This is a genomic window from Streptomyces massasporeus (assembly GCF_014648995.1).
Lineage (GTDB): Bacteria > Actinomycetota > Actinomycetes > Streptomycetales > Streptomycetaceae > Streptomyces > Streptomyces massasporeus.
In genome coordinates, this window is the sequence record NZ_BMSE01000004.1 from 1 (window position 1) to 115,062 (window position 115,062).

The window sequence follows — 115,062 nt, forward strand, 5'->3', positions numbered from 1 at the left end:
CCTCATCGCCGTACCGACCGGTGTGAAGTTCTTCAACTGGATCGGAACGATGTGGAAGGGTTCGTTGTCCTTCGAGACACCGATGCTCTGGGCGACCGGCTTCCTGATCACCTTCACCTTCGGTGGTCTGACCGGTGTCATCCTGGCCTCGCCGCCGATGGACTTCCACGTCTCCGACTCGTACTTCGTGGTGGCGCACTTCCACTACGTCGTCTTCGGCACCGTGGTGTTCGCGATGTTCTCCGGCTTCCACTTCTGGTGGCCGAAGTGGACCGGCAAGATGCTGGACGAGCGCCTCGGCAAGATCACCTTCTGGACGCTGTTCATCGGCTTCCACGGCACGTTCCTGGTCCAGCACTGGCTGGGCGCCGAGGGCATGCCGCGTCGTTACGCCGACTACCTGGCGGCCGACGGCTTCACCGCGCTGAACACGATCTCGACGATCAGCTCGTTCCTGCTCGGCATGTCGATCCTGCCGTTCTTCTACAACGTGTGGAAGACGGCCAAGTACGGCAAGCCGGTCGGCGTCGACGACCCGTGGGGCTACGGCCGCTCCCTGGAGTGGGCGACCTCCTGCCCGCCGCCGCGGCACAACTTCATCACCATGCCGCGGATCCGCAGTGAATCCCCGGCGTTCGATCTGCACCACCCGGAGATCGCGGCTCTCGACCAGCTCGAGAACGCCGGTCACGGCGAGAAGGCCATCGCTGGTGGCAAGGAGGCCGGCAAGTGAAGATCCAGGGCAAGATGTTCATGTGGCTGAGCGTCTTCGTCCTCGCCATGGCTGTGGTCTATGGCGTGTGGTCGAAGGAGCCGGCCGGTACCACGGCCCTCTTCCTGGCCTTCGGCCTGTGCATCATGATCGGCTTCTACCTGGGCTTCACGGCCAAGCGGGTGGACGCCGGTGCGCAGGACAACAAGGAGGCGGACGTCGCGGACGACGCCGGCGAGGTCGGGTTCTTCAGCCCGCACAGCTGGCAGCCGCTGTCCCTGGGCATCGGAGGCGCCCTCGCCTTCCTGTCCGTCGCCATCGGCTGGTGGCTGATGTACTTCTCGCTGCCGATCATCCTGATCGGCGTCTGGGGCTGGGTCTTCGAGTACTACCGCGGTGAGAACCGCACCCAGTAACACGCGCCGAGCGTTGAGGGGCCCGGACACTCCGAGAGGAGCGTCCGGGCCTCCGCTTTTTGCCCCAACACATGTCACTCGAACGAGTCGCTCGGCGTGCCGCCGTTGACGGGGCTTCCTAGCGTGAGGTCATGAGCCACACAGCGATATCCCGCCCCCGCACCGCCGTCAGCTGCACGCTGCTGGTGACCGCCCTCTGCGCGGGCGTCACCGCCTGCGGCTCGGACGGCAACCCGCTCGCCGCCCGCCCCTACGACGGGGCGGACCAGATCTCCTTCAACGCCCCCGACGGGGGCCGCGAGAAGGCCGACCCGGACAAGCCCCTGGAAGTCGTCGAGGACTCCGACGGGCGCATCACGGACGTCACGGCCCACGACGCCTCAGGACGCTACGTGGCGGGCGAACTCGCCGCCGACGGCAGCCGCTGGCACAGCACCACCCCGCTGGCCGCCAACGCCAGCTACACGGTCCGTGTGAGCACCGAGGACGAGGACGGGGCGCCCGGCCGCAAGGTCGTCACCTTCGACACCGGCAAGCCCACCACCAAGAAGCGCCTGGACGTCGCCTTCGGCCCCAAGACGGGCACCTACGGCGTCGGCCAGCCCATCACGGCCGAACTGAACCAGCCCGTCAAGGACAAGGCCCAGCGGGCCGTCGTGGAGCGCGCCCTCAAGGTCTCCTCCACGCCCGCCACGAACGGCGCCTGGCACTGGGTGGACGACAAAAAGCTCCACTACCGCCCGAAGGACTACTGGCCCGCCCAGGCGACCGTCCAGGTCCGCAGCAACCTGGAGGGCATCAAGATCGGCGACCGGATGTGGGGCGGCAAGGCCAAGCCGCTGACCTTCACCACCGCGGACAAACTCATAGCCGTCACGGACGCCGCCGCCCACCAGATGACCGTCTACAAGAACGACGAGGTCATCCGGCAGATACCCGTCACCACGGGCAAGCCCGGCTACGACACCCGCAACGGCGTCAAGGTCGTCCTCGCCAAAGAGGGCACCGTCCGCATGACCAGCGCCAGCATCGGCTCCTCGGACTTCTACGACCTGATCGTCCACCACTCCGTCCGCGTCACCAACAGCGGCGAGTACGTTCACGCCGCCCCCTGGTCCGTCGGCTCCCAGGGCTTCGCCAACGTCAGCCACGGCTGCACCGGCATGAGCACCGAGAACGCGGCCTGGTTCTACGACACGGTCCGCGAGGGCGACATCGTCAAGGTCGTGAACTCAGGCGGCGACGTGATGGCCCCCTTCGGCAACGGCTACGGCGACTGGAACCTCGACTGGGCGAAGTGGCGCACCGGCAGCGCGCTCGTCGGGGGCACCCCGGACGGCCCCACGGACGCCGACAGGGCCCGCCTGCGGCCGCAGAGCGTCTAGACGCCCTCAGGGGCGCGGGGAACTGCGCGACCAGCCACAGACCACCCGCACCCGCGAGACAACAGGCGCCCCCGACCTCTAGGCGTTCAAAGCCGCCTTGTCCCGCAACAGAGAAGCCAGCGCGGCAGCGAACTCCACCGGCTCCACCGGCAAGGTCACCGCCGCCTCCGCACGGCTCCAGGTCGCCAGCCACGCGTCCTGGGGCCGCCCGATCAGCAGCAGCACCGGCGGGCAGTCGAACACCTCGTCCTTGATCTGCCGGCAGACGCCCATGCCCCCCATCGGCACGGCCTCGCCGTCCAGTACACAGACGTCGATCCCGCCCCGGTCCAGCTCCCGCAGGACCGCGTCCGGAGTCGCACACTCCAGGAACTCCACCACGGGAACGTCCGGCGCCGGCCTCCGTCCCGTGGCGAGGCGTACCTGCTCGCGGGTGTTGGAGTCGTCGCTGTAGACCAGCACCGTGGCGGTCGGCTGCATTGTTCCTCCGTGACGTCAGCGTCGTAAGGACAGGCCCGTTGGGCCGGATGCTACTCCCTTGAACACCACGTCAACACCGGTACGACCGGGGAAGACACTCCGAACGGCACCCCCCGGAGTGAGGGCGGGATAAGCGACCGACATAATGTCGGTCGTGGCGACAGCAACGACAGTAGAAACCGGGCACGCGCACCCGTCGGTCAATCGGCCGAACCTCACCAGCGTCGGAACGATCATCTGGCTGAGTTCCGAGCTGATGTTCTTCGCGGCCCTCTTCGCGATGTACTTCACCCTGCGATCGGTGACGGGTCCCGATCACTGGAAGGAGATGGCCGCCCATCTCAACTTCCCGTTCTCGGCGACGAACACCACCATCCTGGTGCTCTCCTCGCTCACCTGCCAGCTCGGCGTCTTCGCCGCCGAGCGCGGTGACGTGAAGAAGCTGCGGATGTGGTTCATCGTCACGTTCGTGATGGGTGCGATCTTCATCGGTGGTCAGGTCTTCGAGTACACGGAGCTGGTCAAGGACGCGGGCCTGTCCCTGTCCTCCGACCCGTACGGCTCGGTGTTCTACCTGACCACCGGCTTCCACGGCCTGCACGTGACGGGCGGTCTCATCGCCTTCCTGCTGGTCCTGGGACGGACCTACGCGGCCCGGAGGTTCACCCACGAGCAGGCGACGGCCGCGATCGTCGTGTCCTATTACTGGCACTTCGTCGATGTCGTCTGGATCGGTCTCTTCGCCACGATCTACATGATCAAGTAGCAGGGCCCGCATCCGCGCGTGCTCGACGAAGCGCGCATCCCAGAAGCATCGACGCAGAAGATCCTGACACCGGGGTAATCCGTGAAAAAGCTCTCCGCACGACGACGCCACCCGTTGGCGGCGCTCGTCGTCCTACTCCTCGCGCTGGCATGCACCGGGGGGCTGTACGCCGTGTTCGCACCCGCGGACCAGGCGCAGGCCGACGAAACCGCCCAGTCCCTCACCATCGAGGAGGGCAAGAAGCTCTACTCGGTCGGTTGCGCCAGTTGCCACGGCACCGGCGGTCAGGGCACCTCCGACGGGCCGAGCCTGGTGGGTGTGGGCGCCGCGGCCGTCGACTTCCAGGTGGGCACCGGCCGGATGCCGGCCGCCACCTCCCAGGGCCCCCAGGTCCCGGCGAAGAAGAACATCTACTCGCAGGCCGAGATCGACCAGCTCGCGGCGTTCATCGCCTCGCTGGGTGCCGGTCCGTCCGTCCCGACGGAGGAGCAGTACGGCCCCGAGGGTGCCGACATCGCCAAGGGCGGTGAGCTGTTCCGCACCAACTGCGCGCAGTGCCACAACTTCACCGGCAAGGGCGGCGCGCTGACGCACGGCAAGTACGCGCCGACCCTCGAGGGCGTCTCCCCGAAGCACATCTACGAGGCCATGCAGACCGGCCCGCAGAACATGCCGTCCTTCCCCGACACCACGCTGTCGGAGAAGAACAAGAAGGACATCATCGCGTACCTCGACGCGGTCAACAGCGAAAAGACCGAGAGCCCCGGCGGCCTCGAACTGGGTGGCCTCGGGCCGGTCAGCGAGGGCCTGTTCGGCTGGATCTTCGGTCTCGGCGGTCTGATCGCCGTCGCCGTGTGGGTCGCCGCCCGGACCGCAAAGGCCAAGAAGTCATGAGTAGCCAAGACATTCCAGAAGAGAACCTGCCTGCCGCGCAGTCCGCAGGCCATGACGAGCACGGGCACGGCGCGGTGAGCGTCGCGGACGACAAGAACCCGTTCGCCGACCCGGGCCTGCCTCCCCACGAGCACCGGGTCCAGGACGTCGACGAGCGGGCCGCCAAGCGGTCCGAGCGCTCGGTCGCCTTCCTGTTCACCCTGTCGATGCTGGCGACGGTCGGCTTCATCGCCTCCTTCGTGGCGATCCCGGTCGACAAGTCGGTCTTCATCTTCCCGCTCGGTCACATCAGCGCGCTGAACTTCGCACTGGGCATGACGCTCGGCATCGCGCTGTTCTGCATCGGCGCGGGCGCCGTCCACTGGGCGCGCACCCTGATGTCCGACGTGGAGGTCGCCGACGAGCGGCACGCGATCGAGGCGTCGCCCGAGGTCCGCGAGAAGGTCTTCGCGGACTTCAAGCAGGGCGCCAAGGAGTCGGCGATCGGCCGGCGCAAGCTGATCCGCAACACGATGCTCGGCGCGCTCACGCTGGTGCCGCTCTCCGGCGTCGTGCTGCTGCGCGACCTCGGCCCGCTGCCGGGCACCAAGCTCCGCCACACGCTGTGGTCCAAGGGCAAGCTGCTCGTCAACATGAACACGAACGAGCCGCTGCGTCCGTCCGATGTCGCGGTCGGTTCGCTGACCTTCGCCAAGCCCGAGGGCCTGGAGGAGCACGACCACGACTTCCAGAACGAGATCGCCAAGGCCGCCCTGATGATCGTCCGGATCCAGCCGGAGAACATCAAGGACAAGCGCGAGCTCGAGTGGTCGCACCAGGGCATCGTCGCGTACTCGAAGATCTGCACCCACGTCGGTTGCCCGATCTCCCTGTACGAGCAGCAGACGCACCACGTGCTCTGCCCGTGCCACCAGTCCACCTTCGACCTCTCCGACGGTGCCCGAGTGATCTTCGGTCCCGCCGGTCACGCCCTGCCGCAGCTCCGCATCGGCGTGAACGACGAGGGCTACCTCGAGGCGCTCGGCGACTTCGAAGAGCCCGTCGGCCCTGCTTTCTGGGAGCGCGGATGAGCACTGCACAGACACGCCGCAAGGCGCCCGCGGGTGAGCGGGTCGCCGACTGGGCCGACGGCCGCCTCGGGATCTACTCCCTGGCCAAGGCCAACATGCGCAAGATCTTCCCGGACCACTGGTCCTTCATGCTCGGTGAGATCTGCCTCTACAGCTTCATCATCATCATCCTCACGGGTGTGTACCTGACGCTGTTCTTCCACCCGTCGATGAACGAGGTGGAGTACCACGGCAGTTACGTCCCGCTCCAGGGGCAGCTGATGTCGGAGGCGTTCGCCTCCACGCTGGACATCAGCTTCGACGTCCGCGGCGGTCTGCTGATCCGGCAGATCCACCACTGGGCGGCGATCATCTTCCTCGCCGGCATGTTCGTGCACATGATGCGCGTCTTCTTCACCGGCGCGTTCCGCAAGCCGCGTGAGATCAACTGGATGTTCGGCTTCCTGCTGTTCGTCCTGGGCATGTTCACCGGCTTCACCGGCTACTCGCTCCCGGACGACCTGCTCTCCGGTACGGGTGTCCGCTTCACGCAGGGCGCGATCCTGTCCGTGCCGATCGTGGGCACGTACATCTCGATGTTCCTGTTCGGCGGGGAGTTCCCGGGTACCGACTTCGTCGCCCGGTTCTACTCGATCCACATCCTGCTGCTGCCGGGCATCATGCTCGGGCTCGTGGTCGGCCACCTGATCCTGGTCTTCTACCACAAGCACACCCAGTTCGCGGGTCCCGGCCGGACCAACAAGAACGTCGTCGGCATGCCGCTGCTGCCGGTCTACATGGCCAAGGCCGGAGGCTTCTTCTTCCTGGTCTTCGGTGCCATCGCGGCCCTCGCCGGCATCGCGACGATCAACCCGATCTGGGTCCTGGGCCCCTACCGGCCCGACCAGGTGTCGACCGGTGCCCAGCCCGACTGGTACATGGGCTTCGCCGAGGGTCTCATCCGTGCGATGCCCGGCTGGGAGATCAACCTCTGGGGTCACACGCTCGTCCTGGGTGTGTTCATCCCGCTGGTCCTCTTCGGCGTGTTCCTCGGGATCATCGCCCTGTACCCGTTCATCGAGTCGTGGGTCACCGGGGACAAGCGCGAGCACCACATCCTGGACCGTCCGCGCAACGCCCCGACCCGTACGGGCGTCGGTGTCGCGTGGGTGACCGGCTACATCATCATGCTGATCGGCGGTGGCAACGACATCGTCGCCACGCACTTCCATCTGTCGATCAACTCGGTGACCTGGTTCGTCCGGATCGGGTTCTTCCTCGGACCGGTCCTCGCCTTCGTCGTCACCAAGCGCATCTGCCTCGGCCTGCAGCGCCGGGACAAGGAGAAGGTGCTGCACGGCCGCGAGTCGGGCATCATCAAGCGCCTGCCGCACGGTGAGTTCATCGAGGTGCACGAGCCGCTCAGCCAGGAGCAGATGTACACGCTCACGGCCCACGAGCAGTACAAGCCGGCCGAGATCGGCCCGACGGTCGACGAGAACGGTGTCGAGCGCAAGGTGAAGGGTTCCGAGAAGCTGCGCGCCAAGCTCAGCGACGCCTACTACGGCGAGGGTGCCCAGATCCCGAAGCCCACCGCCGAGGAGTACCGGGAGATCACGAGCGGCCACGGCCACCACTGATCACTGCTTCGCCACGCCACAGAGGGGCCCCGTCCGATCATCGGACGGGGCCCTTCGCCCTGCCCGGGGCTGGATAGGGTGGACCCGTTGAGACTCTCGTCCCGTAGTGCGGGACGCCTGACCCTGGAGCGGCTTATGAGCGCTGTGACCCCCGCTGGAGGCGACACCGCGGCGGGCCGCTCCTGGCCCCTGCTGTTGAACGGCCTGCTGGACGGCAGGCACCTGAGCGCGGACGACACCGCCTGGGCCATGGATCGCATCATGCGCGGCGAGGCGACCGAGGCACAGATCGCCGGGTTCGTCGTGGCCCTGCGCGCCAAGGGCGAGACCGTCGAGGAGATCAACGGCCTCGTCCGCACGATGTACGAGCACGCCAACGTGATCGAGGTGCCCGGAGCGACGGTCGACATCGTCGGCACGGGCGGTGACGGCGCGAAGACGGTCAACATCTCCACGATGTCCTCGATCGTCGTCGCCGGCACCGGCGCGAAGGTCGTCAAGCACGGCAACCGCGCCGCGTCCTCGGCGTCCGGGGCCTCCGACGTGCTGGAGAAGCTCGGCGTCAACCTGGAACTGCCCCTGCACCGGGTGACGGAGGTCGCCGAGGAGGCCGGGATCACCTTCTGCTTCGCGGTGAAGTTCCACCCGGCGCTGCGGCACGCGGGCGCCGCCCGCGGCCAGTTGGGCATCCGCACGGTGTTCAACGCCCTCGGCCCGCTCACCAACCCGGCCCGGGTCCGCGCCCAGGCCGTCGGTGTGGCGGATCCGCGCATGGCGCCGATCGTCGCGGGCGTCTTCGCCGAGCGCGGCAACTCCTCCCTGGTCTTCCGGGGCGACGACGGCCTGGACGAGCTGACCACGACGGCCACCTCCCGGGTGTGGATCGTCCGGGACGGCGACGTGACCGAGGAGGCCTTCGACCCGCGTGACGTGGGCCTCGAACTGGTCCCCGTAGAGGCGCTGCGCGGCGCGGACGCCTCCTACAACGCCGAGGTCGCCCGGCGGCTGCTGGACGGCGAGACCGGCCCGGTCCGCGACGCGGTCCTGCTGAACTCGGCGGCGGCGCTGGTGGCCCTGGAGCCCACCAGCGCGCCCCTGGCCGAGCAGATCGGCGCCGGGATGGCGAAGGCGGCCGAGTCGATCGACTCGGGGGCGGCGAAGCGCACGCTGGAGCGCTGGGTGGCCGCGAGCAACGCGTAGCGGATCCCGTACGGCGTCCCGCGATCCGGACTCGGGTTGCGGGGCGCCGATCTTTTCGCGTACGTTCCTGAACAGGTCATGAGTGACAGTCATGAGGCCCCGGCCGACTGTCCGGCAACCCTCCGTCCGTGGCGGGGTGCCCCGGGTGAAGACCGGGCCGCAGGCAGCGAGGTCTGCGGCAAGCGCGTGACGAGGAGTCTTCCGTGAACCTGCGAATGCGATAGGGCCGCAGAGCCCCGCCTCCGCATCCCCTTCCTTTCACCCCCGCTCGAGCCGTACGCGCTCGCGGGCGGATTCCACCTGCCTTCACGGGAGTTCACCCATGTCCGTCTCCACCGTTGCCGCCGCCCCGTCCGTTTGTGCCCCGCTGCCCGTTCTGGGCCGGGATGTCACCGTGCCGCTCGTGACCGGTGGCGAGGTCACCTACGCCGCCCTCGACTACGCCGCCAGCGCCCCGGCGCTCCAGCGGGTCTGGGACGACGTCGCCGCCTACGCGCCGTACTACGGCAGCGTCCACCGCGGCGCCGGGTACCTCTCCCAGCTCTCCACCGACCTGTTCGAGAACGCCCGCCGGACCGTCGCGGAGTTCCTCGACTGCCGCGAGGGCGACCAGGTCGTGTTCACCCGGTCCACCACCGACTCCCTCAACCTCCTCGCCGCCGCGCTCCCCGCCGACTGCCGGGTCTTCGTCTTCGAGACCGAGCACCACGCCTCGCTGCTGCCGTGGCGCGGCGCCCAGGTCACCTACCTCGACGCCCCGCGCAGCCCCCGCGAGGCCGTCGAGACCCTGGAGCGCGCCCTCGCCGACCGCACTGTGTCCCTCGAGGGGGGCCACGGGCCGGCCCTCGTGTGCGTCACCGGCGCCTCGAACGTCACCGGTGAGCTGTGGCCCGTACGGGAGCTCACGGCGGCCGCGCACGCCCACGGTGCGCGCATCGTGCTGGACGCCGCGCAGCTGGCCCCGCACCACCAGGTGTCCGTCGCCGACCTCGACGTCGACTGGGTCGCCTTCTCCGGGCACAAGCTGTACGCGCCCTTCGGCTCGGGCGTCCTGGCCGGGCGGGCCGACTGGCTGCGCGCGGCCGAGCCGTACCTCGCGGGCGGCGGGGCCAGCCGCAAGGTCGGCCGGCGGGAGGACGGCGGAGTGGACGTGGAGTGGCACGACAGCGCCGCCCGCCACGAGGCCGGGTCGCCCAACGTCATCGGCGCCTACGCCCTCGCGTCGGCCTGCAAGGCGCTGACCGAGGCCGGTTTCGACACCCTCGTCGCCCGTGAGCAGTACCTGGTCCGCGCGGTGCGCGACGGACTCGCCGACGTCCCCGAGGTGCGGTTCCTGTCCCTCTTCGGGGACGAGGCGCCGCGGGTCGGGGTGCTCTCCTTCGTCGTCGAGGGCTGGAACAGCTCCCACTTCGCCGCCGCCCTGTCCGCCGAGTACGGCATCGGCGTACGGGACGGGCTGTTCTGCGCCCATCCGCTGCTGCGCACGCTGCTCGGCAGCGACCCGCAGGCGCAGGGGGAGTGCGGGGCGCCGGAGGCCGCGCCCGGGGAGAAGTCGCTCAACGCCATCCGGGTCAGCTTCGGAGCGGGCACGCCCGACGAGCACGTGGAGCGGTTCGTGCGGGCGGTGAAGGAGCTCGTGGCGGACGGGGCGAAGTGGAACTACCGCACGGAGGACGGGCGCTGCGTGCCGGACACCTCCGCCTGAGCCGGCAGCCGGGTGCCCAGGACGATCATCCGCAGGGCGCGCTCGGTGGCGTCCGTGAGGAGTTCGCTCGCCCGCAGCAGGGCCTCGGCCAGCTCCATCGGGGCGGGCAGGATGCCGTGGCAGGCGTCCACGCCCGGCACCTGCCCGCGCCCTCGCCGAGCGTGCCGGCCAGGGCCAGCCGGGGCCGTCGTCGCCCGGTCCGTCGTCTCCGGTGCCCTGGCCGCGGTCGTCGTCGTCATCGTCACTCGCTGAGCTGTCGGTCACCGCAGGCCGCGAGACGACCTCGTCACCCGGTGGGGCGCCGGGCGGTGTGGCCTTCTCACCGGGCCGGAGCGTGGAGGTGGGCGTGGGCGAGCCGTGGTCCAGCTCGACCTTCTGCGAGGGCACCCTGGGCGACTCGGGGCTGTCCGCGAGTGCGTAACTGGTCGCGGCGATGCCGAGCGGGATCAGCACGACGGCGGACAGGGCCGCTATCCGGCGAGAGGAAACCATGGGCCCGATCCTGCGGACGGAACCCGGGGAGCGGGATGAAGCCCGGATGAAGAACTCCTCATCCGGGGCCCGGCGGGCAGGACGGGGCCGCTAGTTGTCCAGCCCGATCGAGAAGGCCGCTTCCAGGTCGTGCTGCGAGTACGTACGGAACGCCACGTGCGTGTCCGTGCCCTCCACGCCGGGGATCTTGCTGATCCGGCCCGGGATGACCTCCGCCAGGTCCTCGTGCTCCTTCACCCGGACCATCGCGATCAGGTCGTAGGTGCCGGTGACGGAGAAGACCTCGCTGACGCTGTCCAGCGCCGCGATCGACTCGGCGATCTCGGGGATCCGGTCCACGCTGGTCTTGATGAGGACGATCGCGGTGATCACGGCTGGTTCTCTCCCTCGGGGGCCGGAGCAGGGGCGGCCTTCACTCTAGTAGGGCCGGCGGGACGGCCGTATCGGACCGACGCGTAGCCGAAGCCCAGACCGAAACCGATCAGGTGGGCGAGGTAGGCCACCCCCGGCCCGTCCGGGGCCCGCCCCGCCGCCAGCCACTGCAGCGCCGCCCAGAACGGCAGCACGACCCACGCCGGGAAGCGCACCGGCAGGAAGAAGAGGAACGGCAGGAGACTGGTCACCCGGGCCCGGGGGAACAGGTACAGGAACGCGCCGAGGACTGCCGAGATCGCCCCCGAGGCACCGACCAGGGACTGCTCGGAGTCCGCGTTGGCCACGGCGTAGCCCAGCAGGGCCAGGTAGCCGCAGCCGACGTAGAACAGGGTGAACTGCACCCGGCCCATCCGCTCCTCGGTCATCGCCCCGAAGACGTAGAGGAAGAGCATGTTGCCGAGCAGGTGGACCCAGCTGCCGTGGACGAAGAGCGCGGTCACGGGGGTGAGGGCCGGCCTCCCGGACCCTTCGAACAGTTCTGCGGGGATCACGCCCCAGCGCCGGAAGTAGGCCCGCTGCACGGCGAGCAGCTCGTCGCCCGTGCCGTACGCCGGGTTCAGGCCCGAGGCGGGTCCGGCCAGGAAGACCAGGCAGCACAGGGCGATCAGGGTGTACGTCACCGGCGCCGACGACCCCCTGACCGATCTGCCGGCCCGGACGATCGACGCACTCCACTTGCGGATCATGAATACAGAGCATGACGTAACCGGACGCAACCACCCATACCGCCTCGCCGCCGTGGACACGCGGGCGGCGGGTACCCGCCAGGCCGTAGGGTTACGGACCACACGCACCGGGGATGCCGGTCGCGTCGCGGACACTAGAAGGAAAGAGAACAGGTCACGATGACGGTTCCCCTGCCGACCGCCGAGACGCGGTGGCGCTGCACCCTCTGCGGCAACCTCACGAGGTTCGACGTGACCCGCTCGTCGAAGGTCGTCGAGTACGTCCACCTCGACCTGGCCGGAGAGCCGAAGGTCGAGGAGCGCGACGTCCTCAGTGAGACCATCGAGTCGGTGCGCTGCCGCTGGTGTAACGCGGTGGACCAGGTGGAACTCGTGGACAGGCCGGGCGCCGGCTCCTGAGGATGGGGGTCCCCCCGCTCGAGTGAAGTCGAGAGTGGGGGAGGGCCCCGCACGGATTGGGGTGTGACGGATGGTGGAGACCACGGGCGGGGGGCCGGGCGACGGCGCCGCCGAGGTGCTCGACCGTCCGCTGCCCGACGGCGTGCGCCGCAGAGTGGTGCAGATCGTCTCCGACGGCTTCGGCTCGCTGACGGTCGGCGAGCTGCCCGCGCAGCTCAGGCAGTACGCCCGGTTCGCCCCGAACCGACGGGCGAAGTTCGCCGGCAACGCGATGGCGGCCGCCCTGGAGACCGACCCGCTGTTCCGGCAGCGCATCGGCGAGAAGCTCAGAGAGACCCAGCCGGAGCTGACCGGCGCCCTCGACTCAGGCTCCCCGCCCCCGGCCGCGGACCCGCTCGATGTGGCGGCCGCGGCCTACGTACTGCGTCCCCTCGGCTGGGTGAAACTCGTGACCGCCGCCGGCGAGGAGGCCCAGCGGGCCGACGCCGAGCGCGCCGACGAGGAGAGCCGGGCCGAGCTGGAGCGGCTGCGCGCCGAGCTCGACCGGGCCCGTGACCACACCCGGGCCGAGACCGAGCGGCTGCGCACGGAGCTGGAATCGGCCAAGAAGGAAACCGAGTCGCTGCACCGCAAGCTGCGAGCCGCCCTCAGCGACGTCAAGCGCGGCGAGGCCGCCCTGCGTAAGGCGCAGGGCGAGATCGAGGCCGTCCGCGCCGAGGGGCACGCGCAGCTCTCCGCCGCCGAGAGCGAGACCCGGCGCCTCAAGTCCCGGCTGGGTGAGAGCGAGGCCGCCCTGGAGGCCGCGCGCCGGGCCGCCCGCGAGGGCCGCAGCGTCGAGGACATGCGGGTCCGGCTGCTGCTGGACACCCTGCTGGACGCGACCCAGGGGCTCCGCCGCGAACTGGCCCTGCCCCCGGTGTCGGTGCGGCCTGCCGAGACCGTCGACGCCGTCGAGCCGGGCCGGATGACCCCGAAGGACATCGCCGCCCGCGCCCTGTCGGAGGACGACCCGCAGGTCCTCGACCAGCTGCTGGCGCTGCCGCAGGCCCATCTGGTCGTCGACGGCTACAACGTCACCAAGACCGGCTATCCGCAGATGCCGCTGGAGAAGCAGCGCCTGCGGCTGCTGGGGCAGCTCTCCCAACTGGCCGCGCAGAGCGGCGCCGAGGTGACCTGTGTCTTCGACGGCGCGGAGCTGGCCGCGCCGGTGCTGCTGGCCCCGCCACGCGGTGTGCGTGTGCTGTTCTCGAAGCCGGGCGTCACCGCCGACGAGCTCATCCGCCAGCTGGTGCGCGCCGAACCGCCGGGCCGTCCGGTCATCGTGGCGTCCACCGACCGCGAGGTCGCCGACGGCGTGGCCCGGGCCGGCGCCCGCCCGGTCGCCTCCGCGATGCTGCTCAGGCGGCTTTCACGGGCCTAGGGGGCGTACGCACCATGCGTAACGTCCGGGCGTGATGCCCGAATTGGTGGGACCTGTGAGCCACGTTGCGTCAAGTGGGTCTCACGGCCTGTGAGTCCAGATGAAAAGATGGCCTACCGTGATGCAATTTTTCATCTGAGGATTTGAACTGATCACAGGAAGGTCACTAGGGTCGGGCCGAACCTCCGCTCGGGTGATCACTCATCGGGAGAGACGGCGGAGGGGCCAGAAGGAGCTTTTCACCCGTGGCGTCCCACCGTCGTCCTAAGCAGCCGAGCCGCGCACGTGTGACCGTGCTGACCACCGCCGCCGCCGCTGCCGTCGCCTTCAGCTCGCAGGCCGCCAACGCGGCCCCCAGTGAGAAGCCGAGCAAGGACGAGGTCAAGACCAAGGTCGACAAGCTCTACGAAGAGGCGGAGCAGGCCACCGAGAAGTACAACGGGGCCAAGGAGAAGCAGGAGAAGCTCCAGAAGGAGATCTCCACCATCCAGGACAACGTGGCCCGCGGCCAGGAGGAGCTCAACGAGCTCCGCGACAGCCTGGGCCTCGCCGCCGCGTCGCAGTACCGCACCGGCTCCATCGACCCCTCCGTCCAGCTGTTCCTCTCCGCGAACCCCGAGGACTACCTCGACAAGGCCTCCACGCTCGACCAGTTGAGCAGCCAGCAGGTCGAGGCGCTGAAGAAGGTCCAGGAGAAGCAGCGCGAACTGGCCCAGGAGCGCGCCGAGGCCTCCGAGAAGCTCAAGGACCTCGCCTCCACCCGGACCGAACTCGGCAAGAAGAAGAAGGAAGTCCAGGGCAAGCTCTCCTCCGCGCAGAAGCTGCTCAACAGCCTCACCGCCGCCGAGAAGGCCGAACTCGCCGCCGAGCAGAGCCGCGCCAGCCGGGCCAGCGAGCGCGACGCCCTCGACGTCAACGTCCCGCCCGGCTCGGGCCGCGCCGCCTCCGCCTTCGCCTTCGCCCAGAGCCAGCTCGGCAAGCCCTACGTCTACGGCGCCACCGGCATGAGCTCCTTCGACTGCTCCGGCCTCACCTCCCGGGCCTACGCCGCCGCCGGCATGCAGATCCCGCGCACCTCCGAGGCCCAGTCGCAGATCGGCACCAAGATCTACTCCACCAGCCAGCTCAAGGTCGGCGACCTGGTCTTCTTCTTCAACGACCTGCACCACGTCGGCCTCTACGCCGGCAACGGGCAGATCATCCACGCCCCGCGCACCGGCACCGTCGTCCGCTACGAGTCGATGAGCACCATCGGCGGCCCGTTCATGTTCGGCGTCCGGGTCTGACGACCGGCTCCCGGAGCCTTCAAGATCAGGACACCGTGTCCGCCGTTCGGGCGAATCACGACGGCCCCGAGTGAGCCCACGCCCCGCCATTGACCTGCGTCAGCGGCGGGGCGCACTGCTGGATACCCACGGATGGCCGTTGGCGGCCCCCTGTCGCGGGGCTACTGTCTGCCGCGTTCCAAGTCCGCCAGCGGAAGGAGAGCGGCTTCCCGTGGGGTCCCATCGCCGCCTTGCACCGTCCGGGTTCGACCGGGGCGCCGGTGCCGCGGTCAGCATCCTGTCCGTCACGGCCGCCGCCCTGGGCGCGGTACCGGCCGCCGCCGCACCGCACGACGACACCCGGGCCACGGTGGACCGCCTCTACGAGCAGGCCGAGAAGGCCACCGAGGCGTACAACGAGGCCGACGAACGTGCCGACGAGCTGCGTACCGAGGTCGGCATCGCCCGGGACCGCATCGCCCGCCAGCAGGAGCGCGTCAACTCCATGCGGGAGTCCCTCGGTTCGCTCGCCGGCGCCCAGTACCGCTCGGGCGGCGTCGACCCGTCCCTCGCCCTGCTGCTGTCCGAGGACCCGGAGGACTACCTCGACCACGCGTCCCGGCTCGACCGTCTCACCGCCCACCAGGCCGGTGAGCTGAAGGCACTCCAGGGCGCCATGCGCGAACTCGCCCAGGACCGCGAGGAGGCCGCCGGGAAGCTCCGCGAACTGGAGACGAGCCGCAAGGCCGTGGCAGCCCACAAGAAGACCGTCGAGCACAAGCTCGCCACGGCCCGGCGGCTGCTCAACTCCCTTCCGGACGCCGAGCGCGACGCCTACGGCCGGGCTTCCCGGTCCGGCCGCCCCGGCATGCCCGACCTCGGCGGCGCCACCGCCGCCTCGGCACGCGGCTCGGCCGCCGTCGCCGCCGTCCGCAGCGCGCTCGGCAAGCCCTACGTCTGGGGCGCCAACGGGCCCTCCGGCTTCGACTGTTCGGGCCTGATGCAGTGGTCGTACGCGCAGGCCGGCGTCTCCCTGCCGCGCACCTCGCAGGCCCAGCGCTACGCCGGCCGCCAGGTCCCGCTGTCCGAGGCGCGCCCCGGTGACCTGGTCGTCTACCGGGGCGACGCCAGCCATGTCGGGATGTACATGGGCAACGGCCAGGTCGTCCACGCCCCCTACCCCGGCGCGCCCGTGCGCTACGACCCGGTCGGGATGATGCCCGTCTCGTCGGTCACCAGGGTCTGACCGGCAGGGCCCCGGCGCCCGTACGATCGGGAACGTGGCTGGTCGAAGGTCGGGGTCCGCGCTGGTGGCGCTCGTCGTGCTGCTCGTCGCCCTGGCCGGGTGCGGCGGGCGCTCCGCGGCCGACAGCGCCACGGTCGAGGTGCAGCGGCTCCTGGACCGGCGGGCCGAAGCGGTCGTCGACCGCGACGCGCGGGCCTACGAACGGACGGGCAGGGGGACGGATTTCGCCGACCTGCGCGCGGTGCCCGTGGCCGCCTGGTCGTACCGGGTGACCGCGGTGCGCCGCACCGGCGACACGGCCACCGCCGACGCCGAACTGCGCTATCGCGTCGCCGGGTACGACGAGGCGCCGGTGACCACCGGACGCACCCTGCGGCTGAGCCGGGACGCGGACGGGCGGTGGTCCGTCGTCACCGACCGGCCCGCGAAGAAGTCCGCGCAGCAACTGTGGGACCAGGGGGCGGTGCACCTCGTGCGGGGCCGGCGCAGTCTCGTGCTCGGCGTCGGTCAGTCCGGGCAGTCGCTGCGGGACTTTGCGGACCTGGCCGACCGTGCGGTGCCGGCCGTGTCGGACGCGTGGGGCACGGACTGGAGCCGGCGGGTCGTCCTGGTCGTGCCGAAGTCGCTGGAGGGGATGGCGGGGCTGCTCGGCTCGCCCGCGTCGTCCTACCGCGGGATCGCGGCGGTCACCACCGGAGAGACGGGGCCACGGACCCGGGCGCCGGCGGACCGGATCATCGTCAACCCGGATGCGTTCGCGCTCCTCGGGGGCCTCGGCGAGCAGGTCGTCGTCACCCACGAGACCACCCATGTCGCCACCCGCGCCCGCACCACGGCCGCCACGCCCCTGTGGCTCTCCGAGGGGTACGCCGACTGGGTCGGCTACCGCGCCGCCGGCCGCACCCCCGTCGAGGCCGCCCCCGAACTGTCCCGGGCGGTCGCCGAGGACCGGCTCCCCACCGCCCTCCCGGACGACGAGGACTTCGGCTTCACCGGCGACGCGAGCCGCCTGGCCCGCTCCTACGAGAGCGGCTGGACGGCCTGCCGGATGATCTCCGACCGCTGGGGGGAGGCCCGGCTCGGCGCGTTCTACCGGGCCGTCGGGGAGCACCGGGAGCGGGCCGGGGCGGTGGAGGAGGCGATGCGGAAGGTGCTGGGGACGACGCCGGATGCCTTTACGAGGCAGTGGCGGACGTACCTGCGGGATCAGCTGGGCTGACCCGGGCCCGGGCCGCCGAGGGCCTCACTCCGGCCGGTCTCCGCTTCACTCCGGCCGGTCGAGCACCTCGACGGCCTCCCGCAGCCACGCCCGCTCCGCCTCGCCCGTCGCCCGGGCCACCCGGAGCATGCCCTGGCGGAACAGGTCCTCGGCCTCCTCGACGCGGACCGGCTTGCCGGACGCGTAGAAGAAGCTCGTCGGGGTCTCCAGGAACTCCAGCCGCCGGCGCAGCACCGCGGCCTGTTCGTGCCGGTCGGGCAGGTGGCGCAGGAAGGCGAGGACCGTGTTGAAGCGGACCTGGTCGGTGATCTCGGTCTGCTTCGGGTGGCGCAGCCGCTCCAGCAGCTCCTCGCGCCCCTTTCCGGTGAGGGCGAGGATCCGGCGCGGGGCGGCGCTCGCGCCCGGCTCGGTGCGCTGGTCGAGCAGGCCCGCCCCGACCAGGCGCGTGATCGCCGGGTAGAGCGCACCGTCGCTGACCGGCCGGACGTGCCCGGTCAGCGCCTTGATGCGCTCCTTCAACTCATAGCCGTGCAGGGGCTCCTCGGCCAGGAAGCCCAGGATCGACAGCTCCAGCATGGTCCTCCTTGCGGGTGGTCGACACCGCATGCTACCTCTTAACGAGCTACCTCGAATCGAGATAGCTCGGATCGAGGTTCGGCAGACCTCGGCCGAGGTTCATCAGGACCCGGGGGGACCGCCACCGTGAACGCCCACCGCAGACAACTCGTGCTGCTCGCCCGCCCCGTCTACTTCTCGCTCCTCGCCTCCGTCGCCGCCGGAATCATCAACACCGTCTGGGTCGCCCGGCTGGGCGGTCCGGCCGTGGCCGCCGTGGCCGTCGCGACCACCACGGAGAACGTGCTGCTCGGCATCGCCCTGGTCTTCGGCTCCGGCACCACCGTGCTGGTCGCCCACGCCCGGGGCGCCCGCGACCCCGGGGCGGTCCGGGCCGCCGTGCGGGGCGGGTGGGCGCTGTGGGCGCTGGTGACGCCCCTGGTGGTGGCGGGCGGTCTGATCGTCGGCGAACCGCTGGCCCGGCTGGTGCTCGGCGGGGCGGACGGCCGCGCCCTCCCGCTCGCCGCCGCCTACTTCACCCTGTCCATGCCGGGCATGGCCGTCTTCTTCGCCCAGCAACTCGTCGACGGCATCCTCAAGGGCGCGGGCGACACCCGGACCCCGATGCGGCTCGCCCTGCTGGCAGGCGGTCTGATCCTGGCCCTGGACCCGCTCCTCATCCACCTCCACGGCGTCCAAGGCGCCGCGGCCGCCACCGTGCTGTCCCGGTGCGTGGCGCTGGGGGCGGGACTCCTCGCGGTCCGGCGCGACGCCCTGCTGCGCGAGGCCCGGCGGGCCGCGCCGGGCGAGTCCCCGGCCGCCTCCCTGCGCCGGACGCTGACGACCGGCCTGCCGATGTCGGCCGACTTCACCGTGCGGCAGACGGGTGCGCTGGTCCTGGTCGCGATCGTGGCGCGGCTCGGGGTGACGGCGGTGGCCGCGTACGCGATCGCCTACAAGATCATGTACGTGGCGACCATGGCCTTCTACGCCGTCCGTCAGGCCGCCGCCATCCACACCGCGCACACGCGGGGCGCGGGAGAGGACGAACGGCGGGTGATCGGGAGGCAGACCGTGTTCCTCTCCGGCGCCCTCGGCCTCGGCGCGGCCGTACTGCTGGCCGTCGGTGCCCCGTGGCTCATGGCCGCCTTCGGAGCGGGGCCCGAAGTCGCGCACCAGGGCGTGCTGTTCCTGCGTTGGGTCGGGCCCTACCTGTTGCTGATGGCCTGTCTCATCGCGCTCGGCGGGGTCTTCGAGGGCAGCGGGGGCGCCTCGGTGCTGCTGAGGGTGACCGTGCTCGGGACCGCGGTGCAGCTGGCCCTCGCGTACAGCCTGACGAGGCTCGGACTGCCGGGGGTGTGTCTCGCGCTGGCGCTCGCGGCGGCGGTGCAGTGCGCCCTGGCGGGGGTGCTCTTCCGGCGCGCCCCGGCTCAGGAGGAGACGGAGGTCTCCCCGGCACGGGCGGCCGGCTGAGACGGCAGGGTGGCGGGGGCCGTGCGCGGCACCGTCGCCTTCCACAGGGCGCGGGCCGCGAGGAGGGTGGCGACCACCAGCAGGCCGTTGCGCAGGAACAGCAGGGTGAGGCCGAGGCCGTCACTGGCCACCACGTCGGCGAAGTAGTACGGGAACTCCAGCACCGTCACGAAGCACGCCACCAGCACCAGCGCGACCGGCAGCCGCATCCGGCTGCCCGGGAAGTACAGGCACACCGCCGCCAGCCCGACCAGCCACACCATGTACTGCGGGCTGATCACCCGGCTGGTGGTGGTGAACATCAGCACCGCGACGAAGGCCGCGTCCGCGAGCGTGTGCTCCTCGAAGTGCCGCGCCAGCAGCCGCCACAGCACCAGCCAGCCGAAGGCCGCCCCGGTGAGGAACAGCGCGCCGGTGCTCACCTCGCTCACGTACGGCCCGAGGAACTCGATCGATCCGTAGTTCAGCTTCACCTCGCCCTGCCAGCCGAAGTGCCGGGCGACGTGGAAGACCAGCGCGCCCAGCGATTCCACCTCGGTGCCCCGGTCGCGCTGGAAGGTCAGGAACGCGAACGCGCCGGGCATGGCCAGCGCGAACACGCCCGTCACCACGACGCCGGTCACCAGTGCCGACACCCAGGCGCTGCGCCGGCGGGCGGCGAGGAGCAGCATCGCGGGCCACACCTTCAGCAGCGCCCCGAAGGCGGCCAGGGCCCCCATCGCCCTGGGGTGCCGGGCGCCCGCGAGCAGTGCGGCCATCGCCACGGCCGTGACCATCACGTCGTAGCGGGCGTACACCGTCGGGCCGAGCAGCGGGACGCCGATCACCCACACCCAGGCGCCGCGCAGCGACCGGCCCGGGCGGCGGCCCGCGTACGTCATCAGGGCCAGCACGGCCAGGTCGGTGACGCAGACCAGGACGTAGAACGCGGTCGCGTAGTCCAGGAAGGGCAGCAGACCGGGGGAGAGGATCGCCAGCGCGGCGGCGGGCGGGTACTGCCAGGTGACGTCGTTCAGCGGGAACGTTCCGGTGCTCAGGACGTCGAACCAGCCCTGGTAGATCACCTGCACGTCGCTCGTCACGTCCGGGCCCGGGAAGACGTACACCTTCAGGACGAACAGCAGCAGCACCAGCCTCGTGAGACACCAGACCACCGGCAGCCATGCCGGGGACCGCCCCGTGCCCGTCGTCTTCACGTCGTGATCCCTGCCCGTTCGCCTGCCGTGTCGAGGGGGCCATGATGGGCCCGTCAGCTGTGAGCGTGCCATACGCGCTGCCGCACAGGGCGACGAGGGCGGTTCGGTAGGGTCGGCGACGTGCGCAAGACCCTGATCGTGACGAACGACTTCCCGCCCCGGCCCGGCGGCATCCAGGCCTTCCTGCACAACATGGCGCTGCGGCTGGACCCGCAGCAGCTGGTCGTCTACGCCTCGACCTGGAAGCGGACCCGGGAAGGCGTCGAGGCGACCCGCGCCTTCGACGCCGAGCAGCCCTTCACCGTCGTACGGGACCGCACGACCATGCTGCTGCCGACGCCGGGCGCCACCCGGCGGGCCGTCGGTCTGCTGCGGGAGCACGGCTGCGCCTCGGTGTGGTTCGGGGCGGCGGCCCCGCTCGGCCTGATGGCCCCGGCGCTGCGCGGCGCGGGCGCCGAGCGGCTGGTCGCCACCACGCACGGCCACGAGGCGGGCTGGGCCCAGCTGCCCGCCGCCCGGCAGCTGCTGCGCCGGATCGGCGACGCCACGGACACGATCACCTACCTCGGCGAATACACCCGCTCGCGCATCGCCCCCGCCCTGACGCCCGGGGCCGCCGCCCGGATGGCACAGCTGCCGCCCGGCGTCGACGAGAAGACCTTCCACCCCGGCTCGGGCGGCGACGAGGTGCGGGCCCGGCTGGGCCTGACGGACCGGCCCGTGGTGGTCTGCGTCTCCCGGCTGGTGCGGCGCAAGGGGCAGGACACCCTGATCCGGGCCCTGCCCCGCATCCTCGCCGCCGAGCCGGACACCGTCCTGCTGATCGTCGGCGGCGGCCCCTACGAGAAGGATCTGCGGCGGCTCGCGCACGAGACGGGCGTCGCCTCCGCCGTCCGCTTCACCGGCGCCGTGCCCTGGTCCGAGCTGCCCGCCCACTACGGCGCCGGCGACGTCTTCGCGATGCCCTGCCGCACCCGCCGCGGCGGCCTCGACGTCGAGGGCCTCGGCATCGTCTACCTGGAGGCCTCCGCGACGGGGCTGCCGGTCGTGGCCGGCGACTCGGGCGGCGCCCCGGACGCGGTCCTCGACGGCGAGACGGGCTGGGTGGTGAAGGGCGGTTCCCCGGAGGAGGCCGCCGACCGCATCACCGTCCTCCTCGGCGACGCCGAGCTCCGCCGCAGGATGGGGGAGCGAGGCCGGGAGTGGGTCGAGGAGAAGTGGCGCTGGGACCTGCTCGCCGAGCGACTCAAAGACTTGCTGTAGAGCGATCGCCGCTCAGGGGCGCGGGGCTGTATCAAGGTGCGGCTCCGCCGCGTGGGCGCGACAAGCCACGGACAACCCGCACCCGCCCACAAGGATCAAGCCGCACCCCACTAGGCAGAACCGAAAATTCCGCCGATGCTGCGCGCATGACAGTAAAACTGATGCAGCGTCAGCTGACAAGACGTCAGATCCTGGGCATGGCAGCCCTGCAGACCGCAGCCACCCTCGGCTTCACCCGCATCGGCCTCCAAAGCGCCCGAGCCGCCCAGCCCGACGCAGTCGACACCGCCCCGGCGATCGTCGTCGGCTCCGGCTACGGCGGAGCGGTCGCCGCCCTCCGTCTCGGCCAGGCCGGCATCCGCACGATCGTCCTGGAGATGGGCCGCCTCTGGAACACCAACGGCCCCGACGGCAAGGTCTTCTGCACCACCAGCGCCCCCGACCAGCGGTCCATGTGGTTCCGCACCCGCACCGAGGCCCCCCTGTCCAGCTTCCTGTGGCTGGACGTGGTCAACCGGGACATCGACCCCTACCCCGGGGTCCTGGACCGCGTGCACTTCGACCAGATGTCCGTCTACGTCGGCCGGGGCGTCGGCGGCGGCTCCCTGGTCAACGGGAGCATGGCGGTCACCCCGCCCCGGTCGTACTTCGCCGAGCAGTTCCCCACCGTCGACGCCGACGAGATGTACGGCACGTACTTCCCGCGCGCCCGCGCCGCCCTCGGCGTGAACACCGTCGACCCCGCCTGGTTCGAGTCGACGGAGTGGTACCGCTTCACCCGCGTCTCCCGCAAACACGCCGAGAAGACGGGCCTGCGGACCACCTTCGTGCCGAGCGTCTACGACTTCGGCCACATGCAGCGCGAGGCGGCCGGCACCGCCCCGAAGTCGGCGCTCGGCGGCGAGGTCATCTACGGCAACAACCACGGCAAGCGCAGCCTCGACAAGACCTACCTCGCCGCCGCGCTCGGCACCGGCAACGTCACCCTCCATACCCTGGAGAAGGTGCGCGCCGTCAGTCGCGCGCCGGACGGGACCTACGTCCTGACGGCCGACCGCATCGACGAGTCCGGCCGGGTCGTCCAGACCAAGGAGTACGGCTGCACATACCTCTTCCTCGGCGGCGGCAGCCTCGGCACCACCGAACTGCTGCTGCGCGCCCGGGAGACGGGCACCCTGCCCGGCCTCGACGCCAGTGTCGGCGCCGGCTGGGGCACCAACGGCAACGTGATGCTGGGCCGGGCCAACCACCTGTGGGACACGGTCGGAGCGAACCAGTCGACCATGCCGGTCATGGGCATCGACGACTGGGCCAACACCGCCAACCCGGTGTTCGCCGAGATCGCCCCGCTGCCGACGGGCCTGGAGCACTGGGTGAGCCTCTACCTGGCGATCACCAGGAACCCGGAACGGGCGTCCTTCTCCTACGACACGGCCTCCGGCCGGTTGGGGCTGGGCTGGACGGCCGCGCACTCCGCGGTGTCCGTCGCCATGGCCAAGAGGCTCTTCGACCGGATCAACGCGGCCAACGCGACGATCTACCGCTACGACCTGTTCGGTTCGAGGAGCAAGGTCTTCGCCGACGACTTCACCTACCACCCGCTCGGCGGCTGCGTGCTGGGCAGGGCGACCGACGACTACGGGCGGGTCAAGGGATACCCCCGGCTGTACGTCACCGACGGCTCGCTCGTGCCCGGGTCGCTCGGGGTGAACCCCTTCGTGACCATCACCGCGCTCGCCGAACGCACGATGGCGCGGGTCCTCGCCGAGGACACCGCGCCATGACGCCGTACACGCACTACTTGGCGTAGATCGCCTCGACCTCGTGCGCGTAGTCCTTCGCCACCACGTTCCGCTTCAGCTTCAGCGAGGGGGTCAGGTGGCCCGACTCCTCCGTGAACTGGGAGGACAGAATGCGGAACTTCCGCACCGATTCCGCCTTCGACACCGCGGCGTTGCCGTCGTCGATCGCCGCCTGGATCGCGGCCAGCAGGTCCGGGTCCTCGCTCAGCGACGCCGCGGTGGAACCCGCCGGCTTGCCGTGGTCGGAGCACCAACGGCCCAGGAACTCCTCGTCGATGGTGACCAGCGCGCCCACGAACGGCCGCCCGTCGCCCACCACCATGCACTCCGCGACCAGGGCGTGCGCCCGGATGCGGTCCTCGATCACGGCCGGGGCGACGTTCTTGCCGCCCGCGGTGACGATGATCTCCTTCTTACGGCCGGTGATCCTCAGGTAGCCGTCCTCGTCGAGGGTGCCGATGTCACCGGTGTGGAACCAGCCGTCGGCCAGCGCCTCCGCGGTCGCGCCGGGGTTGTTCCAGTACTCCTTGAACAGGTGCTCGCCGTGCAGCAGCACCTCGCCGTCGTCGGCGATCCGCACCACCGAGCCGGGCAGCGGCTGGCCGACCGTGCCGATCTTCTGCCGGTCCCAGGGGTTGAACGCGGTGGCCGCGCAGGACTCGGTCAGGCCGTAGCCCTCCAGGACCGTGAAACCGATGCCGCGGAAGAAGTGACCGAGGCGCTCGCCGAGCGGGGCGCCGCCGGAGATGGCGTACTCGCCCCGGCCGCCGAGGACCGCGCGGAGTTTGCTGTAGACGAGCTTGTCGAACGTCTTGTGCTTGATCTTCAGACCGAAGGACGGGCCCGAGGGGGTGTCCAGCGCCTTGCTGTAGGCGATGGCGGTGTCGGCGGCCTTGTCGAAGATCTTGCCCTTGCCGTCGGCCTGTGCCTTGGCGCGCGCCGAGTTGTAGACCTTCTCGAAGACGCGCGGGACCCCGAGGATCAGCGTCGGGCGGAACGAGGCCAGCTCGTCGGTGAGGTTCTTGATGTCCGGGACGCAGCCGAGCTTGATCGGCGCCATCATGGGCGCGATCTGCACCAGCCGGCCGAAGACGTGCGCGAGCGGCAGGAAGAGCAGCACCGAGCACTCGCCCGTGCGGAACAGCGGACGCAGCCGCTCGACGATGTTGCCGCACTCGGCGAAGAAGCTGCGGTGGGTGAGCACGCAGCCCTTGGGGCGGCCGGTGGTGCCGGAGGTGTAGACGATGGTCGCCGGGTCGTCGGCCTTGGCGAACGAGCCGCGCTCCTCGACCGTCTCGTCCGTGACGTCCTGGCCGAGCCGGCCCAGCTCGTCGATGCCGCCGCCGTCGATCTGCCACACGTGCTTGAGCGCCGGCAGCCGGTCGCGCACCGACTCGATCGCGGCCGAGTGGGCCTCCGACTCCACGACGCAGGCGGTCGCGCCCGAGTCGCCGAGGATCCACTGCACCTGCTCCGGCGAACTGGTCTCGTACACCGGCACGGTCACCGCGCCCGCGCTCCAGATCGCGAAGTCCAGCAGCGTCCACTCGTAGCGGGTGCGGGACATCAGGCCCACCCGGTCGCCCGGCTGGACCCCGGCGGCGATCAGCCCCTTCGCGGCCGTGTGCACCTCGGCGAGGAACTCGGTGGCCGTGACGTCCTGCCAGCTGCCGCCGATCTTGCGGGCGATGACGGCGACGTCCGGGTGCTGCGCGGCGTTTCTGCGGACGATGTCGGTCAGATTTCCGTCCGCAGGGACCTCGTACAAAGCCGGAAGGCTGAACTCGCGCAAGACTGCTGCTCCTCATAGGGCGCCGGCGCCACGACGGTGTGTGCTGCGACGGTGCGGTCCAAGGCTCGGGGAGGTACTCAGGCATTCACTTGTTGAAATGCAGAGCACGACTGGACTGCCCGGACGTTACCCGCCGGTATGGCTTCTCCGACAGGGGGTCCCGTCGAGATGTTCGCTGCGTCACACAGTTGGGTATTCCATCGCGCACAGTAGTCCACGGACTAACTGACTGGCCAGTAACCGCAGGTCCGGCCGCCACTGTTCACCTTTGCCGCACACGCTTACGCTTGATCGTCATGGCACCCACACCAGCCGGAAACCACCGGACGCGCGTACACGTGGTCAGCGACGTGCACGGCAACGCCCGCGACCTGGCCAGGGCCGGTGAGGGCGCGGACGCCCTGATATGTCTGGGCGACCTCGTCCTCTTCCTCGACTACGCGGACCACTCCCGCGGCATCTTCCCCGACCTGTTCGGCGTCGAGAACGCCGACCGCATCGTGGCGCTGCGCACCGCCCGCCGTTTCGAGGAGGCCCGGGTGCTCGGGGCCGAGCTGTGGGCCGGCCTCCAGGGGGAGCGCGCCACGGTGATCGAGAAGGCGGTGCGCAAGCAGTACGCCGAGCTGTTCGCCGCGTTCCCCACTCCGACGTACGCCACCTACGGCAACGTCGACATGCCGCCCCTGTGGCGGGAGTACGCGGGCCCCGGCACGACCGTCCTCGACGGCGAGCGCGTCGAGATCGGCGGCCGGGTCTTCGGCTTCGTCGGCGGCGGCCTGCGCACACCGATGCGGACGCCGTACGAGATCAGCGACGAGGAGTACGCGGCGAAGATCGAGGCCGTGGGCGAGGTCGACGTGCTCTGCACGCACATCCCGCCCGAGGTCCCCGAGCTGGTCTACGACACCGTCGCCCGCCGCTTCGAGCGCGGCAGCCGCGCCCTGCTGGACGCCATCCGCCGCACCCGGCCCCGCTACTCCCTCTTCGGGCACGTCCACCAGCCGCTGGTGAAGAGGATGCGGATCGGGGCGACCGAGTGCGTGAACGTGGGGCACTTCGCGTCGACCGGAACGCCCTGGGCGCTGGAGTGGTGAGGACGCCCCAGGTCGGGTGAGATCCGCGGGTCCCGTGCGCGGTAGCCTTCACGCTGCACGCACCTGCGCACGACCTCATACCGGCCCGTATCTGGAGGAGCCACGGCGATGGCGGAACACACCAGCTCGAGCATCACCATCGGGGCGGCCCCGGCCGACGTCATGGCGGTCATCTCCGATTTCGCCCGCTACCCGGACTGGACGGGCGAGGTGAAGGAGGCCGAGGTCCTCAAGACCGACGCCCAGGGCCGCGCCGAGCAGGTCCGCCTCGTCATGGACGCGGGCGCCATCAAGGACGACCAGGTCCTCGGTTACACCTGGACCGGCGAGAACGAGGTGTCCTGGACGCTCGTGAAGTCCCAGATGCTCCGGTCCCTCGACGGCTCCTACCTCCTCAAGCCGTCCGGCGCGGGCGGCACGGAGGTCACCTACGTCCTGACCGTCGACGTGAAGATCCCCATGCTCGGCATGATCAAGCGCAAGGCCGAGAAGGTCATCATCGACCGGGCGCTGGCGGGGCTGAAGAAGCGGGTCGAAGCGGGCAAGTAGCCCTGGCCGCGCAGCCACCCGGCGGCAGCGCCGGGTGCTCCGGCGACTCCCGGTACCGTTCAGCCCCATGCGCACCATCCTGATCACCGGCCCCGGCGGCAGCGGTCGTACCACCCTCGCGGCCGCGACCGCCCTGGCCGCGGCGGCCGAGGGCGACCGCACCCTCGTCCTCGGCACCGACCGCACGGACAGCCTCGGTGCCGCCCTGGGAGTGGCGACCGGCCCGGCCCCGGTCCAGGCCGCCCCGCACCTCACCGCCTGGCGTCCCGACGCCGCGCAGGACTTCCGCAGGGACCTCGTCGCCCTCCAGGACCGCGCCTCCTCCGCCCTGGACCTGCTCGGCGCCTCCCGCCTCGACCCCGAGGAACTCACCCCCCTGCCCGGCGCCGAGGAACTCGCCCTGCTGCGCGCCCTGCGGGACGCCGCGCTGTCCGAGAAGTACGACACCCTCGTCGTCGACCTCCCCCCGGCCCCGCAGGCCCTCGCCCTCCTCGCCCTGCCCGAGGAACTCCGCCGCTATCTGCGCCGCCTCCTCCCGCCCGAACGGCAGGCCGCCCGCGCCCTGCGTCCCGTCCTCGGCCGCCTCGCCGGCGTCCCCATGCCCGCCGAGTGGCTCTACGAGACGGCGGCCCGCTGGGACCTGGAACTGGCCGCCGTCGAGGCGGTCGTCGCCGACCGCGGCACCGTCGTACGGCTGGTCGCCGAGCCCGGGCCGGCCGGTGCCGACGCGCTGCGCACCGCCCGCCTCGGCCTCGCCCTGCGCGGTCTCGCCACCGACGTCGTGGTCGCCAACCGCGTCCTGCCCGAGGCGTCCCCGGACACCTGGCTCGCCGGCCCGGTCGCCCAGCAGCGCAAGACGCTGGAGGAGTGGCGGGAGTCGTACGACGTGCGCACCGTCGCCCACCTCGGACACGACCCGCGCGGCATCGACGACCTCACCGCCCTCGCCGTGCCCGGCGTCGCGCAGCGGGCCCCCGCCGCCGACTGGCCGGTGACCGACCGGCTCGGCGAGGACGGTGTGCTCGTCTGGCAGATCCCGCTGCCCGGCGCCATACGCGAGGAACTGGACCTCGTCCGGCGCGGCGACGAACTCGTCGTCACGGCGGAGAGGTTCCGCCGGGTCGTCCCGCTGCCCTCCGTGCTGCGCCGCTGCACCGTCGACGGAGCCGCCCTGCGCGACGGCGAGCTGCGGATCCGCTTCGTGCCCGACCCGAAGCTGTGGCCGCAGGGCCGGTGAGGCAGCGGTGCGGAACCGGGCGAACACGGCCGGTCCCGGCCCGTGAACCCGGTACGCCCGTTCGGGTAACGTCGGAGGGACGAACCGTAGTCAGGAGTCCGTCATGAGCGAAGAGCTCCCCCCGTCCGACGCCGCCCGCGAAGAGGCCGCGGACGAGGTGCGGGCGAGCGACGCCGACGCCTGGGCGACCGCGTGCGCCGAGGACCTCCAGGCGGAGAAGGCCCGCCGCCGCGCCGAGCACGGCACACCCCCGGGCTCCGCCGCCGAGGAACTGAAGAAGCTCGTCGACGCCGTCGCGGAAAAGCTGTCCGGTGCCCAGTCCCCGCTGCTCGGCGCGGTCGCGGGGCCCGCCGCCCAGCAGGTCGTACGACAGGTCGTCCAGCAGGCCAAGGACGCCGTCGAACCCGTCATCGAACGCAATCCGGACGTCTTCGACCATCTGGCGGCGGCAGGGAACGAACTGCTCGCGGCCTACCGCTCCGCCGTGCAGGCCCAGGAGCGGCGCTGGACCGGCCGCGACGACCAGGACGACCCCCGTGACCAGGGCGAACGCCGGGACGGCGGTGACGACGCCGGCCCCGGGGAGCGCATCGACCTGGACTGAGTCCCCGGCCCCGGCCGAGCGGCGGCCGCGGTGCGGCCGCCCGGGGTGCCCACCGTGCGGACGACAGCGAACCCGAGGGCAGGGCTCGGGTACCGTTGGCCGTAGCGGGGCTCGACCGAAACTGAGGGATTCATGGGACTCACCATCGGCGTCGACATCGGCGGCACGAAGATCGCGGCCGGCGTGGTCGATGAGGAAGGCAACATCCTCTCGACCCACAAGGTGCCGACCCCGGGCACGGCTGAGGGCATCGTGGACGCCATCGCCTCGGCGGTGGACGGCGCACGCGTCGGTCACGACATCGTCGGCGTGGGCATCGGTGCCGCCGGCTACGTGAACCGGCAGCGCTCCGAGGTCTACTTCGCGCCCAACATCCACTGGCGCAACGAGCCGCTCAAGGAAAAGGTCGAGGCTCGCGTGGGCCTCCCGGTGGTCGTGGAGAACGACGCGAACGCCGCGGCGTGGGGCGAGTACAAGTTCGGCGCGGGCAAGGGCCATCGCAACGTCATCTGCATCACGCTGGGCACCGGCCTCGGCGGCGGCATCATCATCGGCAACAAGCTGCGCCGCGGGCACTTCGGCGTGGCCGCCGAGTTCGGCCACATCCGCATGGTGCCGGACGGCCTGCTGTGCGGCTGCGGTTCACAGGGCTGCTGGGAGCAGTACGCGTCGGGCCGGGCGCTGGTGAGGTACGCCAAGCAGCGCGCCAACGCCACCCCCGAGAACGCCGAGACCCTGCTCGGCCTCGGCAACGGCACGCCCGACGGCATCGAGGGCAAGCACATCTCCATGGCCGCCCGCCAGGGCGACCGGGTGGCCGTCGACTCCTACCGCGAACTGGCCCGCTGGGTCGGCGCGGGCCTGGCCGACCTGGCCTCCCTCTTCGACCCGTCCGCGTTCATCGTCGGCGGCGGCCTCTCCGACGAGGGCGAACTGGTCCTCGGCCCGATCCGCAAGTCCTACAAGCGCTGGCTGGTCGGCGGCAACTGGCGCCCGGTGGCCGAGGTCCGCGCGGCGGAACTGGGCAACAAGGCGGGCCTGGTGGGCGCGGCGGACCTGGCGAGGGAACCCGACCCGATCATGTAAAACGCCGTCAGGGCGAGCGCCCGAAGGGGCGCGGGGAAGTGCGCGATCAGCCACATGCGACCCGGCACTCGCGCACCATCCTCGCGCCTCGCCCCTCTGGGCGTAAATTGATCACATGCCGCTGCTCCCCAACTCCCGTACGGAACCCGACGGTTCCGCGGTCATCAGGGTCCTCAGCTACAACATCCGCTCCATGCGCGACGACACCGAGGCCCTGGCCCGTGTCATCAAGGCCTGCGCACCCGACCTCGTCCTCATCCAGGAAGCCCCCCGCTTCTTCCGCTGGCGCAAGAAACTCGCCCGCCTCGCCCTCGCCTCCGACCTGGTGATCGTCACCGGCGGCGCCACCACCACGGGACCGGCCATCCTCAGCTCGCTCCGCGCGAGCGTCGAACGCACCGAGGACATCCTCCTGCCCCCCACCCCCGGCCTGCACCGCCGCGGCTTCGCCACCGCGGTCGTGCGGTTCGCCGGCGCCCGCCTCGGCGTGCTCAGCTGCCACCTGTCCCTTCAGAAGGACGAGCGCTACGAGCAGTCCGGCATGCTCCTGGACCGGCTCGCCGGCCTGGGCGTGGAGCACGCGATCGCCGGCGGCGACCTCAACGAACGCCCCGAGGGTCCGGCCTTCCGCCGGCTGGCCGGCCGGCTGACCGACTGCCGGGCCGCGTCCCCCTGGGGCGGCGAGCACACCTGGACCCCCACCGACCCCTACCAGCGCATCGACGCGATCTTCGCGACCGGCGGCATCGAGGTGCTGGGCTGCGGCGTGCCGACCGGGCAGCCGGGGGTGTCCGACGCAGACCTGAGGGCGGCCACGGACCACCTTCCGGTCCTGGCCGCCCTCAGGGTGCCGGCTTCCCTGGAGGCCTCCTGCGGAGATCCGCCGGAAGGCCGTTAGACGACCGCACCCCGCCCGGGGTCGTCGTCCTCCTCGTCGTCCGTCCGCATCCGCATCACCAGCGTCGCGAACCCGCCGAGGAACCCGCCGATCCCCAGCGTGGTCAGCCACCAGGTCATGTCCCAGCCGAGCAGCACGGCCAGCAGGAGCAGCACCGGACCGCCGAGCACGCCGAGCCAGGCGAACTTCGAGGTCGGGTCGGCGGTGGGCAGCGGGGGCGGCTCCGGGGGCACGAAGTGACCTTCGTCGTCCTCGTCGAAGTCGTCCTCGGCGGGCTCGGGCGTGGTGTAGTCACGCGGGCCGACGCCGGGTGCGAAGGCCACCGACCCGCCCAGGGGCTTCACGGGCGCGTCCCCGGGGCCCTCGGCCTCCTGCGGCTCGGCCGGCTTGACGGCGTCCCCGGACTTCACGGCCGTGTCGCCCCGGTCGCCGTCGATCCCGGCCTCGTTGGGCCCGCTCGCCGGCAGGGCCAGGTCCTCGATCGACTTGAACGGCTTGGCGCCCGGCGGGTCCGGCGGCTCCTCGCCGTACCCGGCGACGATCGCCGCCCAGGCGGCCTCCTCGTCGAAGGGGACGCCCTTCTCGTCCGGCTCCCGGCCCTCACGGTCGGAGTCGTGCTCAGCCACCTGCGGTCGTCCCTTCCTTGCCGAGCCCGGGCTCCTTGCCGAGGCCGGACGCGATGCGGCCGATGAACGCGAGGCTCTCCTCGTGGATCCGGTCCGCGTCATGGTCCAACGTGGCGACGTGGTAGCTCTGTTCCAGGATGACCTCTTTCACGTCCGTCGACGAGATACGGCCGAGGATCCGGGCGGAGTCGACGGGCGGCACCACGTGGTCCTGCGGGCTGCGCATCAGCAGCACCGGCTGGGTGACCTGCGGCAGCTCGCGGTCCGTGGCCTGGAAGAACCGGCGCAGCGAATGCGCCGCATGCAGGGGCACCCGGTCGTAGCCGAGCTCCCTGCCGTCCGGCTTGGCGATGTCGCTGGCGATGCCCTTCGTCGCGGGGACGAGGTGGCGCACCACCGGGAGGGCGTGCGCGGCCAGGCCGTGCACTTTGTTCGCGGGGTTGACGACCATCACGCCGCGGACGGCGTCGCCGTGCTTCGCGGCCAGCCGCAGGGCCAGCGCGCCGCCCATGGACAGGCCGGCGACGAAGACCGTCTCGCGCCGCTCGCACAGCAGGCGCAGCTCACGGTCCACCTCCGCGTACCAGTCCTGCCAGCCCGTGATCCGCAGGTCCTCCCAGCGCGTGCCGTGCCCGGGCAGCAGGGGCAGGGAGACGGTCATGCCGTGCTCGGCGAGGTGCTCCGCCCAGGGGCGCAGCGACTGCGGTGATCCGGTGAAGCCGTGGCAGAGGAGGACGGCGACCTCTCCGCCCTCGTGGTGAAACGGCTCGGCTCCGGCAAGGACCGGCACCTTCGGCCTCCTGGTCGTGAGAAGGGACTGGCACGATCACGGAATGTCACGGAACGTCATGGAAGGGGTCGCACGTCGTTCGCGGGACCTTCACCGTACGCGACCGCACTGACACCGACCAGGGCCGTCGGAGCCTTTGACGGCGCTCCGGGTTATGGTCTGATCGACACATACAGGAGGCACTCGGTTGTTGTACGGCGCGATGAAGGTCACCATCGGGGGGCCGCTGAAGCTCGCCTTCAGGCCCTGGGTGGAGGGTCTTGAGAACGTACCCGCCGAGGGTGCTGCGATCCTGGCGAGCAATCACCTGTCGTTCTCCGACTCCTTCTTCCTGCCCGCCGTCCTCGACCGCAAGGTCACCTTCATCGCGAAGGCCGAGTACTTCACCACGCCCGGCGTGAAGGGCCGGATGACGGCCGCCTTCTTCAAGGGGGTCGGGCAGCTCCCCGTGGACCGCTCCGGTGCGCGCGGCGCGGGTGAGGCCGCCATCAAGAGCGGCATAGACGTGCTGGAGCGCGGTGAGCTGTTCGGGATCTACCCGGAGGGCACGCGCTCGCCCGACGGACGGCTCTACCGGGGCAAGCCGGGCGGCCTCGCGCGCGTGGCCCTCGCGACCGGTGCCCCCGTCCTCCCCGTCGCCATGATCGACACGGAGAAGATCCAGCCGCCCGGGAAGGTCATGCCGAAGCTGATGCGCCCCGGCATCCGCATCGGCAAGCCCCTGGACTTCAGCCGCTACCAGGGCATGGAGCACGACCGGTTCGTGCTGCGCGCGGTGACCGACGAGGTCATGTACGAGATCATGAAGCTCTCCGGCCAGGAGTACGTCGACATGTACGCGACGGCCATGAAGCGGCAGCTCTCGGAAGCGGCGAAGGCGGAGAGGGAAGCCGAGAAGGCGGCCAAGGCCGCTCTCGCGCGGGCGGAGAAGGAACGGGCCGAGAAGGAAAAGGCCCAGAAGGCACAGGCCGAGAAGGAACAGGCCGAGAAGGAACAGCAGACGGAGCAGCGGCGGTCCGAGCCCTAGCCGGGGCTTCGCCGGGGGGCAGGGGGAGATGGCCAAGCGCGAGCGTGTCATGAGGATGTCGGTCGAGCAGCCGCTGTGGCGTGCGCTCACCGCCTACCGGGTGCTCACGATGCTGTACGCGGTCGGCCTGTTCGCCACCGCCTACGACGAGTTCGTCCGCCCCTGGGTCGCCGTCGCCTACTACGCCGTGCTGTGCGGCTGGACCCTGGCCACCCTGCCCCGGGTCGCGAACGCCGCCCGCTGCACCAAGCGGTTCCTCGCCGCCGACCTCACCATCGCCGTCACCGGCATCCTGCTCACGACCGTCGCCGACGCGCACGAGCGGGTCCAGGCCGGCGGCCCGACCCTGCCGTCGATATGGACCGCCGGTTCCGTCCTGGCCTTCGCCATCAAGGGCGGCTGGCGCTGGGCGGCCCTCGCCTCCTCCCTGGTGGCCGTCGCCAACTTGGTCGAGCGCGGCAGCCCGGCCCGCGACACCGTCCACAACGTCATCCTGGTCTGCATCGCCTCCGTCGCCATCGGCTACGTCGTCGAGGTCGCCCGAGCCTCCGAGCGCACCCTCGCCCGCGCCCTGGAGATCGAGGCCGCGACGCGCGAGCGGGAGCGCCTCGCCCGGGACATCCACGACAGCGTGCTCCAGGTGCTGGCGATGGTGCAGCGCCGCGGGGCCGTGATCGGGGGAGAGGCGGCCGAGCTGGGCCGGATGGCCGGCGAGCAGGAGGTCGCGCTGCGCACCCTCGTCTCCGGCGGGCTCGTCCCGGTGTCGAGGGTCTCGGAGGACGCCGCCGAGGGCGCCCTCGTCCGGGCCGTCGAGGAGGAGCCGGAGCCGGGCGGCCCCGTCGACCTGCGCGCCCTGCTCGCGCCGTACGCGGGCGCCCTGGTCAGCCTCGCCGAGCCCGGCGCGCCCGTGCCGCTGGCCCCGGCCGCCGCCCGGGAGGTGGCCGCCGCCGTCGGAGCGGCCCTGGACAACGTCCGCCGCCACGCCGGTGAGGACGCCCGCGCGTGGATCCTGGTCGAGGACGAGCCGGACGAGGTGATCGTCACCGTCCGGGACGACGGACCCGGCATCCCGGAGGGGCGGCTCGTCCAGGCCGAGGGCGAGGGACGGCTCGGCGTCGCCCTGTCGATCCGCGGCCGGCTGCGCGACCTGGGCGGCAGTGCGGAACTGATCTCGGTGCCCGGCCAGGGCACGGAGGTCGAGCTGAAGGTACCGAAGGACGTGGCGGACACACGGGGGAAGGCGGAGCAGCGATGACGGAGACCAGCGGAGACCGGCAGGGCCCGATCAAGGTCATGGTCGTCGACGACCACCCCATGTGGCGCGACGCCGTCGCCCGCGACCTCGCCGAGTCGGGCTTCGAGGTCGTCGCCACCGCCGGCGACGGCGACCAGGCCGTACGCCGCGCCAAGGCGGCCGCACCCGACGTCCTCGTGCTCGACCTGAACCTGCCCGCCAAGCCCGGCGTCCAGGTCTGCAAGGAGGTAGTCGCCGCGAACCCCGCCCTGCGCGTCCTCGTGCTGTCCGCGAGCGGTGAGCACGCCGACGTCCTGGAGGCCGTGAAGTCCGGCGCGACCGGCTATCTGCTCAAGTCCGCCTCCACCGGGGAACTCCAGGACGCGGTCCGCCGCACGGCCGTCGGCGACCCGGTCTTCACCCCCGGCCTCGCCGGACTGGTCCTCGGCGAGTACCGCCGCCTGGCCTCCGAACCGGGCCCCGCCCCCGACACCGACGAACCCAAGGCGCCGCGGCTCACCGACCGCGAGACCGAGGTGCTGCGCCTGGTCGCCAAGGGCCTGAGCTACAAGCAGATCGCCGAACGCCTGGTCATCTCCCACCGCACGGTGCAGAACCACGTCCAGAACACCCTCGGCAAGCTCCAGTTGCACAACCGCGTGGAACTCGTCAGGTACGCGATAGAGCGCGGCCTCGACGACGAGTGAGGCGCACGTCACACTGACCCTTCGTCAGGCACCTGCGGCGAAGGGACTGTTCCATGCGCGTCGGAGTACTGACCGGAGGCGGCGACTGCCCCGGCCTCAACGCCGTCATCCGGGCCATCGTCCGCAAGGGCGTGCAGGAGTACGGCTATGACTTCACCGGCTTCCGGGACGGCTGGCGAGGACCCATGGAGGGCGACACCGTCCGTCTCGACATCCCCGCCGTGCGCGGCATCCTGCCTCGCGGCGGCACCATTCTCGGCTCCTCGCGGACCAACCCGCTGAAAGTGGAGAACGGCATCCGCCGGATCAAGGAGACCCTCGCCGGTCTCGAGGTCGAGGCGCTCATCGCCATCGGCGGCGAGGACACCCTGGGCGTGGCCGCCCGGCTGTCCGACGAGCACGGCGTGCCCTGCGTGGGCGTACCCAAGACGATCGACAACGACCTGTCCGCCACCGACTACACCTTCGGCTTCGACACCGCCGTCGGCATCGCGACCGAGGCCATCGACCGGCTGCACACCACCGCCGAGTCCCACATGCGCGTCCTGGTCGTCGAGGTGATGGGCCGGCACGCCGGCTGGATCGCCCTCCACTCGGGCCTGGCCGGCGGCGCCAACGTCATCCTCATCCCCGAGCAGCGCTTCGACGTCGAGCAGGTGTGCACCTGGGTGACCTCCCGCTTCCGGGCGTCGTACGCGCCGATCGTCGTCGTCGCCGAGGGAGCCATGCCGAAGGACGGCGAGATGGTCCTCAAGGACCAGTCGCTGGACTCCTTCGGGCACGTCCGGCTGTCCGGGGTCGGGGAGTGGCTCGCCAAGGAGATCGAGAAGCGCACGGGCAAGGAGGCCCGCACGACCGTCCTCGGGCATGTCCAGCGCGGCGGCACCCCCAGCGCCTTCGACCGCTGGCTCGCCACCCGCTTCGGGCTGCATGCCATCGACTGCGTCCGCGACCGCGACTTCGGCCGGATGGTCGCCCTGCGCGGCACGGACATCGTCCGCGTCCCCATCGCGGACGCCACGGCCCGCCTGAAGACGGTGGACCCGGCGCTGTACGAGGAGGTCGGGGTGTTCTTCGGCTGACCGGGACGCGGGTGTCCGGGGGCGACAGCCCCCGGACGGCTACACGGTCGTGTTGCGCAACCGACCCATCAACTCCCGCACGACAGCGGTGCCGTTCAGCGTCAGGATCGACTCCGGGTGGAACTGCACACCGGCGAACCCCGGCCCCCGCACGGCATGCACATCCCCGCCCGCCGCCCTGCTGACCTCGACACCGTGCGCCGCCAGCTCCTCCGCCGCCTCGTCGTCGCAACGCGCCACGAAGCTGTTGTAGAAGCCGACGGTCTCCCGCCGCCCGAACAGATCGATCTCCGTCTGCGCCCCCTGGTACGGCACGTCCTTGCGCACGATGTCCAGCCCCAGCTCGGCCGCGATCAGCTCGTGCCCGAGGCAGACGCCGAGCACGCCGTGGTTCTCGCCGCGGATCACCTCGGTGGTCAGCGAGCGCAGGAACCGCATCTTCGGATCGGTGAGATCGGCCGGGTCCCCGGGCCCCGGGCCGAGCACGACGGGCCCCTCGTGCGCGAGCACCGCCTCCCGGAGCCCGTCCTCGTCGTACCGCCGGACGGACACCTCGAGGCCGCCCGACCGCAGCACATGCGCGAGCATCGCCGTGAAGGTGTCCTCGGCGTCGACGACCAGGGCGTGTCCGGTGAGCCTCTCGGACTGCTCCTGCATCCGCAGCCAGAAGGGCGCGAGCGACGCCCGGCGTCCGTCGAGCGCGGCACGCACCCGGGGGTCGTCGGCCAGCCGGGGCCGCGCGGACTCCTCGCGCGGCCTTCCCGGCCGTACGCCCAGCGCCGCCAGCACACCCGCCGCCTTGGCGTGTGTCTCGGCCACCTCGCCCGCCGGGTCCGAGCCGCGCACGAGGGTCGCGCCGACCGGCACCCGCAGATGCCCGCCCGCGTCGATGTCGGCGGTGCGGATCAGGATGGGGGAGTCGAGGGTCTGGGACCCGCCCGGATCCCGGCCGATCAGGGCCAGCGCCCCGGCGTAGTACCCGCGCCCGCCGCTCTCGTGCCGCTCGATCACCCGGCAGGCGTTCTGCACCGGCGAGCCGGTGACGGTCGCCGCGAACATGGTCTCCTTCAGCACCTCCCGCACGTCCAGCGAGGAGCGGCCGCGCAGTTCGTACTCGGTGTGCGCGAGGTGCGCCATCTCCTTCAGCCGGGGCCCGACCACGACCCCGCCCATGTCGCCGACGGTGCACATCATCTTGAGCTCCTCGTCGACGACCATCGACAGCTCCTCGGTCTCCTTGCCGTCGGCGAGGAAGCCGAGCAGGTGCTCGGGGGTGGGCCCCTCGGCGGGGTAGCGGTAGGTGCCGCTGATCGGGTTCATGACGACCGTGCCGCCGGACATCCGCACATGCACCTCGGGGCTGGCCCCGACCAGCGTGCGGTCCCCGGTGTGCACGACGAACGTCCAGTAGGCACCCCGCTCGCCCTCCAGCAGCCGCCGGAACAGCGCCAGCGCGTCGGCCCGCCCGAACCCCGGGATCTCGCCCTCGTACGTCCGCCGGATCACGAAGTTCGCGCCCTCGCCCCGCCCGATCTCCTCGCGCAGCACCCGTCCGACGATCTCGCCGTACTCCTCGTCGGCGACATCGAAGCCGCCGTCCTCGACGCGCACCTCGTGCGCCGGGAGCTGCTCCAGGGCTTCGGCCAGCGGAACGCCGTACGACTCCTCGGGCGTGAGGGCCAGCAGGGGCGTGCCGTCGTCGCGGACGTCGAAGCCGCGCTCACGGATCTGCCGGAAGGGCACCAGAGCGAGGCTCCGGTCGGGCAGGTCGGCGAGGCGGTCGTGCGGGGCGACCGGGCCGACCAGGACCTCGACCAGTTCCTGGTCGTGGCCCGGGGTGCGGCGGCGCAGCAGGGCGAACGGACGGGGGTCGTCCAGCAAGCCGAGCAGGTTCATGGGTCCGTACTCCATCTCGGTGAGAGAGGAACGGACCCCGGGAAACGCCGAAGGCCGCCCCTCGGGCGGCCTTCGCGAAGTCTTGAGTACGCGCAGTCAGCGGGCCGCCGGATGAGCGGTCCACCACCAGGTCTGGGTCGAATGCGCGAACATGCGACGCACCCTACCCCACGTCCGAGGAGCGTACGCCGTGTCTCACTTGCTGGGCATGGGTCAGGACGCCCGACACGACCCCGTAATGTTGAGGTCGTGACCGTGAACGCTAAGACCAGCGCGAGTGCTGGCAACACCTGGCGAAACCTGCCCGCGGCGCAGCAGCCCGAGTACCCCGACACCGAGGCTCTGCGCGCAGTCGTTGCGGAGCTGGAGTCGTATCCGCCGCTCGTCTTCGCGGGCGAGTGCGACCAGCTGCGCGCCCGGATGGCGTCCGTCGCCAAGGGAGAGGCGTTCCTCCTCCAGGGCGGCGACTGCGCCGAGGCCTTCGACGCGGTGTCCGCCGACCACATCCGCAACAAGCTGAAGACGCTGCTCCAGATGGGCGCCGTGCTCACGTACGCCGCGTCGGTGCCGGTCGTGAAGGTCGGCCGGATCGCCGGCCAGTACTCCAAGCCGCGCTCCAAGCCGACCGAGACCCGCGACGGCGTGACGCTGCCGACGTACCGCGGCGACTCCGTCAACGGCTTCGACTTCACCGAGGCCGCGCGCGTCCCGGACCCCGAGCGCCTGAAGCGGATGTACCACGCCTCCGCCTCCACGCTGAACCTGGTGCGCGCCTTCACCACCGGCGGTTACGCCGACCTGCGCCAGGTGCACGCCTGGAACCAGGACTTCGTGCGGTCGTCCCCGTCGGGTCAGCGCTACGAGCAGCTGGCGCGCGAGATCGACAACGCGCTGAACTTCATGCACGCCTGCGGGACCGACCCGGAGGAGTTCAAGACGGTCGAGTTCTACGCCTCGCACGAGGCGCTGCTGCTCGATTACGAGTCGGCGCTGACCAGGGTCGACTCGCGCACGGGACAGCTGTACGACGTCTCCGGGCACATGGTGTGGATCGGTGAGCGCACCCGGCAGCTGGATCACGCGCACATCGAGTTCGCCTCGAAGATCCGCAACCCGATCGGCATCAAGCTGGGTCCGACGACGACGGCCGAGGACGCGCTCCAGTACATCGACCGTCTCGACCCGGACCGCGAGCCGGGCCGGCTGACCTTCATCGTCCGCATGGGCGCCGACAAGGTCCGCGACAAGCTCCCCGAGCTGGTCGAGAAGGTCACCGCCTCCGGTGCCACCGTCGCCTGGATCACCGACCCGATGCACGGCAACACCTACGAGGCGGCCTCCGGGCACAAGACCCGCCGCTTCGACGACGTGCTCGACGAGGTCAAGGGCTTCTTCGAGGTCCACAAGGCCCTCGGCACCCACCCGGGCGGCATCCACGTGGAGCTCACCGGCGACGACGTCACCGAGTGCGTGGGCGGCGGCGACGAGATCTTCGTCGACGACCTGCACCAGCGCTACGAGACGGCCTGCGACCCGCGGCTCAACCGCAGCCAGTCGCTCGACCTGGCGTTCCTCGTGGCCGAGATGTACAGGGACCAGTAACGGGTCCGCCTGTTACCGGAGCATGGACTGGGGCGCGGATCACACGATCCGCGCCCCTCTCCACTTTTCCGCTCCGGACCCGGCGGGTAAGGTTAGGTTAGCCTCACCGATCATCGGGGACGGCGCATCCGAGAACGACCCGTCGGGAGGTGAACCGCGTGTACGTCTGCAGTTGCTTCGGGATCACCGAGCAGCAGGTCAAGCAGCACGCGGACGGCGGCGCCTGTACTCCCCGCCAGATAGCCTCCGCCTGCAAGGCGGGCACGGACTGCGGGTCCTGTGTGCGCCGTATCCAGGCGATCCTGGGCAGGGGAGCCTGCCCTCGCCGCGACCTGGCCGACCAGGGCCGGCCGGTGCTCTCGGACCTCGAAGACGCCGCCTGACCCCGGCTAGCTCGGCTGCTCGATCTGCTGCGCGATGTACAGCGCCTCGCCGAGCTTCTCGATCAGCTCCAGCTGCGTGTCCAGGTAGTCGATGTGGTGCTCCTCGTCCTCGAGGATCGACTCGAAGAGATTCGCGGACGTGATGTCGCCCTTGGTGCGCATCACCTCGATGCCGCGCTTGAGCCGGTCGATCGCCTCGACCTCGACCTGCCGGTCCGCCTGGAACATCTCGGTGACCGTCTGGCCGACCCGTACGTGGAAAAGTCGCTGGTAGTTCGGCAGGCCGTCCAGCATGAGGATGCGCTCGGTGATCTTGTCCGCGTGCTTCATCTCATCGATGGACTCTTCACGCGTGTACTTGGCGAGCTTGGTCCAGCCTTTGTTGTCCTGGATCCGGTAGTGCAGCCAGTACTGGTTGATCGCCGTCAGCTCGCCGGTCAACTGCTCGTTGAGGAATTCGAGGACCTCGGGGTCGCCCTGCATCGCAGAGGCTCCTTCCACGCGGGGGAACTGGCAGGTTGCGCCGCATGATTCCACTGGTGAAGAAGATCGTCCAGTAAGTCTCCACTTAGTAAGTAAGGGCATGCTTAGCTGAGTTTGTCCCGTTTCTGAAGTGGGCCCGGTCAGGGGCATCACCCGGGGTCTGTCAGGATGGAGTCATGGGTCAGCCGCTGGAACACGAATCGGGAGAAGGGCGCGATCCAGCAGGAGCGACGCAGCCCGACCTGCCCCCGGGACAGCGGTTGCAACGCGGCTGGCCGGTCACGCACTACGGCCCCGTCCCCAAGTTCCGGCCCGAGCGCTGGGAGTTCCGGGTCTTCGGCGCCACCGCCGACGGCGGCAAGCACTGCTGGACCCACGAGGAGTTCACGGCCCTGCCCCACACCACCGTCGTGGCCGATCTGCACTGCGTCACGAAGTTCAGCATGCTGGGCGCCGAGTGGGGCGGAATCCCCGCGCGCACGCTCCTCGACCTGGCCCCGCCCGCGGACGACGTCACCCACGTGATGGTGTGGGCCGAGTACGGATTCAGCTCCAACCTCCGGCTCTCCGACTTCACCGGCGATCAGGTCCTCTTCGCCACCCACAAGGACGGTGAGCTGCTCACCGCCGAGCACGGTTTCCCCCTGCGCCTGATCGTTCCCCACCTCTACGCCTGGAAGGGCCCCAAGTGGGTGCGCGGTGTGGAGTACATGACCGCCGACCGGCGTGGGTTCTGGGAGGAGCGGGGCTACCACAACATCGGCGACCCCTGGCAGGAGCAGCGCTACTCGTACCAGGAGCTGCCGGGGGACGGGCCCGACCTCTGACGGACCAGCCGTCGCCGACGGACTCCGTCGCGAGGGGCGGGCTCAGCCGTCGCGCAGCTTCTTCAGCCGCTCCACGTCGGCCGCGTGCCCCTGCTTGCCGCCCGGCGTCTCGATGATCAGCGGCACGCCCTCGGTCGCGGGGTGCGTCATCAGGGCCCGGAACGGGTCCTCGCCGATGTGGCCGACGCCGATGTTCTCGTGCCGGTCCTTGTGGGCGCCCACCACGTCCTTGGAGTCGTTGGCGTGGATCAGCTTCAGCCGGCCCTCGCCGACCGTGTCCACCAGCAGGTCCAGCGTCTGGTGCATGCCGGCGGGGCCGGTCAGGTCGTGCCCGGCCGCGAAGATGTGGCAGGTGTCCAGGCACACGCCGAGCATCGGGTGGGCGTCCAGCGCCTCGAAGTACGGGCCGAAGTCCCACGTCCGCGAGCACAGGGAGGCGCCCTGGCCCGCGGTCGACTCCAGCAGCAGGAACGGGTCGTCGTGGGTCAGCTCGTCCAGCAGCGGCAGCAGGTGTTCGCGCACCTGCTTCAGCGCCACCGACCGCTCCCGGCCGCCCGTCGCGCTGCCGGTGTGCACGACCACGCCCAGCGCCCCGATCTCCCGTCCGCGGCGCAGCGAGTGCCGCAACGACTCCACCGACCGCTCCACGGTCGCCTCGGTGTGCGAGCCGAAGTTGATCAGGTAGGGAGCGTGCACATAGGCCGGTACCGACTCGGCCGCGCAGGCGGCGCGGAACGCCTCGTCCTGCTTGGGGTTTCCGGTCGGCGTGGCCCAGCCGCGCGGATTGGCGACGAAGACCTGGACGGCCTCCGCCTCCAGGTCACGGGCGTACGACAGGCCTACGGAATGGAGCCCACCGGCCACGGGGACGTGGCCGCCCACCGGGTTGCGGGAGGCGCCGGACAGCTGACTGTTCACCCGTTCAGGGTGTCATGCGTCCGGCCCCGCCCCGTCCACGGGCTCCCGCCCGCCGTCATCACCTGATCTTGATGGTGATCGTCGAGCCCTTGGGCGCGGTCTGGCCACCCTCGACGGACTGGCTCTTGACCTCGTCGCCGAAGATGCCGAGCAGCCCGCGGTCCTCGTCGACCTCGAACCCGGCGCCCTCCAGCGCCTGCCTGGCGTCGTCGACGCTGTCGCCGACCACGTCCGGGACCTCGATCATCTCGGGGCCCTTGGACAGCGTCAGCGTCACGGTGTCGCCCTCGGCCGCCGGGCCGCCGGACGCCGGCGACTGGCGGACGACCTGGCCCTTGTCGTACTCGGAGGAGGTGACCCGCTCGGTGGCGATCTTCACCTTGAGGCCGGCCTCCGTCAGCTCGGACCTCGCGTCGGCTTCGTCCGAGCCGGTGACGTCGGGGATGTCGATGCGGGCGCCCTTGCTGACGACCAGCGCGACACCCGTGCCCGCGCGCACCTTCGTGCCGTCCGCCGGGCGCGCGGTGATCACCGAGCCGCGCGGCACGTCCTCGCTGAACTCCCGGGTGACCATGCCCGGCTCCAGCCCGTCCTCCTTCAGCAGGCTCCGCGCCTTGTCCAGCTTCCGGCCGGCCAGGGCGGGCACCCGCACGGTCTCGGGGCCGTCGGAGACGGTGATGCCCACCGCGTCGTTGCCGCGGATGCGCGTCCCGGCCTTCGGGTCGCTGCTGATGATCTGGCCGCGCTCCACGGTGTCGCTGTAGGCGTGCTTCACCTTGCCGAGCTCGAGACCGGCGTCCTGCAGCCGGTCCTCGGCCTGTTCCTGGGTCTTCGCCAGCAGCGGGGGGACCTCGGTGAACTGGCCGGAGTTGATGTACCAGATGCCGGCGCCGAGGCCGAGCACGAGCAGGACGGCGACGACGATCGCCGCCGGGCCGCGCCGGGAGCCCGAGCGGCGCCGGGTCGGCGGGGGCGGCGGCGGGGACGCGAAGCGGCTGGTGCGGTCGAGGTCGGCCCCGGAGGCCTCGTCGTCCTCGTTGACCGGCAGCGGGCGCGGCGTGGTCAGGGCGCGCGGGATCACCGTCGTCCGGTCGTCGCCGTTGTCGTGGTCCACCGCGAGTGCCTGCGGCGGCACCGCGTCCAGCTGCTCCTCGCTCAGCCGGCCGCGTCCGTCACGGACCTGCGCGAGCAGCGCCACCGCGTCGTACGGGCGGACGGCCGGGGTGCGGGCCGTCGCCGAGGCGACCATCTCGTCCAGCTCGTACGCCATGCCGGGCACGGAGGCCGAGGGCGGGGGCACGTCCTCGTGCAGGTGCTTGTAGAGGATCACGGCGGGGGAGTCCCCGTCGTGCGGCTTGTCGCCGGTCAGCATCTCGTACAGCATCACGCCGCAGGCGTACACGTCGACGCGGGGATCGGCGGTGCCGTCCTCTATCTGCTCCGGGGCGAGGTACGAGACCGTGCCGAGGACGGTGCCGGTGGTGTTCGTCACCGTGTCCACGGCCCGGACGAGCCCGAAGTCGGCGACCTTCACCCGCCCGTCGTCCCCTATCAGGACGTTCTCGGGCTTCATGTCGCGGTGCACGAACCCGGCGCGGTGCGCGGCGCCCAGCGCGGCCAGCACCGGCTCCAGGATGTCCAGCGCGGCCCGCGGCTGCAGGGCCCCGCGCTCGCGCAGCACGTCCCGCAGGGTGCAGCCCGCCACGTACTCCATCGCCAGGTACACGTACGAGCCGTCGTTGCCCTGGTCGAAGACCTGCACCACGTTCGGGTGGGCCAGCCGGGCCACGGACTTCGCCTCGCGGATGAACCGCTCGACGAACGAGGCGTCGACCGCGAGCGAGGGGTGCATCACCTTGAGCGCGAGGACCCGGTCGAGCCGGGTGTCCACGGCCCGGTAGACCGTGGCCATCCCGCCGACCGCGATCCGCGAATCGATGCGATACCGGCCGTCGAGCACCTGCCCGACCAAGGGGTCCTGAAGGGTCGTGTCCACGCAGGCGAGTGTACGAGCCGACACCGACAGCTCTCCCGCCCCGCCCGTTTTCGGGGCGCGACTGCAGCCGACCTGTGACGTCTGGACGGGCCCCTACCGGAAAGCGGGTCGCTCCGGGTCCAGGGCGGCCATACCCTCGCCCGGCGACGACGCCTGCGCGAAATGCCGCCGAGGGATACGCCCGGCCCGATGGGCCAGCCGTCCCGCCTCCACGGCATGCCGCATCGCGTCGGCCATCAGCACCGGCTCCTGCGCCCGCGTCACCGCCGAGGCGAGCATCACACCCGCGCACCCCAGCTCCATCGCCAGTGCCGCGTCCGAGGCCGTACCCGCGCCCGCGTCCAGGATCACCGGCACGCGCGCGTGCTCCACGATCAGCTGGAAGTTGTGCGGGTTGCGGATCCCCAGCCCGGAGCCGATCGGTGAACCCAGCGGCATGATCGCCGCGCAGCCCACGTCCTCCAGCTTCCGGGCCAGCACCGGGTCGTCGTTGGTGTACGGCAGCACTGTGAACCCGTCGTCGACCAGGGTCTCGGCCGCCTCCAGCGTCTCGATCGGGTCCGGCAGCAGCGTGCGCTCGTCGGCGATGACCTCCAGTTTGACCAGGTCGGTGCCGAGGGCCTCGCGCGCGAGACGGGCCGTGAGGACGGCCTCGCCGGCGGTGAAGCAGCCCGCCGTGTTGGGCAGTACCCGGATGCCCAGCCGGTCCAGGACGGACAGCACCGAGCCGTGCACCGAGGCGTTCACCCGGCGCATCGCGACGGTCGTCAGCTCTGTCCCCGAGGCGACGAGCGACCGCTCCAGCACATCCAGGCTGGGTGCCCCGCCCGTGCCCATGATCAGGCGGGAGGTGAACGACGTACCACCGAGGGAGAACGGATCGTCGGCCATGGTCAGCCTCCTTGGACGGCGGTGAGGACTTCCACGCGGTCTCCCTCGGCCAGGGGCGTGGCGGGCCACTGCGTGCGCGGGACGACGGTTTCGTTGAGGGCGGCGGCCACGCCCGAGGGCGAGGCGGTGAGCGACCTCACGACGGTGTCGAGAGCCGTGCCGGGCCGGACGTCCCGGGGCTCCCCGTTGACGGAGATGTTCATGCGGGCTGCTCCGAGAGTGCGGTGGCGGGACTGAAGCGCTTCGGGGTGAAGGGGCGTGCCTCCTCGGGGAGTTCGCCCGTCGCCAGGACGTGTGCCATGGCGTCGCCGGTCACGGGTGTGAGCAGGACGCCGTTGCGGTAGTGGCCGGTGGCCAGCAGCAGCCCTTCCAGACCGGTCGGGCCCAGCAGCGGCGCGTTGTCGGGGGAGCCGGGCCGCAGACCGGCCCGGGTCTCGGTGAGCGGCAGCTCGGTGATGCCCGGGACCAGCTCGTGCGCGTCCCGCAGCAGCTCGTACACGCCGCCCGCGGTCACGGTGGTGTCCCAGCCCAGCTCCTCGCTGGTCGCCCCGACGACGAGCTCGCCGCTCGCGCGCGGCACCAGGTAGACGTGGCTGCCGCGCACGACCGCGCGCACGGTCCGGCTCAGGAACGGCCCGTGCCGTCGCGGCATGGTCAGCCGCAGGACCTGCCCCTTCACCGGCCGCACGGGAGGCAGCACGTCCTGCGGGATGCCCGCGAGCCGCCCGCTGAGACTGCCTCCGGCGAGCACCACCTGCCCGGCGGCCACCTCGGTCCCGTCGGCCAGGACGACACCCGTGGCCCGGTCCCGGACGACGGTCAGCCGCTCCGCCCACGTCCGGTGGAAGACCACGCCCGCCCGCTCGCACGCGGCGACCAGCGCCCCGGCCAGCCGTCGCGGGTCGATCTGGTGATCGCCGTCGACCCGCAGCCCGCCGCGCACGCCCGGCGCGAGCATCGGCTCCAGGCGCCGGCACTCGCGCCCCGACAGCCACTGCGACTCCAGCCCCGACTGCTGCTGCAGGGCGTGCAGTTCGCGCAGGTGGGCCCGGTCGTCGGCGTCCAGGGCCACGGCGAGCGTGCCGCAGCGGCGGTAGCCGAGGTCCTGGCCGGTCAGCTCGGTGAGCTCGGCGGCGAAGTCCGGGTAGCGACGGGCCGAGGCGAGATTCAGGCCGAGCAGGGTCTGCTCGCCGTAGTGCAGTTCCGTGACGGCGGCCAGCATGCCGGCCGCGACCTGTGCGGCTCCGCCGCCGGGCTCGGGGTCCACGAGGGCGGTGGTGAACCCGCGTTGCGCGGACCGCCAGGCCGTGACCAGGCCGATGATCCCGCCCCCGATGACCAGGACGTCTGACGACGCGGGTGTGGATGTGGATGTGGACGTAGGCGACATGGGCGTCCAGCCCCTCCCTTCGCCGGCATGACCCGGATCAGGTTCGTACGGTCGGAGGCCGCCAGCCTCCCTCTCAGCCCGGTGCGTCCGGGCTCCCGCGAGTGCTTTACGTTGGCCACCCTAGCCCGATGCCGTATCCCGCAGTAAGGGAGCCTTCGTCCATGGCCCGATCCCTCGACGGTCTCGTCCTCGCCCCGGTCGCCGACCAGGCACCCGGTCAGGTGGGCACCCGCACCCGGTTCACGTACCACGAGCGGCAGGGCGAGATCTGGGCCGAGTACACGGGCGGCGACGTCGTACGCGGGCATCTCGTGGGTACCCGGAGGGGTGACCGGCTGGACTTCCGGTACGTCCAGCTCAAGCGGGACGGCACCACCTCCTCGGGGCACTGCGTCTCGACGGTCGTGGAGCTGCCCGACGGGCGGGTGCGGCTGGAGGAGACCTGGGAGTGGGAGTCCCAGCGGGGCGACGGTACGAGCGTTGTGGAGCAGGTCACGGCGCATGAGCACTGACTGACAATTCGTCAGGTGTCTATGGTGATCAGGTGAGCGAGCAGACGCAGCAACCAGGTTCGTCCGCGCCGCGGCGCGTCGTCGTGGCGGGCGCGGGCATGGCCGGGGTGCAGACCGCCGTCGCCCTGCGCGAGCAGGGATTCGCCGGGGACGTGATCCTGATCGGCGCCGAGCCCCACCAGCCCTACGACCGGCCCCCGTTGTCCAAGGCCGTCCTGCTCGGCAAGTCAGAGGGCTCCGCCTTCGACGTCGACTTCGAAGCCCTCGGCATCGAACTGCGGCTCGGCTGCGAGGTACTGGGCCTGCGCCCCGCCGACCACGAGCTCGACACCGAGGACGGGCCCGTGCCCTACGACGTCCTGGTGGTCGCGACCGGCGCCGAACCGGTCCGGCTGCCGGGCGCGGAGGGCGTGCCCGGCGTGCATCTGCTGCGCACCCTGGACGACGCCGAGCGGCTGCGGCCGGTGCTGGCCCGCCGGCACGACATCGTGGTCGTCGGCGCGGGCTGGATCGGCGCGGAGTTCGCCACGGCCGCCCGCGAGGCGGGCTGTGCGGTGACCGTCGTCGAGGCCGCCGAACGGCCGCTCGCCGGGGCACTGCCCGCCGAGGTCGCCGCCCCGATGGCCGGCTGGTACGCCGACGCGGGCGCGGTCCTGCGCACGCACGCGCGTGTGGCGCACGTGGAGCCCGGTGCCGTTTTCCTCGACGACGGCTCGCGGCTGCCCGCGGACGCGGTCGTCGTCGGCATCGGCGCCCGCCCCGCCACGGCCTGGCTGGCCGGCTCCGGGATCGAGCTGGGCACCCAGGGCGAGATCGTGGCCGACGAGCATCTGCGCTCCACCGCTGCGGACGTGTACGCGGTCGGCGACTGTGCCTCCTTCCCCTCCGGGCGCTACGGCGAGCGTCTGCTCGTCCACCACTGGGACAACGCCCTCCAGGGGCCGCGCACGGTGGCCCTGAACATCGTCGGCCGGGCCGCGGGGGAGGCGCCGGCGGTGTACGACCCGGTGCCGTACTTCTGGTCCGAGCAGTTCGGGCGGTTCGTCCAGTACGCCGGGCACCACGCGGACGCGGACACGACCCTGTGGCGGGGCGACCCCTCCGGACCGGCCTGGACGGTGTGCTGGCTGCGCGGGGAGCGGCTGGTCGCGCTGCTGGCGGTCGGCCGGCCCCGGGATCTGGCGCAGGGCCGCCGCCTGATCGAGTCGGGCGTCCCGATGAACCCGGTGCTCCTGACGGATCCGGCCAGGCCCCTGAAGGCGGCCACGGCGTAGGCGCCCGGGCCGTCGCGGGGCCGCGGGGCGGCGCTGATGGGGAGGGGCGCGGCAGCCCGGCCGGACCGAGCCGACTTCCGACTGTCAGTGGTAAATGGCAGGCTGGTTTCCGTGACCGAGATTGACGCAAAGATCGATGCTCTCGTCCCCGCCTGGCTCACCCTCCCCGACATCGCCGAACAGTTCGATGTCGAGGTGACGCGTGTGCGGCAGCTGGTCAAGGACGGCCAGCTCATCGCCGTACGCCGTGGTGAGAACCGCGCGCTGCACGTCCCCGCCGCCTTCATCGACGGGGACAAGGTCGTCAAGGGCCTGTCCGGGACCCTGACGCTCCTGCGGGACGACGGCTTCACGGACGAAGAGATGCTGGAGTGGCTCTTCACCCCGGACGACAGCCTGCCCGGCACCCCCGCGCAGGCGCTCAGCGAGAACCGCGGCACGGAGGTGAAGCGCCGCGCCCAGGCGCTCGCGGTCTGACCCGGCCGCGACGGGACAACCGTCCGGTGCCGTGTGAGCGGGGCCGGACCTGAACAACCGCCCGATGTGGGGCCGTGGCCCGCGAGGTCACGGCCCGGGGGTGACTCGCGCCCGTTCCGGCCGGGTGGGGAGACGTAAGGTGCCCAAGGCGTTCGCCGAAGGGCAGAGGAGCTCCCGCGTCGCCCGCCCGGCAGCCGGGTGCTCCAGCACCCGGGAGCCGCCCGCCCGGCAGCCGAGTGCTCCGGAGCCGGGACCCACCGATCCGCGGGCGCGTCCGCACCCGCACGCCACCGACACCCTGGGGGACACGCATGACCGGCACCGCAGCCGCCACCGCACGGGCCCGGCTCGCCGACGCCCGGGTCTACCTCTGCACCGACGCGCGCAAGCGGCAGGGCGACCTCGGGGACTTCCTCGACGCCGTGCTGTCCGGCGGCGTCGACATCGTGCAGCTGCGGGACAAGGGCATGGAGGCCGGTGAGGAGCTGGAGCACCTGGCCGTCTTCGCCGACGCCTGTGCCCGGCACGGCAAGCTGCTCGCGGTCAACGACCGGGCGGACGTCGCCCACGCCGCCGGCGCCGACGTCCTGCACCTCGGCCAGGGCGACCTCCCGGTCCCCGCGGCCCGCGCGCTCCTCGGCGACGACGTCCTGATCGGCCGTTCCACCCACTCCGAGTCCGAGGCCGCCGCGGCCGCCGTCCAGCCGGGCGTGGACTACTTCTGCACCGGCCCGTGCTGGCCGACCCCCACCAAGCCCGGCCGCCACGCCCCCGGCCTGGGCCTCGTCCGGTACACGGCCGCCCTCGGCACCGACCGCCCCTGGTTCGCCATCGGCGGCATCGACCTCGGCACCCTCGACCAGGTGCTCGAAGCGGGCGCCCGGCGCGTGGTCGTCGTACGGGCGATCACCGAGGCAGACGACCCGGGGGCCGCGGCGGCCGAGTTCGCGAAGCGGCTGCGGGAGGCGTAGTTACGACGGTTTGTCCAAGGGATGGACAACGAGAGGACAATTCGGGCAAATGTCGGCCCCCGGTTGGGGGACCGACCACCCCTGGCTAACCTGCCGGTATGGCCCTCGGCACCGCATCCATCAGGTCGGACCACGCTCGCACCGTCCGCGACATGCTCGCGGCCGGCAAGACGACGTACTCGTTCGAGTTCTACGCCCCCAAGACCCCGAAGGGCGAGCGGAACCTGTGGAACGCGCTGCGCCGGGTCGAGGCCGTGGCGCCCGACTTCGTCTCCGTCACCTATGGCGCGGGCGGTTCCACCCGCGCCGGCACGGTCAAGGCGACCGAGGCGATCGCCTCCGACACCACCCTCACCCCGATCGCCCACCTCACCGCGGTCGACCACTCGGTGGCCGACCTGCGCAACATCATCGGCCAGTACGCCGACGCCGGGATCCGCAACATGCTCGCCCTGCGCGGCGACCCGCCCGGCGACCCGATGGGCGACTGGGTGCCGCACCCCCGGGGCCTGGCCTACGCCGCCGAACTCGTCGAGCTGATCAAGGCCTCCGGCGACTTCTGCGTGGGCGTCGCCGCCTTCCCGGCGATGCACCCGCGCTCCGCCGACTGGGACGCCGACGTGCGCCACTTCGTCGACAAGTGCCGGGCGGGCGCGGACTACGCCATCACGCAGATGTTCTTCCAGCCGGAGGACTACCTCCGGCTGCGCGACCGGGTCTCGGCCGCCGGCTGTGACACCCCGATCATTCCCGAGGTCATGCCGATCGCGAGCGTGAAGACGCTGGAGCGGATCGGGTCGCTCACCAACGCCGCGTTCCCGCCTGCCCTGAAAGAGCGGATCCTCACAGCAAAAGACGATCCGGCCGCAGTACGCTCCATTGGGATCGAATTCGCCACGGAGTTCTGTGCGCGGCTGCTCGCCGAGGGTGTGCCCGGCTTGCACTTCATCACGCTCAACAACTCCACCGCGACACTCGAGATCTACGAGAACCTGGGCCTGCACCACTCACCGCAGGCCTAGACCGTTCGCACCGGTATACGACACACTGCGTAACGGCCACTGGGAGAGGGGCGTACATGGGCTGGGCGGTCCTCTACATCGCGTTCGGCATCGTCGCGCTGTGGCTGCTGGGCGAGGTGCTGTTGCAGTACAAGGCGCGGCTGCGCTGGCGCCTGCTGGCCTTCGTCGGGTTCCTCGGTGTCGTCGTCGGTGTCCTGATCCCGTCGGTCGTCGTGATCGGACTGGGCGCGGCCGCCTTCGCGGTCGGGCAGACGTACGTCACCCTGTCGTTCCGCAGCGGCTTCGCGGCCGGCTGGGCGATGAACGCGCCCGCGCTGGGCGGCAGCAAGCGCCGCCGCGGTGAGCGCGGCCGGCAGGAGCCGACCCTCGAGGTCTCCGGCCTGGAGGCCGAGGGCGGCTACGACGACGAGGCCGGCGCCTACCGCCGCGACCCCGCCGCCTACGGCCAGGACGACGACTACGACCGCGACGACGTCTTCACCCCCGCCCGCCCCGCCCACGACCCGACGTCCGCCGAGAGCACGGCCGTCTACGAGCCGCAGCCCATGCCCGACGACACCGGCTCCTACGGCGTCTACGACAACAACGGGTACCAGGCCGCAAGCCAGCAGGCCCACGACCAGTACGCGGCCCAGGCGGCCGACCAGTCGTACTCCTACGACTACTCCGGCTACGGCCAGCAGCAGGGCTACGACGCCACGGGCCAGCAGCAGTACGCCGCCTACTCCGACCCGTACATCGGCTCCTCGAACTACGGCCAGGGCTCCTACGACACCACGTACGGCGACCAGCAGTACTACGCCCAGCAGGGCTACACCCAGGACCAGTACACCGGCACCTACGGCGGCGAGACCCCGCCCGGCGGGGTGTGGGTCCCGCAGCAGCGCAACACCGACGAGTACGGGCAGGAACTGCCGCCGGAGCAGCCGTACCCGTACCAGGGCGGCGGGCAGCAGCAGCAGCAGGGGAACGGCTTCGACGAGCAGTACCGTTTCTGAAGCCCGAACTCCGCCGGGGCGGCGCGCTCACTGAGAGCCGCGGAACTCCGGCCCCTCCACGATCAGTCCCGCGACCAGCGCGCCCGACATGCCCGCGTGCGGCAGTCCGCCGCCGGGGTGGGTCCAGCCGCCCACGGTGAACAGACCGGGCACCCGCGTGCTGTTGGACGGGTGCAGCAGTCGTCCGCCGGCCGCCGCCAGGGCCGGCACGGGCACCGCCCCGCCCTCCGCGCCCGTCGCGTCCGCGATGTCGGCCGGGGTGCGCACCTCGTGCCACAGGAGGCGGTCTCGCAGGCCGGGGACGGCCCGCTCGGCGACGGTGATCACATGGTCGGTGAGGTCGTCGCCGGACCGGTCGAGCCGGGCGGGCACCACCGTCGTCAGGGTGACCGACTCGTGGTCCTCCGGGGCGAGCCGCGGGTCGCCGGGCCGCAGAACCGTGACCGTGGGATGCGGGTCCCGCGCCGCCGTGCCGAAGAGGGCGTCCAGCTCCGCGTCACGGTCGCGCGCATGGACCACCGTGCGGTGTGCCGTGCCCTCGGGGCGGGCGCCGCGCAGGGCGAGCAGCACGGTCAGCCGGCTGGCCGCGGCAGGCTGGGGCGGCACCTCGCCGTCGCCCCGCACCGGGGTCCCCTCCGTCAACCGGTCCAGGACGCCCGGCGCGACACCGGCCACCACGAAGTCCGCCTCCGCGACCGACCCGTCGGCGAGTTCCACCCCCGACGCCCGGCCGTCCTTCTCCAGCACACCGGTGACGTCGGCGCCGAAGTGAAACTCGACCTTCCGGGCCAGACACCGCTCGTACACCGCCCGCGCCAGTTCGCGCAGGCCGCCGCGCACGTACCAGGTGCCGAAGGCGTGCTCCATGTACGGCAGGACGACCGCGCTCGCCGGGGTGGCCCGGGGATCCAGGCCGTGGCCGAGGGCGTGACTCTCCAGGAGCGCCGTGAGCCGGGGGTCGCGCAGCTCCCAGGCGCCGATCTCGGCGAGGGTGGCGGCCCGGCGGGTGCGCAGCAGCCGCTTGTGGGGCACCGACGGGTAGGGCTCACGCTCGGCCAGCACCTGCCAGTTCGGCCACAGGGGCTCCTCCAGCAGTGGCCGGCGGGTCCGGTCCCAGGCCTCGCGGGCCCGGACCAGGAAGTCGCCCCAGCGCTTCCCGGCGTCCGCGCCCAGCGCCTCGTCCAGGGCGGCCACGACGCCCGCGCGTGAGGCGTTCGGCAGCGACACCTGCGTGCCGTCCGCGAACACGTGCCGGGACGACGGGTCGACCTGGACCAGCTCGACGCAGGACTCCAGCGGCTCTTTGCCCGTCTTGACGAACAGGTCGCGGTAGACGGCCGGCAGCGGCAGCAGGCCGGGGCCCGTGTCGAAGGAGAACCCCTCGCGCTCGAAGCGGCGCAGTGCTCCGCCGTATGTGTCCGTCCGCTCGTACACCGCCACCCGGTGGCCCGCCACGGCCAGCCGGGCGGCAGCCGTCAGCGCGCCCATCCCTGCGCCGATCACCGCAATCCGTGCCATGCCGGCGACTTTATCGGCCGCCACCGACAACCCTTGCCCGCGGCCTCGCGAGTACGGGCGCGGAGGCGAACGTGACCAGGCGGCGGCGGAGCGCCCTGAGGCCCCGTGCGCAGGACTGAGTACGCGTACCTAGCCGGGGAGTTGAGTACGCGCGCGGATGGGGGACGACCTGCGCGGACGAGAGAGTGGAGGCACGGAGAGGGGCACGGCTCCGGCACCGGCGACACGGGGCGCCGGAACGGAGCCGGCCCACGATCCGCTCCTTCCGCCGGCGGTGTCGGCGGGAGCGAGGCACGGGGGAAACCGGGGGACGACCGAACGGGGGTCGTGCGGGGGGACGCACGGGGGAGCACGGAAGGCGCCGGTTCGAGGTGGCCCGCGGGGGACGCGGCCACATCGGACCGGCGCTTTCACATGTGCGGCGCGGGTTCGCTCAGCGGCAGCCGCTGACCCGCCCCTGGAGGAGCCGGGACAGCGCCGCGTGGACGTCGTCCAGGGAGCGTTCCGCCTGGAAGGACTTCCAGTCGAGCGCGGCCACCAGGACCATGCCGACCAGCGCGGACGCCGTCAGCGGGATGTCGATCTCCTCGCTGAACTCACCGCCCGCGACGCCGTCGCGCAGCACGTCCTCCACGACCGCGACGGCCTGCTGCCGGACCACCATCAGCGTGGACTGCCAGGTCCGGTTGGTGCGCCACAGTTCGGCCACGTAGAGCTGGGTGAAGGCCGGGTAGCGGTCGATGAAGACCAGCCCCGCCCGGATCATCGCGTCCAGGGCGTCGACCTTGCTGCCGCCCTCCCGCGCGGTGCGGTCGGCCGCTTCCCGCAGGGAGGCGGTCAGCAGACCCACTCCGTGCCGCAGCAGTTCCTCGAAGAGGACGGACTTGCTCGCGAAGTTGTAGTAGACCGTGCCCTTCGCGACCCCGGCACGCTCGGCGATCTCGTCCACGGTGGTGGCTGAGAACCCCTGCTCGGCGATGAGCGTGACGGCCGCCTCGTAGAGCTTTTGCCGGGTGGCCTCGCGGCGCGTGCTGCCGCCCGACGCGGCACTGCTGCTTTCCATGGCCCTGATTGTCACAGGAACCTCTCCGGTGGAGGTGACGGTGGGGCTCACAGGCTCAGCTCCGGGTGCAGCCGGTCCAGCGTCCACACCTGGCGCCGGCGGGCCGCCACGGCGGTCAGCGCGAGCGCGCCCGCGGTGAACGCCGTCAGCACCACGCACGCGTGCCACACCGGTTCGAGTCCACCGCCGGTGATGAGCCGCCTGAGGGCCTCGACGACGTAGCTCATCGGCAGGAACGGGTGGAGCGCGTTGAAGAACCCGGGGCTGGTCTGGACGGGGTACGTGCCGCCCGCCGAGGTCAGCTGGAGCATCAGCAGCGCGAGGACGAGGATCCGGCCCGCCGCCCCGAAGCGCGCGTTCAGCCACTGCACGATCGCCGCGAAGCAGGCCGTCACCAGGAACAGGAAGCCCACCGTCCCGGCCGCTCGCGCCATCTGAAGGCCGACCGCCCAGTGCAGCACCGACATCAGCGCCACGGTCTGCAGCACCCCGATCGCCACCACCGGCAGCCAGCCCGACAGCGCGATCCGCCACGCCGAGGCGCCCGCGGCGAGCGCGCGCCGGTTCATGGGCGCGATCAGCATGTACGCCACCATCGCGCCCACCCACAGGGACAGCGGGATGAAGTACGGGGCGAACCCGGTGCCGTAGTTGGGCGCCTTGTGCATGTCGTGTGAGGCGAGCCGCACGGGGTCGGCCATGACCTCGGTGCGCCGGTCGCGGTCCTGCTCGTCGTAGTCGGGGATCTTCTCCGCCCCGTCGTGCAGGCCGCCGGCGAGCTTCCCGGAGCCGTCGACGAGCTTGAAGATGCCGCCGTTGAGGTCGTCGGCGCCCGTCTTCAGCTTGCCGACGCCCTTGTCCAGGTCGACGGCACCGGTCTTGGCCGTGCCGATCCCCTTGTGCAGCTTCTTCGCACCGGCGGCCACCTCGGCCGCACCGTCGTTCAGCTTGTTGATCTTCTTGACGGCGTCGGCGAGGTCCTCGGAGAGGTGCGGTGCGCGGTTCGCGAGGGCCTGCGACTGCTTCTGCAGGGTGGCGAGGTTCTTGTCGAGCTTGTCCAGGTCGCCGTCCTGGTCCGCGATCAGCGTGTTGAGGTCGTCCGCGATGGTGGTGACGTCGGCGGCGGCGTCCTTGGCCTTCTTCAGGTCGGAGCAGGCCGCGTCGGGCAGGACGGGATCGTCGCAGCGCCGGGCGTAGACGTCGGTCAGCGTGCCGGACGCGGCGCGGGCGCCCTTGGCGGCGGTCGGGGCCGTCTTCACCAGGGTGTCCAGGTGCTTGCGGATCACCCCGGAGGAGTCGGCGACCAACTGGGCGGTGTCACCGATGGTCTTCTCGTTGCCCTTCAGGAAGGGGCCCACCTTGTCGGCGGTGCCGTTGACCCGGTCGGCGAGCTTCTGCGTGCCCTCGGCGACCCGTTTCGAACCGTCCTCCAGGTCGCCCGCGCCGGTGTGGAGCTTCTTCAGGCCCGTGGAGAGCTTGCCGCTGCCGTCCTTGGCGTCCTTCAGGCCGTCGGCGAGGTCCTTGGACCCCTTCTCAGCCTTGCCGATGCCGCCGTTGAGCCGGTCGGCGCCCTTCGCCGCCTTCACGGTCTTGCCGTGGATGTCGGAGAACGACACGAAGATCTTGTCCAGGAAGGACCGGGACGTCTTCGTGGACGCCGCCTGCCGCACTTCACTGAAGACCGTCCGGGAGATCTGCCCGACGATGTAGTTGTTCGCGTCGTTCGTGCGCACCTGGAGGGCGCCGGTCTCCGGGGTGTTCCCGGAGCTGGAGGCGATCCGCTCGCTGAAGTCGGCGGGCAGGGTGAGCGACAGGTAGTAGCTGCCGTCCTCGACGCCCCTGCGGGCCTCGGCGGCGCTCACCTCCTGCCAGTCGAAGGTCTTGCTGTCGTGCAGGCCCTTCGTGATGTCGTCGCCCGCCGTGATCTTCTTCCCGTCGGCGGTCGCCCCCTTGTCGTCGTTCACCAGCGCCACCGGGATCTTGTCCAGGCGGCCGTACGGGTCCCAGAACGACCACAGGTACAGCGCGCCGTACAGCAGCGGCAGCACCAGCAGCGCGACGAGCGCGGCGCGCGGCAGCTTCCCCCGCCCGAAGCGGCGCAGCTCAAGCGCGGCCAGTTTCGGTGAGCGCACCGGCCTTCCCCTCTCCCTGGTCGGTCTTGTCGGCGGCCTGGTCGGCCTCGGTGGCCTCGTCGGTCTCGGCGGCCCGGTCTGCCTCGCCCTCGGTGGGCGGCTCCTCGCGGCTCGGCGCGGTGGAGACCTTGACGGCTCCCTCGGGAGCCTCGCTGCACACCGCCACGACCGTCGTCCCGGCGTCGGCCAGCGACCTGAGCAGCGCCCAGACCTCCCCGCGTTCACCGTCCGAGAGCTTGAGGTCGGTGTCGTCGATGCCGAGCAGCCGTGGCCCGCCGACGAGGGCGAGCGCCAGCGACAGCCGCAGTGCCTCCAGGCGCTCCAGGTCCCGGACGGCCGTGCGCGGCCCCTTGGGCAGTGCCTCCACGTCGAGCCCGGCGGCTTCGAGCGCGGCCTCGACGCGCCGCCCGGCCTCGGCCGCCCGCTCGCCGCGGGGCCGCAGCAGTCCGCGCAGTGACGCGCCGAACCGCCGCTGGAGCAGCGCCCGTTCCCGCAGGTGCTCGGCGACGGTCAGCGCCGGGTCGAGGTCGGTGACCCCCGGGACGTGCGCCAGCGCGCTGATGCCGCGCACCGCCGCCATCTGCTTCGGCAGCCGCGCGTCGCCCACGGCGGCCGTGCCCTCCGCGACCTTCATCCGCCCCGTCAGCGCGAGCAGCAGGCACGTACGGCCGGACCCGGACGGGCCCTCGACCGCGATGAGCGCACCCGGCTCGGCGTCGACGGCGAGCCCGCGGACCGCCCACCCCCGTGGCCCCTTGATCCCGAGGCCGTCGGCGACGATCCGCACCCCTCCCGTCTGTTCCCCCACGAGACTCCCCTGAATTTGAACTGACTGGTCAGTGCAAAAACTACTCCGAACCTACGAGCGAAGCAAAACGGCAGGTCAGAACGGATTGTCAGTGCCATACCTCACGATGGGTCACATACGGCACTCCGTGACCGGACGTGCCGTCACCCAGACGACAGGAGGTTCGTCATGGCCAGCTATCACGCAGCAGCCGCCCGTCGGCGCCGCGCCACCGGCCCTGCCCCCTCACTGACCGGCCCGGCGAGCGACGTGCACCCCGTCCTGCGCCGGGCCTCGGCCCCTCCCGCCGCCCTCGACCTGCTCGCCCAGGCCCGCGCCGGCCTCGACGAGGCCAGCGCCCTGGAGACGCCCAACGAGCGCTACGCCACAGCCCACCTCGCCGCCCTGCGCACCGCGGCCGCGGTGCTCGCCGCCCGGGGGCGCCCGGAGACCTCGCCCCGGGCCCGGGCCAAGATCCGGAGCGCCTGGGAAGTGCTCACGGAGATCGCGCCCGAACTGACCGAGTGGAGCGCGCTGTTCGCCTCCGGTGCCCGCCGCCGCGCCCGGGCCGAGGCCGGCATCCAGGACGCGGCCACCGGCCGGGACGCGGACGACCTGATACGGGACGTGGCGATGTTCCTGCGCCTCGTCGAGCGGATGCTGGTCCTCCAGCCGGTCCTCCCACAGCCCCGCCCGGACCAGGGCCGGCCGGAGGGCCCCGGCGCGGGGAGAGGCATGCCGGACGCGGGCTGAACGCGGCCCGGGCCCGCCTGACCCGCGGGGCATCCCGGGACCGGGTCATCCGGACGCCGTGGCCGAGGCAATAGGGTGGGGGGCGCCTGAAGTCTTCCCTCCCCGAGGCCGGGGCCGGGGGAGACGCACCATTCGCGCCGCCGGCAAGAGGCGGTGCCGCGCCGAGGAGTCAACTGCCGTGTCGGACCCGATGCGCCCCCGCGCCGCACTCCGTACCGCCGTGGTCTGGGAGGTCCTCCAGGACGCCCTGGACCGCCGGGTCAAGGCCACGGGTCGGGAGTCGCTGGACGTTCTCGACACCGGAGGCGGCAGCGGCAACTTCGCGGTGCCCGCCGCCCGCCTCGGCCACCGGGTCACCGTCGTCGACCCGAGCCCCAACGCGCTGTTCGCCCTGGAGCGCCGCGCCGCCGAGGCCGGCGTCGCCGACCGGGTCAAGGGCGTCCAGGGTGACGCCCACGGCCTCTTCGACGTGGCCGAGCGCGGTGGCTACGACGTGGTGCTGTGCCACGGCGTCCTGGAGTACGTGGACGACCCGGCGGAAGGCGTCCGCAACGCGGTGGCGGCCCTGCGCGCGGAGGGTGTCCTCAGCCTGCTCGCCGCAGGCCTCGGCGGTGCCGTGCTGGCCCGCGCCCTCGCCGGGCACTTCAAGGAGGCCCGGCAGGCGCTCGACGACCCGAACGGACGATGGGGCACGGGTGACCCCGTGCCGCGCCGCTTCACCGCCGAGCAGCTCACCGGACTGGTCGAGGGCGCGGGCCTGCGCGTCAGTGCCGTGCACGGCGTGCGGGTCTTCGCCGACCTCGTGCCCGGCGTCCTCGTGGACACCGAGCCCGGAGCCCTGGAAGCGCTGCTGAAGCTGGAGGAGGCCGCGGCCGAGCTCCCCGCGTTCCACTCGGTGGCCACGCAGCTGCATGTGCTGGGTGAGACCGGTGGGACCGCTGGGACGGGTGGGGCCGACGAGACCGATGGGGCTGCCGAGGCCTGAGCCGCTTCGTGAGGTACCGCCGCTGATCAGCGCCTTGGCTGCGCATGGAGTACGCCACAGGCCCCCCGAACGGGGACGGCGCGCCGTATGATCGAGGGAGACCGTTCCGGCATGACGGGTCGGCCGCCGGGGAATGGAAGCCTCAGCGAGCCGGGACCGGCCATGGCGGGTTCCGGTTGGTCAATTGGCGCAGAGGGGCGGGTTTCACGGGGGCGATTCCCTGCCTATCCTGAAGGGACCCCCCGGGTCGCCCCGGCGACTGCACGATGAGGAGGACTCCGTGCCGCTCTCGGAGCACGAGCAGCGCATGCTCGAGCAGATGGAGCGAGCGCTGTACGCCGAAGATCCCAAGTTCGCGACAGCGCTTGAGGGAAGCGGGCTGCGCACGTACACCCGGCGACGGGTCTACCAGGCGGTCGCAGGCTTCCTCGTAGGTATCGCGCTCCTCATGGCTGGAATGGTCGCCAAGCAGGTCTGGCTCAGCGTCGTGGGCTTCCTCGTCATGCTGGGCTGTGCGGTGCTCGCCGTGACCGGCTGGCGCAAGGCCCCCAAGCCGGGCGAACAGGCCGGCGGTGCCGCGGGGCCCCAGGCTCGCCGACAGGGTCGGCAGCGCCGCTCGGTGATGGACCGCATCGAGCAGCGCTGGCAGAAGCGCCGCGACGAGCAGGGCGGCCATTAGCTCTCCGCGCAGCCTCTCCAGGACTACGTGAACACGTACGTCAGGGGGTGACCACCGATCCGGTGGTCACCCCCTGACGTATGCGTGTGCAGGCCGAGGGCAGCTCCCGCCGGGCGCGGACCCAGCAAGGCCAGCCGGTGCACCCGCACCACCGGCCGGCCTCAGCCGCGTGAGTCCCTGCCCCCTCAGCCCTGCTGCCCCGACGCCTTCCGCCACGTCGGCCGCAGCGCCAGCGCGCGTTCCCGGACCCTCGTCCACCAGGCCGACGCCGACCACACCACACGCACGGTGGAGCGGGGGGCCAGCAGCGCGCGGAGCCTCGCCGCGCGGCCGGCCGCCGCGCCGAGGCCCGCCGTCGCACGGCGGACGTCGTCCGTGAGGCCCGCCACCGGGCGGGGGTGCGGTGCGTACAGGACCTGCTCCACCGCGTTCGCCACCCGGTGCACCGAGGCCGCGGCCGTCGCGTCCAGGTCGCCGAGGCGGACGATGCGGGCGGCCGCCTTGCGCGGGGTCTGCGACTCGTCCGGTGTGATCCCGTAGTCCCACGCCGTGTCGGTCAGCTCCTGCCAGACGGCCAGCGTGTGCAGGGCCGCGTCCGCCTCGCTGCGGCCGTGCGCCCCGAGCCGAGCCGTGCGCGTCCGCAGCCGCCACAGCATCGGTGCCAGGGGGAGCGCCAGGACGGCGAGACCGGCGAGGGCCCACACCAGGAACGCGTACCACTTCGGACCGTCGTCGTCCGTGGGCAGCGCCGCCTGCGGCGACTCGCTCGCGCAGCCGCCGTCCAGCTTCTTCTGCTCCGGCGTGCACGCCTCGCTCGCCGAAGGCGCCGCCGAGGGCGCGGTGGACGCCGACTGGGACGGACGCGCCTGGTCGGGCACCGAGCTGTCGGGGTTGTCGGGCAGGGTGTACGACGGGATCGAGCCGCGGTTCGGCGTGGGCTCGAAGCGGGTCCAGCCCACGCCCTCGAAGTACAGCTCGGGCCAGGCGTGCGCGTCCCGCAGCCCCACCGACACCGAGCCGTCCGCCTGCGGGGAACCGGGCGCGAAGCCCACCGCGACCCGGGCCGGTATGCCCAGGGAGCGGGCCATCGCCGCCATCGCGAAGGAGAAGTGCACGCAGAAGCCCTGCTTGTCCTTCAGGAAGCGGGCGATCGCCTGCGAGCCGCTGCCGACCTGCACCTGCGTGTCGTACTCGAAGCCGCCGGTCACGGCGAAGAAGTCCTGCAGCTTGACCGCCTGGTCGTACGGGTCTGCGGCGCCCGCGGTGACCTTGCGGGCGGTGCGGCCCACCACCGACGGCAGCGAGTCGGGCAGCTCGGTGAAGTCGCGTTCGATGTCCGCGGGCGGCGGCCCCGCCGAGGCGAGCTGCTCCGCCGTCGGCCGCACGTCCAGGCTCTTGACCTGGTACGTCAGGCCGCGCGTGTTCTGCCCGTGGTCGCCGACCAGGGTCATGCCCTGCGGCTCGTACCGCCAGTTGCCGCTGATCCGCACGCCGCTCGGCGGGTACGGCATGGGCAGCCAGTCCTGGGCGTACCAGTCGGCCGCCGAGATCGTGGTGTCGATCTCCGTGCGCTTGACGTCCGGGCTGAGGCCGACCGGGTCGGGGAAGGTGCCGTCGGGGATGGCCGTGATGGACCGCCGGGACGGCTTCCACGTGGTGCCGTCGAAGTCGTCCAGGGACACGATCCGCAGATACAGGTCCGAGACGTCTTCCATCTTGGTCCGCACGGACAGGACCTGCTGGTCCTCGTCCGCGTTCAGACTGTCCCGCAGCGACACCAGCGGGTTCACGGCGGAGATCGTGCCTCCGCCGCCCGGCCCACCGCCCGCGCCCGCCCCCACGGAGTCCAGCAGGCCGCCGTTCATCGCGGGCAGGCCGAGCGGTACCACCAGGGCGATGCCCAGCGCGACCACGCCGATGCGCCGGCCGGTGCGGATCGGGGCGACCGCCCCGCCAGGCTCCCCGCCGCCCGTGCGCGGTGCGCCGCCGAAGACCCGGCCCCACTGCGAGAGCCGGTCCCGCCCCTCGGCCAGGAGCAGCATCAGATAGCCGGCCGCCGCCACCAGGAACCACAGCCAGTCCATGCCCCCGTCGGACAGCCCCGCGGCCACCGAGTACAGCGCGAGCAGGGGCAGCCCGGCCGGAGCGGCGCTGCGGAAGGTCACCGCGAGGGTGTCCACCAGCAGCCCGATGATCAGGACCCCGCCGATGAGCATCAGCCGGATGCCGTCGGACTCCAGGGGCGCCGGGATCGCGTACCGCGCGATGTCGTCCCCGCCCTGCTGGAGCAGCAGCGCGAAGCGGTCGATGGCCTGCGGTCCCGGAACCAGCCCGGCCAGGGCCTGCTCGCGGGCGAAGACGAAGGTCAGCAGCGCGACGGTGACCACGGCCTGCGCCGCCACCGTCAGCGGCCGGGCCAGCGGCACCCTGCGGGCAGCGACCCCCACGCCCGACTGAAGAGCCAGCAGGAAGGCCGCCTGCACGATCCATGTGGCCGGCTTGACGAGGGGCAGCAGGGCGCACGCGGCCATCAGCGTGGCCGCCCAGGCGCCCAGCGTCAGTCGTACCCGCCCGCTCATCACGGTCCCTCCCCGCCGCTCGCGGCGGCCACGCCCCTGCGCTCCCGGTCGGCCTGCCGCCACAGCTCGTCCATGGAGGCGCCCCGCGGCACGCGAAGGGCCGTCCACCCCGCCTCGCGCAGCATGCGCAACCGGTCTCCGCTCCCGTCCAACGGGCCGGGCACATCGCTCGGTTCCCGCACCCAGGTGTCACTGTCCAGCACGAAGGCGACCGCGCCCGGGCTGCGTTGCCGCATCCGGCCCAGCACGTCCGCCTGGTCCTCGTCCAGGTCGCCGAGGAAGGCCACCAGCAACCCCTCGTTCCCGCCGCGCAGCACGTCGTAGGCCCGGGACAGGCCCGCGCCGTCGGAGTGGTCGATCACCGCGAGGGTGTCCATCATCAGTCCGGCCGCGTCCGCCGACTCCTGGCTCGCGCCGGCGAAGCCGTCCCCGCCCTCGCCGGGCACCGCGTTGCCGGTGTCCGTCAACAGTCGTACCGAGTAGCCCCGTTCGAGCATGTGCACCAGCACGGACGCGGCGCCCGACACGGCCCACTCGAAGGCCGAGTCCGGTCCCGCGCCCTCGTAGGCGATGCCGCGGGTGTCCAGCAGCACCGTGCAGCGGGCGCGCTGCGGCTGCTCCTCACGGCGCACCATCAGCTCGCCGTAGCGGGCGGTGGAGCGCCAGTGCACGCGGCGCAGGTCGTCGCCGTAGCGGTAGCCGCGCGGGATGACGTCGTCCTCGCCGGCCAGGGCGAGCGAGCGCTGCCGTCCGTCGCCGTACCCCTTCGCCTCGCCGCTCAGGCGCACCGGCGCCAGCGGCTCCACGCGCGGGATGACGGTGAGGGTGTCGTACGTCGAGAAGGAGCGGGTCAGCTCGCACATGCCGAACGGGTCGGTCAGGCGCAGTTGGAGCGGCCCCAGCGGGTAGCGGCCGCGCAGGTCGGACCGCACCCGGTAGGACACCTCGCGCCGGCCGCCCGCCTCCACCCGGTCGAGCACGAAACGCGGCCTGGGGCCGAGCACGTACGGCACTCGGTCCTGGAGCATCAGCAGGCCCGTGGGCAGCCGCGAGACGTTGTCCATCCGCAGGTGGACCCGGGCCTCGCTGCCGGCGGGCACGCGCGCGGGGGAGAGCCGGCGGCTGCCCGCGACCCGGTAGCGCGTGCGGTACAGCACCCCGGCGCACACCAGCGGCAGCACCGCCAGCAGCAGACCCACGCGCAGCAGGTCGCTCTGGCCGAGCACGTAACTGCAGATCGCGGCCGCGACGCCGGCGGCCAGGAAGGAGCGTCCGCGGGTGGTCAGACCGGCCAGAGCGGTGCGGATGCCGCCCTTCTCGCCCCGGTCGGCCTCCGCCTGCCCCGCCCCCGCGGTGGTCATCACAGCCTCCGCGGCGGCTGCTGGGGATACGCCGGCGCCGTACGGCCCAGGCCGCCGAAGCCGCTCTGCTGCTGCGTCGCCGGCACCGGGGTGCGCTGCAGGATCTCCTCGACGACCTGCTCGGCGGTGCGCCGGTTGAGCTGGGCCTGGGCGGTGGGCAGCAGCCGGTGGGCCAGGACGGCGACGGCGAGGGCCTGCACGTCGTCCGGCAGCGCGTACTCCCGGCCGCTCAGGGCCGCGGACGCCTTCGCCGCGCGCAGCAGGTGCAGCGTCGCGCGCGGAGAGGCGCCGAGTCTCAGGTCGGGGTGCGTGCGCGTCGCGCCGACCAGATCGACCACGTAGCGCCGGACCGGCTCGGCGACGTGCACCCCGCGCACCGCTTCGACGAGCTTGAGGATCTCGTGGGCGTGAGCCACGGGCTGGAGGTCCTCCAGCGGCGAGACGCCGCCGTGCACGTCCAGCATCTGCAGTTCGGCGTCCGCGCTCGGGTAGCCGACCGACACCCGGGCCATGAAGCGGTCGCGCTGGGCCTCCGGCAGCGGGTAGGTGCCCTCCATCTCGACCGGGTTCTGCGTCGCCACCACCATGAAGGGGCTGGGCAGTTCGTAGGTCTTGCCGTCGATGGTGACCTGGCGCTCCTCCATGGACTCCAGGAGCGCGGACTGCGTCTTGGGCGAGGCGCGGTTGATCTCGTCGCCGATCACCACCTGCGCGAAGATCGCACCCGGCTTGAACTCGAAGTCGCGGCGCTGCTGGTCCCAGATGGACACACCGGTGATGTCCGACGGCAGCAGGTCCGGCGTGAACTGGATACGCCGCACCGAGCAGTCGATGGACCGCGCCAGCGCCTTGGCCAGCATCGTCTTGCCGACGCCGGGGACGTCCTCGATCAGCAGATGTCCCTCGGCGAGCAGCACGGTCAGCGAGAGCCGTACGACCTCGGGCTTGCCCTCGATCACGCCTTCCACCGACTCCCGCACGCGCTCCACCACGGCGGTCAGATCAGTGAGGCTCGCTCGATCGTCATAGGTCGTCACCCGGCCCTCCTCGGCCTTTCCCGTGCCCCCAAGGAGCACGGGATACCCCATTTTCCCGGGCCGGCGCCGCATGACGCAGGCCGGCCCACCCCGAACCACGGGCACCACGCGTGAAAAGTTCCGCGCGACGCCACACCCGCATTCTTGCTGCCGTTACCGTTTCGTGTCACTCGACTGTGGACAACTGGCCGCGATATGTCGGTCTTGCAGCCATTCGAACGCGTGACTGACAGGATGTCGACAGCTACAGCAGGTGGCCTTCCGGGGCGGGCGGCCCGCGGCGCACCGACCGGCGGGCCGGGATCAGGAGGCCGGGTCGACTTCCCGCAGCAGGCCGGTGTGCACGTCGAACACGAATCCGCGCACGTCGTCGGTGTGCGGCACGAACGGCGAGGTGCGCACCCGCTGCATCGACTGACGCACGTCCTGGTCGACGTCCCGGAAGGACTCCACGGCCCACGCCGGACGCTGGCCGACCTCGGCCTCCAGCTCGTTGCGGAAGTCCTCGGTGAGGCTCTCCAGGCCGCAGCCGGTGTGGTGGATGAGCACCACGCTGCGGGTGCCCAGCTTGCGCTGGCTGATGGTGAGGGAGCGGATCACGTCGTCGGTGACGACGCCGCCCGCGTTGCGGATCGTGTGGCAGTCGCCGAGCTCGAGCCCGAGCGCCGCGTGCAGGTCGAGGCGGGCGTCCATGCAGGCCACGACAGCGACGTGCAGCACGGGCCGGGCGTCCATCCCCGGGTCGGTGAAGGCCTCGGCGTACCGGGCGTTCGCCGCCACGAGACGGTCGGTGACCGTGTCGCCGGGCGTTATGGCGCTCTCCGAACCTGTGGGAACCGATGCAGAAGTCGTCATAGGTATGACGTTACTGGTCACACCCCGTCCAGGCCTCCTGTGGAAGTGAACAAAGAATGCCGCCGGGTGAGGCGTGTGAGGTAACCCACAAGGGCGGTGTCCCGGTCGCTGTGCGAACGGCGGCGACGCGCAGGCCGGTTGATTGACCGGGCGACAGGGTGGACTAAAGTGACGCGAAGCGGGAGGCGAGACTCTCCCCGCTGGACTGATGTTCTTCGGAGACCCCGGCGACGACCGGTGATCTCCCCGCGTGCGCGGCGCGTACGTACGGCTCGGCCTCCTCCCGCTCCCGGTCGGCTGACGCTTCCGGCGCCGGCAGGTCTCATGTCCACGAGCGGGCGGGGACCCGGCGGTGCGCATGGCCGCGCCGGATCTGAGAGGGCCCGGGATCGATGGGGCGCGAAGCGCATTCGAATGAGGGTGATGGCGGGCGACGGGAGGGAGAGAGCCGACACGTCCCGGTGATGCTCCAGCGGTGCCTGGATCTGCTGGCACCCGCCCTGGAGGGCCCGGACGCCGTGGTCGTCGACTGCACCCTCGGCCTCGGCGGCCACAGCGAAGCGCTCCTCGCGAGGTTCCCCGACGCCCGGCTCGTCGCCCTCGACCGCGACAAGGAGGCCCTGCGCCTGTCCGGCGAGCGCCTCGCGCCCCACGGCGAGCGCGCGACCCTCGTGCACGCCGTCTACGACGAGCTCCCCGAGGTGCTGCACCGGCTCGGCATCGCGCGCGTGCAGGGCGTCCTGTTCGATCTGGGCGTCTCCTCCATGCAGCTCGACGAGGCCGACCGCGGCTTCGCCTACGCCCAGGACGCCCCGCTCGACATGCGCATGGACCAGACGACCGGTGTCAGCGCCGCCGAGGTCCTCAACACCTACCCGCCGGGCGAACTCGTGCGCATCCTGCGGGCCTACGGCGAGGAGAAGCAGGCCAAGCGGATCGTGAGCGCGATCGTGCGGGAGCGGGAGAAGGAGCCGTTCAGCAACAGTGCGCGGCTCGTCGAACTGATCCGGGACGCGCTTCCGCAGGCCGCCAAGCGCACCGGCGGCAACCCGGCCAAGCGCACCTTCCAGGCCCTGCGCATCGAGGTCAACGGCGAGCTCTCCGTCCTGGAGCGGGCGATCCCCGCCGCGGTGAAGGCACTCGACGTCGGCGGACGGATCGCCGTGCTGTCGTACCACTCGCTGGAGGACCGGCTGGTCAAGCAGGTCTTCGCGGCGGGCGCCGCCGTCACCGCGCCGCCCGGGCTGCCCGTCGTTCCCGAGCGCTACCAGCCGCGGCTCAAGCTCCTCACGCGCGGTGCCGAACTCCCCACCGAAGAGGAGATCGCCGAGAACCGGCGGGCGGCACCGGCGCGGCTGCGCGGCGCCCAGCGCATCAGGGAGGACGTCGAGTGAGGCGTGAGCAGGCCGGACCGAGGGAGCGTGCGTGAGCGGCAAACCCGAACTGAAGGGGAGGGCCGCCCGACTCGCGCGGCTCCTCCCGACCGGCCCCGGGCAGGCGGCCCGCACACCTTTCGTCCTGCTGGTCGTCCTCCTCCTCGGCGGCGGTCTCATCTGCCTCCTGGTGCTGAACTCGGCCCTCAGTGAGGGCGCGTTCAAACTCGACGACCTCCAGCGCGGGACCAAGAACCTCACCGACGAGGAGCAGGCCCTCCAGCGGGACATCGACGCCTACTCCGCCCCCGACGCCTTGCAGCGCCGCGCCCGCGAGCTCGGCATGGTGCCCGGCGGCGACCCCGCCTTCCTCGACCCCGACGGCACCGTCAAGGGCGTCCCCAGCCCCGCCCCCGGCGTCCGGCAGCCCGCCGCCTACACCCCCCTGGTCCTCGCCCCCGAGGCCATGACCGACGGCCCTACTCCGACCGGCAGGTGACGGAAGTGTCCGACAGGGAACCGCCACGTCGCCGTGTGCCCGGCCCCGCCAGGCCCGCCCGCCCCGACGCCCGGCGCCGTCCCGGCCCCGGTGCCCGTCCGGCCCGGCGGCCGGGGCAGGCCCGTCCGGCGGCGCCCAAGCCGCTGCGGCTCGGCAGCCCCCGCCCCCGCCTGCGCCTGGTCGGGCTCGCGCTGACCCTGGTCCTGACCGCCTTCGTCGTGCGGCTCTTCCAGGTGCAGGCCGTCGACGCGAGCACCTACGCCGCCAAGGCCGAGCAGAACAGGTACGTCGGGCAGGTGCTGGCCGCGGACCGGGGCGAGATCACCGACCGGTCCGGCGTGGCCCTGGCGACCAGTGAGGACGCCTACGACATCACCGCCGACCCCACGATGTTCGCTCCCGACATGCTGAAGATCGGGGACGGGCCCGAGCAGGCGGCCGCGCTCCTCGCGCCGATCCTCGGCCAGGAGCAGGAGGACCTGGTCAAGAAGCTGCGGCCGGAGAACAAGGCCCTGCGCTACGTGAAGCTGGCCTCCCGCCAGACCCCGCAGGTCTGGAAGCAGATCAAGGACCTCAAGTCGGCGCTCGCCAAGAAGGCGGAGGCCGACAAGTCCACGCCCAACGTCCTCTCGGGCGTCTTCTCCGTGGCCACCAGCAAGCGCGTGTACCCGGGCGGCGACCTGGCCGCCGGGATACTGGGCTGGGTCAACGCCGAGGGCAAGCCCGGCGGCGGCATCGAACTGCAGCTGAACAAGCAGCTCGCCGGCAAGGACGGCAAGATCCGCTACGCCCAGTCCGGAGGCCGTCTCGTGCCCACCGCGGGCTCCACCGAGACACCCGCCGTCCCCGGCAGCGACGTCGAACTCACCATCGACCGCGACATCCAGTGGGCCGCCCAGAACGCCATCAGTGACCAGGTGAAGGAGTCCGCCGCCGACCGCGGCTACGTCATCGTCCAGGACACCCGCACCGGGCAGATCCTGGCCATGGCCAACTCGCCCGGCTTCGACCCGAACGACCTGTCCGGCGCCGACCCGGCCGCCCTCGGCAACGCCGCCCTCCAGGACGCCTTCGAGCCCGGCTCCACCGCCAAGGTCATGTCGATGGCGGCCGTCCTCCAGGAGAACGCCGCCACCCCCGGGACCCACGTGGTCGTGCCCAACCGGCTGCACCGCGGGGACCGGCTGTTCAAGGACGACATCGACCACCCGACCTGGTACCTGACGCTCAACGGCGTCCTGGCCAAGTCCAGCAACATCGGCACCATCCTCGCCACCGGACAGCTCGGAAAGACCCAGGCCCAGGCCAACAAGGTCCTCTACGACTACCTCCGCGAGTTCGGCCTCGGCAGCTACACCGGCCTCGGCTTCCCCGGCGAGACCAAGGGCATCCTCGCCCCGCCCGACAAGTGGTCCACCTCGCAGCAGTACACGATCCCTTTCGGCCAGGGTGTCTCCATCAACGCCATGCAGGCGGCCTCGGTGTACTCGACCATCGCCAACGGCGGGGTCCGCGTCGAGCCCACCCTCGTGCGCGGCACCAAGGGCGCCGACGGGCGCTTCACACCCGCCCCGAAGCCCGCGAAGAACCGGGTCGTCGACGCGAAGACGGCGAAGACCCTCGCCCAGATGCTGGAGTCCGTCGTGGACGACGAGGAGGGCACCGGCACCAAGGCGCGCATCCCCGGCTACCGCGTCGCGGGCAAGACGGGTACCGCCAACCGTGTGGATCCGGCCACCGGGAAGTACCACGGCTACACCTCGTCGTTCGCCGGGTTCGCACCCGCCGACCAGCCCCGCGTCACCGTCTACTGCGCCATCCAGAACGCCACCCAGGGCAGCTACTTCGGCGGTCAGATCTGCGGACCCGTCTACAAGAAGGTCATGGAGTTCGCACTGAAGTCCCTCCAGGTCCCCCCGACCGGCGCCAAGGCCGCGAAGCTGCCCGTCTCCTTCAAGCAGTGATCAGCCCAGGAAAGATCAGCGCCGACCGCCCTGATCAGCACTCAGCCCCACCGAGCCACCAGGACCGCCCCCGTGACGACGATCACCCCCGAGCCCGGCAACCAGAGCAGCCCCGGCCCCTCACTTCGCCCGGAGGCGGGTACGCCCGGTACGCTCACCGCCGTGCCACACGCTGATCAGTCCCAAACCACCCAGAAGGGCCATCCCGTGACATACCCCGGGCCGCCCAGGCCGGTGCAGGTCTCCGCCACACCCCTCGCGGAACTCGCCGATCAGCTGGGTGCTTCCACACCGGAGAACGCCGCCGAGGTCACGGGCATCACCCACGACTCCCGGGCCGTGCGCCCCGGCGACCTGTACGCCGCCCTGCCGGGGGCCCGGCTGCACGGTGCCGACTTCGTCAACCAGGCCGCGGGCCTCGGCGCCGCCGCCGTGCTGACCGACCCGACCGGCGCCGAGCGCGCCGCCGCGTCCGGGCTGCCCGTCCTGGTCGTCGACGACCCGCGCGCGCAGATGGGCGAGCTGGCCGCCACGATCTACGGCCACCCCGGCCGGGACCTGCTCCAGATCGGTATCACCGGCACCTCCGGCAAGACCACCACGGCCTACCTCGTCGAGGGCGGCCTGAAGACGGTCAGGTCCACCGGCCTGATCGGCACGGTCGAGATGCGCATCGGCGACGAGCGCATCAAGTCCGAGCGCACCACCCCCGAAGCCACCGACCTCCAGGCCCTGTTCGCCGTCATGCGCGAGCGCGGGGTCGACGCGGTCGCCATGGAGGTCTCCAGCCACGCCCTGGTCCTCGGCCGGGTCGACGGCTGTGTCTTCGACATCGGCGTCTTCACCAACCTCAGCCCGGAGCACATGGAGTTCCACTCCGGCATGGAGGACTACTTCCAGGCGAAGGCGCAGCTGTTCACGCCCAAACGCGGCAAACTCGGCGTGGTCAACGTCGATGACGAGTACGGCCGCAGGCTGGCGAAGGAAGCCACCGTCCCGGTCGTCACCTACTCCGCCGAGGGCCACCCCGACGCCGACTGGCGCGCCGAGGACGTCGAGGTCGGCCGGCTGGACTCGACGTTCACCGTCGTCGGTCCCAAGGGCGAGCGGATCAGCGCCAGGTCGCCGCTGCCCGGGCCCTTCAACGTGGCCAACACCCTCGCCGCGATCGTCGCCCTCGCCGTCGCCGGCCTCGACCCGCAGGCCGCCGCCGACGGCGTCGCCGCCGTCCCCGGTGTCCCGGGACGCCTGGAGCGCGTGGACGCCGGTCAGCCCTACCTCGCGGTCGTCGACTACGCCCACAAGACCGACGCCGTCGAGTCCGTGCTGCGCGCCCTGCGCAAGGTCACCGAGGGCAAGCTGCACATCGTCCTCGGCTGCGGCGGCGACCGGGACAGGACCAAGCGCGAGCCCATGGGCGCCGCGGCGGCCCGGCTCGCCGACACCGCCACACTGACCTCCGACAACCCCCGCGGCGAGGACCCCCTCGCGATCCTCGCCACGATGCTCCAGGGCGCGGCGTCCGTGCCCGCGCACGAGCGCGGCGAGGTGCAGGTCTTCGAGGACCGGGCCGCCGCGATCGCCGCCGCCGTCGCCCGCGCCGAGCCCGGCGACACCGTGCTGGTCGCGGGCAAGGGCCACGAGCAGGGCCAGGACATCGCCGGGGTGGTCCGTCCCTTCGACGACCGCCAGGTGCTCCGCGAAGCCATCCAGAAGACCCAGGGATGAAAATCCAGAAGACCCAGGGGATGAACTTGTGATCGCCCTCTCCCTCGCCGAGATCGCAGAAGTCGTCGGCGGGCAGACGCACGACATACCGGATCCGTCCGTCCAGGTCACCGGCCCGGTCGTCCGGGACTCCCGCGAGGCGGGGCCGGGCAGCCTGTTCGTGGCCTTCGCCGGGGAGCGCGTGGACGGCCACGACTTCGCGGCGGCGGTCGTCGAGGCGGGAGCGGTGGCCGTGCTCGGCACCCGCCCCGTCGGCGTTCCGGCGATCGTCGTGGACGACGTCCAGACCGCCCTCGGCGCCCTCGCCCGGCACGTCGTACGGCGCCTCGGCGCCACCCTCGTCGCCCTCACCGGCTCGGCGGGCAAGACCAGCACCAAGGACCTCATCGCGCAGGTGCTCCGGCGCAAGGCGCCGACGGTGTTCACGCCCGGCTCGCTCAACAACGAGATCGGGCTGCCGCTGACCGCGCTCAGCGCGACCGAGGAGACCAGATTCCTCGTCCTGGAGATGGGCGCCCGGGGCATCGGGCACATCAGCTACCTCGCCGGTCTGACGCCTCCGAAGGTCGGCCTCGTCCTCAACGTCGGCAGCGCCCACATCGGCGAGTTCGGCGGCCGCGAGCAGATCGCACAGGCCAAGGGCGAGCTGGTGGAGGCACTGCCGTCCGAGGTCGAGGGCGGCACCGCGATCCTCAACGCGGACGACCCCTATGTACGGGCCATGGCCTCCCGTACGAAGGCGAAGGTGATCTTTTTCGGAGAGTCCGGCGAAGCGGACGTCTCTGCCGAGAACGTGCGACTCACGGACACCGGACAGCCCTCGTTCAGGCTTCACACACCCTCCGGTGCAAGCGATGTGACCATGCGCCTGTACGGTGAGCACCACGTGTCGAACGCGCTCGCCGCGGCCGCCGTCGCCCACGAGTTGGGCATGTCCGCTGACGAGATCGCCGTGGCGCTCTCCGAGGCGGGCTCCCTCTCCCGCTGGCGGATGGAGGTCACCGAGCGCCCGGACGGCGTGACGGTCGTCAACGACGCCTACAACGCGAATCCCGAGTCCATGAAGGCCGCGCTGCGCGCGCTGGCGGCCATGGGCAAAGGACGCCGTACGTGGGCGGTGCTCGGCAAGATGGCCGAGCTCGGGGACGAGGCTCTCGCCGAGCACGACGCGGTCGGACGGCTCGCCGTCCGGCTCAACGTCAGCAAGCTCGTCGCGGTCGGCGGCAGGGAAGCCGCCTGGCTGCAACTGGGCGCATATAACGAGGGTTCGTGGGGTGAGGAGTCGGTGCACGTGTCCGACGCACAGGCGGCGGTCGACCTGTTGCGCAGCGAGTTGCGCCCGGGGGACGTCGTACTCGTGAAGGCGTCCCGTTCGGTCGGCCTCGAGAGCGTGGCGCAGGCGCTCATCGAGTCCGGTGCCGAGGGTGAGGTTTCCGCCCGATGATGAAGCAGATCCTGTTCGCAGGAGTCATTGGTCTCTTTCTCACGCTGGTCGGCACCCCGCTGCTGATCAAGCTCCTCGCGCGCAAGGGCTACGGCCAGTACATCCGCGACGACGGCCCGCGTGAGCACGCCAGCAAGCGCGGTACGCCCACCATGGGCGGCATCGCCTTCATCCTGGCGACCGTCGCCGCGTACTTCCTGGCCAAGGTGATCACGGGCTACCTGGACCCGGACGTCGACGCGGCGCCGACGTTCTCGGGCCTGCTGGTGCTCGGCCTGATGGTCGGCATGGGTCTGGTCGGCTTCCTCGACGACTACATCAAGATCGTCAAGCGGCGTTCGCTGGGCCTGCGCGCCAAGGCGAAGATGGCCGGCCAGCTGATCGTCGGCATCGGCTTCGCGGTGCTGTCGCTGCAGTTCGCGGACAACCGCGGCAACACCCCGGCCTCCACGAAGCTGTCGTTCATCACGGACTTCGGCTGGACGATCGGCCCCGTGCTGTTCGTGGTCTGGGCGCTGTTCATGATCCTCGCGATGTCGAACGGCGTGAACCTGACCGACGGTCTGGACGGTCTGGCGACCGGCGCCTCGGTGCTCGTCTTCGGCGCCTACACCTTCATCGGCGTCTGGCAGTTCCAGGAGTCCTGCGCCAACGCGCAGACGCTGACCAACCCGGGCGCCTGCTTCGAGGTGCGGGACCCCCTCGACCTCGCGGTGGTGGCCTCCGCGCTGATGGGCGCCTGCCTCGGGTTCCTGTGGTGGAACACCTCGCCGGCCAAGATCTTCATGGGTGACACGGGTTCGCTCGCGCTCGGCGGTGTGCTCGCCGGCCTCGCGATCTGCTCCCGCACCGAGCTGCTGATCGCCCTCCTCGGCGGCCTGTTCGTCCTGATCACCATGTCGGTGGTCATCCAGGTCGGCTCCTTCAAGCTCACGGGCAAGCGCGTCTTCCGGATGGCGCCACTCCAGCACCACTTCGAACTCAAGGGCTGGTCCGAAGTGCTCGTCGTGGTCCGCTTCTGGATCATCCAGGGCATTTGTGTGATCGTCGGACTTGGCCTCTTCTACGCAGGATGGGCAGCGGACAAGTGACCTCCTCGGAGCCCTTCGACTTCCAGGGCAAGCACGTCACCGTCGCCGGGCTCGGCGTCTCCGGCGTCCCGGCGGCCAAGGCGCTGCACGGCCTCGGCGCGAGCGTGACAGTCGTCAACGACGGCGCCGACGAGCGCGCGCGGGCGCAGGCGGCCGACCTGGAGGCGCTCGGCATGACCGTGCGCCTCGGGGACGGCGACACCCTGCCGGAGGGCACCGAGCTGATCGTCACCGCGCCCGGCTGGAAGCCGGACAAGCCGCTGTTCGCGGCGGCGGAGCAGGCGGGCGTCCCGGTCTGGGGCGACGTCGAACTGGCCTGGCGCCTGCGCGGTCCCGACGCCGCCGACTGGCTCGCCGTCACGGGCACCAACGGCAAGACGACGACCGTCCAGATGCTCGCCTCGATCCTGAAGGCGGCGGGCCTGCGCACGGCCGCCGTCGGCAACATCGGCGTCTCCCTGCTGGACGCGGTCCTCGGCGAGGAGCGCTACGACGTCCTGGCCGTGGAGCTCTCCAGCTACCAGCTGCACTGGGCGCCCTCCCTGCGCGCCCACTCGGCCGCGGTGCTGAACCTCGCTCCCGACCACCTCGACTGGCACGGCTCCATGGAGGCGTACGCCGCCGACAAGGGCCGTATCTACGAGGGCAATCGCGTCGCCTGCGTCTACAACGTGGACGCCACCGACAAGCCGTCCACCGAGGACCTGGTCCGCGGGGCCGACGTCGAGGAGGGCTGCCGCGCCGTCGGCTTCACTCTCGGCACCCCGGGCCCGTCCCAACTCGGCGTCGTGGAAGGCCTCCTGGTCGACCGCGCCTTCGTCGAGGACCGGCACAAGAACGCCCAGGAACTCGCCGAGGTCGGCGACGTCAACCCGCCGGCCCCGCACAACATCGCCAACGCCCTCGCCGCGGCGGCCCTCGCCCGCGCCTACGGCGTGCCCGCCAGGGCCGTACGGGACGGCCTGCGGGCGTTCACCCCCGACGCCCACCGCATCGCGCATGTGGCGGACGTGGACGGGGTCGCCTGGGTCGACGACTCCAAGGCCACCAACACGCATGCGGCGGAAGCCTCGTTGGCGGCGTACGAGCCGATCGTGTGGATCGCGGGCGGGCTCGCGAAGGGCGCGACCTTCGACGAACTGGTCGCCAAGTCGGCGAAGCGGCTGCGGGGTGCCGTGCTGATCGGCGCGGACCGCGCGCTCATCCGGGAAGCCCTCGCGCGACACGCCCCGCAGGTACCCGTGGTCGACCTCGACCGGACCGACACTGGGGCGATGCGCGCGGCGGTCCAGGAGGCGCGGAGACTCGCTCAGGCGGGCGACACGGTGCTGCTGGCCCCGGCCTGTGCCTCCATGGACATGTTCGCCAACTACAACAAGCGCGGGGACGCTTTCGCGGACGCCGTTCGTGAGCTCGGCTCCGCCGACGGCTGACCCGGGTCCGCCTCGCCCGGCGGCGGTGCCGGGCCTACCTGGGAGGGACGCGTGACACGGATGTGGCTGGTGCCCGAGCGGCCTGGGGGCGTTCACCGCGCAACGCTCCCCTCCGGCATGGCAGGGTGAGCGGCGATGCCCACCAGCCGCACCGGACGGCCCCCGACCCCGCGCGCCGCCAAACGCCCCGTCGCGCCACGGCTCGCGCGTGAGGACCGCGTCCTGAGCCTCTACACCCGCGCGCGCAAGGGCTGGGACCGGCCGCTGACCGCCTACTACCTGATCCTGGGCGGCAGTCTGCTGATCACCGTGCTGGGACTGGTGATGGTCTACTCGGCCTCCCAGATCACCGCGCTGCAGATGTCACTGCCGGGCTCGTACTTCTTCCGCAAGCAGTTGCTCGCGGCGGGGATCGGCACCGGTCTGCTGCTCGCGGCCTCGCGGATGCCGGTGAAACTGCACCGGGCGCTCGCCTACCCCATCCTCGCGGGCGCCGTCTTCCTCATGATCCTGGTGCAGGTCCCGGGGATAGGGGTGTCGGTCAACGGCAACCAGAACTGGATCTCCCTGGGCGGCTCCTTCCAGATCCAGCCCAGCGAGTTCGGCAAGCTCGCCCTGGTGCTGTGGGGCGCCGACCTGCTCGCCCGCAAGCAGGACAGGAAGCTGCTGAACCAGTGGAAGCACATGCTCGTGCCGCTGGTCCCGGCCGCCTTCATGCTGCTCGGTCTGATCATGATCGGCGGCGACATGGGCACCGCGATCATCCTCACGGCCATCCTGTTCGGCCTGCTCTGGCTGGCCGGCGCCCCCACGCGGCTGTTCGCCGGGGTGCTGTCGATCGCCGCCGTCCTCGGCCTGATCCTCATCAAGACCAGCCCCAACCGCATGGCCCGGCTGCAGTGCCTGGGTGCCACCGAACCCCAGTCGGGGCCCGTCGACTGCTGGCAGGCCGTGCACGGGATCTACGCCCTCGCCTCGGGCGGAATCTTCGGTTCCGGGCTGGGTGCGAGTGTGGAGAAATGGGGCCAACTCCCCGAAGCCCACACCGACTTCATCTTCGCCGTCACCGGTGAGGAACTGGGCCTGGCGGGGACGCTGTCGGTACTCGCCCTCTTCGCGGCTCTAGGCTATGCGGGTATCCGCGTGGCCGGACGCACGGAGGACCCCTTCGTGAGGTATGCCGCGGGAGGCGTGACCACCTGGATCACGGCCCAGGCCGTGATCAACATCGGTGCGGTGCTCGGTCTGCTGCCGATCGCCGGCGTCCCCCTCCCGCTGTTCTCCTACGGAGGTTCCGCCCTGCTGCCGACCATGTTCGCCATCGGGCTGCTGATCGCCTTCGCGCGTGAGGACCCCGCTGCACGGATGGCGCTTGCGATGCGGCAACCCCGCTTTGGTAGAAAGCGGGGGGCTGGGGGCACCGGTTCCGGTGGGAGTCCCCGGAGATGGAACACGATGCGACGGCGTGCCTCGGCGGCGCGCTCGTCCGGAGAGCGGTGAATTTCGGTGCATGTCGTACTCGCCGGCGGAGGAACCGCGGGCCACATCGAGCCCGCGCTCGCCCTCGCGGACGCCCTGCGCAGGCAGGACCCGAGCGTGGGCATCACGGCCCTGGGCACGGAGCGCGGCCTCGAGACCCGTCTCGTACCCGAGCGCGGGTACGAACTCGCGCTGATCCCCGCCGTTCCGCTGCCGCGCAAGCCCACCCCCGAGCTGATCACCGTCCCGGGCCGGCTGCGCGGCACGATCAAGGCGACCGAGCAGATCCTGGAGCGCACCAAGGCGGACGCCGTGGTCGGCTTCGGCGGCTACGTCGCCCTGCCCGGCTACCTCGCGGCCAAGCGCCTGGGCGTCCCGATCGTCATCCATGAGGCCAACGCCCGCCCGGGACTGGCCAACAAGATCGGCTCGCGCTACGCCAGCCAGGTCGCCGTCTCCACGCCCGACAGCAAGCTGCGGGGCGCCCGCTACATCGGCATCCCGCTGCGCCGCTCCATCGCCACGCTGGACCGGGCCGCCGTACGCCCCGAGGCCCGGGCCGCGTTCGGGCTCGACCCGAACCTGCCCACGCTGCTGGTCACCGGCGGCTCCCAGGGCGCCCGCCGTCTCAACGAGGTCGTCCAGCAGGTCGCGCCCTGGCTCCAGCAGGCCGGGATCCAGATCCTGCACGCGGTCGGCCCGAAGAACGAACTGCCGCAGGTCCACCAGATGCCGGGGATGCCCCCCTACATCCCGGTAAGTTACCTGGACCGGATGGACCTCGCGTACGCCGCGGCCGACATGATGCTCTGCCGCGCGGGCGCGATGACCGTCGCCGAACTCTCCGCCGTCGGGCTCCCTGCCGCCTACGTCCCGCTGCCCATCGGCAACGGCGAACAGCGGCTCAACGCCCAGCCGGTGGTCAAGGCCGGCGGCGGACTGCTGGTCGACGACGCGGAGCTGACCCCCGAGTGGGTCCAACAGAACGTCCTGCCCGTGCTCGCCGACCCGCACCGGCTGTACCAGATGTCCCGCGCCGCCGCCGAGTTCGGCCGCCGGGACGCCGACGACCTGCTCGTCGGCATGGTGTACGAGGCGATCGCCGCCAGTCGTGCACACCGATAGGACTGTATGACGGAAGGCAGGGAGCGTGGCCGGATCGACCACCGCCGAGCGCGGTGAACGCCAGCAGGAGTCGTCCGGCCCGCCGCCCCGCCTGAGGTCGAGGCGGGCCCGGCTCCGCGCGATCGTCCTCCTGGGCCTCGCCCTGGTGTTCCTCGGCATCCCGACCATCTGGCTGTTCTACGGCTCCGACTGGCTGCGCGCCGAGCGCGTCTCGGTGTCCGGAACCCGGGTGCTGACACCGGCTCAGGTCGAGGCGGCGGCCGAGGTTCCGCTGGGGAAGCCGCTGATTTCCGTCGACACCGATGCGATCGAGACGCGTCTGCGCCGGAAATTGCCCCGAATTGACTCGGTTGACGTGGTCCGTTCCTGGCCACACGGAATCGACCTGAAAGTGGTTGAGCGGACTCCGGTTCTGATTGTCCAAAAGGGCGGAAAGTTCGTGGAGGTGGACGATGACGGTGTCCGCTTCGCCACGGTTTCCGAGGCCCCGAAAGGCGTCCCCGCACTGGAATTGACGCTCTCCCGCGCCGGCTCCGCCGCCGCGAGCCTGCGCCGCTTCGGCGAGCCCCGGCTGGTGCGCGCCGCGGTCGGCGTCGCCCGCGCGGTTCCGGCCGCCGTCGCGCACGAGACACGGACCGTCAAGGTCCGTTCCTACGACGACATCTCGCTGGAGTTGCGGGGCGGCCGTACGGTCCTCTGGGGGAGCAGCGAGAAGGGCGCCGCGAAGGCTCGCACACTCACCGCTCTGATGAAAGCCTCGCCCGACGCGCGGTACTTCGACGTGAGCGTCCCCACCGCGCCCGCGTCATCAGGGAGTTGACGCACATCCGCGCAGGCCAGCACCCTGGTTGGGCAGTGCTACGGCTGATCACATAGGGTGAAAAGAAAAACGGGAGGTTCGGCGTGTTCGTTGAACGTGCGCCACTTGTCGACTTAGTGTCCTGTTCAGAAGACTCCAAGGAACAGACACACTGGTAACCCTAAACTTCAGGGTTAGGGTTCGGGTCGGCGATACGGACCGTCCCATTCGGCATCAGTCGTCGGGTCGCGGGGCGCAGGGCGTCACGCTGATTCGGCGACACGTAACTCGAGGCGAGAGGCCTTCGACGTGGCAGCACCGCAGAACTACCTCGCAGTCATCAAAGTCATCGGTGTCGGCGGCGGTGGTGTCAATGCCATCAACCGGATGATCGAGGTCGGTCTCAAGGGCGTCGAGTTCATCGCCATCAACACCGACGCGCAAGCTCTGTTGATGAGCGACGCCGACGTCAAGCTGGACGTCGGCCGTGAACTCACCCGCGGACTCGGCGCCGGAGCCAACCCGGCCGTGGGCCGCAAGGCCGCCGAGGACCACCGCGAGGAGATCGAGGAGGTCCTCAAGGGGGCCGACATGGTCTTCGTGACAGCCGGTGAAGGCGGCGGCACCGGCACCGGCGGCGCACCCGTCGTGGCCAACATCGCCCGCTCACTCGGTGCCCTCACCATCGGCGTGGTCACCCGCCCGTTCACCTTCGAGGGGCGGCGCCGGGCGAACCAGGCCGAGGACGGCATCGCCGAACTCCGCGAAGAGGTCGACACCCTCATCGTCATCCCCAACGACCGGCTGCTGTCCATCTCGGACCGCCAGGTCTCGGTGCTGGACGCCTTCAAGTCGGCCGACCAGGTCCTGCTCTCCGGTGTCCAGGGCATCACCGACCTCATCACCACCCCGGGCCTCATCAACCTCGACTTCGCCGACGTCAAGTCGGTCATGTCCGAGGCCGGCTCGGCCCTGATGGGCATCGGCTCGGCCCGCGGCGACGACCGCGCCGTGGCCGCCGCCGAGATGGCGATCTCCTCGCCGCTGCTGGAGGCGTCCATCGACGGCGCCCGCGGTGTGCTGCTCTCCATCTCCGGCGGCTCCGACCTCGGTCTGTTCGAGATCAACGAGGCCGCCCAGCTGGTGAGCGAGGCCGCCCACCCCGAGGCCAACATCATCTTCGGTGCGGTGATCGACGACGCCCTCGGCGACGAGGTCCGGGTCACCGTGATCGCGGCCGGCTTCGACGGCGGCCAGCCGCCCGCCAAGCGGGACAACGTCCTCGGCTCGTCCTCGGCCAAGCGCGAGGAGCCGACCCCGGTGCGGCAGACCGAGAGCCGCCCCTCCTTCGGATCGCTCGGCAGTGTGACCCCGAAGGAGGACCCGGAGCCCGCGCCGGAGCCGGTCAAGGACATCCCGGTCGCCCCGCCGGTCCCGCCGGCGCCGCGGACCTACTCGGACAGCGCGGCCGAGGAACTGGACGTACCGGACTTCCTCAAGTGATCCTTCAGTCGTGATAGGACAGCGCGAAAGCGCGAGCGGCGCGCACTTCGGCTTCACCGACCGGTGGGGCGGGGTGAGCGCCGCTCCGTATGAGGAGCTCAATCTCGGCGGAGCGGTCGGTGACGATCCCGACGCCGTAACCACCAACCGGGACCTGGCCGCGAAGTCCCTCGGTGTCGAGCCGGACCGGGTCGTCTGGATGAACCAGGTGCACGGGGCCGACGTGGCCGTGGTGGACGGGCCGTGGGGATCTTCGACCGCGATCCCGTCGGTCGATGCCATCGTCACCACGCGCCGGGGGCTCGCCCTCGCCGTGCTCACCGCCGACTGCGTGCCGGTGCTGCTCGCCGACCCCGTCGCCGGGGTCGCCGCCGCGGCCCACGCGGGCCGGCCCGGCATGATCGCCGGAGTCGTCCCGGCCGCGCTACGCGCGATGACGGAACTGGGCGCCGTGCCCTCCCGGATCGTCGCCCGCACCGGGCCCACTGTCTGCGGCCGGTGTTACGAAGTGCCCGAGGCGATGCGCGCCGAGGTGTCCGCCGTCGAGCCGGCGGCGTACGCCGAGACGAGTTGGGGCACACCGGCGGTCGACGTGAGCGCCGGAGTGCACGCCCAGCTGGAACGGCTCGGTGTGCGCGATCGGGAGCAGTCGCCGGTGTGCACGCTGGAGTCGCACGATCACTTCTCGTACCGCCGCGACCGCACCACCGGTCGGCTCGCGGGTTATGTGTGGCTGGACTGACAGGGCATGACGGACCGTAAGGGCGAACTCGCCGCAAATCTGGCGAAGGTGGAACGGCGCATCGCCGACGCGTGCGCGGCCGCGGGGCGGGCACGCGACGAGGTGACCCTCATCGTGGTCACCAAGACCTACCCCGCGAGCGATGTGCGGATCCTCGCGGAACTCGGCGTGCGGCACGTCGCCGAGAACCGCGACCAGGACGCGGCCCCCAAGGCCGAGGCCTGCTCGGATCTGCCCCTCACCTGGCACTTCGTGGGTCAACTCCAGACCAACAAGGTGCGATCTGTGGTCGGTTACGCGGATTTCGTGCAGTCCGTCGATCGTTCCAAGCTCGTCACGGCTCTGTCGAAGGAGGCCGTCCGGACCGGTCGTGAACTGGGGTGTCTGCTCCAGGTCGCACTCGACGCCGGGGAGAGCGGCCGGGGCGAGCGCGGAGGTGTCGGGCCCGGCGGCATCGGGGAGTTGGCCGGTCTCGTGGCCGGCGCCCCGGGTCTCCGGCTCGACGGACTGATGACCGTCGCACCGCTCACCGGGGAGTACGCGGGACGCGAACGGGCGGCCTTCGAGCGGTTGATGGATTTGTCGACTGACCTGCGCCGGAGTCATCCGGCTGCCACCATGGTCTCGGCAGGGATGAGTACGGACCTCGAACAGGCCGTGACGGCCGGAGCGACACATGTGCGCGTCGGCAGCGCGGTACTCGGAGTCCGCCCCAGGCTCGGGTAACGTCGCCAAGAAGTCGGACCACAGCAGAAAATATGGTCATTGCCGCCGATAGGCGGATTCAAGGACCTCGTGGATCGCGGGCACTTGGCAGTCGTCAGCCGATCCACCACAGAGCGGAGGACTCAGAGCATGGCCGGCGCGATGCGCAAGATGGCGGTCTACCTCGGCCTCGTGGAGGACGATGGGTACGACGGCCGCGGATTCGACCCCGACGACGACTTCGAACCCGAACTGGACCCGGAGCCCGAGCGGGACCACCGACGGCACGAGCCGTCCCATCAGCCACACGTCTCACATCAGCCCCAAAGGGACGAAGAGGTACGAGTCGTACAGCCGCCCGCGCCTCGCGAACCGGCCGCCCGTTCCGCTTCGCTCCCCGCGGAATCCAGCCGCCCGGCGCGTATCGCGCCCGTGGCATCCATCACACAAGAACGCGCAAGCCTGGAGAAGAACGCACCGGTGATCATGCCCAAGGTCGTGTCCGAACGAGAGCCTTACCGGATCACCACGCTTCACCCACGGACCTACAACGAGGCCCGTACCATCGGGGAACACTTCCGTGAAGGCACTCCGGTGATCATGAATCTGACTGAGATGGATGACACAGATGCGAAGCGACTTGTCGACTTTGCGGCTGGTCTGGTGTTTGGTCTTCACGGCAGTATCGAGCGGGTGACGCAGAAGGTGTTCCTGTTGTCGCCTGCTAACGTCGATGTCACGGCGGAGGACAAGGCTCGCATCGCAGAGGGCGGGTTCTTCAACCAGAGCTGAGACGCACCACCGGAACAGCAGTACCGAGCAGGGCACAGGGGAGAGGGAAGCAAGAGGTCATGAGCGTGGTTTTGGATGTCGTCTACATCGCGCTGATGTGCTTCCTCATCGTGCTGATCTTCCGACTGGTCATGGACTACGTCTTCCAGTTCGCCCGCTCATGGCAACCCGGCAAGGCGATGGTGGTCGTTCTGGAGGCCACTTACACTGTCACCGATCCACCGCTCAAGCTTCTGCGGCGGGTCATTCCGCCGCTGCGTCTCGGGGGCGTGGCGCTCGACCTGTCCTTCTTCGTACTGATGATCATCGTCTACATCCTGATCACACTCGTGCGGAACGTGATGTGAACGATGTGACAGATACGTCTTGCCGACTGCCGACGACTACGTTGAGGTGAAGAGATGCCGTTGACCCCCGAGGACGTGCGGAACAAGCAGTTCACGACCGTCCGCCTCCGAGAAGGCTATGACGAGGACGAGGTCGATGCCTTCCTCGATGAGGTCGAAGCCGAACTGACCCGCCTGCTCCGTGAGAACGAGGACCTGCGCGCCAAACTGGCCGCGGCCACGCGCGCTGCTGCGCAGAACCAGCAGAACATGCGCAAGCCTCCGGAGCAGCAGCAGGATCAGCAGCAACAGCAGCAGCAGGGTATGCGCGGTCCGGGTGGTCCCGTCCCCGCCGGCATATCGGGCCCGCCGCAGCAGCAGATGGGTGGCCCCATGGGTGGTCCGCCCCAGCTGCCGAGCGGTGCCCCGCAGCTGCCCGCCGGTCCCGGCGGTCAGGGTGGACCCCAGGGTCCCGGCCCGATGGGCCAGGGGCCGGGTCCGATGGGCCAGCCCCCGATGCAGCAGCAGATGGGCGGCCCCATGGGCGGCCCCGGCCCGATGGGCGGTCCGATGGGCGGCCCCGGTCAGGGAGGTCCCGGTGGCGACAGCGCCGCCCGTGTCCTCTCGCTGGCCCAGCAGACCGCCGACCAGGCGATCGCCGAGGCGCGTTCCGAGGCCAACAAGATCGTCGGCGAGGCGCGTTCGCGTGCCGAGGGTCTGGAGCGTGACGCCCGTGCCAAGGCCGACGCCCTGGAGCGGGACGCGCAGGAGAAGCACCGCGTCGCGATGGGCTCCCTGGAGTCCGCCCGCGCCACGCTGGAGCGCAAGGTCGAGGACCTGCGCGGCTTCGAGCGCGAGTACCGCACGCGCCTGAAGTCCTACCTGGAGTCGCAGCTGCGCCAGCTGGAGACCCAGGCCGACGACTCGCTGGCTCCGCCGCGCACTCCGGCGGCCGCGTCCCTCCCGCCGTCCCCGGCACCTTCTATGGCTCCGGCCGGCGCGAGCGCTCCGTCCTACGGCGGTGGCAACCAGACGATGGGCGGCGCTCCCTCGCAGTCCGGCCCGTCCTACGGCGGCCAGCAGCAGATGTCGCCGGCGATGACCCAGCCGATGGCGCCGGTGCGTCCGCAGGGCCCGTCGCCGATGGGCCAGGCGCCCTCGCCCATGCGGGGCTTCCTGATCGACGAGGATGACAACTGACGGCCTGATGGCCAGTAGTACGGCACAGACGTCGGCAGCGTTCAGGGCGAGGCCCCGGGTGACCACCCGGGGCCTCGCCCTTTTGCCACGCGCGTTCGTGCCCGCTGCCACGCGCGTTCGTGCCCGCGCAGACGCGTTCGTGCGCACACAGTCGCGGTCGGGCGCACGCAACGCCGAAGGCCCGGTCCCGCCAAGATCTTTGGCGGGACCGGGCCTTCGGGCTGTTCGGCCTGAGTGTTACGCCTTGCGCAGGCGGAACGTCAGGGACAGGCCTTCGTCGGTGAAGGGCTCGCCGTAGGTGTCGTCCGCCTCGCCCTGGGCGAAGTCCGTGGCCAGGACCTCGTCGGCGATCAGGCCGGCGTGGTCGGTGAGGGCCTCGACCGTCGACCGGTCCGTGGCCGTCCAGCGCAGTGCGATGCGGTCGGCCACGTCGAGGCCGCTGTTCTTGCGGGCCTCCTGGATCAGGCGGATCGCGTCACGGGCCAGGCCCGCCCGGCGGAGCTCCTCGGTGATTTCCAGGTCCAGCGCGACCGTCGCACCCGAGTCGGAGGCCACCGACCAGCCCTCGCGCGGGGTCTCCGTGATGATGACCTCGTCGGGAGCCAGCGTGATGGTCTCGCCGTCGACCTCGACCGACGCCGTGCCCTCGCGCAGGGCCAGGGACAGGGCGGCCGCGTCCGCGTTCGCCACGGCCTTGGCCACGTCCTGGACGCGCTTGCCGAACCGCTTGCCGAGCGCACGGAAGTTGGCCTTCGCCGTGGTGTCGACCAGGCTGCCGCCGACCTCGCTCAGCGTCGCCAGGGACTCGACGTTCAGCTCCTCCGTGATCTGCGTGCGCAGTTCGGTGCCCAGCGCCTCGAAGCCCGTCGCCGCGATCAGCGCGCGGGACAGCGGCTGACGCGTCTTGACGCCCGACTCCGCGCGCGTGGCACGCCCCAGCTCCACCAGGCGGCGCACCAGCACCATCTGCCTCGACAGCTCCGGGTCGATGGCGGTGAGGTCCGCCTTCGGCCAGGAGGACAGGTGGACCGACTCGGGGGCGCCCGGGGTGACGGGGACGATCAGGTCCTGCCAGACCCGCTCGGCGATGAACGGGGTCAGCGGGGCCATCAGCTGGGTGACCGTCTCGACGACCTCGTGCAGCGTGCGCAGGGCCGCCTTGTCGCCCTGCCAGAAGCGGCGACGGGAGCGGCGCACGTACCAGTTCGACAGGTCGTCGACGAACGCGGACAGCAGCTTGCCGGCGCGCTGGGTGTCGTAGGCGTCCAGCGCCTGGGTGACCTGGTCGGTGAGCGCGTGCAGTTCGGACAGCAGCCAGCGGTCCAGGACCGGGCGGTCGGCCGGGGCCGGGTCGGCCTCGGACGGGGCCCAGTTGGACGTACGGGCGTAGAGGGCCTGGAAGGCGACCGTGTTCCAGTACGTCAGGAGCGTCTTGCGGACGACCTCCTGGATCGTGCCGTGGCCCACGCGACGGGCCGCCCACGGGGAGCCGCCGGCCGCCATGAACCAGCGGACCGCGTCGGCGCCGTGCCGGTCCATGAGCGGGATCGGCTCCAGGGTGTTGCCCAGGTGCTTGGACATCTTGCGGCCGTCCTCGGCCAGGATGTGCCCGAGGCAGACCACGTTCTCGTACGACGACTTGTCGAAGACGAGCGTGCCGACGGCCATCAGCGTGTAGAACCAGCCGCGGGTCTGGTCGATGGCCTCGCAGATGAACTGCGCCGGGTAACGGGCCTCGAACAGCTCCTTGTTCTTGTACGGGTAGCCCCACTGCGCGAACGGCATCGAACCCGAGTCGTACCAGGCGTCGATCACCTCGGGCACGCGCGTGGCCGTCTTGCCGCAACCGCCCTGCGGGCAGGCGAAGGTGACCTCGTCGATGAACGGGCGGTGCGGGTCCAGGCCCGACTGGTCCGTGCCGGTCAGCTCGGACAGTTCCGCCAGGGATCCGGCGCAGGTGAGGTGGTCGTCCTCGCAGCGCCAGATCGGCAGCGGGGTGCCCCAGTAGCGGTTGCGGGACAGGGCCCAGTCGATGTTGTTGTTCAGCCAGTCGCCGTAGCGGCCGTGCTTGACCGTGTCCGGGAACCAGTTGGTGCCCTCGTTCTCCGCGAGGAGGCGGTCCTTGAGCTCGGTGGTGCGGATGTACCAGGAGGGCTGCGCGTAGTAGAGGAGCGCGGTGTGGCAGCGCCAGCAGTGCGGGTAGCTGTGCTCGTACGGGATGTGCTTGAAGAGCAGGCCTCGGTTGTCGAGGTCCTCGGTGAGCTTCTCGTCGGCCTTCTTGAAGAAGACGCCGCCGACGAGGGGGACGTCCTCCTCGAAGGTGCCGTCCGGGCGGACCGGGTTCACGACCGGCAGGCCGTAGGAGCGGCAGACCTTGAGGTCGTCCTCACCGAAGGCGGGGGACTGGTGCACCAGACCCGTGCCGTCCTCGGTGGTGACGTACTCGGCGTTGACCACGAAGTGGGCCGCCTCGGGGCTGTGACCATTGGTTCCCTCGCTGACGCTCGGGAACTCCACCAGCTCGAACGGGCGCTGGTACGTCCAGCGCTCCATCTCGGCGCCCGTGAAGGACTGGCCGGTGGTCTCCCAGCCCTCGCCGAGGGCCTTGGCGAGGAGCGGCTCGGCGACGACCAGCTTCTCCGAACCTTCCGGGCCCTTCGTCGCGACGACGTAGGTGACCTCGGGGTGCGCGGCGACCGCCGTGTTGGAGACCAGGGTCCAGGGCGTGGTCGTCCACACCAGGAGGGCGGCCTCGCCGGCGAGCGGGCCGGAGGTGAGCGGGAAGCGGACGAAGACCGACGGGTCGACGACCGTCTCGTAGCCCTGCGCCAGCTCGTGGTCGGACAGGCCCGTGCCGCAGCGGGGGCACCAGGGGGCGACGCGGTGGTCCTGGACCAGCAGGCCCTTGTTGAAGATCTCCTTCAGCGACCACCAGACGGACTCGATGTACTCGGGGTCCATCGTGCGGTACGGGTCCTGGAGGTCGGTCCAGTAGCCCATGCGCGTCGTGAGCGCCTCGAAGGCGTCCGTGTGCCGGGTCACCGACTCGCGGCACTTCGCGTTGAACTCCGCGATGCCGTACGCCTCGATGTCCTGCTTGCCGGAGAAGCCGAGCTCCTTCTCGACGGCGAGCTCGACCGGGAGACCGTGGCAGTCCCAGCCGGCCTTGCGGGCCACGTGGTAGCCGCGCATGGTCCGGAAGCGGGGGAAGACGTCCTTGAAGACGCGCGCCTCGATGTGGTGGGCACCGGGCATGCCGTTGGCGGTGGGCGGGCCCTCGTAGAACACCCACTCGGGGCGGCCCTCGGACTGCTCCAGGCTCTTGGCGAAGATCTTCTGCTCGCGCCAGAAGTCGAGCACGGCGTGCTCGAGGGCGGGCAGGTCGACCTGGGCGGGTACCTGGCGATACGTCGGCGATGTCATCAGCGGGCTTCCTCCGGCGGACTTGCTGCCTTCCGTCCGGAGGGACGAGAGCTACGTCTGCCTGCGCCGTCTCTTCGGCGCGCTCCCGCGGTACCACCCTCCTTGGCCCTCCGGCACGGGGTGTGCGCCGGCGAGCCCCCTCATTGGGGTCGCGATGCCGGGTCTACCGGCCGTGGGGCCCGTGGGCGGAGCCCACTGTCCACGGCGTTCTTCCGGCGGCTCCGGGGTGATCTTCACGTCGCGCTCGCCCCCGGGCTTCCACCGTCCCCGGGTCGCTCTGGGCTGCGTACGCCGCTACTCGTCCCCATCCACGCTTTTCGCTCCGCCCAGTGTACGGCGCCGGGCGAACGGCGGCCGACCGGTTTTCGGGGCGGGTGGGGGTGGAGTGTCCCGTGGGGTGCGGTGTTCGTGCCAGGTGGGGTGCGATATGGGTTTGATGACCCGAATGGCACGGTATAGGTGTTCGGATCCTGGGACGTCCGGCTCGGCGGATTACCGCGCGGGGAGCTGGGCACAACGGATGCAGGTCGCCGCGCGGCGTGCGCGAGGCGGGCGAATCGGGCGGTGTGCCCCGTTGCCGCGGGACTCGAGTCGATTTATCGTCCCAGCACGATTCGCGAGCAAGGTCACAATGTGTGAAGGGGCCGCGGCCATGGTGGCGAAGAAGACCGCCGTACAGCAGCCGGCGTCCGGCAGGTCCGCGGAGGCCTCCGGCGGCGCGGCCAAGGACGTGGGCGGGAAGAAGTCCACGCAGGGGGGCCCGGCGCGGCGGTCGGCGAAGGAGGGCGGGAGGAAGGCCGCGGCCGGGACGAAGGCGACCGAGAAGAAGACGACCGAGAAGAAGACGACGGCCAGGAAGGCCGTGACCAGGAAGGCCGTGGCGAAGGGGGCCGGCACCGAGGGCGTCGCGGCCGAGGGGGCTGTGGCTGAGAGGGCCGCGGCCGAGAAGGACGCGGTCGAGAAGGCGGCGACCAAGGCGGCGGTCCGATCGGCACCGGCCAGATCGGCACCGGCCCGATCTGCGTCGGCCGGGAAGGCCAGGGCCGAGGCGCCGGCGGGGAAGGCATCGCCCCGGGCTTCGGCGGAGAGGGCGGCACCGGCCAGGGCATCGGCCAGGACTGCGAGGGAGAGGTCACCGGCCAAGGCATCGGTCAAGGCTTCGGCGGAAAGGTCACCGGCCGACCCTTCGGCGGAGAAGGCACCGAAGGCCAAGACCAAGGCCACGGCGGAGAAGGCCACGGCGGACAAGGCGCCGACGCCCACAGCATCGGCCAAGGCCTCGGCACACAAGACCTCGGCACACAAGGCATCGGCCGAAGCGCCGGTGGAGGCAGCTCCGGCCGCCGCGAACGCCGCCGGGAAGAAGGCCGCGGCCAGGAAGACCTCCCCGGCCGGCAAGGCCACCGGTGAGAAGCCCGCGGCCAAGAAGGCGGCCGGCAAGCGGACCGCCGCCAAGAGGACCCCGGCCGAGAAGGTCGCCGGAGGCAAGAGCACCACCAGGAGCGCGGCCGGCAAGGGCGCTGCCCGGACCGGCGCGGTCACACAGGACACGGCCGCGAGCAGCACGGCCAAGAAGGCGGGTGCGGCCGAGGCCGCCCGGCAGACGGGAGCGACGACGGTGGTTGCTAAGAAGACTCCTGGCACGGCCACGGCGGCGAAGACCGCCGTTCCGAAGGCGCGGATCGCCGCGGCGGAGCCCGGTGAGCTGGCGGTACGCCCGGGCGAGGACCCCTGGACGGAGGAGGAGGTCGAGGAGGCCCGGTCCGAGCTGACGTCCGAGGAGAGCCGGCTGCGCGAGGAGATCACGTCGTCGGAGCGGTCGCTGGCCGGTCTGATGCGGGACTCCGGGGACGGCGCGGGCGACGACCAGGCGGACACCGGCACCAAGAACATCACCCGCGAGCACGAGCTGGCCCTGGCCGCCAACGCGCGGGAGATGCTCATCCAGACCGAGCGCGCCCTGGAACGCCTGCACGCGGGCACCTACGGCCTGTGCGAGAACTGCGGCAACGCCATCGGCAAGGCCCGCATGCAGGCCTTCCCCCGGGCCACACTCTGCGTGGAGTGCAAGCAGAAGCAGGAGCGCCGGTACTGACCGGCCCCACCGACCGGCCGCCGAATGCCTCCTGAGCACGTGCGACGTACGGGGCGTGTCGTACCCTCGTCCTCAGTCAGGCACCTAGGTTGAGGGACTCACGTGGCAGAGGCGGAGCGCATCATCGGTACGCCGGACACACCGGACGCGGCCGGGGGCGGCAAGGAGCGGCCCGACTCCGAGGGCACCCCGGCGGCCGGCGAGCCCGGGCCCGGCCCGGCGGCCGCGGCGGGAGCGTCCGGTACCGGCGAGGCGGAGGCCGCTGCCGCACCGCCCCGGGGCAGGCGCCGGATCGCGGTGCTGTTCGCCGTCGCCGCGTTCGCCTACGCCCTCGACCTGATCAGCAAGCTGATCGTGGTGGCCGAGCTGGAGCACCACCCGCCCATCGAGATCGTCGGAGACTGGCTGAAGTTCGAGGCGATCCGCAACGCGGGCGCGGCCTTCGGCTTCGGCGAGGCCTTCACCGTGATCTTCACCATGATCGCGGCGGCGGTGATCGTGGTGATCGCCCGTCTCGCCCGCAAGCTGTACAGCCTGCCCTGGGCGATCGCGCTCGGCCTGCTGCTCGGCGGTGCGCTGGGCAACCTCACCGACCGGATCTTCCGGGCGCCGGGCGTCTTCGAGGGCGCGGTCGTGGACTTCATCGCGCCCAAGCACTTCGCCGTCTTCAACCTGGCCGACTCGGCGATCGTGTGCGGCGGCATCCTGATCGTGCTGCTGTCCTTCCGGGGCCTCGACCCGGACGGGACCGTCCACAAGGACTGAGCGCGCGTACAGCCCCGTCGTAGCCGTCCGGCATACTCGACGGGTGAGCACGCTTCCCGAGATCCGTACCCTGCCCGTGCCCGACGGCCTGGAGGGCGAGCGCGTCGACGCCGCCATCTCCCGCATGTTCGGCTTCTCCCGTACCAAGGCGGCCGAGCTCGCCGCCGCGGGGAAGGTCACGGTCGACGGGTCGGTGGTCGGCAAGTCGGAGCGCGTGCACGGCGGCGCCTGGCTGGAGGTCGAGATGCCGCAGGCGCCCGCGCCGGTGCAGGTCGTGGCCGAGCCGGTCGAGGGCATGGAGATCGTGCACGACGACGATGACGTGGTCGTGATCGTCAAGCCCGTCGGCGTCGCCGCGCACCCGTCGCCGGGCTGGACCGGGCCGACCGTCATCGGAGGCCTGGCCGCCGCCGGGTACCGGATCTCCACCTCCGGCGCCGCCGAGCGCCAGGGCATCGTGCACCGGCTCGACGTGGGCACCTCGGGCCTCATGGTGGTCGCCAAGTCGGAGCGCGCCTACACCTCGCTCAAGCGCCAGTTCAAGGAGCGCACGGTCGACAAGCGCTACCACACGCTCGTCCAGGGCCACCCCGACCCGACCAGCGGCACCATCGACGCGCCCATCGGCCGCCACCCCCAGCACGACTACAAGTGGGCCGTCACCGCCGAGGGCAAGCCGTCCGTCACGCACTACGACCTCATCGAGGCGTTCCGCGCGGCCTCCCTGCTCGACGTGAAGCTGGAGACCGGCCGCACGCACCAGATCCGCGTCCACATGGCCGCCCACCGGCACCCCTGCGTCGGCGACCTCACCTACGGCGCCGACCCGACGCTCGCCAAGCGCCTCGGCCTGACCCGGCAGTGGCTGCACGCGGTGCGGCTCGGCTTCGAGCACCCCGGGGACGGGCAGTGGGCGGAGTTCTCCTGCGGCTACCCGGAGGACCTGCAGAAGGCCCTGGACCAGGTCCGCGAGGAGACGTACGCGTGAAGGCCCCGTACCTGGTGCGGGTCGCCGAGGACCCTGCCGACCGCGAGGCGTGCTTCGCGGTGCGCAAGGAGGTCTTCGTCGGCGAGCAGGGCGTGCCGGAGGATCTGGAGTACGACGCGTACGACGCCGGCGCGGTCCATGTGCTGGCGGTACGGGAGGACGGTGTGCCGCTCGGGACCGGGCGGCTGCTGCACGGGGAGGCGGCCGTGGCGCAGACCGGCGCCGACCCCGCCGTGGGCTCCCTCGGCCGGCTCGCCGTGACGGGTGCCGCGCGCGGGCTCGGTGTCGGTGTCGCCCTGGTGCGGGCCATCGAGGACGCGGCACGCGCGCGCGGTCTCGCGGCCGTCGACCTGCACGCGCAGACGCACGCGCTGGGCTTCTACCAGCGGCTCGGCTATGAGCCGTACGGGCCCGAGTACTTGGAGGCGGGCATTCCGCACCAGGGGATGCGGCGTTCGCTTTAGCCCCTCATGGCGGGTGCCGAAGCGGTTTGTCCCGGGAGTTGCGTGGCAGGCTTGAGGTCAGTCGTGTGAACATCTGACCTTCCGGAGCGCTGACCGTGGATCAGTTGGCCCTGCTGTTCGTGCTGCTGCTCGGGGCCGTGATCAGTGTCCCCATGGGTGACCGGTTCAAGGTGCCCGCGCCGGTGCTGATGACGCTCCTGGGGATAGTCCTCGCGCTGCTGCCGTTCGTACCGAACGTCGAGATCCCGCCGGACCTGATCCTGCCGCTGCTGTTGCCGCCCCTGCTGTACGCCGCCGTGCGGCGCACGTCCTGGCGGCAGTTCACGGCGAATCTGAGGCCGATCTTCCTGCTGGCCGTGGCCCTGGTGTTCGTCACCATGGCCTGTGTGGCCGCCGTGGCCGACGCGATCGTGCCGGGGCTGCCGCTCGCCGCGGCCTTCGCGCTGGGCGCGCTGGTGGCGCCGCCGGATCCGGTCGCGGCGACGGCCGTGGCCGGGCAGCTGGGCCTGCCGCGCCGGCTGGTGTCGATCCTGGAGGGCGAGGGGCTGTTCAACGACGTCACGGCCATCGTCCTCTACCACGTGGCGATCGCCGCCGCCGTCAGCGGGACCTTCTCGCCCTGGAAGGCCGGGCTCGATCTGGTGCTGTCGGCCGTGGTGGCGGTGGCCGTGGGCCTCGCGCTGGGCTGGGGCGCGAACAAGCTGATGGAAGTGCTCGGTGACGCGACCCTGCAGATCGGGCTGACCCTGCTGGTGCCCTACGCGTCCTACGTCATGGCCGAGGAACTGCACGGATCCGGTGTGCTCGCCGTGCTCACCACCGCGCTGTTCCTCGCGGAGTACGGCTCCGACGCCGACGACGTCATGACCCGGCTGGCCGGGCATACCTTCTGGAACATCGTCGACACGCTCGTCACCGGCGTCGCGTTCGGACTGGTCGGCCTCGAACTGCACAACGCGATCCGCACGGCCTCCGGGCGCTGGGGCGAGCTGCTCTGGTGGGCGGCGGTCGTGGTGGTCGTGGTCGTCTTCGCGCGGCTGCTGTGGCTGCTGCCGGCGACCTGGCTGACCAAACGGCTGCACGCCCGGCGGGACTACGACGAGGACATCCCGGTGAGCTGGCGCGAGACCGTGGTGATGTGGTGGTCGGGGATGCGCGGGGTGGCCTCGGTCGCGCTGGTGCTGGCGATCCCGCTGGAGACCGACACGGGTGCGCCGTTCCCCAGCCGGGACGAGATCATCTTCATCGCGTTCGGCGTGATCATGGCGACGCTGGTGCTCCAGGGGCTCACCTTGCCGTGGCTGGTGCGGCGGCTCGGTGTGAAGGCCGACACGGACCGGGAGAAGGAGTTGGCGAAGGCGCTGGCGATCCGGGCGGCCAAGGCGGCGAAGCAGAGGCTGCGGGAGATCGAGGAGAACGAGGAGCTGCCGGAGGAGCTGTCCGAGCAGATGATGCGGCGCGCCTACGACATCGGTGTGCGGATCAGTCCCGAACTCGCGGAGGACGAGCGGCGGGAGGCGTACCGGGAGGGCGCCCGGCGGGTGAAGCGGTTGCGGCGGATCCAGCAGGAGATGCTGAGCGCGGCGCGGCACGAGGTGCTGGCGGCGCGCAGCGAGCCGGGGGCGGATCCCGAGGTGGTCGACCGGGTTCTGCGGCACCTCGACGTGCGCAGCCTGCGATGAGGCCGGTGGCAGCGGCCGCGCCGGTTTGACCTCGGGCGGTCGGGGCGTCGTAGGGTCGTTCGTATGGCACGAAATGTGGTAATCAGTGGTGGAGGAACGGGAATTGGGCTCGCGGCGGCTCGGGTCTTCGCCGCCGGCGGGGACCGGGTCCTGCTGCTCGGGCGGCGCGCCGACATGCTGGAGAAGGCCGAGGTGCCCGGCGCGCTGACGTACGCGGCCGATCTCGCCGAGCCGGAGGACGTGCGCGGTGTCGCTGCCTTCGTGGAGCGGGAGTTGGGGGCCGTGGACGTGCTCGTGCACAGCGCCGGGGGCAGCGGGCTGCTCGAACCGGACGCCCCGGACGGCGACCCGCTCGCGGCGGTCGCGCACACCTGGAGCGTGAACTTCCGGCTCAACACCCTCACTGCGGTCCTGCTCACCGAGGCGCTGAAGCCGCGGCTCGCCGAGCCCGGCGGCCGGGTGCTGTTCCTCGGTTCCATCGCCGCCTACCGGGGGTCCGGGAGCGGGGCGTACGCGGCGGCCAAGGCGGGGCTGCACCCGTACGCCCATGATCTGGCCCGGGAGCTGGGGCCGCGTGGCATCACCGTGAACGTGGTCGCGCCCGGGTACATCGAGGACACCGAGTTCTTCGGGGACGCGATGGCCGAGGAGCGGCGGGCACGGCTCATCGGCGAGACCTCGAACGGGCGGGCCGGGACCCCGGGGGACGTCGCCGAGACGCTGCACTGGCTGGCCTCCCCGGCCGCCGGGCACATCACCTCGCAGATCATCCAGGTCAACGGCGGCGCCGAGCGCGGCCACTGAACCGCCGGACGGCAGGAGGGCTCCCCGCGGCGCGGGGAGCCCTCCTGCCGTCCGAGCGTGTGGTCACCGCTCCGGCCGTCCCGAGTTGTGGTTGCCGTGGTAGCGGCGCTGCTGCGCCGGCACCCCGTCCTGGGACGGACGGTGGCCGTTGCCGTTGCCGTTGCGGGACGGCGGCAGGATTGCGTCCGCCGTGTTGACCCGGGGCAGGGCGTACGGATGCTCGTCGGCCAGCCAGCCGAGCATCTGCTCGCGCACCGCGACCCGCACCGTCCAGATGTCGTCCGCGTCCTTGGCCGTCACCAGGGCCCGCACCTGCATGGTGCTCGGGGTGCTGTCCGTGACGGACAGGTTGTAGGCGCGCCCGTCCCAGGCCGGGCACTCGCGCAGGATGTCGCGGAGCTTCTCGCGCATCGCCTCCACAGGGGCGGAGTGATCGACGTGCCAGAAGACGATGCCCGTCATCTGCGGGGTGCCGCGCGACCAGTTCTCGAACGGCTTGGACGTGAAGTACGACACCGGCATGGTGATGCGGCGCTCGTCCCAGGTGTGGACGGTCAGGAAGGTCAGGGTGATCTCCTCGACCGTGCCCCACTCGCCGTCCACCACCACGGTGTCGCCGATGCGCACCATGTCGCCGAAGGCGATCTGGAACCCCGCGAACATGTTGCTCAGGGTGGACTGGGCGGCGACACCGGCGACGATGCCGAGGATTCCGGCCGAGGCCAGCAGCGAGGCGCCCGCCGCCCGGAACGCCGGGAACGTCAGCAGCATCGTCGCCGCGGCCACCACGCCGACGATCGCGGACACCACCCGCATGATCAGTGTCACCTGGGTGCGCACCCGGCGGACCCTGGCCGGGTCGCGGTGGGCCCGGGCATTGGCGTACCGGCTGTACGAGGTCTCGACGATCGCGGCAGCGATACGGATCACCAGCCAGGCGGCCGACCCGATCAGTACCAGGGTCAGCGTCCGGCCGATGGCCTCGTCGCGGCTCGGAAGCAGTTCCGCCTCGTCGTACGACCCTCTCAGCAGGGCCGCGAAAAGGACCAGCATGTAGGGAATGCGGCCACGGCGGAGCAGGCCCCACAGCGGGGTCTCGTGGTGTCGTTCGTCGGCCTTGCGCAGCAGGAAGTCGGTGGCCCAGCCGATCACCAGCGTGAGCACGACCGAGCCACCGACCACGATCAGCGGTCGTAGCAGGTTCTCCATGCCCCCGAACCTAACCGGCTCCCGGGGTGCATGAACATGTGACTTCCGCTGCGTCGGGGGTAGTGCCGTGATCCCGGCTCGTCACACCCGGCTGGCACCATGGCCTCATGAACATCATGCTTTTTCACTCGACCTTCGGGCTGCGGCCCGCGGTGCTCCAGGCCGCTGACCGGCTGCGCTCGGCCGGACACGAGGTGTGGACGCCCGACCTCTTCGAGGGGCGCACGTTCGAGTCGGTCGAGGAGGGCATGGAGCACAAGGAGAAGATCGGCAAGGAGGAGCTGCTGAAGCGGGCCGTGCTGGCCGCCGCCCCCTACTCCGAGCGCGGGCTGGTGTACGCCGGGTTCTCGCTCGGCGCCTCCATCGCCCAGACCCTCGCCCTCGGTGACGACAAGGCCCGCGGCCTGCTGCTCCTGCACGGCACGTCGGACATCGCGCCGGACGTCATGGCGGACGACCTGCCGGTCCAGCTGCACGTGGCGGAGCCGGACCCCTTCGAGACGGACGACTGGCTCAGCGCCTGGTACCTCCAGATGGGCCGCACCGGCGCCGACGTCGAGGTGTACCGCTACGCCGGGGCCGGCCACCTCTACACCGACCCCGACCTGCCCGACTACGACGAAGAGGCCGCCGAGGCCACCTGGCGGGTGGCACTCGGCTTCCTCGAGACCCTGTAGAGGGCTACACCGGGTCGTAGGTGCGCTCGACCTTCTGCGTACCGCTGCGGGTACGGTACGAGCGGGACCACTTCGCCGAGGCGTCGCGCTTCGCGCGGTCGGAGATGACGTAGAAGTCCATCTGCGCGCGCTCGGCCGTGATGTCCAGGACGCCGTAGCCGTGGCGGTCGGTGTCGACCCAGTGGACATGGCGGTTGGCGGCGCGGATGACCGGCGAGGCGACCGCGGAGACCGTGCCCTCCGGGACCTTGACGATGTCGTCGAGGTTGTCGGAGGTGACCGACGTGACGACGAACTCCGTGGCGGCCGACGGGGACAGCGGATACGTACCGGCGTCCACCGGCACGTCGTTGGCCCAGGCCATGTGGATGTCGCCGGTGAGGAAGACGGTGTTGCGGATCGCGTTCGTGCGCAGGTGCGCCAGGATCTCGCGGCGGTCGTCGGTGTAACCGTCCCACTGGTCGGTGTTGAGGGCCAGGCCCTCCTGCGGCAGGCCCAGCAGCTTGGCCAGCGGCTTGAGCAGATCGGCGGAGAGCGAGCCGACGGCGAACGGCGAGATCATCACCGAGTTGCCGACCAGCCGCCAGGTGGTGTCGGACGCCTTCAGCCCCGCCTTGAGCCAGTCCAGTTGCGCGCGGCCGGTGAGCGTGCGGTCCAGGTCGTCGACCTCTCCGTTGCCGACCTTGACCTGCTGCGAACGGAAGGAGCGCAGGTCAAGCAGCGAGAGGTCGGCCAGCTTGCCGAAGCGCAGCCGGCGGTAGGTGGTGCCCGCGATCGCCGGGCGTACCGGCATCCACTCGAAGTAGGCCTGCTTGGCGGCGGCCTGGCGGGCGGACCAGGCGCCCTCCGCGCCCTCGGTGTGGTTCTCGGCTCCGCCCGACCAGGCGTCGTTGGCGAACTCGTGGTCGTCCCAGATCGCGACGACCGGGGCCGTGGCGTGCAGCGCCTGGAGGTCCGGGTCGGTCTTGTAACGGGCGTGCCGGATGCGGTAGTCGGCGAGCGTGACGATCTCGTGGGCCGGGGCGTGCGGGCGGACGACCTTGTCGCGGGTGCCGTACTCGCCGTTGCCGTACTCGTAGATGTAGTCGCCGAGATGCAGCCAGGCGTCCAGGTCGCCGCGGGCCGCGAGGTGGCGGTACGGGGAGAAGTAGCCGGCCTCCCAGTTCGCGCAGGAGACCACGCCGAAACGGAGGCCGGGGACGGCGGCGTCGGCCGCCGGCGCGGTGCGGGTGCGCGCCGCCTGGGAGTCGGTGCCGCCGGCCGAGAAGCGGAACCAGTAGTCGGTGGCCGGCCGCAGGCCGCGGATGTCGGCCTTCACGGTGTGGTCCGAGGCCGCCGTCGCGGTCGTGGAGCCCTTGGCGACGATGCTGCTGAACGCCTTGTCCTGGGCGACGACCCAGCTCACCTCGGTGTCGGGGCCGACTCCGGAGCCGGGTATCGCCTCCGGGACCGGGGTGACGCGGGTCCACAGCAGGATGCCGTCGGGCAGCGGGTCGCCGGAGGCGACGCCGTGCAGGAAGGCGGGGGCCTGGTCGACGGCGCGCGCCGGCAGGGTCGCCGCCAGCGGCCCGGCCAGGACAGCGGTCGCCGCCGCGGCCTTGACGACCGTACGGCGGCGCGGGGCGAGGGAGTTGAGGCCCTCGGACGTATTCGATGATCTGTATCGACTGGTCACGGCGCATCAGGTTACTGATCGGTACGCCATGCGCGCGAGTGAACTCCCAAATGTGCCCCTTGTTTGGCTGGGGTTCCCGAGAAATCCAGATCGACATCGAGCCAGGTACCCCTTCCGGACGATGATCCGGGTGCCGTCGGGGTGGCCGTCCAGGTCGAGCATGCCGGCCGGCTCGGCAACCCCGGCTGAGCCGCGCAGGGATCCGTCCTGACCCAGGGCCCGGGAGCCAGACCTGCTGGGGCGGGGACCGGATCGCGCGGGGACCGCACGTGGGCCCGGGGTCCAGTCGGCCCTGCCGGATTCCGCCTTTCCGCGCCCCGCCCATCACAACGAAGCGCCCCCCTCGGCCTTGTTGAAGGAATTCCGAGGGGGGCGTTTCAAGCAATCGCGGAACTGGCCGGACGTCAGCCGATTCGGGCGCCGGTCAGCAGTGCTTCACCGTGCCCGACTTGAGAGCCAGGTGTCCACTGTAGATCCATCCCTCGCTCACGCGGGTCCACTGGTTGCCGTACTGGTTGGTGATGAAGCACCAGGCGTTCAGGTCGTGGCCCGGCGCCATGCTCCTCACCGCCGTGCACTTCGACGAGGGCTCGTTGTAGGCCTTCGCGCCGCCCACGACCACGACAACCCCGTTGGATATGTTCTTCGCCGACACATGATCGCAGGCTGCAGCAGCCGCCGTGCCCGCGGTCGCCACGTTCAGTGCGATGCCGCTCATGGTCAGCGCGGTTGCTCCCAGTGCAGCCGCCAGCTTCTTGTGGAACCCCATGTGTACCCCTCGTGGTCTTACCAAGGTCATCTTGCGATCCTTGATTCAACTGGCAGTCGATGGAGCCAACCACAGGGTTTCCGGAAAACATCTGGCCGAAATGTTGCCGGGCGGGAGCTGGATGGCGGACACATCGGGTGACGATGGAGCGTGTTGTGTCCCGGGCCGGAAGCCGGCCCGGGACACTTCCCATTTCCGTGGGCTGTGGAACTAGGAGTTGAGAGCCTTCTGTATTGCGGTATTGAAGTCGGGAACCGACATGGGGGTGGTCTTGCCGTCGCTGCCGGTGACCTTCTTTCCGTCCATGACCAGCGAGGGTGTGCCCTGGAAGTCGTACTTGGCGCCGTCGGCGTCGAACTTCTTGCTCATGACCAGCGCCCACTTGTCGTAGGTGCCGTCCTTCACGGCCGTCTGGAACTTCTTGTTGCCCTTCAGGCCGTCGACAGAATTCGCCACCTCGATCAGGTAGTCGTCATCCTTGAACTTGTCCTCTGTCTCTTCGGGGTGGTACTTCGTCGAGTACAGCGCGGTCTTGTACTTGAGGAAGGCCTCGGGGCTGACGTCCAGGGCGGCACCCAGCGCGCTGAGTGCGTTCTTGGAGCCCACTCCCGGAACGTTGTTGTCGATGAACGTCGCGCCGACGAACTGGATCTTGTACTTGCCGTCCTCGACGTCCTTGTCCACGGTCGAGCCGACGGTCTGCTCGAACTGCGCACAGGCCGGGCAGCGCGGGTCCTCGTACATGACCAGGGTCTTCTTGGCGCTGTCCTTGCCGACGACGACCGTGGTGCCGTCCTTGCCCGTGCTGTGGGCCGGCTTGACGAGCTTGGCGTTCTTCGCGGCCTCCCAGCCATCGGGCTTGTTGGCCTGGACGATCGCGTAACCGACGCCGCCCGCCGCCGCCAGGACGCCGACGATCGAGCAGGCGACGACGACCTGCCGCTTGGTCTTCGCCCGCTTGGCCTCGCGCTCACGCTCGATGCGCAGCCGCTCGCGGGCCGCCGTCTTCGCAGCCTGGGTGTTCCGCTTGCTCATGGTGATGTTCTCCGTGGGGGACGCGCACACCTGTGTGTGCGGGATACGTAGGGGGACTGCCGGTGCTCGAAAGGGCCGCAGGGGGCACGGAGCCTGCCGCGAGGGCGAGTGCCTCGTAAAGGCGAGTGCCTCAGGCGAAGGCGGGTGAGCACGGCGGTCCACGCCGTCCCAGGGAGTAGGTGAGGACCCGGTCGCGGGCGCTGGGCGTACGGTCCGCCGCGCGCGACGACGGCCGGCGTCCGGAGGGGGCCCGTTCCACGGTCACCGCGGCGACCGCCAGCAGCAGCGGACGGAACGTGGTCGCCGTCACCGCCCGCAGCAGCTGGCCCAGGGCCCGCTCGCCTCGGCGCAGCCAGACGGCCGCGAGGAGCCCGACGCCGATGTGCGCGCCGAGCAGCAGCCAGGCGGTGACGGGCTCGGTGTGGACGACCGCGGCCGCGAGCCGGTCGGTGCCGGTGGCACCGGCCATCCGGGCCAGCGGCGTGCCGACCTCACCCCCGCCGCAGAGCACGTCCAGGCCGACCGAACGCAGGGGGCCGGTGACCGGGCCGCCCGCCGGGCCGTAACAGGCGTGCTGGCCCGTGGTGAACACCGTGTCCGCGGCCAGTTCCAGCGGGATCAGCAGGGCCGCGATCCGTCCGAAGGAGCGCTCCCGGCCCGCCAGGGCGAACGCGATCACGAACACGGCGGTGGCGACCGCGGCCACCGTGCCCACCGGCAGCGGGGCCCGGGACAGCAGGACGTGCGACGCGGTGCTGAGCGTCACGACCACGGCCGTGAACAGCGCCGCGCGCACGGCTCTGAGCTGGATCCCGGATATGTCCATAGCGAAAGGAGAGTCTGTCATGGGGTCCTGTAAGAGACCCCTAAAGGATGCCTGTGAGAGGCCTTTCCGTCACAGGCCCGGAATCCGTCCGTTGCGGAACAGGTCCACGAAAGTCTGGTGGTCGGCACGCGCGCGTGCGCCGTAGGTGTGCGCGAAGTCGACCAGCAGGGGGGCGAAACCCTCCTCGTCGGCCGCGAGCGCCGCGTCGATGGCCCGCTCCGTGGAGAACGGCACCAGGGACTCGCCGGACTGGTCGTCCGCCGCCGAGTGCATCGTGGCCGTCGCCCGGCCGAGGTCGGCCACCACCTGGGCGATCTCCTCCGGGTCGTCGATGTCGCCCCAGTCGAGGTCCACCGCGTACGGCGAGACCTCGGCGACCAGCTGGCCCGCGCCGTCCAGCTCGGTCCAGCCCAGCCACGGGTCGGCGTGCGCCTGGAGGGCGCGCTGGGAGATGACCGTGCGGTGCCCCTCGTGCTGGAAGTACCCGCGGATCGCCTGGTCCGTGATGTGCCGGGAGACCGCCGGGGTCTGGGCCTGCTTGATGTAGATCACGACGTCGTTCTCCAGGGCGTCGCTGTGCCCCTCCAGCAGGATGTTGTACGACGGCAGCCCCGCCGAGCCGATGCCGATGCCGCGCCGGCCGACGACGTCCTTCACGCGGTAGGAGTCCGGACGCGTCAGCGAGCTGTCCGGGAGCGTCTCCAGGTAGCCGTCGAAGGCGGCGAGGACCTTGTAGCGCGTGGCCGCGTCCAGCTCGACGGAGCCGCCTCCCGAGGCGAAGCGGCGCTCGAAGTCGCGGATCTCCGTCATCGAGTCCAGCAGGCCGAAGCGGGTCAGCGAGCGGGCGTCACGCAACGCGTCCAGCAGCGGACCCTGCGCCGTGTCCAGGGTGAACGGCGGCACCTCGTCGCTCTTCGCGCCCGTCGCCAGGGCGTGGATCCGCTCGCGGTAGGCGACCGCGTAGATCGTCACCAGCTCGGAGATCTGCTCGTCGCTGAGCGCCTTCGCGTAGCCGATCAGCGCGATGGAGGCCGCCAGGCGCTTGAGGTCCCAGGTGAAGGGGCCGACGTAGGCCTCGTCGAAGTCGTTGACGTTGAAGATCAGGCGGCCGTTGGCGTCCATGTACGTGCCGAAGTTCTCCGCGTGGAGATCGCCGTGGATCCACACGCGCGAGGTGCGCTCGTCCAGGTACGGTCCGCCCCGCTTCGACCCGAACTGATCAGACACAGTCAGGTCGTGGTAGAAGAGGCCCGCCGTCCCCCGGTAGAAGGCGAAGGCCGAGGCCGCCATCTTGCGGAACTTCACGCGGAACGCGGCCGGGTCGGCGGCCAGGAGCTCGCCGAAGGCGGTGTCGAAGACGGCGAGGATCTCCTCACCGCGGTGCTCGCCGTCGAGCTGCGGGAACGACATCGCTGGGTGCCTCCTGGTGCATGCGTTTCGGGGCGGCAGGTCCGCCCTGAGGCCTAACGTGCGGCGGCCCGCGGGAGTGCCCGCGAACCCTCGCACGAAGGTACGCGGGTCGGCCCTCCGGGTGTCAGTGCCGAGGCATAGACTTCGACGCTGCCCCCAGACTGTCCGCAGCCTGCCGGGCCCCATGTGTCGTATGTTTCCTCTGGAGGCCGCAGCCGTGTCAAAGCCGCCGTTCACGCACCTGCACGTCCACACCCAGTACTCGCTGCTGGACGGTGCCGCGCGGCTGAAGGACATGTTCAACGCGTGCAACGAGATGGGCATGACGCACATCGCCATGTCCGACCACGGCAACCTCCACGGCGCGTACGACTTCTTCCACACGGCCCAGAAGGCCGGTGTGACCCCGATCATCGGGATCGAGGCCTATGTCGCGCCCGAGTCCCGGCGCAACAAGCGCAAGATCCAGTGGGGCCAGCCGCACCAGAAGCGGGACGACGTCTCCGGTTCCGGTGGGTACACCCACAAGACGATGTGGGCGGTGAACAGCACCGGCCTGCACAACATCTTCCGGCTGTCCTCCGACGCGTACGCCGAGGGCTGGCTGCAGAAGTGGCCCCGGATGGACAAGGAGACCATCTCCCAGTGGTCCGAGGGGATCGTCGCCTCCACCGGCTGCCCCTCCGGCGAGGTCCAGACCCGGCTGCGCCTGGGCCACTTCGACGAGGCGCTCAAGGCCGCCGCCGACTACCAGGACATCTTCGGCAAGGACCGCTACTTCCTGGAGCTGATGGACCACGGCATCGAGATCGAGCACCGGGTCCGCGACGGCCTCCTGGAGATCGGCAAGAAGCTCGGCATCCCCCCGCTGGTCACCAACGACTCGCACTACACGTACGCGCACGAGGCGAGCGCCCACGACGCCCTGCTGTGCATCCAGACCGGCAAGAACCTCTCCGACCCCGACCGCTTCAGGTTCGACGGCACCGGCTACTACCTGAAGTCCACGGACGAGATGTACGCCATCGACTCCTCGGACGCCTGGCAGGAGGGCTGCGCCAACACCCGCCTGATCGCCGAGATGGTCGACACCACGGGCATGTTCGAAAAGCGCGACCTCATGCCCAAGTTCGACATCCCGGAGGGGTACACGGAGGTCAGCTGGTTCCGCGAGGAGACCCTGCGCGGCATGAACCGCCGCTTCCCGGACGGCATCCCGGACGACCGCATGAAGCAGGTCGAGTACGAGATGGACACCATCATCTCGATGGGCTTCCCGGGCTACTTCCTCGTGGTCGCCGACTTCATCATGTGGGCCAAGAAGCAGGGCATCGCGGTCGGCCCCGGCCGAGGCTCGGCGGCCGGCTCGATCGTCGCCTACGCCCTCGGCATCACCGACCTCGACCCCATCCCGCACGGCCTGATCTTCGAGCGGTTCCTCAACCCCGAGCGCATCTCCATGCCCGACGTCGACATCGACTTCGACGAGCGCCGGCGCGTCGAGGTGATCCGGTACGTGACGGAGAAGTACGGCGCCGACAAGGTCGCCATGATCGGCACGTACGGCACCATCAAGGCCAAGAACGCGATCAAGGACTCCGCGCGCGTGCTGGGCTACCCGTACGCGATGGGCGACCGCCTCACCAAGGCCATGCCCGCCGACGTCCTCGGCAAGGGCATCAACCTCGACGGCATCACCAACCCCGAGCACCCCCGCTACTCGGAGGCGGGCGAGATCCGGGCGATGTACGAGAACGAGCCGGACGTGAAGAAGGTCATCGACACCGCCAAGGGCGTCGAGGGCCTGGTCCGGCAGATGGGCGTGCACGCCGCCGGCGTGATCATGTCCAGCGAGACCATCACCGACCACGTGCCCGTCTGGGTCAGGCACACGGACAAGGTCACCATCACCCAGTGGGACTACCCGAGCTGCGAGTCGCTCGGCCTGCTGAAGATGGACTTCCTCGGCCTGCGCAACCTGACGATCATGGACGACGCCGTCAAGATGGTGAAGTCCAACAAGGGGGTCGACATCGACCTCCTGAGCCTTCCGCTCGACGACCCCACGACCTTCGAACTGCTCCAGCGCGGCGACACCCTCGGCGTCTTCCAGTTCGACGGCGGCCCCATGCGCTCCCTGCTCCGGCTGATGAAGCCGGACAACTTCGAAGACATCTCCGCCGTGTCGGCCCTGTACCGCCCGGGCCCCATGGGCATGAACTCCCACACGAACTACGCGCTGCGCAAGAACGGCCAGCAGGACATCACGCCCATCCACCCCGAGCTGGAGGAGCCTCTCAAGGAGGTCCTGGACGTCACCTACGGCCTGATCGTCTACCAGGAGCAGGTGCAGAAGGCCGCCCAGATCATCGCCGGCTACTCGCTCGGCGAGGCCGACATCCTCCGCCGCGTGATGGGCAAGAAGAAGCCCGAGGAGCTGGCGAAGAACTTCGTCCTCTTCCAGGAGGGCGCCCGCAAGAAGGGCTTCAGCGACGAGGCCATCCAGGGCCTGTGGGACGTGCTGGTCCCCTTCGCCGGCTACGCGTTCAACAAGGCGCACTCCGCCGCCTACGGACTCGTCTCGTACTGGACGGCCTACCTCAAGGCGAACCACCCCGCCGAGTACATGGCCGCGCTGCTCACGTCCGTGAAGGACGACAAGGACAAGTCGGCCGTCTACCTCAACGAGTGCCGCCGCATGGGCATCAAGGTGCTCCCGCCGGACGTCAACGAGTCGATGTCCAACTTCGCGGCCCAGGGCGACGACGTGATCCTCTTCGGCCTCTCCGCCGTCCGCAACGTCGGTACGAACGTGGTCGAGTCGATCATCAGGTGCCGCAAGGCCAAGGGGAAGTACGTCTCCTTCCCGGACTACCTCGACAAGGTGGAGGCGGTGGTCTGCAACAAGCGCACCACCGAGTCGCTGATCAAGGCCGGCGCCTTCGACGCCATGGGCCACACCCGCAAGGGCCTCACCGCGCACTACGAGCCGATGATCGACAACGTGGTCGCGGTCAAGCGCAAGGAGGCCGAGGGGCAGTTCGACCTCTTCGGCGGCATGGGCGAGGCCGAGACCAGCGAACCGGGCTTCGGACTCGACGTGGAGTTCTCCCCCGACGAGTGGGACAAGACCTATCTGCTCGCCCAGGAGCGGGAGATGCTCGGTCTGTACGTCTCCGACCACCCGCTGTTCGGCCTGGAGCACATCCTGTCCGACAAGGCCGACGCGGGCATCTCCCAGCTGACCGGGGGTGAGCACTCCGACGGGGCGGTCGTCACCATCGGCGGCATCATCTCGGGCCTGCAGCGCAAGATGACCAAACAGGGCAACGCCTGGGCCATCGCCACCGTCGAGGACCTCGCCGGCTCGATCGAGTGCATGTTCTTCCCCGCGACCTACCAGCTGGTCTCGACCCAACTCGTCGAGGACGCCGTGGTGTTCGTCAAGGGCCGCCTCGACAAGCGGGAGGACATCCCGCGGCTCGTGGCGATGGAGCTGATGGTGCCGGACCTGTCGAACGCGGGCACCAACGCGCCGGTGATCCTCACCATCCCGGCCACCCGGGTCACCCCGCCGCTGGTCAGCCGCCTCGGCGAGGTGCTCAGCCACCACAAGGGCGACAGCGAGGTCCGGATCAAGCTCCAGGGGCCGACCAAGACGACCGTGCTGCGGCTTGACCGGCACCGGGTGAAGCCGGACCCGGCGCTCTTCGGCGACCTGAAGGTGCTGCTCGGACCGTCCTGCCTGGCCGGGTGACGCAGGGATCTCGATGCGTTCGAGGGGCGTACCCGGCATCGGGTACGCCCCTCGTGCGTGTGCGTGTCGCGTGGGCTCAACAGCCCGTCACGCAGACGTCAGTTGTGGCCGAAGCTGCGCTTTCGCTTGCCGGACGGTGCCATCTCGCCCGGGGTCACCTCGACCTCGGCCTGGGGCTCCGTCTGCGAGGCGGGGCTGCGGTCCGCCCGCTGACCACGCTCGGTCGGACGCTGCTGCTTACGGTCACGGTTCTTGTTCTTGGCCATGGTGATGCCTCCTGTGGGGGACTAGGGGCCAGGGCCGGGACCAGATTCACACAGGCCGACAACGATCGCATGTCGGACAATTACCGTGCGTGACAGGGGTGGTCGGAGCGGGAAGTCCCGAAACGCCACGCCGAAGATCGAGTTCCGGCCGTTAACCTCCGCGCCGTCGGGCAGACTCGAAGCAGGCCCGAAGCAAACCTCCTGGGAAGAGGGTGAGTCGCGTGGACCGCTGCATCGTCCTGGTGGACGCTGGGTATCTGCTGGGCGCCGCGGCGAGTCTCCTCGCCGGGGAGCCCTCGCGGTCCCGCATCACCGTCGACCACACCGCCCTCATCCAGGGGCTGCGCGAACGCGCCGAGTCCGACACCGAGCAGCCGCTGCTGCGCATCTACTGGTTCGACGGTGCCCCCGACCGCGTCCCGCAGCCCGAGCACCGCAGACTGCGTGTGATGCCCCGGGTCACCGTCCGGCTCGGAGCGCTGACCCGCAGCGACGGCCGCTGGGCGCAGAAGGGCGTGGACGCCGCGATGCACGCCGAGCTCACCGAACTGGCCCGCAATCGCGCCTGCTCCGACGTCGTCCTCGTCACCGGCGACGGCGATCTGCTGCCCGGCATGATGGCCGCCAAGGAGCACGGCGTCGCGGTCCACCTGTGGGCCGTCCAGGCCGCCGACGGCGACTACAACCAGTCCGAGGACCTGGTCGCCGAGGCCGACGAGCGGCGCGTCCTGGACCGCACGTGGATCACCAAGGCCGTCCGCGCCAAGGACTACACCGGGGTGTGCGCCCCGCAGCCCGCGCCCCGGCCCGAGATCGCCGCGATCCTCTCCGCGCCGCTGCCCGAGTCCGCGCTCGGCGCCCCGGCCGAACGACCCGCCCCGCAGCCCCGCCACCCGGGGGACGGCCCCGGGCAGAACGGCACGGAGGAGCGGGTCGCCGCCAAAGGCGTCCCCACGCCCAAAGACCTGGCCGCCCTGCGCGCCCCCGGCACCCAGCCCGCCCAGCCCCCGGCCTCCGCCACCCTCCGGTGGTCCTCCGACAAAGGCTGGGTCGACCGGCCCACGGCCGAGCCCCCCGAGGCCGCCTCGATGCCGACGCTCGCCCAGCTGACCACGGCCGAGCAGCGGTGGGCCGACCGCGAGGAGGACATCACCACCGTCGGCGGTGACCCGTACGAGGTGGGGCAGGTCTTCGCCCGGCGCTGGGTCGAGCGCCTCGGCGACCAGAGCCACCTGCAGAAACTGTCCGGGATGTACCCGCGTATCCCGCACCGCGTCGACGGGGAGCTGCTGCGTTACGCCGCCCGCTTCGGCCTGCTCGCCCACAAGGACGACCAGATCGACGAGCGGGACCGTTACGCCATCCGGGCCGGCTTCTGGCGGGAGATCAGCGTGCGCACGGGCGTGGAGCACCCACCCCTCGACGCCTGAGTTCTTTGCCGACGGATTTCCCGGTATGGACCGACCCGAGAGCGGACCGGGGTCGCCGACCCCGTAGTCTCGTCCCTTGTGAGTAAGCGCGCGGCACAGGCATTTCGGCACGATGGTGACGTCGTGTGCGCGGTGCGCGGGCTGACCAAGACCTATCCGGCGGTCCGGGGCCGGCGCGGCACCCCGGGAACACCCGAGGTCCGGGCCACGGACGACGTGACGTTGGACATCCGCCGCGGCGAGATCTTCGGCCTGCTCGGTCCCAACGGGGCCGGCAAGTCCACCCTCGTGCGCCAGCTGACCGGGCTGATGCGGCCCGACCGCGGCAGCGTGGAGATCCTCGGGCACGACATCGTCCGCCACCCCGAGCGGGCCGCGCGGATCCTCGCCTACCTCGGGCAGGAGTCGACCGCCCTCGACGAGCTGACCGTGTCGCTCGCCGCCGAGACCACCGGGCGGCTGCGCGGCCTGGACGTACGGCACGCGCGGGCCGAGCGGGACGCCGTCCTCGACGAGCTGGGGCTCGCTCCGCTCGCCGGGCGGCCGCTGAAGAAGCTCTCCGGGGGCCAGCGGCGCCTGGCGTGCTTCGCGGCGGCCCTGGTGGGGGAGCGGCCGCTGCTCGTGCTGGACGAGCCGACCACCGGCATGGACCCGGTGGCGCGGCGGGCCGTGTGGTCCGCCGTCGACCGGCGCCGGGCCGAACACGGGACGACCGTGCTGCTCGTGACCCACAACGTCATCGAGGCCGAGACGGTGTTGGACCGGGTGGCCGTCCTCGACCGAGGGCGGGTGATCGCCTGCGACACCCCCGCCGGGCTCAAGGAGCAGGTCGCCGGTGAGGTGCGCGTCGACCTGGTGTGGCGGGACGCGGCTCCGCTGCACGTGCCCGAGGTGGCCGCGCTGAAGGACCGCGTCGTGGAGTCGGGCCGCCGCTGGACGCTGCGGCTCGGGCCGGAGGAGGCCCGGACGGTCGTCGCGACCGTCACCGGCGGGGCCGCCTTCGCCGCCCTGGACGACTTCACCCTGGCCACCCCCAGCCTGGAGGACGTGTACCTCGCCCTCGGCGGGGCCGTGCAGCAGGGGCTGGTGAAGGCGTGAGCGTGAGGACACCGGGCGCGCGGCCCGTGAGCAGACCGGCCGCCGCATACGTACCGAACAGGCGACTGCCGCAGTGGACCCGAGCGAAGGGGAGCAGCGCGACGTGAGTGTCGTACCCGCCGATGTCCTGCCGGGCAGTGCCCTGGCCGTGGAGGAGCCCGCCGCGTGTGCGGCCGAGCTCGGACCTCGGGCGCGGCTGTTGCCGTCGCTGGCGGCCGTGTACCGGGCCCAGCTGTCCCGGGCGCGGGTGGCGCGGATCCCGCTGCTGTTCGTGGCGACCTTCCAGTCGGTCGGGATCATGATCCTGATGCGCGGGGTCGTGGACGACGGGGCGGAGGCGCAGGCCGTCGTCGCCGGGTCGTCGGTCCTGGTGGTCGCCTTCGTCGCGCTGAACCTGCTCGCGCAGTACTTCGGGCAGCTGCGGGCCAGCGGCGGGCTCGACCACTACGCGACGCTGCCGGTGCCGCCGGCGGCCGTGGTGCTGGGCGCGGCGGGCGCGTACGCCTCGTTCACCGTGCCCGGGACCGTCGTGACCGCGCTGTTCGGCTGTGTGCTGTTCGGACTGCCGATGGCCCATCTGTGGGTGCTCATGGCCGTGATCCCGCTCGCGGGCGCCGCGCTCGCCGGGCTCGGGGCGGCGCTGGGGCTGCTCGCGCCCCGGCCGGAACTGGCCACGCTGCTCGGGCAGCTGGGCATGTCGGCGGCGCTGCTGCTGGGCGTGCTGCCGGCGGACCGGATGCCGGAGGTCGTGCGCTTCACGCGGGACCTGCTGCCGTCGACGTACGGCGTGGAGGCCTTCGCGCGGACGTTCGGGCCGCACCCCGACTGGGCCTTCGTGCTCGGTGACCTCGCGGTGTGCGGGGTCGTGGGCGTCGTGTCGCTGGCCGTGGCGACCTGGGCGTACCGCCGGGCGGCCGTCCGTTGAGCGCGGAGCGGTCCTCCGGTGACGCGGCACACAAGCGGGCCTGGCACGATGGCAGGGTGACCGCACCACTGACTCCGCCACCGCCGCCGCATGAGCACTCCGCACAGGGTTCGTGGCAGCCGCCGGCAGCCGGGCCCGAGGCTCCCGGCTCGCAGCACGCCGAGTACGCCGGGCACGGCTGGTACGGACAGGACGGCCCCGGAATGAGGACGGAACTGCGGGAGGCCGCCGTGATCGCGGTGGCCGTGGCGCTCGGCGGGGTGCTGCTCGGAGTGCTGTGGTGGTGGCTCGCGCCGCACGTGCCGCTGATCGGTGACGTGGTGGAGAAGAACTGGGTCGTCTACCTCAAGGACACCGAGGGGGAGCAGGCCATCGGTGTCGACGGCACGTTCACGCTGCTCGGCCTGTGCTTCGGCGCCGTCAGCGCGCTGGTCGTCTTCCTGCTGCGGCGGCGCGGGGGCGTGCCGCTGGTGGTGGGGCTGGCCCTCGGAGGCCTGCTCGGGTCGTTGCTCGCCTGGCGGGTCGGGGTGTGGCTGGGGCCCGCCGAGGACGTGATCGCGCACGCACGCGAAGTCGGGCGGGGCGTGACCTTCACCGCGCCGCTGAAGCTGGGCGCGAAGGGCGCGTTGCTGGCCTGGCCGCTCGCCGCGCTGGTGCTCCACCTCGGGCTCATGGCGCTGTTCGGGCCCCGTGACCCGGAGCCGGAATTCGGCGCGGGCCCGTATCCGGGACCGCCGACCGCGGACGGCCGGTAGGCGCGCCGCCGGCGACAGGGCGCAGGACGGCTTCCCCGCCGCCGGCGGTCGGCACGCCAGGACGGCTCGGCGTCGCGATCGGTGGCCAGGCGCGCCGTCACAGGCGGTATGGGCGTCGGCACCGCCTCCGCGCCGTCGGCACCGCCTCCGCGCCGTCGGCACCGCCTCCGCGCCGTCGGAGGTCGACAGGCGTGCCGCCAGCGGCCGGTCGGCGCCGGATCGCCTTCGCGCCGTCAGCGGCCGAGGATCGCCTTCGCGCCGTCAGCGGCCGATCGGCGCCAGGACCGCCTCCGTCAGCTTCTGGAGGTCCTCCGGCGCAAGCTCCACCTCCAGGCCCCTCCGGCCCGCGGAGACGCAGATCGTCGGGTGGGACGCGGCCGACTCGTCGAGGACCGTCGGGAGCTTCTTGCGCTGGCCCAACGGCGAGATGCCGCCCCGGACATAGCCCGTCGTGCGTTCCGCGAGCGCCGGGTCGGCCATCGCCGCGCGTTTGCCGCCCACGGCCGCAGCCAGCGCCTTCAGGTCCAGTTGGCCCGCCACCGGGACCACCGCGACCGTCAGGGCGCCGTCGACGTCCGCGACCAGGGTTTTGAAGACGCGGTCGGGGGAGACGCCCATGGCCTCGGCCGCCTCCTCGCCGTAGGAGGGGTGCGCGGGGTCGTGGTCGTAGGAGTGGACCGTGTACGTCGCGCCCGCCGCCGTGAGGGCCACCGTCGCGGGGGTGCCGCCCGGCTGGTGCTGCTTCTTCGACTTCTTCGCCATGCGGATCCGCTCAGTTGAGGCTCATCGGGCCGCGCGTCAGCTCCGACGCGGGCAACGACGGCAGACTACGGATGATCGCGGTCTCGGAGCGAAGGAGTTTCAGCTCGTCGCGCAGGCGGGACGCCGTGTCGGGAGCCTGGAGCAGGCGCTGCTTGGTCGGGGTGTCCAGCATCATCGCCGCCGCCACGAGGTACGACACCACGCCCGGCTCGTCCGGCAGGTCGGCCCCCGTCGCAAGAGACCGCTCCCGCGCCCCGGCCAGCCGCTTCTGATACTGGCGGAAGGACCGCAGCACGCCCTCGGCCAGCGGCGCGGCCTCGTCGCCCGGTTCCTCGTCCAGCGGCTCCAGCTCGGCCGTCAGGAAGGGCCCGGACGCGTCGACCGACAGCAGCTTCACCCGGGTCGTGCCGGTCGCCAGGACCTCGAAGGAGCCGTCGGTGCGCTCCCGGATCGTCGCCGCGTCGGCGATGCAGCCCACCTTGTGGAACGCCGTGACCGGGTCCGCGCCGAAACCGGCCGAGGGCCCCCGCTCGGGCAGGGCGGTCGGGTCGGGCATGCCGGGTGCGGTCGAGGCCACCTCGTGGCCGTCGCGGATCGCCACGACGGCGAACCGGCGCGGCTCGTCCTCGGGCGTCTTCAGCAGCTCGCGCATCATGGCGCGATACCGCTCCTCGAAGACGTTGAGCGGGAGCACGAGCCCCGGGAACAGCACCGAGTTCAGGGGGAAGAGGGGGAGCCGGACGGTGGTCACGACGCAAAAGCCTAATGGTCGCCGGGACGGACCCGACCGCCCCGTTCACTCCGTGGATGCCAGGACGGGTCCCCGGCCACCGCGGACCGCACGTCCTCGCACACCCGCAGGAAGTGCCCGAGCGGGTCGTCCGACACCTGGTCCCAGGGGAAGGACGTGGCGTACGGGCCGTTCAGGCGCAGCTGCTCGACGGCGTCCGGCCAGCGCTCCAGGCGCACCAGGACGAAGATCAGCAGGTTCCGCATCCGGGCCGGCCAGGGGTCGTGGGCCGGCAGCCGCGGGGACAGCGCGATCGCCCGGTCGGCGGCCGCGTCCAGCCGCTCGCGCGGCACCTCGGGCCCGCAGTCGTCGGTGAGGTAGCCGTAGGCGGCCCGCAGCGGCAGGGCCTGGACGAGCGCGCCGGGGGGAGCGTCCTGGGCGGCCCGGTCGGCGAAGTCGAAGCACTCGCGGTGCGAGCCGTGCCAGGAGGAGGCCAGGTAGCGCAGGGCCGCCACATGGCAGCCGTAGTGGTGCGGGGCACGGCGGACGGCCGCCGCCCACAGCTCCTCGAAGTACGTGTGCCCGGCCTGCGCGCCCCGGGCGTGGTCGAGCGCGAGCCGCCACGGCACCGGGTCCCGCTGGTCGCCCCGGGCCGCCGCCGTGATCAGCGGGCTCACCTCGCGCAACAACTCCGCCCGGGCCGGCGACTGCCAGGCGCGGTCCACCGCCAGCTGGGCCCCGACCAGCAGCGCGTCGGAGTCCTGCGGGGCGGTGGCGAGCCAGGCGTCCAGCCACTCGGGCCGGGAACGGGCGAAGGCGGCCAGCCGGGTCACGTACCGGTCGCGCCGCTCCCACTCCGAGGCCACGCGGGTGGCCAGGAGCAGCGAGGCGGCCGGGACGTGGTCGCCCCGGGCGGCGGCGACCAGCGCCGGGCTCAGCCGGGCGTCGGGCGCGTCGAGCAGCACCTCGTCGTCGGCGCACGGCTCACCGACGAGGTGGGGGGAGGTCCTTGCCATCCGGCTCGCGCGGATGAACGGGAGCTGCATTGCCATGGTGCCGACCATTGAAAGTCGGCTGGTCATGGCGGCGCCAGACTGTTCATGGAACCTACGGAAAGTTGTACATCCGATGGTCAAGAGAACGTAAAACCGTGACAGTTCAATAACTGTGGTCACATCAGCACCATCAGTTGCGACGCAGCAGCCGGGTGGCCCCCGCGGCCACCGTCGTCGCCAGGATCCAGCCCAGCAGGATCATCGCCGTCGCCAGCCACTGCCAGGGTCCCCGCAGCTGCCAGAACCCCACCTGGCCCAGGTCGATGACGGGCAGCAGCAGATCGAGGGTGAACAGCGTCGGGTTCCACTCCGGGTGCTCGCCCCGCTTCATCGGCGGATGCCCGGCCTGCGCGAAGGCGAGGGAACCCGCCGCCCACAGCACCGCCATCCACACCGCGGCCCGGCCCGGCCGGTACCCGTAGGCGACCGTCCAGTCCTGCGCGTAGCCCCACAGCTTGGCCGCCATCGGCAGGCTCTCGCGGTGCCGGCGCTGCTTGGCCAGCAGCACCTCGCGGGCGTCCTCGTCCTCCCCGCCGGCCCGCAGCACGGCCGCGAGCCGCTCGTACGGCTCCGGGTTGTACTCGGCGGTGGCCGCCGCCACCCATTTCAGCCGCTCGGCCGGCGGGAACGGTCCGCGCGGCACGAGGTTCTCGTAGGCGAAGCCGCCCATGTGCAGCCGCCCCGGGCCCGGCCAGGCGTCCGCCCGGTCCATCAGGTTGACGACCCTGGCCCCGGACAGCACCACTCGCCCGCGCACCGGCTGCTCCCCGAGGAACCGCAGCTCCGGCGTCTGCACCCGGCGCAGCGACAGCTCCTGGTCGTCCGTGAGGGTGAACCGGGCCCGCTCGAAGTCGACGGCGTCGCCGAACCGGCCGTCGTCCAGCCGGATCCCGCCCTCGCACGCGAAGCGCTGGATGCGTGTCCCCTGCGCCGGGGTCATCCCGCTCATCGCCTGGGCCCCGACCCCCGCCGGCGTCAGGTACAGGCTGCGCTCGACGGTCAGCTGCGGGGCGTTCAGCGCGAGCCGCTCGAAGGGGTTGCTCAGCCGCGCGCCGCGCAGGCTCAGCGACACGCCGATGGTGGCGGCGCGCAGGCTCAGCTCGCCGTGCGACTCCAGCAGCTCCGCCTGGAGGTCCTGGCCGACGGTCATGCCGTCCGCGGCGATCGACCGGCCGCTGTGATCCCGGTGCACGATCGCCTGGTTGAGCATCAGGTCCGTGCCGATCTGCGCGTCCGTGAGCCGGATGCCGTGGTGGAAACGGCAGCGCGGCAGATGCAGATCGCCCTCGGTGTGCACCCGGGCCGCCTCCAGCCGGGGCACCGAGCAGTCCACCATGCGCAGGGTGGTGAAGCGGGCCTCCGGCAGCAGCACGTCCTGCTCGAACCGGCACCGGCGCATCTCGACGTACGGCACCACGGTGCCACCCGCGAGGTCCAGGGAACCGCTGACCTGCACCCCGATCAGCTTCATCGACGACACACGGCCGGCCAGGGCGGGCGGCCCGTCGAGGAGCAGCCAGCACACGATCCGGGCCCGGACGGTCCGCTCCTCGCCCCACGGGTGGCCGCCGTGCGGATCGTCGGCCACGGCGTCGCCGCAGCTCAGGTCGTACACGGTGCCGTTGCGGAAGGCCTGCCACATGCCGGCCTCGGCCGCGGTCAGGTCGTCGGGCAGATCCCCGGCACGGACGCCGGCCCCCTCGGTCACAGCTCTTTCCTTCCTCCCCAGGTACTCACGGGTCACTTGCCTCGTACACCAGTTCATGCCCGTTGTGTGACGACCCGAACACAAGACGTGAAGGCGATCTTCCGGGTGCCCGCGGCGTTCTGTATCAGCCATTGATACGCGCGAACGGCGCCTCACCCGGGTCTGAGAGAATTGAGCACGTGATCTCCCGAATCGATCTGCGCGGCGACGCCCTCGTCGAGGGCCCCGCCCTGCGTGACCTGCTGCCCCGAGCCGACTTCGATGTAGCGGCCGCCCTCGAGAAGGTGCGTCCGATCTGCGAGGACGTGCATCATCGGGGCGACGCGGCGCTGATCGACTTCGCCGAGCGGTTCGACGGGGTCAGGCTGGATCAGGTACGGGTGCCGGCCGCCGCGCTCACCCGCGCCCTGGAGGAACTCGACCCGGCCGTGCGCGCGGCCCTGGAGGAGTCCATCCGCCGCGCCCGCACCGTCCACCGCGCGCAGCGCCGCGCCACGCACACCACGCAGGTCGTGCCCGGCGGCTCCGTGACCGAGAAGTGGGTGCCGGTCGACCGCGTCGGGCTGTACGCGCCCGGCGGCCGGTCCGTGTACCCGTCCTCCGTGATCATGAACGTGGTGCCCGCCCAGGAGGCCGGCGTCGAGTCCGTCGCGCTCGCCTCTCCCGCCCAGGCCGAGTTCGGCGGCCTGCCGCACCCGACCATCCTCGCCGCCTGCGCGCTGCTCGGCGTCGACGAGG

The 115,062-nt window shown here is 71.3% G+C and carries 103 protein-coding genes, 3 pseudogenes and 2 riboswitches (1 of these 108 only partly in view); of the genes and pseudogenes, 68 read left to right on the forward strand and 38 right to left on the reverse strand.

The window, feature by feature from the left end; translation table 11 throughout:
• The 3 genes from IE153_RS11560 to IE153_RS11570 all read left to right on the forward strand — a co-directional run.
• Positions 1-733: cytochrome c oxidase subunit I (locus tag IE153_RS11560; RefSeq protein WP_189589643.1), on the forward strand; the 733-nt coding region annotated here is incomplete at its 5' end.
• Entirely contained in the window at positions 730-1,128 is a 399-nt protein-coding gene (locus tag IE153_RS11565) for a cytochrome c oxidase subunit 4 (RefSeq protein ID WP_097216169.1), read from the forward strand. The genes IE153_RS11560 and IE153_RS11565, both read left to right, overlap by 4 nt.
• A gap of 131 nt (positions 1,129-1,259) precedes the next feature.
• Positions 1,260-2,513, forward strand: a complete 1,254-nt coding sequence (locus IE153_RS11570; RefSeq protein WP_189589644.1) for a L,D-transpeptidase — start codon at positions 1,260-1,262, stop codon at positions 2,511-2,513.
• Positions 2,514-2,591: 78 nt separating this feature from the next.
• Here the strand turns inward: IE153_RS11570 and IE153_RS11575 are convergent, their stop codons facing one another.
• Complete coding sequence (locus IE153_RS11575) at positions 2,592-2,993, reverse strand: response regulator (RefSeq protein ID WP_189589645.1); 402 nt, start codon at positions 2,991-2,993, stop codon at positions 2,592-2,594.
• Between the two features lie 145 nt (positions 2,994-3,138).
• Between IE153_RS11575 and ctaE the strand changes: the two genes are divergently transcribed.
• The 6 genes from ctaE to IE153_RS11605 all read left to right on the forward strand — a co-directional run bounded on the left by ctaE (position 3,139) and on the right by IE153_RS11605 (position 10,247).
• Entirely contained in the window at positions 3,139-3,759 is a 621-nt protein-coding gene (gene ctaE / locus IE153_RS11580; RefSeq protein ID WP_020272940.1) for an aa3-type cytochrome oxidase subunit III, read from the forward strand.
• 81 nt (positions 3,760-3,840) lie between these two features.
• On the forward strand, positions 3,841-4,653 hold the full coding sequence (gene qcrC, locus IE153_RS11585; RefSeq protein ID WP_097216166.1) for a cytochrome bc1 complex diheme cytochrome c subunit: 813 nt from the start codon (positions 3,841-3,843) through the stop codon (positions 4,651-4,653).
• Complete coding sequence (gene qcrA, locus IE153_RS11590) at positions 4,650-5,723, forward strand: cytochrome bc1 complex Rieske iron-sulfur subunit (protein ID WP_185010304.1); 1,074 nt, start codon at positions 4,650-4,652, stop codon at positions 5,721-5,723. The genes qcrC and qcrA overlap by 4 nt, the downstream gene beginning before the upstream one ends.
• Positions 5,720-7,342: a cytochrome bc1 complex cytochrome b subunit gene (gene qcrB, locus IE153_RS11595; RefSeq protein ID WP_185010302.1), complete on the forward strand. Its 1,623-nt coding sequence runs from the start codon at positions 5,720-5,722 to the stop codon at positions 7,340-7,342. The genes qcrA and qcrB overlap by 4 nt, the downstream gene beginning before the upstream one ends.
• Positions 7,343-7,477: 135 nt before the next feature.
• The gene (gene trpD / locus IE153_RS11600; RefSeq protein ID WP_189589646.1) at positions 7,478-8,542 is read left to right on the forward strand and encodes an anthranilate phosphoribosyltransferase; all 1,065 of its coding nucleotides are present in this window, start codon (positions 7,478-7,480) and stop codon (positions 8,540-8,542) included.
• A 74-nt stretch (positions 8,543-8,616) separates the two neighbouring features.
• A riboswitch (SAM riboswitch) is annotated at positions 8,617-8,733 on the forward strand.
• A 131-nt stretch (positions 8,734-8,864) separates the two neighbouring features.
• The gene (locus IE153_RS11605; RefSeq protein ID WP_189589647.1) at positions 8,865-10,247 is read left to right on the forward strand and encodes an aminotransferase class V-fold PLP-dependent enzyme; all 1,383 of its coding nucleotides are present in this window, start codon (positions 8,865-8,867) and stop codon (positions 10,245-10,247) included.
• On the opposite strand, the pseudogene IE153_RS11610 reads toward IE153_RS11605, so the two are convergent.
• The 4 genes and pseudogenes from IE153_RS11610 to IE153_RS11620 all read right to left on the reverse strand — a co-directional run.
• Positions 10,202-10,455 (reverse strand): annotated as a pseudogene (locus tag IE153_RS11610) (glycerate kinase); the annotation flags it as partial. The gene IE153_RS11605 and the pseudogene IE153_RS11610 sit on opposite strands and share 46 nt — an antisense overlap.
• A pseudogene (locus tag IE153_RS41585) lies at positions 10,425-10,739 on the reverse strand (small secreted hydrophilic protein); the annotation flags it as partial. The pseudogenes IE153_RS41585 and IE153_RS11610, both read right to left, overlap by 31 nt.
• 90 nt (positions 10,740-10,829) lie before the next feature.
• Complete coding sequence (locus tag IE153_RS11615) at positions 10,830-11,111, reverse strand: Lrp/AsnC family transcriptional regulator (protein WP_030848030.1); 282 nt, start codon at positions 11,109-11,111, stop codon at positions 10,830-10,832.
• Positions 11,108-11,860 (reverse strand): rhomboid family intramembrane serine protease, encoded by a 753-nt coding sequence (locus IE153_RS11620; RefSeq protein ID WP_189589648.1) that lies wholly within the window; start codon positions 11,858-11,860, stop codon positions 11,108-11,110. The genes IE153_RS11615 and IE153_RS11620 overlap by 4 nt, the downstream gene beginning before the upstream one ends.
• 159 nt (positions 11,861-12,019) lie before the next feature.
• On the opposite strand from IE153_RS11620, the gene IE153_RS11625 reads away from it, so the two are divergent.
• The 5 genes from IE153_RS11625 (at position 12,020) to IE153_RS11645 (ending at position 17,409) form a co-directional block, all read left to right on the forward strand.
• Positions 12,020-12,259 carry a hypothetical protein gene (locus IE153_RS11625; RefSeq protein WP_031106126.1) on the forward strand — a complete coding sequence of 80 codons (240 nt, stop codon included), beginning with the start codon at positions 12,020-12,022 and terminating at the stop codon, positions 12,257-12,259.
• Positions 12,260-12,329: 70 nt separating this feature from the next.
• Positions 12,330-13,679, forward strand: coding sequence for an NYN domain-containing protein (locus tag IE153_RS11630; RefSeq protein ID WP_189589649.1), 1,350 nt, complete (start codon positions 12,330-12,332; stop codon positions 13,677-13,679).
• A gap of 245 nt (positions 13,680-13,924) precedes the next feature.
• Positions 13,925-14,965, forward strand: coding sequence for a C40 family peptidase (locus tag IE153_RS11635; RefSeq protein WP_185010287.1), 1,041 nt, complete (start codon positions 13,925-13,927; stop codon positions 14,963-14,965).
• A 211-nt stretch (positions 14,966-15,176) separates the two neighbouring features.
• The gene (locus IE153_RS11640; protein ID WP_189589650.1) at positions 15,177-16,190 is read left to right on the forward strand and encodes a C40 family peptidase; all 1,014 of its coding nucleotides are present in this window, start codon (positions 15,177-15,179) and stop codon (positions 16,188-16,190) included.
• Between the two features lie 34 nt (positions 16,191-16,224).
• Complete coding sequence (locus IE153_RS11645) at positions 16,225-17,409, forward strand: hypothetical protein (RefSeq protein ID WP_189589651.1); 1,185 nt, start codon at positions 16,225-16,227, stop codon at positions 17,407-17,409.
• A gap of 45 nt (positions 17,410-17,454) precedes the next feature.
• Here the strand turns inward: IE153_RS11645 and IE153_RS11650 are convergent, their stop codons facing one another.
• Positions 17,455-17,985 carry a PadR family transcriptional regulator gene (locus IE153_RS11650; protein ID WP_189589652.1) on the reverse strand — a complete coding sequence of 177 codons (531 nt, stop codon included), beginning with the start codon at positions 17,983-17,985 and terminating at the stop codon, positions 17,455-17,457.
• Positions 17,986-18,111: 126 nt separating this feature from the next.
• Between IE153_RS11650 and IE153_RS11655 the strand changes: the two genes are divergently transcribed.
• Entirely contained in the window at positions 18,112-19,437 is a 1,326-nt protein-coding gene (locus IE153_RS11655) for an MATE family efflux transporter (protein WP_189589653.1), read from the forward strand.
• Here IE153_RS11655 and IE153_RS11660 read toward each other — a convergent pair.
• Positions 19,395-20,633 (reverse strand): glycosyltransferase 87 family protein, encoded by a 1,239-nt coding sequence (locus IE153_RS11660; protein WP_189589654.1) that lies wholly within the window; start codon positions 20,631-20,633, stop codon positions 19,395-19,397. The genes IE153_RS11655 and IE153_RS11660 overlap by 43 nt on opposite strands.
• A gap of 120 nt (positions 20,634-20,753) precedes the next feature.
• On the opposite strand from IE153_RS11660, the gene IE153_RS11665 reads away from it, so the two are divergent.
• Both IE153_RS11665 and IE153_RS11670 read left to right on the forward strand, forming a co-directional pair.
• Positions 20,754-21,896: a glycosyltransferase family 4 protein gene (locus IE153_RS11665; RefSeq protein ID WP_189589655.1), complete on the forward strand. Its 1,143-nt coding sequence runs from the start codon at positions 20,754-20,756 to the stop codon at positions 21,894-21,896.
• 161 nt (positions 21,897-22,057) lie between these two features.
• The gene (locus IE153_RS11670; RefSeq protein WP_494402950.1) at positions 22,058-23,680 is read left to right on the forward strand and encodes a GMC oxidoreductase; all 1,623 of its coding nucleotides are present in this window, start codon (positions 22,058-22,060) and stop codon (positions 23,678-23,680) included.
• A gap of 13 nt (positions 23,681-23,693) precedes the next feature.
• Here the strand turns inward: IE153_RS11670 and IE153_RS11675 are convergent, their stop codons facing one another.
• Positions 23,694-25,490, reverse strand: coding sequence for an AMP-dependent synthetase/ligase (locus IE153_RS11675; RefSeq protein WP_189589657.1), 1,797 nt, complete (start codon positions 25,488-25,490; stop codon positions 23,694-23,696).
• A 296-nt stretch (positions 25,491-25,786) separates the two neighbouring features.
• Between IE153_RS11675 and IE153_RS11680 the strand changes: the two genes are divergently transcribed.
• The 6 genes from IE153_RS11680 to IE153_RS11705 all read left to right on the forward strand — a co-directional run bounded on the left by IE153_RS11680 (position 25,787) and on the right by IE153_RS11705 (position 30,958).
• A complete protein-coding gene (locus tag IE153_RS11680) occupies positions 25,787-26,584 on the forward strand; it encodes a metallophosphoesterase family protein (RefSeq protein ID WP_189589658.1) in 798 nt (265 codons plus the stop codon).
• 108 nt (positions 26,585-26,692) lie between these two features.
• Complete coding sequence (locus IE153_RS11685) at positions 26,693-27,133, forward strand: SRPBCC family protein (protein ID WP_189589659.1); 441 nt, start codon at positions 26,693-26,695, stop codon at positions 27,131-27,133.
• Between the two features lie 67 nt (positions 27,134-27,200).
• Positions 27,201-28,370, forward strand: coding sequence for an ArsA family ATPase (locus IE153_RS11690; RefSeq protein WP_189589660.1), 1,170 nt, complete (start codon positions 27,201-27,203; stop codon positions 28,368-28,370).
• A gap of 103 nt (positions 28,371-28,473) precedes the next feature.
• Complete coding sequence (locus IE153_RS11695; protein ID WP_189589661.1) at positions 28,474-28,974, forward strand: DUF5304 domain-containing protein; 501 nt, start codon at positions 28,474-28,476, stop codon at positions 28,972-28,974.
• Positions 28,975-29,106: 132 nt separating this feature from the next.
• Complete coding sequence (locus IE153_RS11700) at positions 29,107-30,060, forward strand: ROK family glucokinase (RefSeq protein ID WP_031107652.1); 954 nt, start codon at positions 29,107-29,109, stop codon at positions 30,058-30,060.
• 115 nt (positions 30,061-30,175) lie between these two features.
• A complete protein-coding gene (locus IE153_RS11705; protein ID WP_189589662.1) occupies positions 30,176-30,958 on the forward strand; it encodes an endonuclease/exonuclease/phosphatase family protein in 783 nt (260 codons plus the stop codon).
• Here the strand turns inward: IE153_RS11705 and IE153_RS11710 are convergent.
• Both IE153_RS11710 and IE153_RS11715 read right to left on the reverse strand, forming a co-directional pair.
• Entirely contained in the window at positions 30,955-31,584 is a 630-nt protein-coding gene (locus tag IE153_RS11710) for a hypothetical protein (protein ID WP_189589663.1), read from the reverse strand. The two genes, IE153_RS11705 and IE153_RS11710, sit on opposite strands and share 4 nt — an antisense overlap.
• Positions 31,577-32,374 (reverse strand): alpha/beta hydrolase, encoded by a 798-nt coding sequence (locus tag IE153_RS11715; RefSeq protein WP_097216143.1) that lies wholly within the window; start codon positions 32,372-32,374, stop codon positions 31,577-31,579. The genes IE153_RS11710 and IE153_RS11715 overlap by 8 nt, the downstream gene beginning before the upstream one ends.
• A 202-nt stretch (positions 32,375-32,576) precedes the next feature.
• Here IE153_RS11715 and IE153_RS11720 point away from each other — a divergent pair, with 202 nt between their 5' ends.
• Genes IE153_RS11720 through IE153_RS11735 form a run of 4 tightly spaced genes read left to right on the forward strand, consistent with a single transcriptional unit; the run spans position 32,577 to position 36,424 of the window.
• A complete protein-coding gene (locus tag IE153_RS11720) occupies positions 32,577-33,401 on the forward strand; it encodes a lysophospholipid acyltransferase family protein (protein WP_189589988.1) in 825 nt (274 codons plus the stop codon).
• Positions 33,402-33,429: 28 nt separating this feature from the next.
• Positions 33,430-34,656 carry a MacS family sensor histidine kinase gene (macS, locus tag IE153_RS11725; RefSeq protein ID WP_189589664.1) on the forward strand — a complete coding sequence of 409 codons (1,227 nt, stop codon included), beginning with the start codon at positions 33,430-33,432 and terminating at the stop codon, positions 34,654-34,656.
• Positions 34,653-35,342: a response regulator gene (locus IE153_RS11730; protein WP_189589665.1), complete on the forward strand. Its 690-nt coding sequence runs from the start codon at positions 34,653-34,655 to the stop codon at positions 35,340-35,342. The genes macS and IE153_RS11730 overlap by 4 nt, the downstream gene beginning before the upstream one ends.
• Positions 35,343-35,395: 53 nt before the next feature.
• Complete coding sequence (locus tag IE153_RS11735; RefSeq protein ID WP_189589666.1) at positions 35,396-36,424, forward strand: 6-phosphofructokinase; 1,029 nt, start codon at positions 35,396-35,398, stop codon at positions 36,422-36,424.
• Between the two features lie 39 nt (positions 36,425-36,463).
• On the opposite strand, the gene IE153_RS11740 is transcribed toward IE153_RS11735, so the two are convergent.
• The gene (locus tag IE153_RS11740; RefSeq protein ID WP_308432155.1) at positions 36,464-38,320 is read right to left on the reverse strand and encodes an anthranilate synthase family protein; all 1,857 of its coding nucleotides are present in this window, start codon (positions 38,318-38,320) and stop codon (positions 36,464-36,466) included.
• Between the two features lie 96 nt (positions 38,321-38,416).
• Positions 38,417-38,473 carry a trp operon leader peptide gene (locus IE153_RS42720; RefSeq protein ID WP_078625594.1) on the reverse strand — a complete coding sequence of 19 codons (57 nt, stop codon included), beginning with the start codon at positions 38,471-38,473 and terminating at the stop codon, positions 38,417-38,419.
• Between the two features lie 96 nt (positions 38,474-38,569).
• Here IE153_RS42720 and IE153_RS11750 point away from each other — a divergent pair, with 96 nt between their 5' ends.
• Positions 38,570-39,922 carry a class II 3-deoxy-7-phosphoheptulonate synthase gene (locus IE153_RS11750; RefSeq protein WP_189589668.1) on the forward strand — a complete coding sequence of 451 codons (1,353 nt, stop codon included), beginning with the start codon at positions 38,570-38,572 and terminating at the stop codon, positions 39,920-39,922.
• A gap of 158 nt (positions 39,923-40,080) precedes the next feature.
• Entirely contained in the window at positions 40,081-40,305 is a 225-nt protein-coding gene (locus IE153_RS11755) for a (2Fe-2S)-binding protein (RefSeq protein ID WP_185010252.1), read from the forward strand.
• 6 nt (positions 40,306-40,311) lie between these two features.
• Here IE153_RS11755 and bfr read toward each other — a convergent pair whose 3' ends face one another.
• On the reverse strand, positions 40,312-40,788 hold the full coding sequence (bfr, locus tag IE153_RS11760; RefSeq protein ID WP_031107638.1) for a bacterioferritin: 477 nt from the start codon (positions 40,786-40,788) through the stop codon (positions 40,312-40,314).
• Between the two features lie 176 nt (positions 40,789-40,964).
• Here bfr and IE153_RS11765 point away from each other — a divergent pair, with 176 nt between their 5' ends.
• The gene (locus tag IE153_RS11765) at positions 40,965-41,615 is read left to right on the forward strand and encodes a sulfite oxidase-like oxidoreductase (protein ID WP_189589669.1); all 651 of its coding nucleotides are present in this window, start codon (positions 40,965-40,967) and stop codon (positions 41,613-41,615) included.
• Between the two features lie 42 nt (positions 41,616-41,657).
• On the opposite strand, the gene IE153_RS11770 is transcribed toward IE153_RS11765, so the two are convergent.
• The 5 genes from IE153_RS11770 to thiO form a co-directional block, all read right to left on the reverse strand.
• The gene (locus IE153_RS11770) at positions 41,658-42,533 is read right to left on the reverse strand and encodes a deoxyribonuclease IV (protein WP_189589670.1); all 876 of its coding nucleotides are present in this window, start codon (positions 42,531-42,533) and stop codon (positions 41,658-41,660) included.
• Between the two features lie 58 nt (positions 42,534-42,591).
• A complete protein-coding gene (gene pknB, locus IE153_RS11775; protein WP_189589671.1) occupies positions 42,592-44,529 on the reverse strand; it encodes a Stk1 family PASTA domain-containing Ser/Thr kinase in 1,938 nt (645 codons plus the stop codon).
• 93 nt (positions 44,530-44,622) lie between these two features.
• The gene (locus tag IE153_RS11780; protein WP_189589672.1) at positions 44,623-45,420 is read right to left on the reverse strand and encodes a thiazole synthase; all 798 of its coding nucleotides are present in this window, start codon (positions 45,418-45,420) and stop codon (positions 44,623-44,625) included.
• A 2-nt stretch (positions 45,421-45,422) separates the two neighbouring features.
• A complete protein-coding gene (gene thiS / locus IE153_RS11785) occupies positions 45,423-45,623 on the reverse strand; it encodes a sulfur carrier protein ThiS (protein WP_189589673.1) in 201 nt (66 codons plus the stop codon).
• Entirely contained in the window at positions 45,620-46,810 is a 1,191-nt protein-coding gene (gene thiO, locus IE153_RS11790) for a glycine oxidase ThiO (protein WP_189589674.1), read from the reverse strand. The genes thiS and thiO overlap by 4 nt, the downstream gene beginning before the upstream one ends.
• A riboswitch (TPP riboswitch) is annotated at positions 46,808-46,919 on the reverse strand. Its footprint overlaps the gene before it by 3 nt.
• Before the next feature lie 52 nt (positions 46,920-46,971).
• Between thiO and IE153_RS11795 the strand changes: the two genes are divergently transcribed.
• From IE153_RS11795 to IE153_RS11820, 6 genes are all read left to right on the forward strand, one after another.
• Positions 46,972-47,322, forward strand: coding sequence for an avidin-fold protein (locus tag IE153_RS11795; RefSeq protein WP_189589675.1), 351 nt, complete (start codon positions 46,972-46,974; stop codon positions 47,320-47,322).
• A gap of 32 nt (positions 47,323-47,354) precedes the next feature.
• On the forward strand, positions 47,355-48,596 hold the full coding sequence (locus IE153_RS11800) for an NAD(P)/FAD-dependent oxidoreductase (RefSeq protein ID WP_189589676.1): 1,242 nt from the start codon (positions 47,355-47,357) through the stop codon (positions 48,594-48,596).
• Between the two features lie 111 nt (positions 48,597-48,707).
• Positions 48,708-49,073, forward strand: a complete 366-nt coding sequence (locus IE153_RS11805; protein ID WP_189589677.1) for an Rv2175c family DNA-binding protein — start codon at positions 48,708-48,710, stop codon at positions 49,071-49,073.
• Positions 49,074-49,384: 311 nt separating this feature from the next.
• Positions 49,385-50,044, forward strand: coding sequence for a thiamine phosphate synthase (gene thiE, locus IE153_RS11810; protein WP_189589678.1), 660 nt, complete (start codon positions 49,385-49,387; stop codon positions 50,042-50,044).
• Positions 50,045-50,142: 98 nt separating this feature from the next.
• Positions 50,143-51,066 carry a methylenetetrahydrofolate reductase [NAD(P)H] gene (metF, locus tag IE153_RS11815; protein WP_031111288.1) on the forward strand — a complete coding sequence of 308 codons (924 nt, stop codon included), beginning with the start codon at positions 50,143-50,145 and terminating at the stop codon, positions 51,064-51,066.
• 56 nt (positions 51,067-51,122) lie between these two features.
• The gene (locus IE153_RS11820) at positions 51,123-52,064 is read left to right on the forward strand and encodes an SCO2102 family sporulation regulator (protein ID WP_189589679.1); all 942 of its coding nucleotides are present in this window, start codon (positions 51,123-51,125) and stop codon (positions 52,062-52,064) included.
• A 27-nt stretch (positions 52,065-52,091) separates the two neighbouring features.
• On the opposite strand, the gene IE153_RS11825 is transcribed toward IE153_RS11820, so the two are convergent.
• The 4 genes from IE153_RS11825 to IE153_RS11840 all read right to left on the reverse strand — a co-directional run bounded on the left by IE153_RS11825 (position 52,092) and on the right by IE153_RS11840 (position 57,585).
• A complete protein-coding gene (locus tag IE153_RS11825; RefSeq protein WP_189589680.1) occupies positions 52,092-53,582 on the reverse strand; it encodes a phytoene desaturase family protein in 1,491 nt (496 codons plus the stop codon).
• 433 nt (positions 53,583-54,015) lie between these two features.
• Positions 54,016-54,645 carry a TetR/AcrR family transcriptional regulator gene (locus IE153_RS11830; RefSeq protein WP_189589681.1) on the reverse strand — a complete coding sequence of 210 codons (630 nt, stop codon included), beginning with the start codon at positions 54,643-54,645 and terminating at the stop codon, positions 54,016-54,018.
• 47 nt (positions 54,646-54,692) lie between these two features.
• Entirely contained in the window at positions 54,693-56,777 is a 2,085-nt protein-coding gene (locus tag IE153_RS11835; RefSeq protein WP_189589682.1) for a YhgE/Pip family protein, read from the reverse strand.
• A complete protein-coding gene (locus tag IE153_RS11840) occupies positions 56,749-57,585 on the reverse strand; it encodes an ATP-binding cassette domain-containing protein (RefSeq protein ID WP_229828970.1) in 837 nt (278 codons plus the stop codon). The genes IE153_RS11835 and IE153_RS11840 overlap by 29 nt, the downstream gene beginning before the upstream one ends.
• Before the next feature lie 168 nt (positions 57,586-57,753).
• Between IE153_RS11840 and IE153_RS11845 the strand changes: the two genes are divergently transcribed.
• From IE153_RS11845 to IE153_RS11855, 3 genes are all read left to right on the forward strand, one after another.
• Complete coding sequence (locus IE153_RS11845; RefSeq protein WP_189589683.1) at positions 57,754-58,317, forward strand: SAV_6107 family HEPN domain-containing protein; 564 nt, start codon at positions 57,754-57,756, stop codon at positions 58,315-58,317.
• 178 nt (positions 58,318-58,495) lie between these two features.
• The gene (locus tag IE153_RS11850) at positions 58,496-59,302 is read left to right on the forward strand and encodes a methyltransferase (RefSeq protein WP_189589684.1); all 807 of its coding nucleotides are present in this window, start codon (positions 58,496-58,498) and stop codon (positions 59,300-59,302) included.
• Between the two features lie 280 nt (positions 59,303-59,582).
• Positions 59,583-59,981, forward strand: coding sequence for an SCO2097 family morphological protein (locus IE153_RS11855; RefSeq protein ID WP_031108527.1), 399 nt, complete (start codon positions 59,583-59,585; stop codon positions 59,979-59,981).
• 185 nt (positions 59,982-60,166) lie between these two features.
• Here the strand turns inward: IE153_RS11855 and IE153_RS11860 are convergent, their stop codons facing one another.
• The 4 genes from IE153_RS11860 to IE153_RS11875 all read right to left on the reverse strand — a co-directional run bounded on the left by IE153_RS11860 (position 60,167) and on the right by IE153_RS11875 (position 65,813).
• The gene (locus IE153_RS11860) at positions 60,167-62,560 is read right to left on the reverse strand and encodes a transglutaminase TgpA family protein (protein WP_189589685.1); all 2,394 of its coding nucleotides are present in this window, start codon (positions 62,558-62,560) and stop codon (positions 60,167-60,169) included.
• Positions 62,560-63,921 (reverse strand): DUF58 domain-containing protein, encoded by a 1,362-nt coding sequence (locus tag IE153_RS11865; RefSeq protein ID WP_189589686.1) that lies wholly within the window; start codon positions 63,919-63,921, stop codon positions 62,560-62,562. The genes IE153_RS11860 and IE153_RS11865 overlap by 1 nt, the downstream gene beginning before the upstream one ends.
• The gene (locus IE153_RS11870) at positions 63,921-64,958 is read right to left on the reverse strand and encodes an AAA family ATPase (protein WP_189589687.1); all 1,038 of its coding nucleotides are present in this window, start codon (positions 64,956-64,958) and stop codon (positions 63,921-63,923) included. The genes IE153_RS11865 and IE153_RS11870 overlap by 1 nt, the downstream gene beginning before the upstream one ends.
• Before the next feature lie 303 nt (positions 64,959-65,261).
• Positions 65,262-65,813 carry a beta-class carbonic anhydrase gene (locus IE153_RS11875; RefSeq protein ID WP_189589688.1) on the reverse strand — a complete coding sequence of 184 codons (552 nt, stop codon included), beginning with the start codon at positions 65,811-65,813 and terminating at the stop codon, positions 65,262-65,264.
• 392 nt (positions 65,814-66,205) lie between these two features.
• Here IE153_RS11875 and rsmH point away from each other — a divergent pair, with 392 nt between their 5' ends.
• The 16 genes from rsmH to IE153_RS11955 all read left to right on the forward strand — a co-directional run bounded on the left by rsmH (position 66,206) and on the right by IE153_RS11955 (position 84,016).
• The gene (rsmH, locus tag IE153_RS11880; protein ID WP_189589689.1) at positions 66,206-67,207 is read left to right on the forward strand and encodes a 16S rRNA (cytosine(1402)-N(4))-methyltransferase RsmH; all 1,002 of its coding nucleotides are present in this window, start codon (positions 66,206-66,208) and stop codon (positions 67,205-67,207) included.
• Positions 67,208-67,238: 31 nt separating this feature from the next.
• Positions 67,239-67,685: a cell division protein FtsL gene (gene ftsL / locus IE153_RS11885; RefSeq protein WP_097216115.1), complete on the forward strand. Its 447-nt coding sequence runs from the start codon at positions 67,239-67,241 to the stop codon at positions 67,683-67,685.
• 5 nt (positions 67,686-67,690) lie between these two features.
• On the forward strand, positions 67,691-69,649 hold the full coding sequence (locus IE153_RS11890; RefSeq protein ID WP_438817914.1) for a peptidoglycan D,D-transpeptidase FtsI family protein: 1,959 nt from the start codon (positions 67,691-67,693) through the stop codon (positions 69,647-69,649).
• Between the two features lie 207 nt (positions 69,650-69,856).
• On the forward strand, positions 69,857-71,377 hold the full coding sequence (locus IE153_RS11895) for a UDP-N-acetylmuramoyl-L-alanyl-D-glutamate--2,6-diaminopimelate ligase (protein WP_031109284.1): 1,521 nt from the start codon (positions 69,857-69,859) through the stop codon (positions 71,375-71,377).
• A gap of 28 nt (positions 71,378-71,405) precedes the next feature.
• A complete protein-coding gene (locus tag IE153_RS11900) occupies positions 71,406-72,821 on the forward strand; it encodes a UDP-N-acetylmuramoyl-tripeptide--D-alanyl-D-alanine ligase (RefSeq protein ID WP_189589691.1) in 1,416 nt (471 codons plus the stop codon).
• Complete coding sequence (gene mraY, locus IE153_RS11905) at positions 72,821-73,912, forward strand: phospho-N-acetylmuramoyl-pentapeptide-transferase (protein WP_030848214.1); 1,092 nt, start codon at positions 72,821-72,823, stop codon at positions 73,910-73,912. The genes IE153_RS11900 and mraY overlap by 1 nt, the downstream gene beginning before the upstream one ends.
• Complete coding sequence (gene murD / locus IE153_RS11910; RefSeq protein ID WP_189589692.1) at positions 73,894-75,345, forward strand: UDP-N-acetylmuramoyl-L-alanine--D-glutamate ligase; 1,452 nt, start codon at positions 73,894-73,896, stop codon at positions 75,343-75,345. Before mraY ends, murD begins: the two co-directional genes overlap by 19 nt.
• A 135-nt stretch (positions 75,346-75,480) precedes the next feature.
• The gene (gene ftsW / locus IE153_RS11915) at positions 75,481-76,845 is read left to right on the forward strand and encodes a putative lipid II flippase FtsW (RefSeq protein WP_189589693.1); all 1,365 of its coding nucleotides are present in this window, start codon (positions 75,481-75,483) and stop codon (positions 76,843-76,845) included.
• 6 nt (positions 76,846-76,851) lie between these two features.
• The gene (murG, locus tag IE153_RS11920) at positions 76,852-77,949 is read left to right on the forward strand and encodes an undecaprenyldiphospho-muramoylpentapeptide beta-N-acetylglucosaminyltransferase (protein ID WP_030848223.1); all 1,098 of its coding nucleotides are present in this window, start codon (positions 76,852-76,854) and stop codon (positions 77,947-77,949) included.
• A 25-nt stretch (positions 77,950-77,974) separates the two neighbouring features.
• Positions 77,975-78,769 (forward strand): cell division protein FtsQ/DivIB, encoded by a 795-nt coding sequence (locus tag IE153_RS11925; RefSeq protein WP_189589694.1) that lies wholly within the window; start codon positions 77,975-77,977, stop codon positions 78,767-78,769.
• Between the two features lie 288 nt (positions 78,770-79,057).
• A complete protein-coding gene (ftsZ, locus tag IE153_RS11930; protein ID WP_185010191.1) occupies positions 79,058-80,251 on the forward strand; it encodes a cell division protein FtsZ in 1,194 nt (397 codons plus the stop codon).
• A gap of 10 nt (positions 80,252-80,261) precedes the next feature.
• Positions 80,262-80,993: a peptidoglycan editing factor PgeF gene (gene pgeF, locus IE153_RS11935; protein WP_189589695.1), complete on the forward strand. Its 732-nt coding sequence runs from the start codon at positions 80,262-80,264 to the stop codon at positions 80,991-80,993.
• 6 nt (positions 80,994-80,999) lie between these two features.
• Positions 81,000-81,719, forward strand: a complete 720-nt coding sequence (locus IE153_RS11940) for a YggS family pyridoxal phosphate-dependent enzyme (protein WP_189589696.1) — start codon at positions 81,000-81,002, stop codon at positions 81,717-81,719.
• Between the two features lie 129 nt (positions 81,720-81,848).
• Complete coding sequence (locus IE153_RS11945; RefSeq protein ID WP_102907744.1) at positions 81,849-82,490, forward strand: cell division protein SepF; 642 nt, start codon at positions 81,849-81,851, stop codon at positions 82,488-82,490.
• A 59-nt stretch (positions 82,491-82,549) separates the two neighbouring features.
• A complete protein-coding gene (locus IE153_RS11950) occupies positions 82,550-82,837 on the forward strand; it encodes a YggT family protein (protein ID WP_030848238.1) in 288 nt (95 codons plus the stop codon).
• Between the two features lie 54 nt (positions 82,838-82,891).
• Positions 82,892-84,016 carry a DivIVA domain-containing protein gene (locus IE153_RS11955; RefSeq protein WP_189589697.1) on the forward strand — a complete coding sequence of 375 codons (1,125 nt, stop codon included), beginning with the start codon at positions 82,892-82,894 and terminating at the stop codon, positions 84,014-84,016.
• 237 nt (positions 84,017-84,253) lie between these two features.
• Here IE153_RS11955 and ileS read toward each other — a convergent pair whose 3' ends face one another.
• The gene (gene ileS / locus IE153_RS11960) at positions 84,254-87,439 is read right to left on the reverse strand and encodes an isoleucine--tRNA ligase (protein ID WP_189589698.1); all 3,186 of its coding nucleotides are present in this window, start codon (positions 87,437-87,439) and stop codon (positions 84,254-84,256) included.
• Positions 87,440-88,091: 652 nt separating this feature from the next.
• On the opposite strand from ileS, the gene IE153_RS41590 reads away from it, so the two are divergent.
• The 6 genes from IE153_RS41590 to IE153_RS11990 all read left to right on the forward strand — a co-directional run bounded on the left by IE153_RS41590 (position 88,092) and on the right by IE153_RS11990 (position 94,237).
• Positions 88,092-89,534, forward strand: coding sequence for a TraR/DksA C4-type zinc finger protein (locus tag IE153_RS41590; protein ID WP_229828972.1), 1,443 nt, complete (start codon positions 88,092-88,094; stop codon positions 89,532-89,534).
• A gap of 102 nt (positions 89,535-89,636) precedes the next feature.
• The gene (gene lspA, locus IE153_RS11970; RefSeq protein ID WP_189589699.1) at positions 89,637-90,299 is read left to right on the forward strand and encodes a signal peptidase II; all 663 of its coding nucleotides are present in this window, start codon (positions 89,637-89,639) and stop codon (positions 90,297-90,299) included.
• Positions 90,300-90,342: 43 nt separating this feature from the next.
• Positions 90,343-91,287, forward strand: coding sequence for an RluA family pseudouridine synthase (locus tag IE153_RS11975; RefSeq protein ID WP_189589700.1), 945 nt, complete (start codon positions 90,343-90,345; stop codon positions 91,285-91,287).
• Positions 91,284-91,751, forward strand: coding sequence for a GNAT family N-acetyltransferase (locus tag IE153_RS11980; protein WP_189589701.1), 468 nt, complete (start codon positions 91,284-91,286; stop codon positions 91,749-91,751). Before IE153_RS11975 ends, IE153_RS11980 begins: the two co-directional genes overlap by 4 nt.
• A gap of 95 nt (positions 91,752-91,846) precedes the next feature.
• Entirely contained in the window at positions 91,847-93,433 is a 1,587-nt protein-coding gene (locus IE153_RS11985) for a Na+/H+ antiporter (protein ID WP_189589702.1), read from the forward strand.
• Positions 93,434-93,496: 63 nt separating this feature from the next.
• Positions 93,497-94,237: an SDR family NAD(P)-dependent oxidoreductase gene (locus IE153_RS11990; RefSeq protein WP_189589703.1), complete on the forward strand. Its 741-nt coding sequence runs from the start codon at positions 93,497-93,499 to the stop codon at positions 94,235-94,237.
• A gap of 63 nt (positions 94,238-94,300) precedes the next feature.
• On the opposite strand, the gene IE153_RS11995 is transcribed toward IE153_RS11990, so the two are convergent.
• Positions 94,301-95,446, reverse strand: a complete 1,146-nt coding sequence (locus tag IE153_RS11995; protein ID WP_189589704.1) for a mechanosensitive ion channel family protein — start codon at positions 95,444-95,446, stop codon at positions 94,301-94,303.
• Between the two features lie 92 nt (positions 95,447-95,538).
• Here IE153_RS11995 and IE153_RS12000 point away from each other — a divergent pair.
• Positions 95,539-96,123, forward strand: a pseudogene (locus tag IE153_RS12000) (dienelactone hydrolase family protein); the annotation flags it as partial.
• Between the two features lie 4 nt (positions 96,124-96,127).
• Here IE153_RS12000 and IE153_RS12005 read toward each other — a convergent pair.
• From IE153_RS12005 to IE153_RS12025, 5 genes are all read right to left on the reverse strand, one after another.
• Positions 96,128-97,798 carry an alkaline phosphatase D family protein gene (locus tag IE153_RS12005; RefSeq protein ID WP_189589706.1) on the reverse strand — a complete coding sequence of 557 codons (1,671 nt, stop codon included), beginning with the start codon at positions 97,796-97,798 and terminating at the stop codon, positions 96,128-96,130.
• Between the two features lie 424 nt (positions 97,799-98,222).
• On the reverse strand, positions 98,223-98,567 hold the full coding sequence (locus IE153_RS12010; RefSeq protein WP_189589707.1) for a hypothetical protein: 345 nt from the start codon (positions 98,565-98,567) through the stop codon (positions 98,223-98,225).
• Positions 98,568-98,777: 210 nt separating this feature from the next.
• Positions 98,778-99,602 carry a thioredoxin domain-containing protein gene (locus IE153_RS12015; protein WP_189589708.1) on the reverse strand — a complete coding sequence of 275 codons (825 nt, stop codon included), beginning with the start codon at positions 99,600-99,602 and terminating at the stop codon, positions 98,778-98,780.
• A gap of 130 nt (positions 99,603-99,732) precedes the next feature.
• A complete protein-coding gene (locus IE153_RS12020) occupies positions 99,733-100,428 on the reverse strand; it encodes a hypothetical protein (protein ID WP_189589709.1) in 696 nt (231 codons plus the stop codon).
• 69 nt (positions 100,429-100,497) lie between these two features.
• Positions 100,498-101,838 (reverse strand): DUF2252 domain-containing protein, encoded by a 1,341-nt coding sequence (locus IE153_RS12025; protein ID WP_189589710.1) that lies wholly within the window; start codon positions 101,836-101,838, stop codon positions 100,498-100,500.
• A 217-nt stretch (positions 101,839-102,055) separates the two neighbouring features.
• Between IE153_RS12025 and dnaE the strand changes: the two genes are divergently transcribed.
• The gene (dnaE, locus tag IE153_RS12030; RefSeq protein ID WP_189589711.1) at positions 102,056-105,595 is read left to right on the forward strand and encodes a DNA polymerase III subunit alpha; all 3,540 of its coding nucleotides are present in this window, start codon (positions 102,056-102,058) and stop codon (positions 105,593-105,595) included.
• Between the two features lie 98 nt (positions 105,596-105,693).
• Here dnaE and IE153_RS12035 read toward each other — a convergent pair whose 3' ends face one another.
• Positions 105,694-105,861, reverse strand: coding sequence for a hypothetical protein (locus tag IE153_RS12035; RefSeq protein WP_097216088.1), 168 nt, complete (start codon positions 105,859-105,861; stop codon positions 105,694-105,696).
• A gap of 221 nt (positions 105,862-106,082) precedes the next feature.
• Here IE153_RS12035 and IE153_RS12040 point away from each other — a divergent pair, with 221 nt between their 5' ends.
• The 4 genes from IE153_RS12040 (at position 106,083) to IE153_RS12055 (ending at position 110,069) form a co-directional block, all read left to right on the forward strand.
• Complete coding sequence (locus IE153_RS12040; RefSeq protein WP_189589712.1) at positions 106,083-107,291, forward strand: NYN domain-containing protein; 1,209 nt, start codon at positions 106,083-106,085, stop codon at positions 107,289-107,291.
• Positions 107,292-107,414: 123 nt separating this feature from the next.
• A complete protein-coding gene (locus tag IE153_RS12045) occupies positions 107,415-108,389 on the forward strand; it encodes an ABC transporter ATP-binding protein (RefSeq protein WP_031112320.1) in 975 nt (324 codons plus the stop codon).
• 103 nt (positions 108,390-108,492) lie between these two features.
• Positions 108,493-109,314, forward strand: a complete 822-nt coding sequence (locus tag IE153_RS12050) for an ABC transporter permease (protein ID WP_189589713.1) — start codon at positions 108,493-108,495, stop codon at positions 109,312-109,314.
• A gap of 56 nt (positions 109,315-109,370) precedes the next feature.
• Positions 109,371-110,069 (forward strand): AAA family ATPase, encoded by a 699-nt coding sequence (locus tag IE153_RS12055; protein ID WP_189589714.1) that lies wholly within the window; start codon positions 109,371-109,373, stop codon positions 110,067-110,069.
• Positions 110,070-110,330: 261 nt separating this feature from the next.
• Here the strand turns inward: IE153_RS12055 and ybaK are convergent, their stop codons facing one another.
• From ybaK to IE153_RS12075, 4 genes are all read right to left on the reverse strand, one after another.
• Complete coding sequence (gene ybaK / locus IE153_RS12060) at positions 110,331-110,831, reverse strand: Cys-tRNA(Pro) deacylase (protein ID WP_189589715.1); 501 nt, start codon at positions 110,829-110,831, stop codon at positions 110,331-110,333.
• Positions 110,832-110,841: 10 nt separating this feature from the next.
• Complete coding sequence (locus IE153_RS12065; RefSeq protein WP_189589716.1) at positions 110,842-111,582, reverse strand: LON peptidase substrate-binding domain-containing protein; 741 nt, start codon at positions 111,580-111,582, stop codon at positions 110,842-110,844.
• A gap of 11 nt (positions 111,583-111,593) precedes the next feature.
• A complete protein-coding gene (locus IE153_RS12070; protein ID WP_189589991.1) occupies positions 111,594-112,625 on the reverse strand; it encodes a hypothetical protein in 1,032 nt (343 codons plus the stop codon).
• 121 nt (positions 112,626-112,746) lie between these two features.
• Positions 112,747-114,324 carry an oxidoreductase gene (locus tag IE153_RS12075; protein ID WP_189589717.1) on the reverse strand — a complete coding sequence of 526 codons (1,578 nt, stop codon included), beginning with the start codon at positions 114,322-114,324 and terminating at the stop codon, positions 112,747-112,749.
• 179 nt (positions 114,325-114,503) lie between these two features.
• Between IE153_RS12075 and hisD the strand changes: the two genes are divergently transcribed.
• On the forward strand, positions 114,504-115,062 hold the 5' end (the start) of the coding sequence (gene hisD / locus IE153_RS12080; RefSeq protein WP_189589718.1) for a histidinol dehydrogenase. The gene runs 767 nt beyond the window's last position; the window shows 559 of its 1,326 coding nt (coding positions 1-559); the start codon lies at positions 114,504-114,506; the stop codon falls past the right edge of the window.

What these genes read in the sequence shown, in the direction of transcription:
- ileS (WP_189589698.1), bottom strand. Translation starts at nt 87,439, where the DNA reads ATGACATCGCCGACGTATCGCCAGGTACCCGCCCAGGTCGACCTGCCC.
- IE153_RS11940 (WP_189589696.1), top strand. Translation starts at nt 81,000, where the DNA reads ATGACGGACCGTAAGGGCGAACTCGCCGCAAATCTGGCGAAGGTGGAA.
- IE153_RS11625 (WP_031106126.1), top strand. Translation starts at nt 12,020, where the DNA reads ATGACGGTTCCCCTGCCGACCGCCGAGACGCGGTGGCGCTGCACCCTC.
- ctaE (WP_020272940.1), top strand. Translation starts at nt 3,139, where the DNA reads ATGTCGGTCGTGGCGACAGCAACGACAGTAGAAACCGGGCACGCGCAC.
- IE153_RS11735 (WP_189589666.1), top strand. Translation starts at nt 35,396, where the DNA reads ATGCGCGTCGGAGTACTGACCGGAGGCGGCGACTGCCCCGGCCTCAAC.
- IE153_RS11620 (WP_189589648.1), bottom strand. Translation starts at nt 11,860, where the DNA reads ATGATCCGCAAGTGGAGTGCGTCGATCGTCCGGGCCGGCAGATCGGTC.
- IE153_RS11740 (WP_308432155.1), bottom strand. Translation starts at nt 38,320, where the DNA reads ATGAACCTGCTCGGCTTGCTGGACGACCCCCGTCCGTTCGCCCTGCTG.
- mraY (WP_030848214.1), top strand. Translation starts at nt 72,821, where the DNA reads ATGAAGCAGATCCTGTTCGCAGGAGTCATTGGTCTCTTTCTCACGCTG.
- IE153_RS11575 (WP_189589645.1), bottom strand. Translation starts at nt 2,993, where the DNA reads ATGCAGCCGACCGCCACGGTGCTGGTCTACAGCGACGACTCCAACACC.
- IE153_RS11765 (WP_189589669.1), top strand. Translation starts at nt 40,965, where the DNA reads ATGGGTCAGCCGCTGGAACACGAATCGGGAGAAGGGCGCGATCCAGCA.
- IE153_RS11825 (WP_189589680.1), bottom strand. Translation starts at nt 53,582, where the DNA reads ATGGCACGGATTGCGGTGATCGGCGCAGGGATGGGCGCGCTGACGGCT.
- thiS (WP_189589673.1), bottom strand. Translation starts at nt 45,623, where the DNA reads ATGAACATCTCCGTCAACGGGGAGCCCCGGGACGTCCGGCCCGGCACG.
- IE153_RS11860 (WP_189589685.1), bottom strand. Translation starts at nt 62,560, where the DNA reads ATGAGCGGGCGGGTACGACTGACGCTGGGCGCCTGGGCGGCCACGCTG.
- macS (WP_189589664.1), top strand. Translation starts at nt 33,430, where the DNA reads ATGGCCAAGCGCGAGCGTGTCATGAGGATGTCGGTCGAGCAGCCGCTG.
- rsmH (WP_189589689.1), top strand. Translation starts at nt 66,206, where the DNA reads ATGGGGCGCGAAGCGCATTCGAATGAGGGTGATGGCGGGCGACGGGAG.
- murD (WP_189589692.1), top strand. Translation starts at nt 73,894, where the DNA reads ATGGGCAGCGGACAAGTGACCTCCTCGGAGCCCTTCGACTTCCAGGGC.
- metF (WP_031111288.1), top strand. Translation starts at nt 50,143, where the DNA reads ATGGCCCTCGGCACCGCATCCATCAGGTCGGACCACGCTCGCACCGTC.
- IE153_RS11950 (WP_030848238.1), top strand. Translation starts at nt 82,550, where the DNA reads ATGAGCGTGGTTTTGGATGTCGTCTACATCGCGCTGATGTGCTTCCTC.
- IE153_RS11730 (WP_189589665.1), top strand. Translation starts at nt 34,653, where the DNA reads ATGACGGAGACCAGCGGAGACCGGCAGGGCCCGATCAAGGTCATGGTC.
- IE153_RS11995 (WP_189589704.1), bottom strand. Translation starts at nt 95,446, where the DNA reads ATGGAGAACCTGCTACGACCGCTGATCGTGGTCGGTGGCTCGGTCGTG.
- IE153_RS11795 (WP_189589675.1), top strand. Translation starts at nt 46,972, where the DNA reads ATGGCCCGATCCCTCGACGGTCTCGTCCTCGCCCCGGTCGCCGACCAG.
- IE153_RS11605 (WP_189589647.1), top strand. Translation starts at nt 8,865, where the DNA reads ATGTCCGTCTCCACCGTTGCCGCCGCCCCGTCCGTTTGTGCCCCGCTG.
- IE153_RS11720 (WP_189589988.1), top strand. Translation starts at nt 32,577, where the DNA reads ATGAAGGTCACCATCGGGGGGCCGCTGAAGCTCGCCTTCAGGCCCTGG.
- IE153_RS11955 (WP_189589697.1), top strand. Translation starts at nt 82,892, where the DNA reads ATGCCGTTGACCCCCGAGGACGTGCGGAACAAGCAGTTCACGACCGTC.
- IE153_RS11570 (WP_189589644.1), top strand. Translation starts at nt 1,260, where the DNA reads ATGAGCCACACAGCGATATCCCGCCCCCGCACCGCCGTCAGCTGCACG.
- IE153_RS11670 (WP_494402950.1), top strand. Translation starts at nt 22,058, where the DNA reads ATGCAGCGTCAGCTGACAAGACGTCAGATCCTGGGCATGGCAGCCCTG.
- ybaK (WP_189589715.1), bottom strand. Translation starts at nt 110,831, where the DNA reads ATGGCGAAGAAGTCGAAGAAGCAGCACCAGCCGGGCGGCACCCCCGCG.
- IE153_RS11875 (WP_189589688.1), bottom strand. Translation starts at nt 65,813, where the DNA reads ATGACGACTTCTGCATCGGTTCCCACAGGTTCGGAGAGCGCCATAACG.
- trpD (WP_189589646.1), top strand. Translation starts at nt 7,478, where the DNA reads ATGAGCGCTGTGACCCCCGCTGGAGGCGACACCGCGGCGGGCCGCTCC.
- IE153_RS12020 (WP_189589709.1), bottom strand. Translation starts at nt 100,428, where the DNA reads ATGGACATATCCGGGATCCAGCTCAGAGCCGTGCGCGCGGCGCTGTTC.
- IE153_RS12015 (WP_189589708.1), bottom strand. Translation starts at nt 99,602, where the DNA reads ATGAGCAAGCGGAACACCCAGGCTGCGAAGACGGCGGCCCGCGAGCGG.
- IE153_RS11820 (WP_189589679.1), top strand. Translation starts at nt 51,123, where the DNA reads ATGGGCTGGGCGGTCCTCTACATCGCGTTCGGCATCGTCGCGCTGTGG.
- IE153_RS11830 (WP_189589681.1), bottom strand. Translation starts at nt 54,645, where the DNA reads ATGGAAAGCAGCAGTGCCGCGTCGGGCGGCAGCACGCGCCGCGAGGCC.
- IE153_RS12035 (WP_097216088.1), bottom strand. Translation starts at nt 105,861, where the DNA reads ATGGCCAAGAACAAGAACCGTGACCGTAAGCAGCAGCGTCCGACCGAG.
- IE153_RS12070 (WP_189589991.1), bottom strand. Translation starts at nt 112,625, where the DNA reads ATGGTCGGCACCATGGCAATGCAGCTCCCGTTCATCCGCGCGAGCCGG.
- qcrB (WP_185010302.1), top strand. Translation starts at nt 5,720, where the DNA reads ATGAGCACTGCACAGACACGCCGCAAGGCGCCCGCGGGTGAGCGGGTC.
- bfr (WP_031107638.1), bottom strand. Translation starts at nt 40,788, where the DNA reads ATGCAGGGCGACCCCGAGGTCCTCGAATTCCTCAACGAGCAGTTGACC.
- qcrA (WP_185010304.1), top strand. Translation starts at nt 4,650, where the DNA reads ATGAGTAGCCAAGACATTCCAGAAGAGAACCTGCCTGCCGCGCAGTCC.
- IE153_RS11990 (WP_189589703.1), top strand. Translation starts at nt 93,497, where the DNA reads ATGGCACGAAATGTGGTAATCAGTGGTGGAGGAACGGGAATTGGGCTC.
- IE153_RS11945 (WP_102907744.1), top strand. Translation starts at nt 81,849, where the DNA reads ATGGCCGGCGCGATGCGCAAGATGGCGGTCTACCTCGGCCTCGTGGAG.
- IE153_RS12025 (WP_189589710.1), bottom strand. Translation starts at nt 101,838, where the DNA reads ATGTCGTTCCCGCAGCTCGACGGCGAGCACCGCGGTGAGGAGATCCTC.
- IE153_RS11780 (WP_189589672.1), bottom strand. Translation starts at nt 45,420, where the DNA reads ATGGCCGACGATCCGTTCTCCCTCGGTGGTACGTCGTTCACCTCCCGC.
- thiO (WP_189589674.1), bottom strand. Translation starts at nt 46,810, where the DNA reads ATGTCGCCTACGTCCACATCCACATCCACACCCGCGTCGTCAGACGTC.
- ftsW (WP_189589693.1), top strand. Translation starts at nt 75,481, where the DNA reads ATGCCCACCAGCCGCACCGGACGGCCCCCGACCCCGCGCGCCGCCAAA.
- IE153_RS11685 (WP_189589659.1), top strand. Translation starts at nt 26,693, where the DNA reads ATGGCGGAACACACCAGCTCGAGCATCACCATCGGGGCGGCCCCGGCC.
- IE153_RS11845 (WP_189589683.1), top strand. Translation starts at nt 57,754, where the DNA reads ATGGCCAGCTATCACGCAGCAGCCGCCCGTCGGCGCCGCGCCACCGGC.
- thiE (WP_189589678.1), top strand. Translation starts at nt 49,385, where the DNA reads ATGACCGGCACCGCAGCCGCCACCGCACGGGCCCGGCTCGCCGACGCC.
- IE153_RS11650 (WP_189589652.1), bottom strand. Translation starts at nt 17,985, where the DNA reads ATGCTGGAGCTGTCGATCCTGGGCTTCCTGGCCGAGGAGCCCCTGCAC.
- IE153_RS11700 (WP_031107652.1), top strand. Translation starts at nt 29,107, where the DNA reads ATGGGACTCACCATCGGCGTCGACATCGGCGGCACGAAGATCGCGGCC.
- IE153_RS11690 (WP_189589660.1), top strand. Translation starts at nt 27,201, where the DNA reads ATGCGCACCATCCTGATCACCGGCCCCGGCGGCAGCGGTCGTACCACC.
- IE153_RS11705 (WP_189589662.1), top strand. Translation starts at nt 30,176, where the DNA reads ATGCCGCTGCTCCCCAACTCCCGTACGGAACCCGACGGTTCCGCGGTC.
- IE153_RS41590 (WP_229828972.1), top strand. Translation starts at nt 88,092, where the DNA reads ATGGTGGCGAAGAAGACCGCCGTACAGCAGCCGGCGTCCGGCAGGTCC.
- IE153_RS11865 (WP_189589686.1), bottom strand. Translation starts at nt 63,921, where the DNA reads ATGACCACCGCGGGGGCGGGGCAGGCGGAGGCCGACCGGGGCGAGAAG.
- IE153_RS11630 (WP_189589649.1), top strand. Translation starts at nt 12,330, where the DNA reads ATGGTGGAGACCACGGGCGGGGGGCCGGGCGACGGCGCCGCCGAGGTG.
- IE153_RS11680 (WP_189589658.1), top strand. Translation starts at nt 25,787, where the DNA reads ATGGCACCCACACCAGCCGGAAACCACCGGACGCGCGTACACGTGGTC.
- IE153_RS11695 (WP_189589661.1), top strand. Translation starts at nt 28,474, where the DNA reads ATGAGCGAAGAGCTCCCCCCGTCCGACGCCGCCCGCGAAGAGGCCGCG.
- IE153_RS12010 (WP_189589707.1), bottom strand. Translation starts at nt 98,567, where the DNA reads ATGGGGTTCCACAAGAAGCTGGCGGCTGCACTGGGAGCAACCGCGCTG.